Origin of the sequence: Enterobacter cloacae complex sp. ECNIH7, from assembly GCF_002208095.1 — a bacterium.
Lineage (GTDB): Bacteria > Pseudomonadota > Gammaproteobacteria > Enterobacterales > Enterobacteriaceae > Enterobacter > Enterobacter cloacae_M.
In genome coordinates this window covers 1,611,069-1,726,411 of sequence record NZ_CP017990.1, presented here as the reverse complement: position 1 = coordinate 1,726,411, position 115,343 = coordinate 1,611,069, and the positions used below count along the sequence as shown (strand labels likewise).

Here is a 115,343-nt window from a genome sequence, read left to right as displayed (position 1 = left end):
TGCCGCAGAGTAGCTTCTGCCTGTTGCCCCGCCGCCGTTTGGGACCCTCGCTTCAGATAACGTCCTGACGTTTATCCTGTTGTCTCCCCTTTACGAATGCGCTTCCTGTTCGGTTGTACCGTGACGCTTGGGCAATGCGCCGAAACTGTTTTGCTGCGTTTTAATCGCGCAATTCTTTACTTAATTGATGAATTTCGGCATTATCTTGCCGGTTCAAAACTTGGTAGTGATACCCCAGAGGATTAGATGGCCAAAGAAGACAATATTGAAATGCAGGGTACCGTACTTGATACGTTGCCTAATACCATGTTTCGCGTAGAGCTGGAAAACGGTCACGTGGTAACTGCGCACATCTCCGGTAAAATGCGCAAAAACTACATCCGCATTTTGACGGGCGACAAAGTGACTGTTGAACTGACCCCGTACGACCTGAGCAAAGGCCGCATTGTCTTCCGTAGTCGCTAATTGTTTTCGCCTGTAATGGCAGATGAATATTTAAAAGGTCGGGATAATCCCGGCCTTTTTTATTTATGGCTTTAGTGTTGCTGCGTCGGAAGATGTATTGTCATCCACGGTTGTACAGGAGCGATTAAATCCCCCGCCATAGAATGAGCCATGTCATGGAGTAATCCCGTGAGGTGCGGCAACATATCGCGGTCAAAATGCGATACCAGCAGTATGTGGTTTAACGCCCGACAGTAATCACACTGTGCTTCGGTGTCTTCAGGCAGCCACTTTTTTTGTCGCGGTTGTTCCGCTTCGTCCTCAAATTCCACCACCTGAAAATCACGCATTGACTCTGTGAGGCCGGATTTCATTTCTTCCAGATACGCCCCAAGGCAGCGACAGATGGGCTGCGTTTGTGGGAGTGATGTGCAATCGAGGAGGATTTCGGTGAGCAATTTGCAGCGCTCTGCAAGGGTTGGGAGATCGGGGTTGAGGGAGAGTTCGCTGTAGAGTTGGGAGATAGACTGGTTTTCCATATTCATAATTTCCATATTAAGAGCTGAAAACTACCACCAGAAACGCCAACTTTGGGTGGCAGACTGAACCGGTTTGGCGTACCGACCATATGGAAAATCGGCGCTTCAAAAGAAGCCCCGGTTCAGCCCACCATATTTGAAGATACGGATTATACCGCAGCTAAAAAAAGAGTGAACGAAACCAGTGACGTTGCGTTAGCAACATCTTTCCATATGTGTGTAATCAGGACGCCAATCCCGGCACCTGATTTTGCAGGTGCGACGCCATTTTATTACTGTGGTTTTATCCAGCAACTGACTTCGAAGGAAACTGGAAAGCGCCTCGCAAAATTCCTCTGCGGTCTGTTGCCCTCACCCCAACCCTCTCCCACAGGGAGAGGGAGAAAACACTAAAAACGACAACACTGTTGTCGTTTTGCTTTTACCTTGGCAGGCATAAAAAAACCGGGCAAATGCCCGGTTTTTAACATTAACGTTCAACTCACTCAGTGAGCCGCTTCCGGCTTGTGCTTCGCCGCGCTCTGGAAATCGTACGTCAGTTCGTTCTTCACCTGATCCAGCGCCACGGTCACCTGCCCGCCGTCCACCAGCGAGCCAAACAGCAGCTCGTTCGCCAGCGGTTTCTTCAGGTTGTCCTGAATCACGCGCGCCATCGGACGGGCACCCATCGCTCGGTCGTAGCCTTTCTCGGCCAGCCAGTTGCGGGCCTCCTGGCTCACTTCCAGCGACACGCCTTTCTGATCCAGCTGAACCTGCAGCTCGACGATGAACTTGTCCACAACCTGATGGATCACCTCGGTAGACAGGTGATCGAACCAGATAATGTTGTCCAGACGGTTACGGAACTCCGGTGTAAAGATCTTCTTGATCTCCTCCATCGCATCGGTGCTGTTATCCTGGTGGATCAGGCCGATAGATTTACGCTCGGTTTCACGCACGCCGGCGTTGGTGGTCATCACCAGCACCACGTTGCGGAAGTCCGCCTTGCGCCCGTTGTTGTCGGTCAGCGTCCCGTTGTCCATCACCTGCAGCAGGATGTTGAACACGTCCGGGTGCGCTTTCTCGATTTCATCGAGCAGCAGGACCGCGTGCGGATGCTTGATCACCGCGTCGGTGAGCAGGCCGCCCTGGTCAAAGCCCACGTAGCCCGGAGGCGCACCAATCAAACGGCTGACGGTGTGACGCTCCATATACTCGGACATATCAAAGCGAAGCAGCTCAATGCCCAGCGCTTTGGAGAGCTGAACCGTCACCTCGGTTTTCCCCACGCCGGTCGGGCCAGCGAACAGGAAGGAACCGACAGGCTTGTGGTCATGCCCCAGCCCGGCGCGGGCCATCTTGATCGCTTCGGTTAAGGCCTCAATGGCTTTATCCTGACCAAAGACCAGCATTTTCAGGCGATTGCCGAGGGTGCGCAGCGTGTCGCGGTCGCTCTGAGAAACGCTCTTCTCAGGGATACGCGCGATGCGGGCCACCACGGACTCGATATCCGCCACGTTAACGGTTTTCTTACGCTTGCTGGCCGGCATCAGGCGCGCACGCGCCCCCGCCTCATCAATCACGTCAATCGCCTTGTCCGGCAGATGACGGTCGTTGATGTATTTCACCGCCAGCTCCACCGCCGCACGGACCGCTTTCGCGGTGTAACGCACGTCGTGGTGCGCTTCGTACTTCGGCTTCAGGCCGTTGATGATCTGCACCGTTTCCTCGACAGACGGTTCGGTCACGTCGATTTTCTGGAAGCGGCGCGCCAGCGCACGGTCTTTCTCAAAGATGTTGCTGAACTCCTGGTAGGTCGTGGAGCCAATCACGCGGATCTTGCCGCTGGAGAGCAGCGGTTTGATCAGGTTCGCGGCATCCACCTGGCCACCGGAGGCCGCACCTGCGCCGATGATGGTGTGGATCTCATCGATAAACAGGATGCTATTGGTATCCTGCTCCAGCTGTTTTAACAGCGCCTTGAAGCGTTTTTCAAAATCACCGCGGTATTTAGTGCCCGCCAGCAGCGAGCCGATATCCAGCGAGTAGATGGTGCAGTCGGCAATCACTTCCGGCACGTCACCCTGGACAATGCGCCAGGCAAGCCCTTCGGCAATCGCGGTTTTACCCACGCCTGACTCACCCACCAGCAGCGGGTTGTTCTTGCGGCGACGGCACAGCACCTGGATCGCGCGCTCCAGCTCTTTATCGCGACCAATCAGCGGGTCGATACCGCCAACGCGAGCAAGCTGGTTAAGGTTGGTGGTGAAGTTTTCCATACGATCCTCCCCGCCTGCTTGCTCTTCATTGTTATTGACCTGATTGCTGGAATCCGATGCCTGGTTAGGCTCGTCTTTGCGCGTTCCGTGAGAAATAAAGTTAACCACGTCGAGGCGGCTGACTTCGTGTTTGCGCAGCAGGTAGGCAGCCTGTGACTCCTGCTCGCTGAAGATGGCGACTAAGACGTTTGCGCCAGTCACTTCGCTACGCCCGGAAGACTGGACGTGGAATACCGCGCGCTGCAGCACGCGCTGGAAGCTGAGCGTCGGCTGCGTGTCGCGCTCTTCTTCACTGGCTGGCAGCACCGGTGTGGTTTGTTCGATGAAGGCTTCGAGTTCCTGACGTAGCGCCACCAGATCCACGGAGCAGGCTTCCAGCGCTTCGCGGGCAGATGGGTTGCTAAGCAGTGCGAGCAGTAAATGCTCGACGGTCATAAACTCATGTCGGTGCTCACGCGCTCTGGCGAAAGCCATATTTAAACTGAGTTCCAGTTCTTGATTGAGCATAGGCACCTCCCCCAATTTTATGCCTTATCAGGCCTTTTCCAGCGTACACAGCAACGGATGCTCGTTCTCCCTCGCATAGTCGTTCACCATCGCCACTTTGGTTTCCGCCACTTCGGCTGTGAAGATGCCGCAGATAGCTTTGCCACGATAATGAACGGTAAGCATCAGTTGCGTTGCACGTTCTACATCATAAGAAAAGAACTTTTGTAGCACGTCAATAACAAATTCCATCGGCGTGTAATCATCGTTCATTAACATAACTTTATACATAGATGGCGGTTTTAGCGCGTCGCGCACTTTGTCTTCCGCCAGCTGGTCGAAATCCAGCCAATCGTTGGTCTTACCCATTATGCATAACCACTTTGAATCTACCTCAGATGTTAGATAACAATCATCTATTACTGTCATCCGCGATGTCTGTCACAAACTGTTGCAATAGCGTTAACTGCTTCAAACTTTGGTTGATTATTGTCCCATCTCCAGCGCCAAACGCTTGACGACTTCTTTCGTTTCTCTAAATTGTACAAGCGTGAGATGGCGAGGTTTTGAACAGCCCCCACTCCACCACCGGTTCATTCCATCTTAACTTATAAGATTTACGAAGGATGTCGAAGCATGGAAATGGGTACTGTTAAGTGGTTCAACAACGCCAAAGGGTTTGGCTTCATCTGCCCCGAAGGCGGCGGCGAGGATATCTTCGCTCACTATTCCACCATTCAGATGGATGGTTACAGAACGCTCAAAGCCGGGCAGTCCGTCCGGTTCGATGTACATCAGGGACCAAAAGGCAATCATGCAAGCCTAATCGTACCCGTTGAAGCAGAGACGGTTGCATAGCTCTCTGTTTTATTGTGTACATCCCGCAGTCAAAATGCCAGCCCGATCGGCTGGCATTTTTATTTTCGGGTTATTCCCGAGCCAGCGCGTCCACCGGATCCAGCCGCGCCGCGTTGCGGGCGGGCAACCAGCCAAACAAAATGCCGGTAAAGGTCGAACACAAAAACGCGGTGATAATGGCAACCGGCGAGAAGCCAATCTCCCAGCCGGGTAAAAAGAGCTGGAGCGCAAACGCGATCATCATCGAGAGCGCAATGCCCATCGCCCCGCCGACCAGACACACCAGAACCGCCTCAATCAAAAACTGCTGCAGCACATCGCTGGCCCGGGCGCCGACCGCCATGCGAATACCGATCTCTCGCGTGCGCTCGGTGACCGACACCAGCATGATATTCATCACCCCAATGCCGCCGACGACCAGCGAGATCACCGCCACCAGCGTGAGAAACAGCTGAAGAGTACGTGTGGTCTTTTCCGCCGTTTTCAAGAGGCCGTCCATATTCCAGGTGAAGAAATCTTTCTTCCCGTGGCGCAGGGTTAACAGCCGCTCAAGCTGCTGTTCGGCGAGCGCGCTATCGTAGCCCTCCTTCACGCGTACGGTGATGGAGTTGAGCCATGACTGCCCCATAATCCGTCCGGAGATGGTGGTATAGGGTAGCCAGACGCGCAGGATCTTGCTGCTGCCGAACATAGACTGCTTCTCTTCCGCCACGCCGATGACCGTGGCAGGCATGTTGCCGACCAGGATCACTTCGCCCACCACGCTGGCTTTATTGGGGAAGAGCTGCCTGCGCGAGTTCGCGTCCAGCACCACCACCTGCGCCCTGCCCGCCAGCTGCTCGGCGTTGAAGGTAGCGCCTTCGCTGAAGGTCATGCCGTAGACGTTGAAATAGTCCCCGCTCACGCCGTTCGCGCTGGCGGCCACGTCAACGTTGCCCACGCGCAGACGCAGGTTCTGCGACACCGCAGGCGTGGCGGAGTTCACCCACGGCTGCTTCTGAATTGCCGCCAGATCGTCATACTTCAGCGCCTGCTGATACTGCGGCTCGTCGTCACCAAAATCTTTGCCCGGATAGACGTCAATGGTATTAGTGCCGATGGCGCGGATATCGGCCAACACCAGCTGCTTGGCCGCGTCGCCCACCACCACGATCGATACCACCGAGGCGATACCGATAATGATGCCGAGCATCGTCAGCAGGGTGCGCATTTTGTTAGCCGCCATCGCCAGCCAGGCCATGGTCAGCGCTTCGCGAAAGCCGCTGGAGAACTGTCCCCAGCCGGTTGATGCCGGTAGCGCTTCTTTCGGCGCCGCAGCCCTGGACTCACGCGGCGGCGGGTTGCTGACCAGCTCGCCGTCGTGGATCTCAATAATGCGTTCTGCCTGCGCCGCCACCTGCGGATCGTGGGTAACGATAATCACCGTGTGCCCCCGATCGCGAAGCTGGTGCAGGATCGCCATCACCTCTTCGCCGGAATGGCTGTCAAGCGCGCCGGTCGGTTCATCCGCGAGGATCACCTGCCCGCCGTTCATCAGTGCCCGGGCAATACTCACGCGCTGCTGCTGGCCGCCGGACAGCTGCGACGGCTGGTACTCCACCCGCTCCGCCAGCCCCAGACGCGTCAGCAGCATCTGCGCGCGCTCAAGTCGCTTTTTCCGCTCAACGCCCGCATAGACCGCAGGCACTTCCACATTCTGGGCCGCGTTAAGGTGAGAAAGCAGATGGTAACGCTGGAAGATAAAGCCGAAGTGTTCCCGGCGCAGCTTCGCCAGCGCGTCGCCGTCCAGCGTGGAGACATCCGTCCCGGCCACGCGATAGGTCCCGCTGGTCGGTTTATCCAGGCAGCCGAGAATGTTCATCAGCGTCGATTTACCGGAACCCGACGCGCCGACAATCGCCACCATCTCGCCCGCCTCCACGCGCAGGGAGATGCCCTTCAGCACCTCCACCGGGCCGTCGCCTGACGGATAGCTGCGACGAATGTTATTTAGCTCAAGCAGCGCCGTCATTTAGCGGCTCCGGGCAGGCTTTCGCTGACAACAACCTCCTCGCCCTCTTCCAGTCCTTTCACCACCACCACGTCGGTGTCGTTGCGCGCGCCGATCACGACCTCGCGCTCGCGCGTTTCGCCGTTGCGCAGCACTTTCACTTTATAACGGCTCTCCCCGGCGGATTCACCCAGCGCAGAGAGCGGAATGGTCAGCACGTTCTTCACGCCGGTCAGCTGGATATGCACCTGTGCGGTCATGTCCAGACGCAGCACGCCCTGCGGGTTTGGCACCTCAAAGCGGGCATAGTAGAAGATAGCGTCGTTAACTTTTTCCGGCGTCGGCAGAATGTCCTTCAGCACGCCTTCGTAGCGCGTCTGCGGGTCGCCAAGCACCGTAAACCAGGCGTTCTGCCCCGGCTTAAGATGGATCACATCCGCCTCTGAGACCTGGGCTTTGACCAGCATGGTGCTCATGTCCGCCAGGGTCAGAATGTTCGGCGCCTGCTGCGCGGCAATCACCGTCTGGCCCTGCAGCGTGGTGATCTGGGTCACTTCACCCGCCATTGGCGCGACGATTTTGGTGTAGTCGAGGTTGGTTTTTGCCGTATCCAGCGAGGCCTGATTGCGTTTGATCTGCGCGTCAATCGTGCCAATTTGCGCCTGTTTCACCGCCAGTTCAGTGGCGGCAGTATCTAAATCCTGTTTCGAAATAGCCTGGGTTTTGGCCAGCGCCTGCTGACGGGTCAACGTTACCTGAGCCAGGTTACGTTCTGCCAGCGCCTGGGCACGCTGCGCGCGCAGCTCCATCAGCGTGGCTTCCACCTCGCGGATCTGGTTCTCAGCCTGCTCAGGATCGATAACGCCGAGCAGCTGGCCTTTTTTCACCTTGTCGCCAATCTCAACCGACAGCGTTTTCAGCTGGCCGCTGACCTGCGCTCCGACGTCAACCTTGCGCAGCGCGTCAAGCTTGCCCGTCGCGAGGACGTTTTGCTGCAGTTCGCCCGGGCGAACAATCAGCGTCTGATACTGCGGCACCGGCGCATTCAGCACCTGCCATAGCCAGTACCCACCGGCTAAAACCACGACCGCCAGCAGCAGAAACAGCGTTCTGCGTTTTCCCTTGAGGTTCATAAATATTCCAAATAAATGTTCTGGCAATGATAAGCGTTGATTCTAACTAAACGACTCTTCAACGAAAGCCCTGTTCTCCGAAATCGTCCTAATTTGTTTACGAGATGTTGACATTTCTCCTGCTGAAATAGCGATATTCCAAAAGGATCAGGATCTACCATGTCTTCTATCGTCGATACATCACTTTCAAACCTGCCGCAGCCAAAATCCGGCTGGCAGCTCTTCAAAAACCTGGCTTTCGGTGAGATCGCACCCGGGCTGGCATGGGAAAAACCCGCCTATCGACGCAAGTTCATGCTGCGCTCACTGGCGACACCGCTCAGCACCGCTCGACTGCTGTCTGATCTTGCGAAACATCCGCACCTGATGCAAATGCTCCAGGTTCAGCCTGGGCTGCCCTGCCGCCTTCATCGTCCGTGGTTAACGGTCAATATGGATCGACAGCATGTGCTGGAATCGCTGTCCTGGCACTATCAGATGATGTGCCGCCAGCTGCCGGCGACGCTGACAAAGGGTTACCTTTCAAAGCAGGGCGTGACTCTGCTGACCTTAACCGGAAAAGATGAACAGCAATTTACCGTCCGCCTGTGTGCCGACGCGTTTATGGATAAAGAGGGAGAAGCTACCCTCGTTTTCTGTGACAGTCAAAATACGGCGCTGGCGGAGATGACCTTTACGCTATGCCAGTTTGAGGGAAAATCGACGCTGTTCATTGGCGGCTTGCAGGGCGCAAAAGCGCATGTTCCCCATGAGCTGATCCAGGGAGCGACGAAAGCCTGCCACGGCCTGTTCCCGAAACGTCTGCTGGTCGAGGCCGCCATGACGCTCGGCGCCGCGTTCCCGGTAGAGCAGATTGTCGCCGTCAGTAACGATACCCATATTTATCGCAGCTGGCGCTACCGCAAGAAAAAAGAGGGCAAACTGTTGGCCGATTACGACAGTTTCTGGCTCTCCATCGGCGGTGAAAAGCAGGATAACGGTAATTTTATGCTGCCACTCGTCATGCCGCGTAAACCGATGGAAGAGATCGCCAGCAAAAAACGCTCCGAATATCGCCGCCGCTACGCGCTGCTGGATAGCCTGATTCAGCAGATGAAACAGGCGACCCAACGCTAATCCGCTTTCCCGCGTGCCAGCCACAGCACGCGGGAGAACATCTTCCGCAGCAGGGTCGGTACCGCCTCCACGCCCCGCCTGCCCGCTTCCGTCGCCACTTCAATGGCTAAATCCGGTTTTGACGAACGGTGAATGGCTTTGGCGATCACCCGCCGCATGTTCATCGGGACATCGACCGGCACCATGGCAATGCGGTGGAAGACGTCGTCGAACCCCTGACGATACATAAAGTGTTCCATGTCCATCGCGGGGAGCATGGTTAAATGGTCGCGCTCTTCCTCGCGCTCGTTATTCAGCAGGCTCCGCACGGTCGAGGCATATTTTTTACCCGCCTCATCACCGTCTACCAGAACGTGCCACTCGATCCCCATCCGGCGGGCGAATTTTATCAGCGGCTTTAATCCCGACTGGGCGAATTCGATTACCTTAATGCCTTCCGCATCAAAGTGGTGGCCGCACTGGCGCGCCAGCTCGTTGATGACCCAGGTTTCCGTTTCCCCCTCCACCAGCAGCCAGCAGCGGGCAAAGAGCGACGACGCCCGGTTAAAGCGAATATGAAACGCGATGCGCCGCCCGTCTTCCGCATTCAAACCGCCCGGCCCAAGCCGGAAAGCGGAGACGCGGGAGGATTCACGCACCAGGCGACAGACGTGTTCAACCGGCGTCAGCGATAATAACTCTCCGGAATTGGTGGTCGTAATGCGCTGGAGCGGCAGCAGGTTCAGCAGATGCCATGCCACGGAGAGCATGATGGGATGCAGGCGCGTTTCCGGGTCTTCCACCAGCAGCAGAGGCCGGGCGTCCCGGTCAAGGCGAACGGTGCCTTTGGCCTGCAGAAGCGTTGAAAACAGACCCAGCAAAATCACCCGATGGGTACGGCCGCCGGGCCGGTCGATCATCCGGTTAATGATGTCGAGATAACGCCAGCTTCGCTGCTCATCATGAGAGCGGCGGCGCATCAGACGGTGGCGCGACTCCGAGGTTCCCTGCTCGGAAAAATAGTGCTCCAGGAGTTGCACCATCGCGGACAGCCCCTGACGGATTTGTCCGTCGGTCAGATTCTGCGGACGCGACACCAGCTCTCTGGCCAGAAAATCCAGCTCGCGGGCGGTGACTTCCACTTCCGGCGTATTGGGTACGGTTCCGTTACGAATACGCCGCATAAAGCGCGCATCGCGCAGGCGTAACACCGGCGTCAGGCGGGTCAAGTGGCGGGCAAGATCGTCGATATTGTCGAGCGGGATCGGGTTGGCTTTCTCATCGAGAAAATCACGCAGGGTGAGTACCCCCTCGTTCTCCGCCATCTCGCCTTCAAGCCGATAGAAAATCCGGTGGAAACCGTCGTCGCACGGCACCCAGCAGGGTGACAGCGGGCGGAAGCGACGCACGCGGTGACGTCCGGGCTCGGATTCGCGGAACGTCAGGATGATATGCAGGTGCTTCTCGCGTCCCGTTACGTCGCCGGGCGGAAACCAGAAATCGTCGCGAACGAAGTGATACAGATCGTCTTCGGGCGAAAGCAATAGCGTCAATGCATCCAGCAGGCTGGACTTACCCCACGCGTTCTCGCCGATCAGGACGTTGTTCTGCTCCAGCTGCAGCGACAGGCGGTTAATACCGCGAAACCCGACAATTTCCACACGTTCGAGAAGCATAAATCCCCCGCGATATGATCACTTTTTCCTTCAAGTAATCAGCAGTATAGCGGGATGCAGACGGGCTTGACACTGCAATCCGCCTCCATATCCTGGCGGAAGCACGAAAAATTCAGAATTTATCCATCAGGTTTCATTTGAAATAACCCACATCTCACAAGATACTACCGCCCGCAAATTGGTCTATGCTCTATTTACCGCTGATTTGATCAAGGATTGACATCACATTGCCTTAAATCAAATTAATCGAATTTATTTAAGTGGCGAAGGGGTGTTGTTGGTTTTTAAAATACGGGCTCTTTGAGTCGTCATCCCTTTATGGCGATATATCCCGTGCGCGGGAAAGCGTGCGGAAAATTATTTGAGGTGGTTATGTTTAGAAAATTGGCAGCAGAATGCTTTGGTACATTCTGGCTGGTATTTGGTGGCTGCGGTAGCGCCGTTCTGGCAGCAGCATTCCCGGAATTAGGTATCGGTTTTGTCGGCGTCGCGCTGGCGTTTGGTTTAACCGTATTAACCATGGCATTTGCCGTGGGACATATTTCCGGCGGTCATTTTAACCCGGCAGTGACGTTAGGTTTATGGGCGGGCGGCCGTTTCCCGGCGAAAGACGTAATTGGCTACATTGTGGCGCAGGTAGTTGGCGGTATTATTGCGGCGGGCGTTCTGTACGTGATTGCCAGCGGTAAAGCCGGCTTCGACGCGGCGGCCAGCGGCTTTGCCTCTAACGGCTTCGGCGAACACTCTCCGGGCGGTTACTCCATGCTGTCTGCCATCGTGATTGAAATCGTGCTGACCGCCGGCTTCCTGCTGGTGATCCACGGCGCAACGGACAAACACGCGCCAGCCGGTTTTGCCCCGATTGCCATTGGTCTGGCGCTGACGCTTATCCACCTGATTTCTATTCCGGTCACCAACACCTCCGTTAACCCGGCACGCAGCACCGCCGTCGCCATCTTCCAGGGCGGCTGGGCGCTTGAGCAGCTGTGGCTGTTCTGGGTGATGCCAATTATCGGCGGTATCCTCGGTGGCGTGCTGTATCGCACCCTGCTGGAAAAACGCGATTAATCTTTCCTTCCGTCTCCACGTGGGAGAGGGCCGCGGTGAGGGCCACAGGCCGCACACCCCACATAGACACAAGCCGGGTAAGGCGTAGCCGCCACCCGGCTTTCTTTTGCCGCTTTACTGAACAGCCTTTATTGGGTAGTGTCACTGGCGCTTAACCGATACTCAAAAGGACCGGCTGTTCATGTTTTCAGGACTCCTCATCATTTTGCTGCCCTTGATCGTGGGCTATCTTATTCCGCTGCATCGTGAATCCGCATTAAGGCTCATTAATCGATTCCTGAGCTGGATTGTCTACGTTATTCTTTTCTTTATGGGGATTAGCCTGGCATTTCTGGACAACCTGTCGGCGAATTTACTCTCCATTCTCCATTATTCTGTCGTCACCGTGGTGGTTATTTTGCTGTGCAATATTGCCGCGCTGCTGTGGCTGGAACGCACTATTCCATGGAAAAATCACCATCATCAGGAAAAGCTCCCTTCTCGAATTGCAATGGCGCTTGAATCATTAAAATTATGCGGCGTCGTGGTGATCGGTTTTCTTCTTGGGCTGACAGGTTGGGCATTTTTACAGCACGCGACAGAGGCCAGTGAATATACGCTGATCTTCCTGCTGTTCCTGATTGGTATTCAGCTACGAAATAATGGCATGACGCTGAAACAAATTGTCCTGAACCGTCGGGGGATGATGGTTGCCGTTATGGTTGTCGCCAGTTCAATGGTGGCGGGCGTCATCAACGCCTTTATTCTCGATCTGCCGCTGAAAACCGGCCTGGCGATGGCATCCGGTTTTGGCTGGTATTCGCTCTCCGGTATTCTGCTGACCGAATCATTCGGCCCGGTGATCGGCAGCGCCGCCTTCTTTAACGATCTGGCGCGCGAGCTGATTGCCATCATGCTGATCCCGAGCCTGGTTCGCCGCAGTCGTTCTACCGCGCTGGGCCTGTGCGGCGCAACGTCGATGGACTTTACCCTGCCGGTACTACAACGCTCCGGAGGGCTGGAGATGGTGCCCGCGGCTATCGTGCACGGCTTTATTTTAAGCCTGCTGGTTCCGGTCCTGATGGCCTTCTTCTCTGCCTGATACTTCTTTGGCGGTAGGTTTCCTGCCGCAAAAATTGCGCTAAATCAATCTCCCTCTATTTTGTAGCAGAAAGCCCTTTTCTCCGTTCTGGCACAGGCATAACCTTAAACATGTATATTAAATATAACTTTAACAGGTGTGATTATGTTTTGTGTGCAATGTGAACAAACTATCCGTACCCCGGCAGGCAATGGCTGCTCTTACGCACAGGGTATGTGCGGCAAAACCGCAGAAACATCTGACCTGCAGGACCTGCTGATTGCCGCCCTGCAAGGCCTTTCCGCATGGGCGTTCAAAGCCCGCGAATACGGCATTGTCGACCACTACGTCGACAGCTTCGCCCCGCGCGCCTTCTTCTCCACGCTGACCAACGTTAACTTCGACTCTCCGCGCATTGTCGGCTACGCCCGCGAAGCGATTGCCCTGCGTGAAGCGCTGAAGGCACAGTGCCTGAAGGCCGACGCCAGCGCTCGCGTGGAAAACCCGATGTCTGAACTGCAGCTGGTCAGCGACGATCTCGGCGACCTCCAGCGTCAGGCGGCAGAGTTCACCCCGAATAAAGACAAAGCGGCGATTGGCGAGAACATTCTCGGCCTGCGCCTGCTGTGCCTGTACGGCCTGAAAGGCGCTGCGGCCTATATGGAACACGCGCACGTTCTGGGTCAGTACGACAATGAGATTTACGCCCAGTACCACAAAATCATGGCGTGGCTGGGTACCTGGCCTGCCGATATGAATGCCCTGCTGGAATGCTCAATGGAAATCGGCCAGATGAACTTCCGCGTGATGAGCATTCTTGACGCCGGTGAAACCAGCACCTACGGCCACCCGACGCCGACGCAGGTCAACGTCAAGGCAACCGAAGGCAAGTGCATTCTGATTTCCGGTCACGACCTGAAAGATCTCTACAACCTGCTGAAGCAAACCGAAGGCACCGGCGTTAACGTTTATACCCACGGCGAAATGCTGCCGGCACACGGCTACCCGGAACTGCGTAAATTTAAGCATCTGATCGGTAACTACGGCAGCGGCTGGCAGAACCAGCAGGTGGAGTTCGCCCGCTTCCCTGGCCCTATCGTGATGACCTCTAACTGCATCATCGACCCGACCGTCGGCGCGTACGATGACCGCATCTGGACCCGCAGCATCGTCGGCTGGCCGGGCGTGAGCCATCTTGAAGGTGACGATTTCGGTCCGGTTATCGCCCAGGCGCAGCAGATGGCGGGCTTCCCGTACCGCGAGATCCCACATCTCATCACCGTCGGATTTGGTCGTGAAACCCTGCTGGGTGCCGCTGATTCGCTGATCGATCTCGTCAGCCGTGAAAAGCTGCGCCACATCTTCCTCGTCGGCGGCTGCGACGGCGCGCGCGGCGAACGTAACTACTTCACCGATTTCGCCACCCGCGTGCCGGAAGACTGCCTGATCCTGACCCTGGCGTGCGGCAAATACCGTTTCAACAAGCTGGATTTCGGCGACATCGAAGGTCTGCCGCGCCTGATCGATGCGGGCCAGTGTAACGATGCTTACTCGGCCATCATTCTGGCGGTCACCCTGGCGGAGAAACTGGGCTGCGGCGTGAACGACCTTCCGCTGTCGCTGGTGCTGTCATGGTTTGAGCAGAAGGCGATTGTCATCCTGCTGACCCTGCTCTCTCTCGGCGTCACCAACATCGTGACCGGACCGACCGCGCCGGGCTTCCTGACGCCGGACCTGCTGGCCGTGCTGAACGAGAAATTCGGCCTGCGTTCCGTGACCAACGTTGAAGATGATATGAAACAGCTGCTGAGCGCGTAAGGAGTTATTCATGACCATGCCAACCTCACAATGTCCGTGGCGGATGCAGGTTCATCACATCCATCAGGAGACGCCGGATGTGTGGACGCTGTCGCTGCTGTGCCACGACTACTATCCGTACCGTGCAGGCCAGTATGCGCTGGTCAGTGTTCGCAATTCGGCGGATACGCTGCGCGCCTACACGATCTCCTCAACGCCGGGCGTGAGCGAGTACATTACGCTCACTATCCGTCGTATTGACGACGGCGCGGGCTCGCAGTGGCTGACGCGGGACGTCAAGCGCGGGGATTATATCTGGCTGTCTGACGCGCAGGGCGATTTCACCTGTGACGACAAAGCAGACGATAAATTCCTGCTGCTGGCGGCGGGCTGTGGCGTAACGCCGATTATGTCGATGCGCCGCTGGCTGGCGAAGAACCGCCCGCAGGCCGACGTGCAGGCGATCTTCAGCGTCCGTTCCCCGGAAGATGTGATTTTTGCCGGGGAGTGGCGTAATTATCCGGTGACGCTGGTGGCGGAGCACAACGCGACCCACGGCTTTGTGCCCGGTCGCCTGAGCCGCGAGCTCCTGCAAAGCGTGCCGGATATCGCGAACCGCACCGTGATGACCTGCGGCCCGGCGCCGTACATGGATATCGTGGAAAAAGAGGTGAAAGCGCTTGGCGTGACCCGCTTCTTCAAAGAGCAGTTCTTCACGCCGTTGGCGGAAGCCGCAACCAGCGGCGTTAAGTTCACCAAGCTGCAGCCTGCGCGGACCTTCTTTGGTCGCGTGGGAACCACGCTGCTGGAGGCGCTGGAAAGCAACAAGGTGCCGGTAGCGGCGGCCTGCCGCGCGGGCGTGTGCGGCTGCTGTAAGACGAAGGTGGTTTCCGGAGAGTATACCGTCACCAGCACCATGACGCTGTCCGATGCGGAAATTGCCGAGGGTTACGTGCTGGCGTGCTCGTGCCATCCGCAGGGCGATCTCGTCCTCGCATAAACGGTCAACTTTCGATCGTAGGCCCGGTAAGCGTCAACGCCACCGGGCTTTTTGTCGGGTGGCACTGCGTTTACCCGACCGACAACAACCCTACCGCCACGCGGGTGCTTTACCCAGCGCAAACCGCCCCGCCCCTAAAAACGCGATCGCCAGAGAGCCGATAAAGAAGTACACCAGGCTTTCAATCGCCCATGCGCCCACCTTATCAAGGGCGAGCGTTTCACCCATTCCCACCATCAGCCATGCCACAATCATCGTAAAGGCCAGCACCAGCGCGGCCGGACGCGTAAAGAGCCCGACAATAATCAGAACCGGTGCCACCACTTCTCCAACCAACACGCCGTAGGCGATAAATCCCGGTAGCCCTTTTTCCACAAGCATGCCGCTGATAAAGCCCACGCCGCCAAAAAGCTTGTGCAAACCATGAAAAAGCATCAGCCCGCCGACGGCAAGTCGTAACAAGAGTTTGCCAAGATCGTCGCACGATAGCTTTTCATTAACAGCAATTAACAATGATTTAACCATTTGAAATGATTCCTGTTTTCACCGAGGTATAACCAGATTATGCCGAATAATTGCGCGTGAAAAGCACCTTTTAATTAGGGGGAGATGACGGGCAATACGGAGACTTTCTTCTAAGCTTGTAAGCGATATCACAAAAAGGAGACGGACAACCATGAAACAAACCGTGGCTGCATATATTGCGAAAACGCTCGAACAGGCTGGCGTGAAACGTATCTGGGGCGTAACCGGCGATTCCCTGAACGGACTCAGCGACAGCCTCAATAAAATGAAGACTATCGAATGGATGCCTACCCGCCATGAAGAGGTTGCCGCCTTCGCCGCAGGCGCTGAAGCACAGCTCACGGGCGAACTGGCCGTGTGTGCGGGCTCATGTGGTCCCGGCAACCTGCATCTGATTAACGGGCTGTTCGACTGTCACCGTAACCACGTGCCGGTGCTGGCGATTGCCGCCCATATCCCCTCTTCCGAAATCGGCAGCGGCTATTTTCAGGAGACGCATCCGCAGGAGCTGTTCCGTGAATGCAGCCACTATTGCGAGCTGGTTTCATCCCCGGAGCAGATCCCGCAGGTGCTGGCGATCGCCATGCGCAAGGCCGTGCTGAACCGCGGCGTTTCTGTGGTCGTTATCCCGGGCGATGTGGCCCTCAAGGCCGCGCCGGAAGGGGCCAGCACCCACTGGTATCACGCCCCGCAGCCGGTGGTGACGCCTGCGGAAGAGGAGCTGAAAAAGCTGGCACAGCTGCTGCGTTACTCCAGCAATATCGCCCTGATGTGCGGCAGCGGCTGCGCGGGCGCGCACAAGGAGCTGCTTGAATTCGCCGGTAAGCTTAAGGCCCCTATTGTCCACGCCCTGCGCGGCAAAGAGCACGTCGAGTACGACAACCCCTTTGATGTGGGGATGACCGGTCTGATCGGTTTCTCCAGCGGCTTCCACACCATGATGAACGCCGACACGCTGATCCTGCTGGGTACCCAGTTCCCGTATCGCGCGTTCTACCCGACGGAAGCGAAAATCATTCAGATTGATATCAACCCGGCCAGCATCGGCGCGCACAGCAAGGTCGATATGGCGCTGGTGGGCGACACCAAATCCACCCTTGCCGCCCTGCTGCCGCTGCTGGAAGAAAAAACGGACCGCAAGTTCCTTGATAAAGCCCTGAGCGACTATCGCGACGCCCGCAAGGGGCTGGACGACCTCGCCAAACCGAGCGACAAAGCCATTCACCCGCAGTATCTGGCGCAGCAGATCAGCCATTTCGCTGACGACGATGCCATATTTACCTGCGACGTGGGCACGCCAACCGTCTGGGCGGCACGCTATCTGAAGATGAACGGAAAACGCCGCCTGCTCGGCTCGTTCAACCACGGTTCGATGGCCAACGCCATGCCGCAGGCGCTGGGCGCAAAAGCGACGGCGCCGGAGCGTCAGGTAGTTGCGATGTGCGGCGACGGCGGGTTCAGCATGCTGATGGGGGATTTCCTGTCGGTGGTGCAGATGAAGCTGCCGCTGAAAATTGTGGTTTTCAACAACAGCGTGCTGGGCTTCGTGGCGATGGAGATGAAGGCCGGAGGCTATCTCACGGACGGCACCGAGCTGCACGACACCAACTTCGCGCGCATCGCCGAAGCCTGCGGCATCACCGGTATCCGCGTGGAGAAAGCCTCCGAGGTGGATGAGGCCCTGCAGCGTGCGTTTTCCATCGACGGTCCGGTGCTGGTGGATGTCGTCGTCGCCAAAGAAGAGCTGGCGATCCCGCCGCAAATTAAGCTGGAACAGGCCAAAGGCTTTAGCCTGTATATGCTGCGCGCCATCATCAGCGGGCGCGGCGACGAGGTGATCGAACTGGCAAAAACCAACTGGCTCAGGTAAAACATTTCGCACGACCTCTTAAAATAAAGGGATGTGAAATGATTGATTTACGCAGTGATACCGTAACCCGCCCGAGCCGCGCCATGCTCGAAGAGATGATGGCCGCCCCGGTCGGGGACGACGTCTACGGCGATGACCCGACGGTTAACGAACTGCAGCGCTACGCGGCTGAACTGAGCGGCAAGGAGGCCGCGCTGTTCCTGCCGACCGGAACGCAGGCTAACCTGGTCGCGCTGCTCAGCCACTGCGAGCGCGGTGAAGAGTATATCGTCGGCCAGGGCGCGCATAACTATCTGTATGAAGCAGGCGGTGCCGCCGTGCTCGGCAGCATTCAGCCGCAGCCGATTGACGCCGCGCCGGACGGCTCCCTGCCGCTCGATAAAGTCGCGGCGAAAATCAAAGCCGACGATATTCACTTCGCCCGCAGCCGGCTGCTCAGCCTCGAAAACACCCACAACGGCAAAGTGCTGCCGCGCGAATACCTGAAAGCAGCGTGGGAATTCACCCGCGAGCGCCGGCTCGGCCTGCACGTTGACGGCGCGCGCATCTTTAATGCCGTCGTGGAGTACGGCTGCGAGCTGAAAGAGATTGCGCAATACTGCGACTCGTTCACCATCTGCCTTTCTAAAGGGCTGGGCACGCCGGTGGGCTCTCTGCTGGTGGGCAACGCGGACTACATCAAGCGCGCCAACCGCTGGCGTAAAATGACCGGCGGCGGCATGCGCCAGGCGGGTATTCTGGCGGCTGCCGGGCTGTATGCCCTGAAAAACAACGTGGCGCGCCTGAAGGACGATCACGACAACGCCGCGTGGATGGCGGCGCAGCTGCGCGAAATTGGCGCCGACGTGATGCGCCACGACACCAATATGCTGTTCGTCCGCGTGGGCGAGGATCGCGCCGCCGCGCTGGGCGAATTTATGAAAGCACGTGGCGTGCTGATCAACGCCTCACCCGTCGTGCGTCTGGTCATGCATCTCGACGTGAGCCGCGAGCAGCTGGTCGACGTGGTAAAACACTGGCAGGCGTTTTTACAGCGATAAGGAGCATCACGTGCCGCAACGCATTCTGGTGCTCGGCGCCAGCGGGTACATCGGTCAGCATCTCACCGCGGCGTTAAGCCAGCAGGGGCACCAGGTGCTGGCAGCGGCACGCAACACCGAACGCCTGCAAAAGCTTAGTTTGCCTGGCGTTACCTGCCACAGCGTTGACCTCAACTGGCCGAAGGAACTTCCCGCCCTGCTGGAAGGGGTCGACACGCTTTACTACCTGGTGCACAGCATGGGCGAAGGCGGGGATTTTATCGCCCACGAGCGGCAGGTGGCGATGAATGTCCGCGATGCCCTGCTGCAAACCCCGGTGAAGCAGGTCATTTTTTTAAGCTCGCTCCAGGCGCCCGAACGCGAGCAGTCCGATCACCTGCGCGCCCGCCAGCTGACGGCTGAAACCCTGCGCGGGGCGAATATACCCGTCACCGAACTGCGCGCCGGAATCATCGTCGGCGCAGGCTCCGCCGCCTTCGAAGTGATGCGCGATATGGTTTACAACCTGCCGGTGCTCACGCCGCCGCGCTGGGTGCGCTCGCGCACCACGCCGATTGCGCTGGAAAATTTACTGCATTATCTGGTGGCCCTGCTGGATCACCCGGCGGAGCAACACCGCGTGCTCGAGGCGGCAGGTCCTGAAGTGCTGAGCTATCAGGAGCAGTTCGAACATTTCATGCGCGTCAGCGGCCGCCGCCGCTGGCTGATCCCCATCCCCTTTCCGACCCGCTGGATTTCGGTGTGGTTTTTGAATGTGATCACCTCGGTGCCGCCGACGACCGCCAAAGCGCTGATCCAGGGGCTCAAACACGATTTACTGGCGGACGATCGCGAACTGCGGGCACTCATTCCCCAGGACCTGATCCGCTTTGATGATGCCGTGCGCAATACGCTGAAAGAAGAAGAGCAGCTGGTGAACTCCAGCGACTGGGGTTACGACGCCCAGGCGTTTGCCCGCTGGCGCCCGGAGTACGGCTATTACCCGAAACAGGCGGGCTGCACGGTGAAAACCCACGCCAGCCTGGCCGCGCTGTGGGAGGTGGTGAACCAGATTGGCGGCAAAGACGGTTATTTCTTCGGCAATATCCTCTGGCAAACGCGCGGGGCAATGGATCTGCTGGTGGGGCACAGGCTGGCAAAAGGCCGCCCGGCACGCCCGTATCTTGAGGTGGGCGATGCGGTCGACAGCTGGAAGGTCATCATCGTCGAGCCGGAAAAACAGCTGGCGATGCTGTTCGGCATGAAAGCCCCGGGGCTGGGTCGACTCTGCTTTACCCTCAAAGACAAAGGCGACCATCGCGAACTGGACGTCCGCGCCTGGTGGCATCCCCACGGAATGCCGGGTCTGTTCTACTGGCTGTTGATGATCCCTGCCCACCTGTTTATCTTCCGGGGAATGGCGAAACGCATTGCGCAACGGGCAGAACAAAAGACGGAAAAGATCTAAATAAAACTCTCTTTCTTTCACCTTTCCCATTGCATAGCGCCGTAATTCACGAAAGAATGCGCACGAAATTCTTTTCAACACAGTGGATAGCTATGAAGGTACTGGTTACCGGGGCGACCAGCGGCTTAGGCCGAAATGCGGTCGAATTTCTGCGCAACAAGGGCATCAGCGTCAGGGCTACCGGTCGCAACGAAGCGATGGGAAAACTGCTGCAAAAAATGGGCGCGGAGTTCGTCCATGCTGACCTGACGGAGCTGGTCTCCTCGCAGGCGAAAGTGATGCTCGCCGGTATCGACACGCTGTGGCACTGTTCCAGTTTTACCTCCCCATGGGGGACCCAGGAAGCCTTCGATCTCGCCAACGTGCGGGCCACCCGTCGTCTGGGTGAATGGGCCGTCGCCTGGGGCGTGCGCAACTTTATTCATATCTCGTCACCGTCGCTCTATTTCGACTATCACCACCATCGTGACGTGCAGGAAGATTTCCGTCCGGCTCGCTTCGCCTGCGAGTTTGCCCGCAGCAAGGCGGCCAGCGAAGAGGTGATTGACCTGCTGGCACAGTCGAACCCGCACACCCGTTTTACGGTCCTGCGTCCGCAGAGCCTGTTCGGGCCGCACGACAAAGTGTTTATTCCGCGCCTGGCGCAGATGATGCACCACTACGGCAGCGTGCTGCTGCCGCGCGGCGGCGATGCGCTGGTGGATATGACCTATTACGAAAACGCCGTCCACGCCATGTGGCTGGCAAGCCAGCCGGACTGCGATAAGCTCATCTCCGGTCGCGCCTACAACATCACGAACGGCGAACCCTGCACGCTGCGCAGCATTGTGCAGCGCTTAATTGACGAGCTGCAGATCGACTGCCGCATCCGTTCAGTCCCTTACCCAATGCTGGATATGATTGCCCGCAGCATGGAGCGTTTTGGCAGTAAATCGGCCAAAGAGCCTGCGCTGACGCATTACGGCGTATCGAAGCTTAACTTTGATTTCACGCTGGATATTTCGCGAGCGGAGAACGAGCTTGGGTACAAACCGATCGTGACGCTGGATGAAGGGATTACGCGTACGGCGGCGTGGCTGCGGGATCACGGGAAGCTTCATCGGTAGATCGGGTCCTGCATTTTTACGATGAGAAAAAAAACGGCAACCCGAAGGTTGCCGTTTGTCATTTTACTGTTTTGCTGATTACAGCGCAGTCCACGCGTCCTGCCATGCAATCCCTTTACCTGGCTCGTAGTAGGATGGCGCGTTATTGCACCAGCCGCTGTACGGATAAGGTTTGCACTGGAACAGCTGGCCGCGGTTGTTAACGATATCGCCCGCTTTCCATTTGGTTTTGGAGGTCCAGGTCGGGTAAGTCCCGGTCTGGCCGCCGTCGGTCTGCTTAGCCTGAACGTTCAGCGTATAGCTGGTGGTGCTGCTCAGCTCGCCGTCACTGACGGTCAGGTTGATCGGGTACTGCGTTGCCGCCGCCACTTCCGGTGCATTGAACGTAATAATCGCTTTATCTTCGCCGCTTACGGTCTGACCGTTCGGAGCCGTCCAGGTATAAGTCAGGTGGTTACCGTCTTCGTCAGTCGAGCCAGACGCGTTCAGAGAAACTGATTTACCCGCTTCAACCGCCCCCACCGGACCGGCGATTTTTGCTACCGGCGCATGGTTTACCGGCGCTGGCGTATTATCGTCCGGAGCCGGGGTGTTATCGTCCGGCACCGGCGTGGTATTGCCTTCGTCCGTTGGGTCGACAGGGGTCGGCGTTGGCGTTGGCGTGACGCTACCGCCGTCGGAAGTCCCGTCTTCACCCACCACATTGACGTTGAAGTAATGCTTCACGCATTTGGTGTAGTCACCCTCTTTAAAGGCGCTGAATGGCGTCTGGTAACCCACCAGCTGGCAAGAGTAGGTCTGGCCTGACGGGGTATCCGCGCTCCATCCCCAGTCCTGTTCCCAGTAGATCTTCAGCGCGCCGGCACCTCCTTCGTCGAACTGCTTCATGTTGGCGCAGCCCAGCACTTCATTAGACGGAACAGGCACCTTCAGGTAGTTGGCGAACTCTTTGTAGTATTTGATACGGTTTTGAGACTGGGCGATCTCAGTCGGGCCACCGCACTCCACGCCGCCGTTGATGATCTGCGTGGTCACGCCGAAGCCCGGTACCAGACCATTCGCCTTATCGTGATCGTTCGGCTGCCAGGTGCCGTCGATAACCTGCAGCATGCTCGGTTTTGGCGGCTGCGGGTAGGCGAAGAAGAAGATCGCGGAAGCAAGGTTCAGCCAGGTGTCCGCCACCAGCTCAGGTTTGTCCAGCAGTACGCGGACGTCGCCGTACATCGCTTCAGAGAATGGGCCGTAGTTGTAGTTATAGGAGAGCTGTTTCGCACCGCGACCAAAGTAGCTAACGAAATCGCCATCTTTGTCTTTACCGCACGGCCAGGTCTGACCCTGCCAGACATCCGGGTTACATTCGCCGTTATAGCCGCCCTTCTGACCTTCGCTCCAGCCCATCTCACGCACGTAAACCAGCGCCTGACGCCACTCGGCTTCCGGACGCCAGGACTCGTGGCCGCCGGTTTCCTGCGCGAAGTGCGCGAACATGGTTGCCAGAGACTTACGGCAGATGGCATCGCTGTTACGACCATCGGTATAGGTCTGGCACAGCGCCGGGAATTTACCCACCGCTTTCAGGAAGTTGCTGTACGTATATTCCGGCGCACGCAGCGGGAAGAGGTAATCCCAGTCGCTGGCCTTGATAATCCCTTCCACGCGCTTGACGTTTTCCGGATTTGTCGATTTACCCGGCTCAATTTGTTCCACCAGGCTGTTGTCCAGCGTGCGGATGGTTGACTTCACCGAAGCCATCAGCGGGAAGTTGGTCAACTCCTGCTCTTTCTTCTGCAGATCGCTGGCCTTAACCGTATAAGGTTCGCTGCTGGCCTGCAGCAGGGTTGCCTGAGCCATAAACGGTGCAACACATGCGCCCGCAATAAGAACACTGAGTAATGTCCTTTTGTTCATATTCAATGGTCCTCTTAATGATATTAAGGGTCTATAAAAGTTAATTTGTTTCGCGGTTTATTTATTAATCATTTAATAAATAAACCCGGGAGCAGTTTTCGTTTTATGAAGAACACCAGTCGGTACTCTTCAAAAAATAAAAATCAATAATAATAACGGTTACGGGTGCTACGTTTTAACTTCTGATATTTATTCCAGACCTTACGGGCATAGACCATGCGCTGCGCGAAATTCTCTTTTTTCAGTCCCGCGTTATAGGCACCGACCGCCTCCCAGTTATAGCCATAAATATTGATCATTCCGGATAATATCGATGCGCCAACCATAATCGAGGTACAGGGCTCGGTAATTAACCGGTACTCATTGATGCCCTTTCGCTCCAGCTCGGAAAAATGTGAGCTGTTAATCTGCATCAGGCCGACATCACGCGTGCCATCATGATTCAGTCCAATCGCATTGGGATTCATTCCCGATTCAACATTAGCAATGGCATATAACAGATAAGGATCCACATGATAATAACGCGCGGCTTTATCCCAGCAGTTGGCAAAGACGCTATGGCTTATTACCAGCAACAATAAAAATAACGTTTTCATTTTCAGTCCGGCTCTTTTTCATTGTCTCCTTACGCGGTTATTACTCTTTTCCTGATTTACGGTCCACGTCCGTCGCAGGACGTGGACCGTAATAGCGGGCAAGTTCCTTACCCGCATCGTGATGGCTGTGACTTACTGGCAGTCAGTCGCAGGGCCTTTTTTCACCCATACATCGCTGCTATCTGGTTTATCACCCTTCGTCCACCATTTGGCGGTGTAGGTGTAACCGTTGTAGGTCGTGGTGTCGCCGCCGTTATAGACCACGTCGGAGCGCCAGTTGAATTTCACCTGACTGACCAGCTCCCATGCATCCACGCCGAAGCCCGGCTGGTTGCCCTGAGTCCAGTATTTTGCTTTCCAGACCAGGTTGTCGAAGCTGACGGTATTCCCGGCGTTGTAAACCTTGCTTGCGCTCCAGGCAGCATACTTACTGGCATTGGCGTCAACAGGGTTATCGCAGCTATTGGTGGCAGAACCTTCGTCAGACGGCGTGTTACCTTCATCGGATGGGGTGTTACCTTCGTCAGACGGCGTGTTGCCTTCATCGGCAGGGGTGTTACCTTCGTCAGACGGCGTGTTGCCTTCATCGGAAGGGGTATTGCCTTCGTCAGACGGCGTTTCAGCCGCTTTAGGCGTTACCGTCACCTGGACGTTAGTCTGTACGCTGGACTTGCCATCGCTTACCACCACGGTCAGCGTGTAAGTTGATTCCGTGTCCACGTCCGGCGCGGTGATGTTCAGGTTCGCGGTATCCGCGCCTGTCGCCTGCATATTCGCAGGAACGCTCCAGGAGTAGGTCAGCGCGTCGCCATCTGGATCGCTCGCCTGCGCGTGCAGAGAGTAGCTCTGGCCCGCTTCCAGCGTCACGGCTTCCATCTGGTTCACGACCGGCGCCTGGTTTGCTTTCGGCGCTTTGTTCACGACCTGGACGTCAGCGGTGCTGCTCAACCCTTTCGCGTCAGTAACCGTCAGGCGGAACGCCAGAGTCTGGTTACTGGTGACAGCGGCAACGTTAAAGGTCGCTTTCGCTTTGGTGCTGTTGGTGATGGTCACGGATGGACCAGAGATCTGCGTCCACTTGTAGGTGATGGCATCGCCATCCGGATCGGTGGAAGCCGAGCCATCCAGCGTCACCGTCGCCGGACCGGTTACGCTCTGGTCAGCGGCAGTCGCCACAGGCGCATGGTTGGTTACTACCGGATCAACCGGCGCAGCGCCGCCGCCCGTCAGGCTTTCATTCATCGCGTTCAGAATGTCTCCGGTATCGGAGTCGATGGACCAGGCAAACAGACCGCCCAGATTTTTCGCCAGCACATACTGACCTTTCGCCGTTGCGGAACGCGCGTCTTCATAGGTGATCAGATCGCCGGTGGTTTTGTTAAACAGATACGGCGCTTCAGCGGTGGCATCATAGTTGTATTCCCAGCCCGCTTTGCCTTTGTACTCGTTAACGATCTGACGATAGTCAACCACGCCCGGCTCCCAGGTCCCTTTCACCATGCCCGTTGCCGTGCCGGTGAACGGGTTGTTATTGCTGTAACCGTGAACGCCGGTCCAGCCGCGACCGTACATGGCCGTCCCCACGACAATTTTGCCGGGCTGTACGCCCTGTGCCAGCAGCGCATTCACGCCGTTTTCGGTGGTGTAATTAGTATCCGGTTTGTTCGCCGGCGCACGCAGTGCCGCCTGATGACCCAGATCGGTGTTGCTCCAGCCGCCGTAGAAGTCGTAGCTCATCAGGAAGATATGATCCATGTACTGCTGGGCAGCGGTGTAATCAACGTCTTCAATTTTGTCGCTGCCTGAACCGATTGCTGAGGTCAGTTCAAAGGTACGGCCGGTTTCGGCTGACAGTTCATTCATCATGGTGCGCAGTTCGCGCATCAGTGCGGTATACGTCTCTTTATCCTGCTGCGGGTTGCCCAGCGTTTCGTTCTGACCGCCGCCGCCAGGGAATTCCCAGTCGATGTCTACGCCGTCGAAGAATTTCCAGGTTTTCAGGAAATCTTTTACGGACGCGACGAAGCGCGCGCGGATCGCCGGGTCGTGCATTTTGAAGAACGGGTCAGACAGCGTCCAGCCACCGATAGACGGCAGCACTTTCAGCCCTGGATTGGCTTTCTTCATCGCCATCAGCTGGCCGAAGTTGCCTTTGTAGGGGTCGTCCCAGTTGCTGACGCCAGCCTGAGGTTTCTGCAGGGCGGCCCAGGGGTCGTGAATCGCCACCTGGAAGTCCTGACGGCCCGCACAGGCGCGTTTCAGCGCTTCGAAGCTGTTACCGCCTTCGATGGTTTTCAGGCTGTCGTTGATGCCATCGCCGCCGCAGATCGGAATGAAGCCGTACAGAATGTGGTTGAGGTTGGCGGCCGGGATTTTATCCACCGGGAAGTTACGGTCGTAAACACCCCACTCAGGGAAATAGGCACCGACCACTTTATCGGTGTGCTTAGAGAGGGTTTTATTATTTTCCTGCATGGTGGTGTTGAGTGGCAGCAGATGGCTACCGTCGGTATCCGCGACGATAATCAGTTTGCTGGCGCTGGTGCTGCAGCCGCTGGCATTACAGAGTTCAACCGTTTCCTGATAGCGACCGCCTTTCGTCACTTTAAATGTTGCCGTACCGGACATGCTGCCTGCGCCGGTCCAGACGGTTTTGCCGTCGAGCAGCACTTTCGCTGACGTCGGCGCCGCGCCGTTCCAGACGTCCCACTGCACTTTAACATCGGCGCCATCATGGACTTTGACGAGGCTGTTGTAGGCAGAAGCAGACTGATCAACTTCGACAATGGCAAATTTATCATTCCCACTGGCGATAGTTGCTTTACCTGGCACAGCTGCGAACACCGGGCTTGCAGCCGCTGCAACGAAGAGTGCCAGATATTTAGGCTTCAGAAATTTCATTATTTGATCCTGATAATACGATTTGTGAAATTAAATACCCATGCTTATCCATTAAACATGGACGAACGTTATTTACTGATAAATTAATCGTGAACGTTTCTGGTTCGCGAAAGAGCTGTTTTTTATTGCGCGGAACATTCCTCCACTCATAAAACCTTCGGCAAATGTTTTATTGCGGAGAGAAGAATACAGTGGGGAATTTATTTTATCCTTTCATTCCCCCGATGAAAAAACTTCAAAAAAAACTTGACTGCATTATTTAAAAGATGGAATGCGAAGTTTGCGCGATAAATACAACCAGCCCGGAAAAAGCAATATAGGGACCAAAGGAAATAAGATTATTTTTATTCTCAAAGGGCTTTAACAGGCAATGCATGATAATGCCCCCCAGCGCTGCGATCAGCACAATAGAGGGTAACGCCTGCCAGCCGCACCAGGCGCCCAGCGCCGCCAGCAGCTTAAAATCACCATAGCCTAATCCTTCCCGCCCGGTCAGCAGGCGGAATGCCCAGTAAACCAGCCAGAGCGACAGATATCCCGCCACTGCGCCGTAGATAGCATCGGTCAGCGGTAGCGTAAGGAACAGGGCATGAAACATCAGCCCCGTCCACAGCAGCGGCTGGGTCAGGCAGTCCGGCAGCAGCATATGGCGCGCGTCGATCACCACCAGCGGCAGCAGCAGACTCCACATCAACCACAGCGCGATCAGCGCCGTAAACGAGGGTGCCAGCATGGCGCTGGCGGCAAAGAAGAGAGCGCTACAGACTTCCACCAGCAGCAGCCGCAGCGGAATCGCGCTATGGCAGTGGCGGCAGCGACCGCGCAGCGCGCACCAGCTAATGATGGGAATATTTTCCCACGCGCTCAGGGCGTGGCGGCATTCCGGGCAGTGAGAGGCGGGAAAGAGCAGATTGCCTGCTCCCTCTTCTTCCATTACCAGCGGCGGAATACGCTCCGCCACTACGCCCAGGAAACTGCCGAGGATCGCGCCCAGCGCTCCGCTCATCACGCACAGACCCGGCAGATTCGCCTGCTGCAACAGCATTAGCGGGTTCATGCGCTTTTCGCCCAGCTCAGCGTAATGTGCGCTTTCACGTCACTCTGACGATCCACCGGCGTTAACGCGAGTTTCTCCAGATGGATACCGGAAGAGACGTTCATCTCACGCAGCCAGTTTTGCAGGGCAAAAACGTTTACGCGCTCGACATCAAAGGTCAGCGACTGCTCTTGCTGACGCACGTCTGTCAACGCGACGTGCACGACTTTGGCACTTTCTTCCACCACGCTGCGCGGGTTCGGGGTATTGACGATTCTGGACTGGAGATGGTTCTTATCAATTTCCTGGCGCATCCAGTTCAGCGTCTGCTTTTGCTTAAATAACACGGCCTCGTTATTTTTGATCAGCGTATCGAGCGGCATCATCGCGCCGTAATACACCATCGCACAGCAGAGCGCCCCGCCGCAGAGTTTAAATAAATTACGCTCGCGTGGACTGTAATTTTGCCAGCGGTTTTTTAACTGGGCTATTTGCGTTTTCATTTATAGCTCCCGGTAATAATGGCGGTATAAGGCGCCTCGCCGGAAATCGGCTGCATCGTAAATTCAAAAGTTTCGGCGCTGCGGGCGACAAAATCCTGCAGGGTTTGTTTATCCATGGATTTCACATTCAACGTCAGCTGATTTTGCGTTTCGTCATATTCCACGCTGTTGATCTCCAGAGACGGCAATGACTGCCTGATTTGATTCAGCGCTTCGAGCTGCAGGAAGACTCCTTTCTTCGCCTTGCTGATATTTTGCCCGACGTAGTACTTCAGGTTGCTGGTCTGGCGCAGGGTCGGGAAATAGTGCTGCGCTACGGTGGTCATCTCCCGGCGGATCTCGTTTTGCTGATGAGCGAGCGTCCACGCCATACCAACGCGGGGGCCGATCAGCAGGCCGACGCAAAGCAGCGCCGCCGCCGCGAGGGCCGTTTTCGCGTGGCGAAAACGCGGACCGCTGGCGCTGCGCCCGGAAAACTCCCCGTGCAGCATGTTGATACGACAGCCCTGCCACTGGGGCTGGATCAGCACCAGCGGATGCTGCCACGCCAGCCGTTCATCCACCTGTACCTCCTGCGGCACATCGCCGTAGCAGCACACCTCACCCGCCGGGCATTTACTCAACAGCAGCGGCAGCAGAACCGCATCGGCTTCGCCTGCGCTGCCGGGGGAAAAACGCAGCCAGTAGCTCTCCTCCAGGCTCACCAGCGTCGTGCCTCCTGCGCTCACCGGCAGCAGCCAGGCATCCGGCAGCGCCTGGACCACCGCGAGCCCCGCCTGAGCAAACAGCGCAAGCCAGTGGCGCAGACGTGCAGCGTCGATGGCCACGGCATCCACCTCCGACCCCTTTTTGTTCAGCACCGTCCAGTGCAGCGTCTCCACCTCGCCGAGCAGCGTCTCTTCCGCCATCCACGAGAACTGCGCCGTCTGGGCGGAAAGCCCTTTTTTCGGCAGGGTAAAATGACGAAAGATCGTCTCGCTCGCCGGCAGCAGCAGGCACACCTGCTGAGAAAGCGGATGACAGGAAAGTTCGCTCAGCGTGCTCCAGCCCGTCAAAGATTCCACCCGATCGCTGCCGGATTCACACCACCAGATTTTGCCGTCCTCACGGGTGTCGGGACGAATAAAAAGCACCTTTTTCATTATCTTCTACTTATCTTATTCAACCATTCGGTAGCGGCGTTGCCAGGTCACGACCCTGCCCGCCTCACTGTCAACGTGAAGCTGGCTCACAACGCGCAGCGTTAAATCATCGGTATTGCCGGTGGTATCCACCCGAAAATAGCGACTGTTGACTGCAACCCTGTCCTGAATCTGCGCCAGGATATCTTTGGTCTGCGGATAGTTGCTCTCCAGCACTTTGCTGAATGCCTCCAGCGACGCCCACCCCTCATCCGGGCGTGAATCGATCAGGCGGGCAGCGTCGTCCGTGTTTAACACGCCGGTAAAAACCGCCGCCAGCAGCGGCGCCTGTTCGCGCGTTAAGGTATTCACATTTATGGTGCCATCCGTATCCGGCAAGGCGCACAGCAGCCTGCTGACCTTCGGCCACGCAGCCTGCGGAAAGGCGGGCAGCAGTCTGATTTCATTGATGGTGCGCATCATTTGATTCGCCGGACCGCGGGCGGGCGTCACGCTCGCCCAGTCATCAGCCTCCTGGCCCTGTTTCGCCGTCACGTCGTCGGCGTCGAGATAATCCACCAGCTGCTGGTAAATCTCTTCTGCCGCCAGCGTACCGACGCCACTTTCAGCCAGCAGTTGTTCAATAATCTGCTCTTTGACCGGTTTTTCCGACAGCGCAGTTGGGTCGGCCGGGGCCGCTGGCGCCGCGTCACCGGCCAGCAGACTATTGACGTTAAAGCAGGTCCGGGCATCCTCCACCTGACTCACCACGGTGTAATTATCCCCGTGGGTTTCCAGCGGCTGCGCCCAGTCACCTTGCGGCGACAGCCCCGCCCCTTCTGAACTGGCCGCTTTCTGCAATACGTTTTCCAGTACCTTCTGTTGGCGGGCAATGGCCCAGCGCAGCGTCTGCTGGCTGACCTGGTAATGCGTTTTTTGCAGGTGGCGACAGAACTGCTGACTGATCTTCGCCGCCAGGGTGGACATCATCACCAGCAGGATCAGCACCACCAGCAGCGCCACGCCACGCTCTTTTCGCGCTGTTTTGCCGCTCATGAACTCACTCCTGGCTCTACTGTCGTATCGGGCAGCGGGGTTGTTACGGGCTGGGCCGCATTCTCCGCTGCCGGCTGCGCCGGGTCCGCATTCGTCTCTTTTGGCGCGGTCTGGATCTCAGGCATATCGCCGGGAGTGATAAAAACCCAGCGCCAGGTTTCGCCGTTTTCCATGGTCAGATTCAGCTCAACGCCATCAGGCTGATGGGCGATGTCGGTCCATTTTTCCTGCCAGCCTTCGTGCCAGAAGCGCCATTTCATCTCTTTCACATCGCTCAAAATCGGCACTTCTTCCGGCTGCGCGCTGGCGGGACCGTCGATAGCAGCCCAGACGTTGCGCCACAGGCGCTTGTCCTTTAACGTCCAGCGCACCCGCTCCAGCTGCACCTGGCCGCTGATGCCGTTCAGGGTTGTCAGTTCCAGACCATTCTGCTGCTGAACGAACACCTCGCCGCTGTTGCGCGGCGCGCGCGCCTGCTGCTGGTAAAAGTCACGCGAGAGGAGGTTGTACGTGCGCTGAAGCGCCGTCACTTTTGTCGACGCCTCGTCGCTGGCCGTCGAGGTGCGCATCGCGCCGTCGAGAGTTTGCCAGGCGAGAATGCCGATCACCGCGAAGATGGCCAGCGCAATCATAATTTCCAGCAGGGTAAAGCCCTGCTGACGCTGCACCTTACTCACGATCCACCTCCGGTTCGGCGAGCTGAAGCGCCACCACCGGTTGCGCATCGCTTGCTTCGCTGTAAACCCGTACCTCATCGGCAAAGGTATTTTCGGCGGTTTTCACCCGCTGGATATGCCAGGTCCAGGTTTGTCCGCCCATGGTTTCGGTACCCACCTGCTCGGCGTCCGGGAAATCGGTCTGAGCCAGCTGCGCCTGCGCCAGCTGATTTTCCGCCACCCAGCCGGCCTGCAGCGTTTCCGACAGGCTGTGGGTAAAGCGCACGTTCAGGGTGACGGAGTTCATCAGCGCCAGCGCCGCGGTGGAGAAAATCACCAGCGCCACCATCACTTCCAGCAGGGTCATCCCCTGCTCTTTGGTTTTGCGTTTAGTCATCGTTTTCCACCACCACGGGAACAGAGCCCTGTGACGTCACGTGAAAGCGCTGCTTTTTATCTAGGCTTTCGAGGCTGAGCGTGAAGCGGCTAAGCTCGCCGTCCGGCAAAAAAATGATTTGCGGTTCATCGTCCAGCGTGGCCGCCAGCGTTCGCGATGAGAGGGAGACATGCATCTCCTCAGGAAACTCGCCGCGGGTGGCGATCCGCCCCGACTTTAACGGAGCCCAGTGGCGCTCGCCGTTATTTACAACCTGCGTCACCAGTTCAAATTCTGACGAGGTCATCACCAGCCCGACAATATTTCCGTCCATTACCGCACGGTCAGAACCATATTCAACGAGGGATTTTAGCTGCTGACCAAATGTATCTGCGCCGCTGCGTGATGAAATGGTGGTGACCACCATCATGGCGCTCAGGGCGAATATCACCAGCGCCACGATAATTTCCAGCAGGGTAAATCCACGTTGCTTATTCATTACTTATCTTTTTTATCAAAAGACCAGTTGCTGATATCGTCGGCAGTATTCGCTTCTGCATCCGGACCGGCTGAGAAAATATCGACAGCGCCATGCTCACCCGGGCTAACCAGAATATAGTCATTGCCCCACGGGTCCTGCGGCAGGCGGCGAATATAGCCATCGTCACGGTAGCCTTTCGGAATAGGCGCAATCTCAGGTTTGGTCACCAGCGCCTGCAGCCCCTGCTCGGTGGTCGGATAGCGATGGTTGTCGAGTTTGTACATATCCAGCGAACCTTCCAGCGCCACAATATCGCTGGTCGCTTTCTGAATATCGGCTTTTTCTTTATTGCCCATTAAATTAGGCACGACCATACTGGCCAGCACGCCGAGAATAACGATAACTACCATTAATTCGAGCAGCGTGAACCCCGCCTGACGTTTCAGGCTATTTTTTTTCAAAGACATGATTAACCCACCATATTATTAAGTTGAAGAAGCGGTTGTAATATTGAAAGAACGATAAATAAAACAACGGTCGCCATAGTTACTACCAGTGCCGGTTCAAATACCGACAGCGTTAACGTAATTCGATGCTGTAATGCAGATTCCTGGTTTTCCGCCGCACGATCCATCAACGAGCCCAGCTCGCCGCTCTCCTCCCCGGAGGCCACCATGTAGAGCATGGTGGGTGGGAAAATTCTCGCCTGTTCCAGCGCGTTGTAGAGGGATGCCCCCTGGCGCACGGTGTCCGCCGCCTGCTCAAGCACCTGCCGGGCATAGAGGTTTTCAATCCCGTCCATCGCAATGTACATCCCCTCCAGCAGCGGAACGCTGCTGGCCTGCAAAATACTCAGCGTACGGATGTAGCGCGCGCTGTTGATGGCGCAGACCAGTTTTTTCAGCGGCGACTTTAGCAACAGCCACCGATGATAAACAAACCGGTTCTTTTCTTTTTTTATCCAAAATTTAAAGCTCGCCGACGCCCCGAACAGGCCGCCGGCGATAACGATGCCCCAGGCCTGTAGAAAGTCGCTCACCGCAATCAGCGTGCGGGTGGTCACCGGCAGCTCTTGTTTCATGTGGGTGAACTGGTCGATGACCTGCGGCACCACGGCGACCAGCAGAATGGAGATCACCGCGATCGCCACCACCGTCAGGGTGATGGGGTAGACCATCGCCTGGGTGAGCTTGCTTTTCATCTTCTGGCGCTGCTCGTTGTACTCGGCGAGCTTTTCCAGCACGCCGCCGAGATGACCGGTCTTTTCACCGGCCATCACCAGAGTGCAGTAGAGCTTGTCGAAGCTGCGCGGAAACTGGCTGAAGGCGTCGAACAACGTATGTCCTTCCACAATTTTGTCGCGGATCTCGGTCACCATCGCCGCCAGGGTTTTATCTTCCGTCTGCTTCGCAATCGCCTTCAGCGCACTCTCCAGCGGCAGCGCGGCATTGACCAGCGTCGCGAGCTGTCGGGTAAACATCGACAGCACCGGAATCGACAGTTTTGCCCCTTTACGGGCGTTTTTTCCCGCCGCCGGATCGCTGGTCGGCGCAATGTTCACCGGCATCAGCTTCTGTTCGCGCAGCATCTGGCGCACCTGCTTTGGCCCTTCGGCCTGAAGGGTGCCGCGCTGGGTTTTCCCCGCAGCGTCCGTCGCGGACCACGCATACCAGGCCATTACGCATCCCCCCCGCGCTCGGCGGTGACGCGCATCACTTCTTCCAGCGAGGTCACGCCGGAGATCACCTTCAGCAGACCGTTTTCACGCAGGCTGTAGGCCTCTTTGAAAAGCTGCGTTTCGATGGACATCTCATCTTTGTCTTCATGGATCGCACGGCGCATGGCGCTGTCGACCACCAGAAATTCATGGATGCCTGCGCGTCCCTGGTAGCCGCTCTGGCGACACTGTTCACAGCCCACGGCGCGATAAATCGCTTTCGGCGGCGTTTCCATAAAGGTGAATAGCGCTTTCTCATTGTCATCCAGCGGACTGGTCGTGCGGCAGTGCGGACACAGCCGACGCACCAGACGCTGGGCAATGACGCCAAGCAGCGACGAACCAATTAAAAATGACTCTAGCCCCATATCACGCAGACGGGTAATGGCGCCCGCGGCACTGTTGGTGTGCAGCGTGGACATCACCAGGTGACCGGTGAGCGAGGCCTGTACCGCGATTTGCGCGGTTTCACCGTCACGAATTTCCCCGATCATCACCACGTCCGGGTCCTGGCGCAGAATGGCGCGCAGTCCGCGCGCAAAGGTCATGTCCACGCGCGGGTTGACCTGGGTCTGCCCTACCCCTTCAAGTTCATACTCGATCGGATCTTCCACGGTCAGAATGTTGCGTTCATGGCCGTTAAGCGCCGACAGCAGCGCGTACAGGGTGGTACTTTTCCCCGAACCGGTCGGGCCGGTCACCAGGATGATGCCGTGCGGACGTTCAATCAGTCCCTTTAACTTCACCAGCTCTTCGTCAATCAGACCGAGCTTGTTGATGTCCGGCTTAAGGTTGCTTTTGTCCAGCAGACGCATCACCACGCGTTCGCCGTACTGAGACGGAATAGTGGAGACACGCACGTCAATAGCCTTACGACCAATGCGCAGGGAGATACGGCCGTCCTGTGGGAGACGTTTTTCGGCGATGTCCAGTTTGGACATCACTTTGATACGCGACACCAGCAGCGGCGCGAGCTTGCGCGCCGGCTGCAGCACCGGACGCAGCACGCCGTCAACGCGAAAACGAATGCTCAGGGTGCGCTCGAAGGTCTCGATATGAATATCGGAGGCCCCCTCTTTCACCGCTTCACCCATAATGGCGTTGATCAGGCGGATCACCGGCGAGTTCTCGTCGTTATCCAGCAGATCTTCGTTGTCAGGGATCTCCTCGGTTAACGCCATCAGGTCAATATCGGCGTCCATGTCGTCCACCAGCTGCTGCGAGACGCCGCTGTTCTGCTGCCAGATGTTGGTCAGCAGTTCGTCAAACGCTTCCGCCGTCAGGATCGTCGGGGCATAGGAGCGCCCCAGCACGCGGCGCATCTCCAGCAGGGCATACGCCTGCGCATCCTCGCGGATATAAACCTCGTCGTTATAGAACAGGACCCCGTTCTCTTTCGCCCAGGTGCTGGTACAGAGCGCATTACTCATCTCGGTCATGTCGCTTGCGCCTTACTCTTTAAACGGGTTGCGGGTCGACACCGGCGCACTGGCGCTCACTGGCGCGGCGTGGCTCTGGGACGGATAGGCTGGCAGCATCGGTGAATCAGCATTCTCTACGATGCCCAGCTTGTGCTCTTCCATACGCTGCTGTTGACGCGCCTGGATCTGATCGTATTTCTCTTTCGACGCCGCGCCGTAGTTGTCATCGTCGCGCAGTACGGTGGTGTGAATAAACACCATCAGGTTACGTTTGGCGCTGTCCTGGGAGGTATAGCGGAACAGCTGACCCACCACCGGAATATCACCCAGCAGCGGCACTTTCGAGACCGACTGTTTGGTGACGTTTTCCATCAGGCCGCCCAGCACCACCGTCTGCCCGCTGTGGACCATCACTTCGTTGTTGATGGTGCGGGTGTTGAACGTTGGGCCCAGGCTGGCATCGGCCGTCGAGGTGTTATCCACGCTGGAAACTTCCTGCTCGATCTTCAGATGGATCATGTCGCCATCGTTGATCTGCGGTACGATTTTCAGCTTCGTACCAACGGTTTTACGTTCCACCGAGTTAAACACGTTATCGCCGCTGGTGGTCTGCGAACCGGAGAGTACCGGCACGTCCTGACCGACGTTGAACGACGCCTCTTTGTTATCCAGCGTCACCACGCTCGGCGTCGACAGAATGTCGTTTTTACCGTTAGTGGACAGCGCCGTCATCAGCGCGCCAAAATCGCCGTTAAAGAAACCGGTCGCCAGGCCCGTATAGCTGCCAATGACTTTTGACTTCTTGATCTGGCTGATCGGCAGGCCGGTCGAGCCAAACTGAACCCCACCGTGTTTACCGGTCCACTGCACGCCCAGATCCAGACCGTTACCGTCCTGAACTTCGGCGATGATCGCCTCCACCAGCACCTGCGGACGGCGGATATCCAGCTTGTCGATCACTTTTTCCAGTGAATTCATGACGTTTGGCTGGGCGGTGATCACCAGCGAATTGGTAGACTCGTCGGCGGTAATATTCAGGTCGCCTGCCATCGGCGCGGCTTTGCTCTTGCCGCCGCCCGCTTTATCTTTCAGTTGCTCGCCGATCCCCGTCAGCACCGGCACCACTTTGCTGGCGTTGGCGTATTTCAGGTAGAAGACGCGGGTGTTGCCCTCGTTGTTCTGCTCGCGATCGAGCTGGGAGATCAGCATCCGGGTGCGCTGACGCGCGTCCGGGCTGCCGCTGATCACCAGGCTGTTGGTTTCGTCGTCGGCGACCACTTTGGTCGCCAGCTGCGGGGCGTTTTGCCCTTTCTGCTCTTCGTTGTTGAGGTTGTTCAACATGTCAGAAAGATCTTTGGCAGAGGCAAAACGCAGCGGCACGATTTCACGGCGCTGGACGCCGCTTTGATCCACACGCTGCACCAGATCCACCAGGCGGTTAACCACCGAGGCTTTGCCGGTTAACAGCAGCACGTTTGACGGTTCAAAATGGACCACGTTGCCGATGCCGGAGGCGTCGTTCAGCTGACGCAGCAGGGGAGCCAGCTCACGTACCGGGACGTTCTCCATCCGCACCACGCGGGTGATAATTTCGTCACCTTTGCCGGGGTTTTTGCTGTCGGCAATCGGTGCGCCCGACATGCGGGCCACCGAAGAGCGCACGACTTTCACCATCCCGTTATCCATCGGGATCACCGACAGACCATAGAGATCCAGCACGCTCAGGAAGAACTGGTAATATTCATCTTCCGTCAGTACGTTGTAGGTGCGAACCGACACCGTTCCCTGAACGGAAGGATCGACCAGAATGGTTTTATTAAGGTTACGCCCGACGGTATCGATAAATTCGCGGACATCGGTATTTTTGAAACTGGCGCTAAAGTTCGCCGCGAACAGCGAACCTGAATATAACGACAATGCGGTCAGCGCTACGCACGCCCATGGAAATTTCTTCATGTCTGTACACTTATTAATTGTTTAGAACATTGACCCGAATATTTTCAAGGTGAGCGTGACGCCGAATAATGACATCCGCTTCTTTCATTTTTGACCAGCGGGCAACGATCTCTTTTGCCTGCGCCTCTTTAGTCATATCCACATCGTCAACTTTTACCACCACATCACCTTTTTCCAGGCCAGCATGGCTGTAGAAAGACGACGCATTGCGTGGATTAATGTTGTAGCCTTCCAGCTGGCCTTTTTCGATTAACGGTTTTAACACCAGATAATCATCCAGATGCAGATTATCCAACCCTGCATCTTTCTTCGATTTGGTTGCCGGGGCGCTATCCACGCCGCCTTTGAAATAGTCTGGCTTGTTAAGTGAAATAACCTGCGGCGCGCCTTCATAATTCACCACCACATTATCGGCATGAATTTCGGCAATATAGGCATTGTCAAAACCGGCGAGCATTTCGCCCTCGCGATAGCTCTTTTGTCCGGCGGGGGTTTTTATCACCGCAAAGGACAGCCAGGCTTCATCGCTGCTGAGAATACCTTCGATTTCCGCACTGAGCGGCGTTTTCACCGCCGCTGGCTGTTGCGCCGGCATTACCGCCGGCGTAAAAAGTACAAACTGGGTTTCATCGTGACTTTTTTTTTGCGTATTCTGTTTTGAATCAGACAACCTGTTCGTCACTTTCTTATAATCTTTATAAACCATATACCCTTGCTGGCCGCAGAAAATAAGCAGCACAAACATGACGCAGGGCATAATCAATTGAGTAACAAATGACATCCGCATTTTTAACGAGCCTTTCTGCCAGTCAGTAATTCACAGCACAGGGCTGTATGAGTGAGTGGCGTAAATACTAATGTGTTTCCTCGCCTCCGCCCATTCACACTTCCGCTAACAATAATTTAGAAAAAGGTTGATCGTTAAATAAACTAATGATAGAGGCGCAGAAAGAATATTTTTATCCTGCATTCAAATTGCCCCTTCCGCCTGTATCCTTTACTTTTCCGGCTCCTTGCTATGAATCAAAGAGACGGTAATACGCTATGTATATGCGCCATTTTAATTTCACTACCCAGCCTTTCCGGACTATCACCCGGATGCCAGGTGATTTTTTTGTTCCGTATCATCAGGATGTGTTCGGTTTGCTGAAAGAGAAGTGCCAGACAACAGGCGTCACTGCGCTCTTAAGCGACGACAGCTATCTCGCCTCGCAGTTTTGCGATGCGCTGAAAAAGCATGACGACACGCTGCTTGCCATTAACGCCTTCCCGAAACTCAGCGCCAGCGGCCTGCTCTATAAACTCAACACCACCACCAATGAGAGCAAAACCCGGATCCAGGCTATTGATGCTGTGCTGCGCCAGTGGCAGGACGAGATGTTGTCCCGCAAAACCACGCGTAAAGTGCTGGTCATTTCGCATATTCAGTCAATGAAAGCGAATTGCCACGACGCTCTGTCCATGCTGTTAACCCGCGCGCAGGAGCTGGATGTGCCTCTGTCGGTTGTGCTGATGGGATCGGCCGACCAGGAAGCCGCCCTCCAGCAGTCCGGGTTGAGTAAATCTCTTCATACGCATCACACGCTCCGGCCCCTCACCTGCCGCGAGTCCCTGAGCTATGTTCAGGCCCAGTGCGAAGCGCATGGCAGCGACGCGACGCCGTTCACCCGGGCCCGCGTACGCAAGATGCACGTTCTGACCAAAGGACAGGCAGGCAAACTCAACGAGCTGGCGCACCTTGCGATGCTAGCCGCCTGGACCGAGCGTTCAGCGCAGGTATCGCCGCGCCATCTGCGCCTCGCCGCAGGAGAAGTTCTGCCGGCGAAACCGAAGGGCAAACGCCTTGCCGTTATGGGCCTTTTTGCCTCCGTACTGTTTGCCGCCTGCGGCTGGACATTGATGCCCACCATTACCGCCAGACTGCCGGTACAGCTGCCCGTGATGGCCAGCTGGAAACCGCAGGCACCAAAAACCGACGCCCCAGCGGTGCCGGTTATTGATAATGAAGTGGTGAACAAGCCCGATGCGATGCATCAGCTCTATACCATGTGGGGTTATGACGCCACGATGGAAGAGGCGCTCTGCCAGAACGCCGGGCAGGTCAACCTGATGTGTAAGGAGGGCAGCGCTCCGGTCGAAGAGCTGGCAAAAGAGGGTTACCCGTGGATCGGCGAGATCAAAACAGGCGATCACCTGAACTATGCCGTGGTGGCCAGAGTAGATGATAAATCGCTGGATCTGCTGATGAATAATCGCACCTGGCAGGTAAGCCGCAGCTGGTTTAACCAGCATGCTACGGGCAATTACACCCAATTGCACCGCCTTACACCGCAGGGGAAAGATGCCGTGAGCGCCGAAAGCAGCGCCAAAGATCTGGGCTGGATGGATCGGCAGCTTAGCCTGGCGCTGAATCTACCCGAAACCCACACAAAGGTGTGGACGGCCGAACTGATGCAACGTACCCGCGAGTTTCAGCAGAAAATGCATCTGCATGTGGACGGGATTGCGGGTGAAGATACATTGATGCAGTTAATGCGTGAAACCCGGACTACGCCAAGCGTACTTATTCAGCCCGCAAATATATCTGCGACCCCCAACGCGCAGGAGAAGCATTCATAATGTCGACAATTACTCTGGCTGCACAGCGCAGCGCTACCCTGAACGCACCGGTCTGGTTTTCTTACCGGCGCCCCTCGCTGAAAAAAGTGGTCTGTGCCACCCTGATCTGGTTGGTGGGAATAGTGATGACGATCGCTGCGGGACTCTACGCTCATCTCTACTGGGATCTGCGCCATCCGTTACCTGAGCCAGTAAAAGCGAGCGCCGTTAAGCCAGAAACGACGCTATCGGATATGCATTATGTCTATGTCAGTAAACCGTTCCCGCAGCCTGAACCAAAGCAAGAACCGGTGACAAAAGAGATGCCGCCGCTGCAGGAGATGCCCATTGATAGCGGCGATGCCGACTGGCAGCAGGCGCCCGACGGTGAAATGCCGCATGATATTTCCCGGGATACATTGCCAGGAACAGAAGTGAAGAATTCTGCTATCCCCGAACAGGATAATACCGGTCAGACAGTTGATGACGGGGCTATCAAGGCATTATTGATGAAGGCGTTAAAAGAACAGGAAAAAGATTATTCGCAGGGGAAAATGCCCACGCCTCCAGAGGATGAAACCACGGCAGAAACGCAGGCAAATAACTCACTGAAACATAGCAACCCTTTTACTTAAAAAGGAGATGAACAGCGATTAATATTTTTCCGGCAGTGCTGACAAATGCATCAGACGGCCTTTATCAACCTGAATATAATTACCTTTTTTCAGGTCGGCGAGAATTTTTATAATGGTACTTCGGGCCAGGCTGGTATATTCCTGAATATAGTCGTAAATATTGATATCGCGCTGATGGTGCACCATCAGTTCGTTAATTTCCAGCAAGAATTCGCGAACAATAGAGTATGCGCTGCGGGCCACCAGCACTTCGTCACGTTTGCTGAGCAGGCAAACATACCAGGAGAGGACTTTACTCAAGGCTTCCCACAGGTTTTTTTCGCTCATCAGACGGAAAAAATCCTCTTTTTTAAGGGTTCTTACGACGGTACTGGCACGAACCAGGCCGTACATATGCGTTGAGTTATAATAAATAGAGGAGAGACCGAAAATACATTTATTCTGCAGGGTGAACATACACAGTTCATCCGACTCGCGGCGGAATTCAACTTCACCGCTAACGATAAAATGAATATTTTCGTTGTTCTCGGTACTGATACGCTGCCATTTGCGTAAGGTTCTTTCTTCAAAACCTTCAGTTGCCGCGATAATAGCCTCGAGTTCAGCTTGTGGACGGCTATTTTTACCATAGATACTTAACATAGTTATACCTGTTAAAATTAAATTGAAAAGGTGAACGTGCGCAATCACAGCGCATAAATGCGTAGTCCATTTAACAAATGCAAAGTAAAGCTAAGACGTTAGCACATCAGTGTTTCTTATTTGTCGTGTCGATATATTGTCAAACACGTTTGCGAGTAATTTCGACTGAGGAAACTATAAAACATCAACGCGGTGAATGTGATTAAAAAATCAGTCCAAAAGAAGACCGTGAAAAAGTGGAGTCGGGTAACCCGAAGGATTACCCCTGCCCGTAGCGCTCTAACAGCGCCTCCGCGATAGCCAGCGTTTCGCGATCGGCCACGCCGTCCCAGCGCGCCGGGCGAAAATGCATCTGAAACGCGACGATCACGCGCTTCTGCTGCGCGTTCGTCATGTTATCGGTCACCTCATAGCCGTAGCGCGCCAGCAGATCGAGCAGTATCTTTTGCTCCACAAGTTCATCTCGCGGCTTACCGTTCAGGTAAAATACCACCCGAGCCGGGTCGGGCCATGCGCCAATGCCCTGTCTGGCGAGCGCCTGCCACGGAAACAGCGGGCCGGGATCGTCTTTGCGCTGTGGGGCGATGTCCGAATGGGCCACCACATTTTCAGGTCTGATGTTGTAGCGGGTAATAATGTCTTTGGCGAGCGGCACCAGCGCCGCAATTTGCGCAGGCTCAAACGGCGTAAATTGCTTAACGCCCGACGTTTTTTGCCAGCCGCGGTTCTCCAGCTCAATGCCGACCGACGTATCATTAATGCGGTTGGTGCCGCGCCAGAAGCTAATGCCCGCATGCCAGGCCAGTTCGCTTTCAGGCACCAGCTGCCAGATGCGCGGTTTACCGTCTGGTGCAGGGGGGTTAGCCGGAATCAAATAGTGAGAGCTGACGTTATTATCCGTCAGGGTGGCCAGCGAGCTGTCAAAATCGTCCGCGGTATAGTGGATCACCAGCACCTTGATGCGCGGGTAAGCCGCCAGCGCCTGATGGCGCGTGTCCAGCTCGTAGGCGCCTTTATCAACGATCCCCTTTTCCGTAACGCATCCTGCCAGCAGCAGCGCCAGCAGGAGCGTGGCAAGCGAACGCCTCATCGGAGGGTTTTCACCGCCGTACCGCTTACGCTCACCATCAGCATGCTGGCATCTTTTCCGACCGTTTCGTAGTCGATATCAATCCCCACGACCGCGTCCGCACCGAGGGCTTCCGCCTGCTCGCCGAGCTCTTTAAAGGCGATTTCACGCGCTTTGCGCAGCTCTTTTTCATATGCGCCCGAGCGGCCGCCAACAATGTCGCGGATACCGGCAAAAAAGTCGCGGAAGATATTGGCACCGAGGATCGCTTCGCCGGTGACCACGCCGCAATACTCGGTTATTGTCTGCCCTTCCAGGGTTGGCGTTGTTGAAAACTGCATGGTTTCTCTCCTTACTTTAGCGTTCAATGCCTTAGGCACAGCATTATCGGTTCGTTACGCTATGATTGAAAGGATAGTTAATAAATAAGGAAATCAACATGCGCTATTCTGCTTTAACACTTTTAGTGCCCTGCGCGCTGGTGCTCAGCGCCTGTACCACCACGGTCACGCCAGCCTTTAAGGATATCGGTACCCGCAGCGGCCCCTGCATTGAGGGCGGCCCGGACGCCGTGGCGCAGCAGTTCTATGATTATCGCATCCAGCACCGCAGCAACGATCTCACCGGCCTGCGCCCGTATCTGAGCGACGGTCTGGCAAAATTGCTTAACGATGCCACCCGCGATCCGCAGCACAACGCGCTGCTGAAATCCGATCCGTTCTCCAGCCGTACCACGCTGCCGGACAGCGCCGAAGTAGCCAGCGCGTCAACCATACCGAACACGGATGCCCGCAATATTCCGCTGCGCGTGAAGCTGACGCAGGGAACCCAAACCTGGCAGGATGAAGTGCTGATGATCCGTGAAGGACAGTGCTGGGCGGTAGACGACGTGCGCTACGTTGGCGGCAGCGTTCATGCCCCGGCAGGCACGCTTCGCCAGTCGATTGAGAATCGCTAAACCCGCCGATATAACCTGGTAACCCCCGTAAAATGTGCGGCATTTCATGCGGAATGCCGACATTTATACTCGCCGACCTTACCGTTCGCTATTTTGTGCTATGTTTAAGAGGAAACGCGGGTTATATTTAACTTTTAACGCATAAATATTGCATAACTATTCTGTCAACGGTACTATCTGCGGCCTCAATTGCTATAGATTGCCTGGATGAGTAAAGACTGCCCCGATGAGTATTAAACTAAACGGCATTAACTGCTTCTACGGCGCACACCAGGCGCTGTTTGACATCACGCTGAACTGCCCGGAAGGCGAAACGCTGGTTTTGCTTGGCCCAAGCGGTGCAGGCAAAAGCTCCCTTCTGCGCGTCCTTAATCTGCTTGAAATGCCCCGTTCAGGTACGCTGGCGATTGCCGGTAACCATTTTGATTTCGCGAAAACGCCGTCTGATAAAGCGATTCGCGAACTGCGTCAAAACGTCGGCATGGTCTTCCAGCAATACAATCTCTGGCCGCATCTGACCGTTCTGCAAAACCTGATTGAAGCGCCGTGCCGCGTGCTGGGGTTAAGTAAGGATCAGGCGATCGCGCGCGCTGAAAAGCTGCTGGATCGTCTGCGCCTTAAGCCCTACAGCGACCGCTATCCGCTGCACCTTTCCGGTGGTCAGCAGCAGCGCGTAGCCATTGCCCGCGCGCTGATGATGGAGCCTGCGGTACTGCTATTTGATGAGCCAACCGCGGCGCTGGACCCGGAAATTACCGCCCAGATCGTCAGCATCATTCGCGAGCTGGCGGAAACCAATATTACGCAGGTTATCGTCACCCACGAAGTGGAAGTGGCGCGTAAAACCGCCAGCCGTGTGGTCTACATGGAAAACGGGTATATCGTTGAGCAAGGTGATGCGAGCTGCTTCGCGAACCCGCAAACCGATGCCTTCAAAAACTATTTATCTCATTGATTGTGTCAGGGGAAATATAATGAAAAAAGTATTACTTGCCGTGCTGCTTGCTGGCGTTACCCTTTCCGCTACCGCAGCCCAGACCATTCGTTTCGCCACGGAAGCCTCTTACCCTCCGTTTGAGTCGATTGATGCGAACAACAAAATTGTTGGCTTCGACGTGGACCTGGCTAACGCCCTGTGTAAAGAGATCGATGCGACCTGTACTTTCAGCAACCAGGCGTTCGACAGCCTGATCCCAAGCCTGAAGTTCCGCCGTATCGACGCCGTGATGGCTGGTATGGACATCACTCCTGAGCGTGAAAAGCAGGTGCTGTTTACCACCCCTTACTACGACAACTCTGCCCTGTTCATCGGTCAGAAAGGCAAATTCGCCTCTGTCGATCAGCTGAAAGGCAAAAAAGTTGGCGTGCAGAACGGCACCACGCACCAGAAATTCATCATGGATAAACATCCGGAAATCACTACCGTTCCGTACGACAGCTACCAGAACGCGAAGCTGGATCTGCAAAATGGCCGTATCGACGGCGTATTTGGTGATACCGCGGTTGTTACCGAGTGGCTGAAAGCCAACGACAAGCTGGCGCCAGTGGGCGACAAAGTGACCGATAAGGATTACTTCGGTACCGGTCTGGGGATTGCCGTTCGTCAGGGCAACACTGAGCTGCAGCAGAAATTCAACGCTGCGCTGGAAAAAGTGAAGAAAGACGGCACCTACGAAACCATCTACAAAAAATGGTTCCAGAAGTAATTCCTGATGAATGAAATTTTTCCTTTAGCAAGCGCCGCCGGGATGACCGTCGGCCTTGCCGTTTGCGCACTGATTATCGGCCTCGTGCTGGCGATGTTCTTTGCGGTGTGGGAATCCGCGAAATGGTTCCCCGTCGCCTGGACAGGCTCCGCGCTGGTCACCGTGCTGCGTGGGCTACCGGAAATTCTGGTGGTCCTGTTTATCTATTTCGGCTCCTCACAGCTGCTGCTGACGCTGTCGGACGGCTTCACGATCAATCTTGGCTTTGCGCAGATCCCGGTGCAGATGCAGATTGAAAACTTCGACGTTAGTCCGTTCCTGTGCGGCGTGATTGCTCTCTCCCTGCTCTACTCCGCGTACGCGTCGCAAACCCTGCGCGGTGCGCTGAAAGCCGTGCCGCAGGGGCAGTGGGAGTCCGGCCAGGCGTTAGGCTTGTCGAAATCAGCGATCTTCTTCCGCCTGGTCATGCCGCAGATGTGGCGTCATGCCCTGCCGGGCCTCGGCAACCAGTGGCTGGTGCTGCTGAAAGATACCGCGCTGGTGAGCCTGATCAGCGTTAACGATTTGATGCTGCAAACCAAAAGCATCGCCACCCGCACCCAGGAGCCTTTTACCTGGTACATTGTGGCGGCGGCTATCTACCTGGTGATCACGTTGCTCAGTCAGTACATCCTCAAGCGTATTGACCTGCGTGCGACGCGCTTTGAACGGAGACCAGGCTGATGCTTGAATATTTCCCCGAGCTGATGAAAGGGCTGCACACCAGCCTGACGCTGACCGTGGCGTCCATTATCGTGGCGCTGATCCTGGCCCTTATCTTCACCATCATCCTGACGCTGAAAACGCCGGTGCTGGTGTGGATTGTGCGCGGCTACATCACCCTGTTTACCGGTACGCCGCTGCTGGTGCAGATCTTCCTGATTTACTACGGCCCGGGCCAGTTCCCGTCGCTGCAGGAATATCCGGTTATCTGGCATCTGCTCTCTGAACCGTGGCTGTGTGCCCTGATTGCCCTTTCGCTTAACAGTGCGGCCTATACCACCCAGCTGTTCTACGGGGCGATCCGCGCCATTCCGGAAGGACAATGGCAGTCCTGCGGAGCGCTGGGCATGAGCAAGAAAGACACGCTGGCGATCCTGCTGCCGTACGCCTTTAAGCGCGCGCTCTCCTCCTACTCCAACGAAGTGGTGCTGGTGTTCAAGAGTACCTCCCTGGCCTACACCATCACCCTGATGGAGGTGATGGGTCACGGACAGCTGCTGTACGGGCGCACCTATGACGTGATGGTGTTCGGTGCGGCAGGCGTGGTCTATCTGGTGGTTAACGGCCTGTTGACGCTGATGATGCGCCTGATCGAGCGTAAAGCACTGGCGTTTGAGCGCAGAAATTAACTACGCGAGTGCATAAAACTGTATGCATGAAGCGGGTAACCTGATGGGTTATCCGCTTTTTTTTTACCACACAAACAATACTTAATCATTTTTATTGCATATAAATTCATTAAATGGCATTGTACATCCATGCCGCAGACTCGGCGCATAAATAAGACAGACGGGAGCATTACAATGAAAAAGTTAGTTCTGGCCGCATTACTCGCCACCTTCGCCGCTGGCGCATCCGCAGCTGATAAAATCAATTTTGGCGTGTCCGCCACCTATCCGCCGTTTGAATCGCTGGATGCCAGCAACCAGATCGTGGGTTTCGATATCGATCTGGCGAAAGCGCTGTGCAAACAAATGCAGGCCGACTGCACCTTTACCAACCATGCCTTCGACAGCCTGATCCCGTCGCTGAAATTTAAAAAATACGACGCGGTGATCTCCGGGATGGACATCACGCCTGAGCGCAGCAAGCAGGTTGCGTTCACCGACCCGTACTACGCCAACTCGGCGGTCGTGATTGCGAAGAAAGGCGCCTATACCTCTTTCGATCAGCTGAAAGGCAAACGCATCGGGATGGAAAACGGCACCACGCACCAGAAATACCTCCAGGACAAACATCCTGAAGTGAAAACCGTAGCCTATGACAGCTATCAGAACGCGATTATCGACCTGAAAAATGGCCGCATCGACGGCGTGTTCGGCGATACCGCCGTGGTGAACGAATGGCTGAAAACCAATCCGCAGCTGGGCACCGCAACCGAGAAAGTGACCGATCCGCAGTACTTCGGTACGGGTCTGGGCATCGCGGTACGTCCGGATAACAAGGCCCTGCTGGAAAAACTGAACGGCGCGCTGAAAGCGATTAAAGCGGACGGTACGTATCAGAAAATCAGCGAGCAGTGGTTCCCGCAGTAATCTCAGAATGCTGAGTTAACAATCACCTATAAAAGGCTATGCCAGAGGCGTAGCCTTTTTAATTCGCTAACGGGCTGTTTTCAACACAGCGAAAACCTATTGAGCGCGAGGGAGGCCCCTGAACGGTTTCAGGTCTCATACTTCCTCTGGTAATGGTGTAACCCTCTCCGGCATCTCTGGGTAGTCCCCGGATAACCCGTTTATCACCTTTCTCTGGCCCCTGAGGATCTTGCTCAGGAGAATGACTGTAATAATCCGCCGCATACCAATCTTTGACCCAGTCAGCCCCATTTCCCTGAATATCATATAAACCGAGCGGATTCGGGGCATAATTTCCTACCGGACGGTTTTCCGTAGAGGGGGCGATGTTACGTTTGATGTCATTTTCGTAGTGATACCAGTTATCACTGTTGCCAAAAATCAGGAACTGACCTCGGCTGCGTGCTGCGTACTCCCACTGCGCTTCCGTTGGCAGGTCGGTGTGACGCTTGCTGACTTGACCCAGCCACCGGCAGTAGGCCTGCGCATCCTGCCAGTTAGCCGATGCTGGATAATTATAGCCAAGCGCAATTTTCAGTGAGGCATAATCTGAATCGCTATCATTGGCCGTCTTCCGAAAATAATCGTTCGGCTCCCGCCCCTGGATCTCCAGCCAGCGGTTAAATTCTCCCCACGTCACCCGGTACTTACTGATACGGAAATCAGACAGCGACACCCAGTGCAGGGGTTTATTATCAGCATCTGCACTGAACGGCAGTTTCTCACCGATGAGAGCACCAAAATCACCCATCTGAAAACGGCCACCTTTCACTGTGACCATATTTTCCAGCGCCCTGTTAACCAGATCTGTCTGCTCAGTCTTCATTTTTTGATCATCCCGGCAGCCAGTCAGCACCAGAGTAATCAGTAATCCTGTCACACCATAGCCTGTATACGTCATGCTGTATCTCCATGCATGGAGTAAATCAGCCGCGTACAGCTATGGAGATACGTCGGCAGCACTTCTCTTAATGGTAAGGTAGACATATTGATGTGCCCTGGAGGAATAGCGGGGGCTTCTGGCAGGTGGAGGTAAAGGTTTCTCAGATTATCGGCATAATGGCTGGGTTCAATCGTGATGTTCCGCGCTGCGGGGACCAACGAACCAGCAAAACCATAGGTTTTGGGTGTCTCACCTTGTGCCAGAAAAGCAATGACCCTTTGTTCATTAATACGCCAGTTACTTTTTTCCTCTCCAGGCATTTTTGAAAGATGCTGCATTACATTTTCATATTCTCGCTGCGACTGTACCCAGCGAAGAGCATAAATAATGGCTCGTTTACGAGCGCTAAAAACAGCTCCGCCCTCACAGGTCGTCTCTTCATGACTCACTGGACTGGCGACATTATCCCAAAGGTTTGTATCAATCAGTGCAGCAATGGCTGCGCCTTTGCTCTCCGGCGGAGTAAACTTTAAACAATCTCCTTTTGTATTCAGGATGTTAGTCATCAGCGCCACGCGGGATTCTTTTTTATCCCAACTTTTTTTAAGTTCAGCGGCTATATTTCCCCCAGCATCAATCACACGATTGATCCCATACATCCCCACTAGTAACGGAATGGCGCAGAAAGCATAATAATCGTCCGCCATCATAATCTGCATCAGCCGGATATAATCCGCATTTCGCAGCATATAGGTCAGGCAGGGCATAAACTCAGACATGATTGCGGGACCGTCAACCTCAAAGCTCATCGAGCCTTTACCCCCCGTCCCCCAGCACAACCCGCCGCCAACCTCTATACGCACCTTACCATCTTGCCATCTGAACTTAAGCTGCCCGCTAAGACCGCCACCAGCCTGAGCAGCCACCCCCACCCCAACCTTCGCCAACGTACTGTATTTTTCGTCGTGATCAGGATTGAGCCAGACCAGTGCACCAGACACATTCGCCCCGGCTTCTGCCCCGACAAATACGCCTAGCTCCGCCCCACCGCCTAAGGGCATATGCCCTTCTTTAGTAACGTCTATCTGCCGCCAAAATCCGTAACCCTCATCCGGCATAGCTTTTACAGGCAACCCTTTTGCCCGATCGCCAGTAATATTGAACCCCGCCTCTATACCCAGACTTGCCCCAACGCTCCCCGACAATGTCAGCTCAATATCAAAACGGAATGTACCGAGTATCCCCATTCCTCCACCGGGAATTTTCGCCGGATCTAACGGATAGCAAATTTTTACGCCGACATTACCCGGAAGGTGAAGCCTGCCGCTGCTTTTTGCCTCTGCAAGCGCAAGGTTGGCGTAAAAGCTGGTCTTACCGTGCAGCTCTGCTTTTGGCTTGTATTGTCCGGTGCGGATATCAATTTCGAACGGATTCAATAACCCCTTCATGCTCGCGCCATACGCCCAACGTAATAGCTGAGCCTGTGCATCAAATGCCATGCAAGAACCTTCATAAGGTGAATGTTTCAGGCTTCGGTTAAATTCTTGTGCCCATACGCTCCAGACGCCAGAGTTATCATCGAGCAGTTTCACTTCCCACGCTTTCATTGACGGCTTCAGTTTTGCTAGTTGTCCTTTTAGCTTTTCCGGGTCGATTTCATGGCGGGTATGGTTCTGGCCATCTTTGTCGGTATATTCAACCGCCCTTAAAAAGCTCTTACCGCCGCTTTTCTTTTCCGCACTGTTCAATCTGTATCGGCGCCAGTGGCTACGAATTTTATTTGAGCGGACGTAGACATATTTGGTTCCGTTTTTCCCACCCATTACGTCTATAAGTTCCATCAGCCCAAGTGCGTTCTTTTTGCTATTTTCATCCAGTAATGTTGCGGCAGGGAGGTTTTCTGTAGGGGTCAATGCTGCAAGTTCGGCCCGTAAGGTCTGACAGGCTTCATCAAGATGTCGATACTCATCCTTCAACAGATTCTGAAAGCGATTACGCTCTGGTACATCGACCCAGCCCAGAGTAGTGACGTCTTTCTGGAGTTGCTCAATACGCTGTAACGCATCCGCTCTCTGCGCCAGGCAGTGAGTGAGTCGGTTACTTTCCTGCTCAAGTTCGTTCCAGTCGCATTGGTCAACTGCCAAAAGGGTTTCACTGTCGGGATGAAAATAAAGACGGGGATAAGAGGGGACAACGACTTCTTTGCAGACCCCGCCTGGGCGTGTCATCACGCTGTAGCATCCATCCCAGGGTATGACTTTTACAGTCATCACTAAATCCTTTTAGTTTGAGCGGTTATTCTCCTCTATCATACTTCCAACGAACACCATCTCAAAGCGGTACATAAAAACGAAAAATCGCTCCCTTTTGTGCCTCCATCAGCTTTATTCCGCCGCCGTGCAGCTCCAGCATACGTTTAACGATTAACAGCCCCAACCCGCCGCGATTCTCCCGCGATGCCTGGGTATTCAATGCCGACGGCCGCTGGAACAGATCGTCGCGCAGCGAGGCGTCCACGCCCGTTCCGCTGTCAGCCACTTCGACCTGAAGCCGTTCATTCTCCTGCCAGACCGCCAGACGAATTTCCCCACCAGATGGCGTATGGCGCATCGCGTTATCGAGCAGGTTGGTCACCACGCGTTCGATCATCGACACGTCGGCGTTAATCAGCGGCAGCGGTCCCGGCAAGTCAATATGCAGATTCACTTCTCGCGTGCGGGCGGTGAGCTCAAACTTCTGCGCCACGTCGGAAATCAGCTCCCCCATCGCGAAACGCTCGCGCTGCGGCTTAATGCCGCCGTGCTCAAGGCGCGCCAGCTCGAACAGCTGCTGCGAAAGATGACGGACTTTTTGTCCCTGACGCAGCGCGGTGGCGAGATACTGCTGGTGCTCCTGCGGCGTCAGCGTGGCGGCTTTTAGCGACAGGGTTTCCAGATAGCCCAGCAGCGAGGTCAGCGGCGTACGGAGATCGTGCGAAATGTTGGCGATAAACTCCCGGCGCTGGCGATCGCTGTCGGCCAGCTGGTCCCACTGGCGGGTGATTTTGCGCGCCAGCTCGATAAAGCTGTTGCGCAGGATCGCCACTTCATCCTTTGCCGCCGCGTCCGATGGCTGCGCCGCCAGCAGTCTGATAGCGCTGATGCTGTCCTGCTCCAGCCCGGCGAGCTCCACCGTCAGCTGTTTTACCGGGCGCGTGACCCAGTACCAGATCAGTAAACCTGCCAGCAGGCCAAACAGCGCGACCCACAGCAATGACCACAGCACCGTGCTCCACAGCGCCTTATGCCAGGCCATTTCCGCCAGGGCGTTTGACTCCTCGCCCTGCAAAATAATGTACAGGTAGCCCTTAAGCTCGCCGTCCTGTCGCAGCGGCGTGGCGCTAAAGACCTTTTTATTTTGACTGCGAGGATCGTCGCCCAGGATCGGTATGGCGGTACCGCTCAGGAAGGTCTGAACCGGGGCCAGATCGATTTTTTGTCGCTGAATGTGGCCCGGCGGTGCGGCATCGGCCAGGATATCGCCGTCCGGGGAGACAACATACAGCTCAACGCTCGGATTAAAGGTCATTAGCCGATCGAACAGCGGCTTGAGAGCCCTTCGGTCGACCCTGCCCTGCGCGTCCAGAATCGGTTCACGCTGGACTATCTGCTGCGCCAGCCCGCCCGACAGCCGCTGCACCATCGCGTTACCGTACTGCGTACTGGTGTAGAGCTGTACAGCGCAGGCGACGGTAGCGCAGAGCATCATCAGCAGGATGAACAGCAGCGTCAGACGCTGACTCAGGCTAAAGCGGCGCATCATGATTTGGCTCCGCAAATTTATAGCCCTTGCCCCAGACGGTGCGAATAATCTCCGGCTCGGCGGCGTCCTTCTCAATCTTGATGCGCAGGCGGTTGATATGGGTGTTAACGGTATGCTCATAGCCTTCGTGCTGATAGCCCCAGACCTGCTCCAGCAGCGCCAGACGAGAAAAGACCTCGCCGGGATGACGGGCAAAGAAGTAGAGCAGCTCGAATTCACGCGGAGTGAGATCCACCACCTGGCCGTGAAGCAGCACGCTGCGCGCCAGCGGATCGATGGTCAGACCGTGGGCCTGAATTTGACCGTCGGTTTGCACCTGCCCCATCGCCTGCTGGCGGCGGAACAGCGCTTTGATGCGCGCAATGAGTTCCTGCACCGAGAACGGCTTAGCCAGATAATCATCGGCGCCGGTTTCCAGCCCGGTAATGCGGTCGGTCTCGCTGCTGCGGGCGCTGATGATGATCACCGGCAGGTAGCGCGTCATCTGACGGATACGGCGGCAAATCTCCAGACCGTCAACGCTGGGCAGCATCAGGTCGAGGATCACCGCATCCCAAGGCAGTTTTTCAAGACGCAGTAAGGCCTTGCCCCCGTCGGGCTCGTGGGTGATGGCATAGCCTTCGTCTTCTAAATTGAGTCGCAGAAGCGCCGCGATATCATGGTCGTCTTCCACCAGCAGGATCTGCTTCATGGGTAAGCCTTCAATCATTTCTTATGACGTAAGCTTACCTGATTTCGAGCGGGGGAAGAGTTCACATTTTGTTTAAGATTTCACGAGCAGCGTCAACACTTCATAATGCGCGGTATGCGGGAACATATCGAAAAGCTGAACGCGTTCAATGCGGTAGCCCGGCAGGCTGGCAATGTCTTTCGCCATGGTCTGGGCGTTACAGCTGGAATAGACGATGTACTCGGGCGCCATCTGGCTCAGGTAGTCGCACAGCGCCTTGCCGATGCCGCGGCGCGGCGGGTTGACCAGCACCAGCTCCGGCACGTTGCCCTGGCCGGTCGCAAACTGCGTGGAGTCCAGCGCCTGGAAGTGCAGATTCGTTAACCCCAGCCCGGCGGCAGACTGTTTCGCGCAGGCAATCGCTTCAGCAGAAATCTCTATTCCGGTGAGCTGCATCTCGGGCGTGGCGCAGTGCAGGCCAAAGCCTCCCACGCCGCAGAAGAGATCCCACATATGCTGGATGTTTAACGCACGTACCCAGTCGCGGGCGGTAGCGTACAGGCTGCTAGCCACGGTTGGGTTGGTCTGGAAGAAGCTTTGCGGGCGGATCCACAGCGGCACGCCGTTGAAGCTTTCGGCCAGCGCGTGCTGGTCGGTGAAGAAAATCTCTTTCTCCCCTTCCATGATCGCCATATGCACCGGCTGAATATTCGCCGTAATGACCTTCAGCTGCGGCAGCTGTTCCTGCAGCCACGGCAGCGCCGCGCGCAGCTGCTCGAGCTTAGCTTCCGAACGCAGCACGAAGCGCAGCATCATGCCGCCGTCGAGTTGGCTTTCCGTCAGCAGAAGGTATTTCAGCTCGCCGCGCCTGCGGGCAACGCTGTAGGGCGTTAACCCCGCGCGCGCGATAAATGGTTTCAGCGCGGCAAAGACGGGCTCAAACGAGGCGGGATACAGCAGGCAGCTGGTCAGGTCTTCCGGCGTGCCGTCGCGGTGCAGCATCCCCAACAGCGGTTTTTCAACGCTGCCGCTGACCACCATTTTGGCTTTATTACGAAAGCCCAGCTCCGGGCCGCTGACGGGTGCGCACCACTCGCCCACCGCGTGTGCTGCCAGCAGCTGTTGCAGGTCGGCCATTTTGGCGGTGAGTTGTTGAGAAACCGGCTGTTCTATCCACTGACAGGAGCGGCAGCGTCCGGCGTCATAGAGTGCGCACTGCATATGAAAACCTTAAGAATCACGAGGGCTGCGATTATACACATTATTGCAGGCGGAAGAACCGCCGACTGGAGGCGGGAACAAACAGCAGGAACAGAACCAGCATGTCCGGCAGTTTTTGCATAAACAGCGCGCGCAGGATCTCGCGTTTGGATTCCCCGGCAATGCTGAACAGCTCCGGGTAGCCGTATCCCAGCGAGGCGGCCCACAGATAGCTGGCGGCGGTAATTTGCGTCAGCAGATAGACCCAGCGCGCCCAGTTGCGCCCTTTGACCAGCGAAAACGCGCAGTAGATCTCGATAAACACCAGCACCAGGCTGCTCAAAAAGACCAGCGTCAGATTCCACGTCTGCACGCTGCGGTGAATGAATTCACCGATGCCGCGCACGCCCAGGGTGTTCAGAATCATCAGCACGTCCAGGCAGCGGATCATAATAATGGCGAGCGCCGCCACCTGAACCAGTGCAGGTACGTTAGGACGCGCGTGCGTAGTACGTGATTTTTTTAATAATCCCAATGTTTTACTTCCCTGAAAAACAGTGCCGCGTCATGCGCGGCACATCACTGGAAATTTTAAATCCTTCAGCCGCGTCTTGCACGCTGGATATCGCGCACGCGCTGTTTTTCCGCGCGCGCCATCAAATACCAGGCGATAAATCCGACAATTCCGACCACGCCGAGGATGATGGAAGCCAGGGCGTTAATCTCCGGGTTGACCCCCATGCGCACGCTGGAGAAGACCAGCATCGGCAGCGTCGTCGCGCCCGGTCCGGAGACAAAGCTGGCGATAACCAGATCGTCCAGCGACAGCGTAAACGCCAGCAGCCAGCCGGAGATCACCGCCGGCATAATCATCGGCAGGGTGATGATGAAAAAGACCTTCAGAGGCGTCGCGCCAAGATCCATCGCCGCCTCTTCAATGGAGCGATCCAGCTCGCGCAGGCGCGAGGAGATCACTACCGCCACGTAGGCCGTACAGAAGGTGACGTGCGCCAGCCAGATGGTGAGCATGCCGCGATCCGCCGGCCAGCCGATGGCGTGCGCCAGGGCCACGAACAGCAGCAGCAGCGCGAGTCCGGTGATCACGTCCGGCATAACCAGCGGCGCGGTGATCATAAAGGCGAACCCGTTTGAGCCGCGAAAACGCCCGAAGCGCACCATCACCAGCGCGGCGATCGTGCCCAGCACCGACGCCATTGTCGCCGCCAGGGCGGCAATCGTCAGGCTCAGTCCCACCGCGCTCATCATCGCATCGTCGTGGAACAGCTCGCTGTACCAGCGAGTCGACCAGCCCGCCCAGACCGTTACCAGCTTAGAGCTGTTGAAGGAGTAGATCACCAGCATCAGCATCGGCGCATACAGGAAGGTAAAGCCAATCACCAGGATCGCAATTCGCCACGGGGAGCGCACTACCGGTAAGTTGTTCATCCGTGATCTCCCATCTGTTTCTGCTGATGCTTGTGGAACCACATGATCGGCACGATCAGCAGCAGTAGCATCACGATCGCCACCGCCGATGCCACCGGCCAGTCGCGGTTATTGAAGAACTCCTGCCACAGCACGCGGCCAATCATGATGCTGTCCGGGCCGCCGAGCAGTTCCGGGATCACAAACTCCCCGACCGCCGGGATAAAGACCAGCATTGACCCGGCGATAATGCCGCCTTTGGTCAGCGGGACAATGACGCTGAAGAAGGTTTTTAACGGGCGGGCGCCGAGATCGAGCGACGCTTCCACCAGCGAATAATCAATGCGCGTCAGGGCCGTATAGATCGGCAGCACCATAAACGGCAGGTAGGCGTACACAATGCCGATATAGACCGCGAGGTTGGTGTGCAGGATCGTCAGCGGCTGATCGATAACCCCAAGCCACATGAGAAAGTTATTCAGCACGCCGTTGTTTTTCAGGATCCCCATCCAGGCATAAACGCGGATCAGGAACGAGGTCCACGACGGCAGGATCACCAGCAGCAGCAGGATGTTTCGCGTCGACGGCTTGCTGTGCGCCACCGCCCACGCCAGCGGGTAGCCCATCACCAGACAGCAGAGCGTCGAGATCGCCGCCACCTGCAGCGACTGCAGATAGGCTTCGAAATAGAGCGGGTCGTCGGTGAGCTGCAGGAAGTTGCCGAGGTTAAGCGTCAGCGTAAGCTGCCCGTCGGCCCAGTCCAGCAGGTTGGTGTAAGGCGGTATCGCCCGCGCCATTTCCGCCAGGCTTATCTTGAAAACAATCAGAAACGGCAGCAGGAACAGCAGGATCAGCCACACGTACGGCATGGCGATCACCAGCTTGCGGCCGTGTTTCATCTGCATGCGCGTCAGCCACTGGGCAAGGCCGCCCGGCTTTTCTGCGCGGGCTGGAGGTTCAAGTGCACTCATTTGCCGCTCCTTATACCGTCAGCACGACGCAACTGTCAGCGTCCCAGCACAGGCGCACTTCGTCACCCCAGGTCGGCTGCCCCTTGCGGTAGCGATGTTCGTTCTGTAGCTGCGCGCTGAGCATCTGCCCGCTTTTCAGCCGCACGTGGTAGATAGACAGGTCGCCCAGATAGGCAATGTGCACCACTTCGCCCACGGCAAAGTTATAGCCATCGGCAGGCGGATCCTCGCAGAGCATGATTTTCTCCGGACGCAGCGCGACGTAGACCGGGACGTTATCCACCACCGAGTTGTCAGGATCGACCTTAAGCGGATGCTGCAGCCCCGGCGATTCGATGACCAGGCCATCCTCCTGACGATCTTTCAGCAGCCCTTCGAAAACGTTGACCGAGCCGATAAACTCCGCGCTGTAGCGGGTGGTCGGGTGCTCATAAATCTCTTCCGGCTCGCCGATCTGCACGAACTTCCCGCGGTTCATGATCGCGATACGCCCGGCCATGGTCATCGCCTCTTCCTGGTCGTGGGTCACCATCACGCAGGTCACCCCCACGCGCTCCAGGATATCCACCACTTCGAGCTGCATACGGTCGCGCAGCTTTTTATCCAGCGCGCCCATCGGCTCATCGAGCAGCAGCAGTTTCGGGCGTTTTGCCAGACTGCGGGCCAGGGCCACGCGCTGGCGCTGGCCACCGGAGAGCTGGTGCGGTTTGCGCTTCGCGAACTCCTGCATGTGCACCAGACTCAGCATTTCGGCCACGCGCGCGTTAATTTCGGCCTTCGGCAGCTTGTCCTGCTTCAGGCCAAAGGCGATGTTCTGCTCCACCGTCATGTGCGGGAACAGCGCGTAGGACTGGAACATCATGTTAATCGGGCGCTGATACGGCGGCACGCTGGAGAGATCCACGCCATCAAGCATGATTTGCCCGGCGGTGGGCTGTTCAAAACCGGCCAGCATACGCAGCAGGGTCGATTTACCGCAGCCAGAAGCCCCCAGAAGGGCAAAAATTTCGCCTTTATAGATAGTCAGGCTGACGTCGTCCACGGCATGCTGGCCATCGAAAGATTTGGTGAGGTTACGAATTTCAAGAAGCGGGGTCAGCGCTTTACGGACTTTCGCCTGCGGGCGGGGGATCGCGTCATTCACGGGGTGTTCTCCGGCATAGATCAGTACTGGTGCAAACGCACCGTCAGGGTGCGCATCGCCGGGCGGCGCTAACGCTTGCCCGGCCTACGGGTTGTAAAGGCCCGGTAAGCGATAGCGCCACCGGGCAACAATACCCAACGCCGTTATTTACCGCTTTTCACCTTGGTCCACGCGCGGGTACGCACGCGGTCAATTTTTGGATCCTGAACTTTCAGGGTGAAGAGCTTGGCGAACACATCCGCTGGCGGATAGATAGCCGGGTTATTACGGATTTCTTCGCTTACCAGCGGCAGGGAGGCCTTGTTACCGTTCGCGTAGTAAACGTGGTCACTGATGTGGGCGATCACCTCAGGACGCATCATGTAGTTGAGGAACTGATACGCTTCGTCTTTGTTTTTGGCGTCAGCCGGCATCGCGAAGACGTCGAAGAACGCCAGCGCCCCCTCTTTCGGAATGAAGTAAGAGACGTTCACGCCGTTTTTCGCCTCTTTCGCGCGGTTAGCCGCCTGCCACACGTCTCCAGCCCAGCCGATCGCGACGCAGATGTCGCCGTTCGCCAGGTCGTTAATGTACTGAGACGAGTGGAAGTAACGAATGTTTGGACGCAGCTTCAGCAGCAGATCGGTCGCCGGGCCGGTGTAATCATCGGCTTTACTGCTGTTCGGGTCTTTGCCCAGGTAGTTCAGCACGGTCGCGAAAATCTCTTCCGGCGCATCGAGGAAGGAGACGCCGCAGCTTTTCAGCTTCTCAAGGTTTTCTGGCTTCAGCACCACGTCCCAGCTGTCCAGCTTGACGTCCGGGCCCAGCACCGCTTTGACTTTATCCACGTTGTAGCCGATACCGGTGGTCGCCCACAGGTAAGGCATCGCGTATTTGTTGTCCGGGTCATGCTTCGCCACCAGCTTCAGCACTTCCGGATCGAGGTTTTTCCAGTTCGGTAACTTGCTCTTGTCCAGAGGCTGGAAGACGCCTGCCGTCAGCTGGCGCTCGAGGAAGCTTGCAGAAGGCACCACGAGATCAAACCCGGTGCTGCCCGCCATCAGTTTTCCTTCCAGCACTTCGTTGGAATCGAATACGTCGTAGACCACTTTAATGCCGGTCTCTTTTTCAAAATTCGCCACCGTATCCGGCGCAATATAGTCAGACCAGTTGTAAACGTGCAGCGTTTTTTGTTCCGCAGCGAGCGAGCCGGCAGAGACGGCCATCAGAGCACCCGCAACCAGACCCGATAACCATTTTTTATTCAAGGCGATCATATCTTTATTCCTTCTGAAAGCTCGTTAACAAACGAACTAAAACTGTGCAATCTGAAGATATGCAATAATCATGCATAGTTTGTCGCTCTGCCCAAAATAAAAAGAAACCTCTTTACCCGGCAGCTTCCGCTCGCTTTTTTAAGCATTGCAAGAATAACTGTAGCCCGTGTCTCCGGCTATAGCCCAGACGAAAAAACGCCTTTTATCAATTTTTTATGCAGGTTATGTCTACGTGATAAGCCGAAACGGCCTTCAGGGAGGTGAAAAATTCTTTAAAGAAAGGTTAAAAGCAGCAGAAAAAATGGCCTTCTGCAGCCGCTATGGCAGCGACTGCGCAAAAGTCAGACAGGCTTAGTGAAGAAAATTGGGAGATGCATCATTATTCTCTGCATCATCTTCCGCGCTATACAGCAGATGATGTGCATTGGCTTCCATCATGACCATGGAAATTTGCTCTTCGCTCAAGCGCATAAACCAGGCGAACTGCTTGAACGACAGCCCGGCACCGGAGAATAAAGACTGGCAAACGACCAGTTTTGGCAGATTATCATCCTGTATGTCGAGAAATGCTTTCACCGTCAAAGAACTGGCGTTGATCGCTGACAGGTCGGAGGCCAGCGCCAGCAGCGCGGACGGCTTCACTTCGGCCAGCGCGGAGAAAAGGATCACGTCGTTAATGAGATCGATTTTGGCATCGAAAATGCCGTCGAAATTCTGCATATGAGGCAGATGCAGCGCCTGGCAGGAATCGCATTCGAAGAACGTAATTCCGGCATCATCAAGCCATTGACGTAACGTATCCAGTGTTGGTACGACCTGTAAATCCATCGCTGTGCAGCCTCTTCAATATAATCTGTGCATAGGGTACGCAAAAAGTGCGTTCAATACCATTTAACCGCCCGTTTTCAGACAGTAGCCCGGCGTGGCATGACGCTCGATCCATGCGATCATTTTACCCGCAATATCGACTCCCGTGGTTTTTTCCACGCCTTCCAGCCCCGGCGAGGCGTTCACCTCCATGACCAGCGGCCCGCGCGTCGCCCGCAGAAGGTCTACGCCCGCCACGTCCAGCCCCAGGGTTTGCGCCGCTTTGACGGCAATTTCCCGTTCGCGATCGCTAATATCGGCTACCCGCGCCACGCCGCCGCGGTGAAGATTAGAGCGGAAATCGCCCTCTTTCGCCTGGCGCTCAATGGCCGCCACCACCTCATTGCCGACCACGAAGCAGCGAATATCGCGCCCTTTCGCCTCTTCGATGTACTCCTGCACGAGAATGTGGGCATTGAGGCCGCGAAAGGCGTCAATCACGCTCTCCGCCGCCTGACGCGTTTCCGCCAGCACCACGCCAATGCCCTGCGTGCCTTCCACCAGCTTAATCACCAAAGGCGCGCCGCCCACCATATCGATAAGATCGCTGGTGTCGTCCGGTGAATGGGCAATCCCCGTGACGGGGAGATCGATCCCCTGACGGGCGAGGAGCTGCAGCGAGCGCAGCTTGTCGCGGGCGCGGGATATGGCGACGGATTCGTTGAGCGGATAGCTGCCCAGCATCTCGAACTGGCGCAGCGCGGCGGTGCCGTAATAGGTTATCTGGGAGCCGATGCGGGGGATCACGGCATCAAAGTGCGGCAGCTTGCGGCCTTTGTAGTGAATCGACGAGGCGGCCGGGTCAATGTTCATATAGCAGGACATCGGGTCGAGGATCTCAACCTGATGCCCGCGTTTCGCCGCCGCGTCTCGCAGGCGCTTACATGAATAGAGCGTTCCATCCCGGGACAATATGGCAATTTTCACCCTGCACCTCTCTGAAGACATGGAAAAAGCCTGCATATCATATACGCAGGCAGGCGCAGGCGGAATGGACTATCGCGTCGCCCAGCCCTGTTTGTGCAGGTAATCAAGAATAAACGGGCGGTTTTCTTTAATGATGGTGCGACGAATATGGTCAGTCCAGGTATCGCGACGGTTATTGCTGCCGCGCGTCAGGTAGTAGTTCGCCAGTTCTTCATCATATTGATTCAGGACGTCCTGATCGACCGGCTGGTAGTGGTTTTCGTGCACCAGCATGGCGGCAGGAATGCGCGGCTTCAGATCCGGGTTATCCGCAGGCCAGCCGAGGCACAGGCCGAACAGCGGCAGAACGTGTTTTGGCAGCTTCAGCAGCTCGGTCACGCTTTCAATGTTGTTACGCAGGCCACCGATGTAGACGCCGCCCAAACCCAGCGACTCCGCCGCCGTAAAGGCGTTTTGCGCCATCAGTGCGGTATCCACCACGCCCAGCAGCAGCTGTTCGGCCAGCCCCAGCTCGGCCTCAGGGCAGATCTGCAGGTGGCGGTTAAAGTCGGCGCAGAACACCCAGAACTCCGCGGCCTGGGCCACATGCTTCTGCCCGCCGGTCAGCGCGACCAGCTGTTCACGCATGGCCGGATCGGTGATGCGGATAATCGAGCTGCACTGCAGGAAGCTGGAGCTGGAGGTCGCCCTGGCGCTGTTAATAATCGCTTCGCGCTGCGCCTCGGTAATCGGCTCATTGGTGAAGTGGCGAATGGAACGGTGGGATGTGAGCAGGTCTATGGTTGGTGTCATCTTGTCTCTCTTTGTCTTTCCTGATGCCTATGGCAGCCAGTATAGGCAATGATTTGCGCGGTGTAATTGGCGAAACATAGCCTTACTGTATCAAAGCGACAGGCGAAACCTTCTTTAATGGCGGCAGGTTATCGGGCACTATATGTCCTATTCGCCGTCAGGCTTGTTTTTTGAGGAGAGAGAAATGTTTGCAGTAATTTTTGGTCGTCCAGGGTGCCCTTACTGTGTGCGCGCAAAAGAGCTGGCTGAGAAACTGACCGAAGAGCGCGATGACTTCAACTTCCGCTACGTGGACATCCACGCGGAAGGCATCACCAAAGCGGATCTTGAAAAAACCGTCGGCAAGCCGGTTGAAACCGTACCGCAGATCTTCCTCGATCAGAAACACATCGGCGGTTGCACTGACTTTGAAGCTTACGCCAAAGAGCATCTGGGCCTGTTTGCCGCTCAGTAATGCGAAGACGCCCTCACCCTGAGGGCGTTTTTAATTGTGGTGCCGTCGATGCTTAATCAGACTGCACACAAACAAATAGCACAGCGCGCCGAGGGCGCACCAGAAGACGCCGCTCAGAAACCACGCCAGCTCCTGCCAGAAACTTCGCGTTGATACATACAGCATGCGCATCAGCAGCAGACACAGCGGTGCCGCCAGCATTGCGCCAATAAGCGGCTTGACCACCTCCCCTTTACGGGAAAGAAAACTGGCAGCGGCTCCCGGCAGGGTAAAAAAGAGCAGCCCCAGCTCCGGGTGTCCGGCTGCCCTGAATGCCCCTTTCACATTAAAAGCGAGCGACATGCACACGACGGTAAACAGCAAAAAACAGCTGATCACCCCCGCCCAGTTTCGTTTAATGTTCAAACTATCCTCCTGACTTATCTCTATCAAATACACCTTCGTCGGGTAGACGCCCAGTCAGATAAAGCAGTGCGGCAATCCTTGCCAAAGTACGCACAGGGTGATGCGATAATAGGTAGCTGTCAGTAGCTAATACGATTAAACTATCGGCCAGCTAATGTTTTAGGGAATAAATTAGGTAACAGGGAGGGTTGAACACGTTCCCTGACCCAGAAAACAGTAGCCCAAATAGTCCTTTCATTCAACAACTTACTGGTAAACAAGAAGTTAGCCTCCGTGAATATAAACGTCGCAGACTTGTTAAATGGGAATTACATCCTGTTATTATTTGTGGTACTGGCGCTGGGCCTTTGCCTGGGTAAATTGCGCCTGGGTTCAGTTCAACTTGGTAATTCCATTGGCGTTTTAGTGGTTTCCTTATTATTAGGCCAGCAGCACTTCAGCATTAACACGGACGCGCTCAACTTAGGCTTTATGCTGTTTATTTTTTGTGTTGGCGTGGAAGCAGGACCGAACTTTTTTTCAATTTTCTTCCGCGACGGCAAAAATTATCTGATGCTGGCGCTGGTGATGGTCGGCAGCGCGCTGCTGATCGCGTTAGGGCTGGGTAAACTGTTTGGCTGGGATATCGGGTTAACGGCCGGTATGCTGGCAGGCTCTATGACCTCCACCCCCGTGCTGGTGGGTGCCGGTGATACCCTTCGCCATTCCGGCATGGCCGGCGCGCAGCTCTCTACCGCGCTCGACCACCTGAGTCTGGGCTATGCCCTGACCTATCTGATTGGTCTGGCGAGCCTGATTGTCGGCGCACGCTACCTGCCAAAACTGCAGCACCAGGATCTGCAGACCAGTGCCCAGCAAATCGCGCGCGAGCGCGGTCTCGATACCGATTCCAAACGTAAAGTCTATCTCCCGGTGATCCGCGCCTATCGCGTCGGGCCAGAGCTGGTGGCATGGGCTGACGGCAAAAACCTGCGCGAGCTGGGGATTTACCGCCAGACGGGCTGCTATATCGAACGTATTCGCCGTAACGGCATTCTGGCGAACCCGGACGGCGACGCGGTGCTGCAGATGGGCGACGATATCGCGCTGGTGGGTTACCCGGACGCCCACGCCCGTCTCGACCCGAGCTTCCGTAACGGCAAAGAGGTGTTCGACCGAGACCTGCTCGACATGCGTATCGTCACCGAAGAGATAGTGGTGAAAAACCATAACGCCGTGGGCCGCCGACTGGCCCAGCTGAAGCTGACCGACCACGGCTGCTTCCTCAACCGCGTGATCCGCAGCCAGATAGAGATGCCGATCGACGACAACGTCGTGCTCAACAAAGGCGACGTACTGCAGGTTAGCGGCGACGCGCGACGCGTGAAAACCGTTGCCGACCGCATCGGCTTTATCTCCATTCACAGCCAGGTCACCGACCTGCTGGCCTTCTGCGCCTTCTTTATCGTTGGCCTGATGATCGGGATGATCACCTTCCAGTTCAGCAACTTTAGCTTCGGCATCGGTAACGCCGCCGGGCTGCTCTTCGCCGGCATCATGCTGGGCTTCCTGCGAGCCAACCACCCGACCTTCGGCTACATCCCGCAGGGCGCGCTGAACATGGTGAAAGAGTTCGGTCTGATGGTCTTTATGGCGGGCGTGGGCTTAAGCGCGGGAAGCGGTATCGGCCACAGCCTGGGCGCCGTCGGCTGGCAGATGCTGGTGTCCGGACTGATCGTCAGCCTGGTGCCGGTGGTGATCTGCTTCCTGTTCGGCGCCTACGTGCTGCGCATGAACCGCGCCCTGCTCTTTGGGGCAATGATGGGCGCGCGTACCTGTGCGCCAGCCATGGAAATCATCAGCGATACCGCACGCAGCAACATCCCGGCGCTGGGCTATGCGGGCACATATGCTATCGCTAACGTGCTGCTGACGCTGGCGGGTACGCTGATCGTTATCATCTGGCCTGGACTCGGATAACTCCTAAGTTTGCGCGCGGGGAAAATATTTTCGTTACGCGCAGAACTTTTTTATCAGGGGGCAGTCATAACTAGTGCCACTGCTTTTCTTTGATGTCCCCAATTTGTGGAGCCCATCAACCCCGCCGTTTTGGTTCAAGGTTGATGGGTTTTTTGTTGCCTTAAATTCACCTTCCTCTATTCTTTTCTTCTCTCTTGCCACGAAAACACATATGATTAAACATATATAAAATCACACCTGCAGGAAATCCCATGCTCCACCCGCTCCAGCTCTTCAAAACCCTCTCCGACGAAACGCGGCTCGCCATCGTCATGCTGCTCCGTGAAGCGGGCGAACTGTGCGTCTGCGATCTCTGCGCCGCGACCGCCGAGTCGCAGCCTAAGGTCTCCCGCCACATGGCGCTGCTGCGCGAGTCCGGGCTGGTTATCGATCGCCGTGAAGGGAAATGGGTCCATTACCGTCTCTCTCCCAACATGCCTGCGTGGGCGGCAGTCGTTATCGACAACAGCTGGAACTGCCTGCGGGAAGAGACGCGCATGAAGCTGAAAAACCGACTTTCAGGCTCGTGTTGATAACAATACATTCACAAAAACAGATATAACGGAGTAAGCGATGTTTCTGGCAGGAGCGATTTTTTTATTCACATTGGTACTGGTCATCTGGCAGCCCAGGGGACTCAGTATCGGCTGGAGCGCGACCATCGGTGCCGTGCTGGCGCTGGCCAGCGGCGTGATTCACATTAACGATATACCTGTGGTGTGGAATATCGTCTGGAACGCTACGGCGACGTTCATTGCCGTCATTATCATCAGCCTGCTGCTGGACGAGTCCGGCTTTTTCGAGTGGGCGGCGCTGCACGTCGCCCGCTGGGGGAACGGTCGCGGGCGATTGCTGTTTACTTATATCGTGCTGCTGGGTGCAGCCGTGGCGGCGCTGTTTGCCAATGACGGCGCGGCGCTGATCCTGACGCCTATCGTCATCGCCATGCTGCTCGCGCTGGGGTTCAGCAAGCAGGCCACGCTGGCGTTTGTGATGGCGGCGGGCTTCATCGCCGATACCGCCAGCCTGCCGCTGATTGTGTCCAACCTGGTCAACATCGTGTCGGCAGACTTCTTTAAGCTGGGGTTCAGCGAATACGCCTCGGTGATGATCCCGGTAGATATCGCCGCGATTGCCGCAACGCTGGTCATGCTGCATCTGTTCTTTCGCAAGGAAATCCCCCCGAAATATGACCTGGCAAAACTCCGCGAGCCCACTCGGGCCATTCACGATCTCCCGACGTTCAGAACGGGCTGGCTCGTCCTGCTGCTTCTGCTCGTCGGCTTCTTCGTGCTTGAACCGCTCGGCATTCCTGTCAGCGCCATCGCGACCGTCGGCGCGCTGATTTTATTTGCCGTCGCAAAACGCGGACATGCGATAAACACCGGAAAAGTGCTGCGCGGCGCACCGTGGCAAATCGTCATCTTCTCGCTGGGTATGTATCTGGTGGTGTATGGCCTGCGCAATGCCGGGCTGACGGAATATCTCTCAGGCGTACTGAATAGCCTGGCCGGACACGGTCTGTGGGCCACCACGCTGGGAACCGGGTTCATCACCGCGTTTCTCTCATCCATAATGAACAATATGCCCACGGTGCTGATTGGCGCGCTCTCCATCGAGGGCAGTACGGCGACAGGATTGATTAAGGAAGCGATGATTTACGCCAACGTGATTGGCTGCGATCTGGGGCCGAAAATCACGCCTATCGGCAGCCTCGCCACCCTGCTCTGGCTCCACGTGCTGGCGCAGAAGAACATGACGATCACCTGGGGCTACTATTTCCGGACGGGCATCGTTATGACGCTGCCGGTCCTGTTTGTGACGCTCGCCGCGCTGGCGCTACGTCTCTCCTTCACACTGTAATGAGCCACTGATATGAGCCACATCACCATTTATCACAACCCGGCCTGCGGAACCTCGCGCAACACGCTGGAGATGATCCGCAACAGCGGCACCGAGCCAGAGATTATCCTCTATCTGGAAACCCCGCCGTCGCGCGATACGCTGACCGCTCTGATTGCCGAGATGGGCATTTCAGTGCGGGATCTGCTGCGTAAAAACGTGGAGCCCTATGAACAGCTCGGCCTTGCTGAAGATAACTTCACCGACGAGCAGCTTATCAATTTTATGCTGCAACACCCGATCCTGATTAACCGTCCGATCGTGGTCACGCCGCTGGGCACCCGCCTGTGCCGCCCGTCTGAAGTCGTCCTCGACATCCTGCCGGATGCGCAGAAAGGGGCGTTTACGAAAGAGGATGGCGAAGCGGTGGTGGACGCCAGCGGGAAAAAAATCGAACACAGGTAAAACTGGCAGGGCGAGTGTTACCTAAGGATTCCCCTCGCCCGCAATTCTCCCCACCATCGCCCGGATCTCTTCGCGGGTTAACGGCGCCCGGTCGGTCACGTAGTGCAGCGTCATCCCTTCAATAAACGCGTCCAGCGCGCGGGTGGTCACCGGGTCGAACCACTGCTCCAGCGTGGTCTGGCTCATCTTCATCCAGTCCTGCATCACCGTTTTGAGCGCCGCGCTGCGGTGCATAAAGGCATAGAGCTGATACATCAGCGCCATGTTGTGCGGCGTGGTCACCTGCGAGCTGTGGATCAGCGTGGTGATGGCTTCGCACGCCATTTCCGGCCCGGTGACGCCCGCAAAGAAATCCCGGTACTGCTGCGACATCTGCCGGGTAAACCACGTGAAGGCCTCCTCCAGCAGCGGCTCCATACCGTCGAAATAGTAGGTCATCGACCCCAGCGGCACGCCCGCGCAGGTGGCGATTTTACGGTGCGTGACGGCGTGAATGCCGTGTTCGGCGATGGTATCGAGCGTTGCCTGCAGGATCTTCTCCCGGCGATGCGGATCGTTCGGTGGTCTGCTCATAAATTCCTCACGTGGTTTGTGTACAAATGTACACAAACTTGCTAGTGTTGTCGCTATTGTTGTACTTCTGGTGCTATCCCGATGACGCTGACCTCTCCCCGTAAAGCCCTGCAGCGACGCCTGTGGGCGCTGTTTATGTTCTTCTTCATTCCCGGCCTGCTGATGGCCTCCTGGGCCACGCGCACCCCCGCCATTCGCGATACTTTGTCCGTTTCTACCGCCGAGATGGGCATCGTACTGTTCGGGCTGTCAATAGGCTCCATGAGCGGCATTCTCTGCTCCGCGTGGCTGGTAAAGCGCTTTGGTACGCGAGCGGTGATCCGCACCACCATGTGCTTTGCCGTGTTCGGGATGGGAATATTAAGCGTGGCGCTGTGGTTTGCCTCGCCGGTGCTGTTCGCCCTGGGCCTGACGGTATTTGGCGGCAGCTTCGGTTCGGCGGAAGTTGCTATCAACGTGGAAGGGGCGGCGGTCGAACGTGAGATGAACAAAACCGTGCTGCCAATGATGCACGGCTTCTATAGCCTCGGCACGCTGGCCGGTGCGGGCGTGGGGATGGCATTGACGGCCACCGGCGTGAGCGCGAATCTGCATATCCTGCTGGCGGCGCTGGTGTGCATCATTCCGATCCTGACCGGCATCCGGGCCATCCCGGACGGCACCGGTAAGAACTCCGCTGACGAACAGCACTCAGCCGAAAAAGGGCTGCCCTTCTACCGCGATTTCCAGCTGATGCTGATCGGCGTGGTGGTGCTGGCGATGGCGTTCGCCGAAGGTTCCGCCAACGACTGGCTGCCGCTGCTGATGGTGGACGGTCACGGCTTTAGCCCTACCTCCGGCTCGCTGATTTACGCCGGGTTTACGCTGGGGATGACCGTCGGGCGCTTCACCGGCGGCTGGTTTATCGACCGCTACAGCCGCGTGGCGGTGGTGCGCGCCAGCGCCCTGCTGGGCGGCCTGGGTATCGCGATGATTATCTTTGTGGATGTGGACTGGATTGCCGGCGTCTCGGTGATCCTCTGGGGGCTGGGCGCGTCCCTCGGCTTCCCGCTGACCATTTCAGCCGCCAGCGATACCGGCCCGGATGCCCCGACGCGCGTCAGCGTGGTGGCAACCATGGGCTATCTCGCCTTCCTGGTCGGGCCGCCGCTGCTCGGCTTCCTCGGCGAGCACTACGGGCTGCGCAGCGCCATGCTGGTGGTGTTAGGGTTGGTCATTATCGCCGCGCTGGTGGCGCGCGCGGTGGCAAAGCCGGAAACAAATCAAACGACACTGGAGAAGGGATATGAGCGTTAAACTGATCGCCGTCGACATGGATGGCACTTTTCTGAGCGATGCCAAGACCTATAATCGCCCGCGTTTTCTGGCGCAGTATGCCCGCATGAAGGCGCAAGGCATTCGCTTCGTGGTCGCCAGCGGCAACCAGTATTACCAGCTGATCTCCTTTTTCCCGGAGATTGCGCATGAGATTGCGTTCGTCGCCGAAAACGGCGGCTGGGTCGTAAGCGAAGGTGAAGATGTTTTTAACGGCGAACTGTCGAAAGCCCATTTCGAGACCGTCGCGAACGTGTTAAACGAGGTTCCGGGCATTGAGATTATCGCCTGCGGGAAAAGCAGCGCGTACACGCTGAAATGCTATGACGAGGGCTTTAAGGAGATCGCGGCGAAGTACTATCACCGTTTGGAAATGGTGAGTAATTTCGACAACCTGAACGATATTTTCTTCAAGTTCGGGCTCAACGTGTCTGACGATGAAATTCCGCGTATTCAGGCGCTGCTGCATGAAAAGCTGAGTGACATCATGGTCCCCGTCACCACCGGCCACGGCAGTATCGACCTGATCATCCCCGGCGTGCATAAAGCCAACGGCCTGCGGATCCTGCAAAAGCGCTGGGGCATTGACGATAGCGAAGTGGTGGCCTTCGGCGACAGCGGCAACGACGTGGAGATGCTGCGCCAGTCCGGTTTCAGCTTTGCGATGGCGAATGCCAGACCGCATATCAAAGCGGCAGCGCGTTTTGAAGCGCCGCATAATAATGATGAAGGCGTTTTAAACGTGATTGAGAAGGTGTTGAACGGGGAGGCGCCGTTTAATTGACCGGTGCGGTCTGGTGCCTTCACCCTAGCCCTCTCCCACAGGGAGAGGGGACTGTTCCGTGCTCGCCAACAGGAAGAGGGAATAAACAGGTTAAGGTTGCAGGGCGTTCCCGACGCGTTTGTCTTTCAGGAACACCACCATCAGGCCAACCCACAGCACGCCGTTGGCGAGGTTAAACAGGCTGAACAGCCCGTTGCCGCCCATCGCGTAGGCATGCTTGCTCACTTCGATACCGACGGTAAAAATCAGCATCTGCAGCATCCCCATCGCAGCTGACACCGTGCCTTTACTCATCTCGCTGGCAAACAGCGTCAGGCGCACCAGCCCGGCGTTGGCCACGCCAATCCCGAAGGCATAAAGACTGAGCCCCGCCGTCATCCACAGGTAGGCGTGGGATGACGCGACGGTCGCCACCGCAGCCAGAATCAGCCCTGCCGCAATCGGCCAGCCGCCCATGATAATCAGGGAACGCACGGTGCGTCGTGACGTCAAACGTGCCAGCACCAGGTTCCCGATAATCAGCGCGCCAAAGATCGGCACCTGCAGCAGGCCATACTCGTAGCTGCTGAGCTTTTCACCGCTGATGATAATGACCGGCGACTGCGCGATCCACGCCAGCAGCGGCAGGCTAACGAACCCGGTCGCCAGCGCGCCCGCCACAAAGCGGCCGTTCTTCAGCACCTCTTTGTAATCCCGACCCAGCTCTTTCAGCGAGAGTTTCTCGCCGATGCGGGTGGCCGTTTCCGGCATCGCCCGGTGCAGGCCAAAGAACGCGAAGGCGGCGAGAGCCGCAAAGAGCACAAACATGCCTTCCCAGGGCGCAACGTGCACCCACGCGGCCCCCACCAGCGGCCCGAGTAAGGGGGCGATCAGCGCCACGTTCGCCATCAGCGCGGTAATTTTGATACACACCGCCTCCTCAAACGACTCCTGAATGGCGGCATACCCCACGGCGCCGATAAAGCACAGGCTCACCCCCTGCAGGAAACGCAGCAGGGTAAATTGTTCAATGTTTTGCGCCAGCAGCGTGGCGAGACAGGTGACGATAAACCACACCACGCCCGTCAGCATCACCGGACGGCGGCCAATACGATCCGACAGCGGCCCTAACAGCCACTGTAAAAACATGCCGCCGGCCAGATAGGCGGTCATGGAGGTCGGCACCCACTCAATACCCGCGTTGTACTGCGCCACAACGGCCAGCATACCGGGCTGGATCATATCGTTGCCGATATAGGTAGAGAATTCGTAGAGCACCAGACACAGAGGGAAAAGCAACGCCTGACGACCCAGACGTGAACCAGAAGAAGAACGGTTTAACATGCAATCTCTTTATAATGACAAAATCGCGACGAGTTTAATGAAATGCCGCAGCCCGAGATAGTGATTTATCGAGGATAAACAGAAATAAAGCACATATCGTCTTCGTTTAAGGTTTCCTTAAGTTGACACTTTTATGATAGCCCGATTACTCGTCAACGATCCCAAATTATGGCACTCACCTCCAGCCGTTCAGAATTGTCTAACTTACAGACAAATAAGACAAAACGACTTTACCGCTTACCGGGCCGCTTTTATGGTTATCAGCTTTTCATACTGATTGCCCTTGCCGTGGTGTTTACGTGGCTATCGCGCAGTGAAGCGCTCGACAGATGGATCACCTCCTTTTGGTATGACGCGGCAACGCAGAGCTTTCCGCTGCAGAAGGACCACCTGCTGGATCTGCTGAACCACCGCCTGGCGAAGTACATCGCCATCGGCTTAGGCGCCGTGGCGCTGTTTTACGGCGCCTGGAAGCGCAACGCAAGGCTGGTCACGGCGGCGCTGCTGATGGGCGTTGGCGCGCTGGTGGTAGGCGTGCTGAAAAGCGTGAGCCATCACAGCTGCCCGTGGGATCTGGTGGAATATGGCGGTAAGGCTATGTCTTATCCCCTGTTCAGCACCGTCCCTGCTGACAGCGGTCCGGGGCGCTGTTTTCCCGGCGGTCATGCCTCCAGCGGCTTTATGGTGATGGGGCTGTTTTTTGCCTTCTGGCGCGAGCGTCCGCGTCTCGCCTGGTGCTTCGTCGCGCTGGGCGTGGTGTTAGGTCTGGCGATGGGCTACGGCCAGGTCATGCGCGGGGCGCATTTTTTCTCTCACAACCTGTGGGCCGGGTGGTGGGTCTGGTTTTCCCAGGTGGTTGTCTACGGACTTATTTCCACCCGGTTTGCTAAAGAGTGATAACGCTATGTTAGAGAATCTGAATTATCAGCTGTTTTATCTGATCAACGCCACGCCAGCCTCGCCTGAGTGGACGATCGATTTTGCCACCTTTCTGGCAAAAGATCTGATCAGCATCGTGCCTGCACTGGCTGCGATTCTCTGGCTGTGGGGGCCCCGCAGCCAGGTGAAGGCGCAGCGCCAGCTGGTGATTAAAGTGGCGATGGCGCTCGGGGTAAGCGTCCTGGTCAGCTACATTCTCGGCCATGTCTTCCCGCACGATCGTCCTTTTGTTGATCACGTCGGCTATACCTTCCTGCACCACGCGCCGGATGACTCGTTCCCGAGCGATCACGGTACGGTGATCTTCACCTTCGCGCTGGCTTTCCTGTTCTGGCATCGCCTGTGGTCCGGCGCGGTCCTGATGGTGGCGGCCCTGGCAATCGCCTGGTCTCGCGTTTACCTGGGCGTTCACTGGCCGCTGGATATGGTGGGCGGTTTCCTGGTCGGGATGATTGGCTGCGTGAGCGCGGCTATCCTGTGGAGCCTCTTCGGTGAAGCGCTCTACCGCACGCTGTCTTCGCTCTATCGCGCCATTTTCGCTATCCCGATCCGCAAAGGCTGGATACGTGACTAACCCCAACCTGACAGGTTACACTTGAACCCCCGCCCTGCGGGGGTTCACTTTTTTATCCCGAGGAACTATGGAAACACGTCGCGATGACCGCATTGCTCAGCTGCTACAGGCGCTGAAGCGCAGCGATAAGCTGCATCTTAAGGAAGCCGCCAATCTCCTCGGCGTCTCAGAGATGACCATTCGTCGGGATCTGAACAGCGAAAGCGCGCCCGTCGTGCTGCTGGGCGGGTATATTGTGCTTGAGCCGCGTAGCGCCAGCCATTATCTGATCAGCGACCAGAAGACGCGCCTGGTGGAAGAGAAGCGTAAGGCCGCCCGGCTTGCGGCCTCACTGGTACAGCCGCACCAGACGCTGTTTTTTGACTGCGGAACCACCACGCCGTGGATTATCGAAGCTATCGACAGCAGCATCCCTTTTACCGCCGTGTGCTACTCCCTGAACACCTTTCTGGCGCTGCAGGAGAAACCCGAGTGCCGGGTGATCCTCTGCGGCGGCGAGTTTCACGCCAGCAACGCCATCTTTAAGCCGCTTAACCTGCAGGATACGCTCAGCAATCTCTGCCCGGACATTGCGTTTTATTCCGCCGCAGGCGTCAACGTGCGTCAGGGCGCGACCTGCTTTAACCTGGAAGAGCTGCCGGTGAAGCACTGGGCGTTAAGCGCGGCGCAGTATCATGTGCTGGTGGTCGATCACAGCAAGTTTGGCAAGGTGCGTTCGGCAAGAATGGGGGAGCTGGCGCAGTTTGACGCCATCGTCAGCGACTGCCGCCCGGACGACGAGATTGTGGCCCACGCGAAGGCGCAGCAGGTGAAGTTGATGTATTAAGAGGGGTGCGGTCTGATGCCCTCACCCCGGCCCTCTCCCACAGGGAGAGGGAGAAAAAACACAGGCCGGGTAAGCGCAGCGCTACCCGGCAAAAAACTTAGCTGAACCAGCTGCCAAACCACCCGTGGAATTTCATCATCACGAAATCCCACATCCGGCTGAAGAAGCCGCCCTCTTCCACCGCTTCCATCACAATCAGCGGACGCTGTTCAATCGACTTCCCGTTTAGCTGGAAATCAATCGTCCCGACCACCTGGCCTTTTTTCAGCGGAGCCGTGAGCTGCGGGTCGGTCAGGGTATAGCTGGCCTTCAGGTTTTTTAGCTGACCGCGCGGAATGGTCACCGAGCCGCCTTCACCCGCCCCGAGATTGACCTCACTCTTGTCGCCAAACCAGACGCGCTGGCTGACGAACGTGGCATCCGGTTTAATCGGCGTCACGGTCTCATAGAAGCGGAAGCCCCAGGTCAGCAGTTTTTCTGACTCATTAAAGCGAATACGGTCGGTTTTGGTGCCCAGCACCACCGAAATCAGGCGCATGTCGCCCTGGGTCGCGGAGGCCACCAGGTTATAGCCTGCGCCCGCCGTGGTGCCGGTTTTCATTCCGTCCACGTTAACGTTGCTGCTCCACAGCAGGCGGTTGCGGTTCGGCTGGCGGATTTTATTGAAGGTAAACTCTTTCTCTTTGTGGATGGCGTATTCATCCGGCACGTCGTGGATCAGCGCTTTCCCCAGCAGCGCCATGTCGCGCGCGGTACTGAACTGTCCCGGTGCATCCAGACCGTGAACCGTTTTGAACGTGGTGTTGGTTAAGCCTAATTTCTGCGCGTAGCCATTCATCAAACCAATGAAAGAATCCTGACTGCCGGCAACGTAATCGGCCAGCGCGATACAAGCATCATTTCCCGACTGAATAATTACCCCTTTGTTCAGATCGGAAACTGAGACCTGATCCCCCGGCTTCAAGAACATCACCGAAGAGCCCCGCAGCGCCGGGTTGCCGGTCGCCCAGGCATCTTTCCCGATAGTGACCATATCGTCCAGCTTGATCTTGCCCGCTTTCAACGCCTGGCCAACCACATAGCTGGTCATGATTTTGGTCAGGCTTGCCGGATCGAGTTTCTCATCCGCATTGCCTTCCGCCAGCACTTTACCGCTGGAGTAGTCCATCAGGATCCAGGCGCGCGCATCCACAGGCGGCGCTTCGGGCGCAGCCTGTTCAGCTGCGTAGAGCGTTGGTGCAAACAGGAAAAGGAGCGCAGAGCCTGTCGCAAGGCTGCGCAGAGAAGTCATTTTACGCGTCATAAATGCCACCCGAGTGTCCATTCAAAAATTACGTCACATCACCGTGTCGCAAGAAGCGATGAGTAATAGCGCACTAAAACGGTTAAAGAAACCCAACGAGGGTAAAGTTATTAAAGTTTATGCAATAACATTCAGATACGCTTTGATTCAGACGATTTTTTTGTCTTCTGTTGCGTAATTGTTAGGTTTATCTCACCATGGCGAAAGCTGACCCGGATTCACATCTCATCAGGAGTAAATATGATTACGCTTTGGGGCAGGAACAACTCGACCAACGTTAAGAAAGTGCTCTGGACGCTCGAGGAGCTGGATTTACCGTTCAATCAAATCATGGCCGGCATGTCGTTCGGCGTGAATAAAGAGGCCGACTATCTGGCCATGAACCCGAACGGCCTGGTGCCGCTGCTGCGCGATGATGAAACCGACGCGACGCTTTGGGAATCTAACACCATTGTGCGTTACCTCGCCGCCCAGTACGGTCAAGGGCGTCTGTGGGTAGAAAACCCGGCGCAGCGCGCCCAGGGCGAAAAGTGGATGGACTGGGCGAACCAGACGCTTTCGCCAACCCACCGCGTGATCCTGATGGGACTTATCCGCACGCCGGAAGCCGAACGCGATTATCCCGCGATTCACGCCGCGCAGGATGCCTGCGAAAATCTTTTCGCGATGATGGATGACGAGCTGGCGAAGCACGCCTGGTTCTCCGGCGAGGCGTTCGGCACAGGCGATATCGCCGTTGCGCCGTTCGTCTGGAACCTGACCAACATGGGCCTGAAGTGGACGCCGCGCCCGCACCTTGAGCGCTGGCTGAAACAGCTGAGCGATCGCCCGGCGTACCGCAACGTGGTAATGATCCCGGTCACCTGATTACGCACCGGACGGGCTGACTTTTAACAGCTGCCCGTCCGTCTCGTCGGTCAGCACATATAAATAGCCGTCCGGCCCCACCCGCACATCGCGAATACGTTTATCCCGGTCGCCCAGAATTCGCCCGTCCTCCGTTACCTTATTGCCCTCCACGCTCAGCACGATAACGTCCTTTTCCTTCAGCGCGCCGATAAACAGCTTGTTTTTCCACTGCGGGAAGACGTCGCTGTTGTAAAACGCCATACCGCTCACGGCGGGCGACACTTTCCAGACGAACAGCGGTTTTTCGGTTCCCTCAACGTGTTCGCCTTTGGCTTCAGGAATTTTCAGACCGCTGTAGTTAATGCCGTGCGTCGCCAGCGGCCAGCCGTAGTTCTTTCCTTTCTCCGGAATGTTGATCTCATCCCCGCCGCGCGGGCCGTGCTCGTTCAGCCACAGCGCGTCGCTCCAGGGATTCATCGCCATCCCCTGCGGGTTGCGAATGCCGTAAGACCAGATTTCGGGTCGCGCGCCGGGGGTATTCACAAACGGGTTATCCGGCGGCACTTTTCCGTCTTCGGTGAGGCGCACCACTTTACCCTGCAATTTATCCAGATCCTGCGCCGTCGGGCGCTGGTTGTTCTCGCCGAGTCCGATAAAGAGCGAGCCTTTGCCGTCGAATACCAGCCGCCCACCAAAATGGTTACCTGTGGAGAGTTTCGGCATCTGGCGGAACACCACCTGGAAGGTTTCAATGCGCGTAAAATCATCGCTTAACCGGCCATAGCCCACCGCCGTTCCGGCTTTGCCGTCACTTCCGGCTTCGGCGAAGCTCAGCCAGACGCGGCGCGATTTTTCAAAATCCGGGGCGAGGACCACGTCCAGCAATCCTCCCTGACCGTTTGCCCAGACCTTCGGCACGCCGACAATCGGATCGGACAGCCCTTTTCCGGCCTGCCAGCGTTTGAGCTGACCGCCCTTCAGGGTCACCAGCAGGCCTTTATTGTCCGGCAGAAACGCCAGAGACCAGGGATGATCGAGTTTGTTTTGCAGCACCTCGACCTTGACCGCCTCCGGGGCAGCAAGAAGCGAAAACGGAATTAACAGCGCAGGCAGGGAAATTAGCGAGGATCGAGGCATAACGCGCTCCTTTATCGGCATATGGCATAAAGGTTAGCCACTGCATCCGGACGCGTTACCACTTTTACAAAAGCTTAATCAGAAGGGGGAGTTGCCTCCCCCTGGGTCAGTGCTGTTCAAGCTTCTCGTGCTCGTTCAGGCACATGATGCATAGAGAGAGCGTGGTCAGGCAGTTTTCAAGCTTCTCCGCGTTAACAGCGATAAAATTCGGGCAGTCGTGGCGTCCGTTCATCAAACATACCCCAGCGATGGAAAGCACCTCAGCGGCGCGGCGCAGGGCGATCAGCTCACTTTCGCCGTATTTCGCCTTCAGGGTCGGTGCTTTTTCACGCATGAAATTGCAAAGTTCAAACAGGTTATCACGCAGATGTTCGCTTTCGCTGACTGACATATACCCTTTTGCCTTCCTCAACTGCAGGTACGCGGCCAGGTCGATTCGGGCGTTGATCAGCTTGGTAAGCAGATCGCGTTTAAGTCTGTCAACGGTCATGCTCTTTCCTCCTCTGTCAGCCATTGTGCATAGTCAGGATAAGTACATTTTTTGTACAGTTTAATGCCTGGGATCAATTTTTATTAACTGATTAACATTATTTACAATGTTACAACGTCCGCCCGGCGCATCCGCCTTGCAAAGAGTGTATAAATCCCCCGCGATACGCTGTAAAATCCCGCCCTGATAACTCCATAATTGATGAATTTTTAACCTATGAGCAATGTTACGCACCAGCCGAAAATCGGCTTCGTCTCCCTGGGCTGCCCGAAAAACCTCGTGGATTCCGAACGCATCCTGACCGAACTGCGCACCGAGGGCTATGACGTGGTGCCAAGCTACGACAACGCCGATATGGTGATCGTGAACACCTGCGGGTTTATCGACAGCGCGGTTCAGGAATCACTGGAAGCCATCGGTGAGGCCCTGACGGAAAACGGCAAAGTGATTGTTACCGGCTGTCTGGGTGCGAAAGAAGACCAGATCCGCGAAGTGCACCCGAAGGTGCTGGAGATCACCGGCCCGCACAGCTACGAGCAGGTGCTGGAACATGTTCATCACTACGTGCCAAAACCAAAGCACAACCCGTTTCTGAGCCTGGTGCCGGAGCAGGGCGTAAAGCTGACGCCGCGCCACTACGCGTACCTGAAAATTTCCGAAGGCTGCAACCATCGCTGCACTTTCTGCATCATCCCGTCCATGCGTGGCGATCTGGTGAGCCGTCCGATTGGCGAAGTGCTGGCGGAAGCTAAACGTCTGGCCGACGCGGGCGTGAAGGAGCTGCTGGTCATCTCCCAGGACACTTCGGCTTACGGGGTGGACGTTAAACACCGCTCCGGTTTCCACAACGGCGAGCCGGTGAAAACCAGCATGGTCGGCCTGTGCGAGCAGCTGTCTAAACTCGGTATCTGGACGCGTCTGCACTACGTCTATCCGTACCCGCACGTTGACGACGTGATCCCGCTGATGGCGGAAGGCAAAATTCTGCCGTACCTGGATATCCCGCTGCAGCACGCCAGCCCGCGTATCCTGAAGCTGATGAAGCGTCCTGGCTCCGTTGATCGCCAGCTGGCGCGCATCAAGCAGTGGCGTGAAATCTGCCCGGATCTGACCCTGCGCTCCACCTTCATCGTCGGCTTCCCGGGTGAAACCGAAGAAGACTTCCAGATGCTGCTCGACTTCCTGAAAGAAGCGCGTCTGGACCGCGTAGGCTGCTTCAAGTACAGCCCGGTAGAAGGCGCAACCGCCAACGAGCTGGCGGACCAGGTGCCGGAAGAGGTGAAAGAAGAGCGCTGGAACCGCTTCATGCAGCTGCAGCAGCAGATCTCTGCCGAGCGTCTGCAGGAAAAAGTGGGCCGCGAGATCATGGTCATCGTTGACGAAGTGGACGAAGAAGGCGCGATTGGCCGCAGCATGGCGGACGCCCCTGAGATCGACGGCGCGGTGTACCTGAACGGCGAAACCAACGTCAAGCCGGGTGATATTATTCGCGTGAAGGTTGAAAACGCGGACGAGTATGACCTGTGGGGTAGCCGGGTTTAATCTCCTTTCCCCCCTCACCCTACCCCTCTCCCCACTGGTGAGAGGGGACTGCTCGGTGCGGTTTTTCACCCTCGCCCCTTTGGGGAGAGGGCCGGGGTGAGGGGCAAGCAAAAGCCTACCCCTTAATCCTCGGATCCAGCGCGTCGCGCAGTCCGTCCCCCAGCAGGTTAAACGCCAGCACGGTCAGGAAAATCGCCAGACTCGGGAAGATCGCCACGTGCGGCGCAATCACCATATCCGCCCTCGCCTCGTTCAGCATCGCGCCCCACTCCGGCGTCGGAGGCTGCGCGCCTAGCCCCAGAAACGACAGGCTGGCCGCCGAGATAATCGACACGCCGATGCGCATGGTGAAATAGACCACGATGGACGACACCGTACCCGGCAGAATATGGCTGAAGAGGATGGTGGCGTCGCTGGCCCCCATGCTGCGGGCGGACTCGATAAACGTCTGCTGTTTCAACACCAGCGTGTTGCCGCGCACCAGGCGGGCAAAGGCCGGAATCGAAAAGACCGCAACCGCAATGATGACGTTCGCCATGCCGCTGCCCATGATCGCCACCACGGCAATCGCCAGCAAAATGCCGGGAAACGCAAACAGCACGTCGCAGATGCGCATGATGATGCGGTCCCACCAGCCTTCGTAATACCCGGCGACGAGACCCAGCACGGTACCGATGGCCGCGCCGATCAGCACCGCGAACACCCCGGCGGCAAGCGAGATTTGCGCCCCGACCAGCACGCGGCTAAAGATATCGCGCCCGAGGGAGTCCACGCCGAACCAGTGCAGCATCGACGGTCCGTCGTTCAGACGGTCGTAGTCAAAATAGTTTTCCGCATCAAACGGTGCCACCCACGGCGCAATCGCCGCCACCGCAATCAGCAGCAGCACAAACAGCCCCGCGGTCATCGCGACCGGCTGACGGCGAAAACGCCGCCAGAATTCAGACCACGGGGTGCGGACGTGGTCCGGTTTTAGCCCCGGCATCGCGTTTAAAACGGCCTGACGTCGCCAGTTCAACAATCGCATCTTACTTATACCTGATGGCCGGGTTAATGGCGGCGTAGAGCACGTCCACCACTAAGTTGATAAGAATAAACTCCAGCGAGAAAAGCAGGACTTCCGCCTGGATCACCGGGTAGTCGCGCATCTCGACGGAATCGACCAGCAGGCGTCCCAGCCCCGGCCAGTTGAAGACCTTTTCCACGACGATCGAGCCGCCGAGCAGAAAGCCAAACTGCAGCCCCATCATCGTCACCACCGGGATCATCGCATTGCGAAACCCGTGCTTGAGAATGACCCACTTCTCGCTGACCCCTTTCGCCCGCGCGGTGCGAATATAATCTTCGCTCAGCACGTCAACGAACGAGGCGCGGGTAAAGCGCGCCATTACCGCCGAAACGGCAGCCCCCAGCGTCATGGAAGGCAGGATGTAATGCTTCCAGGTATCGGCCCCGACGGTCGGCAGCCAGCCCAGTTCGACGGAGAAGATCTGCATCAGCAGCATCCCCAGCGCGAACGCCGGGAAGGAGATGCCGGTCACCGCCAGCGCCATGCCGAGCTTGTCCGGCCAGCGGTTGCGCCAGACGGCCGCGATAATCCCGGCGCCAAGCCCAAACACGACCGCCCAGCTCATGCTGGCTATCGTTAACCAGAATGTCGGCATAAAGCGACTGGCAATCTCCTCCGACACAGGACGGCGCGACACCATCGAAATACCAAAATCGCCCTGCAGAACGTTACAGATATAGTGGATAAACTGCATATACAGCGGCTGGTCGAGACCAAGCTGCTTACGCACCAGGTCAATAACGGTGGCATCCGCCTCAGGCCCGGCGACCAGACGCGCCGGATCGCCCGGCAGCATATGGACAAACAAAAACACCAGGACCGCCACAATCAGCAGCGTCGGAATAAGCCCCAGCAGGCGTTTACAAACATAATTCAACATGAGGTTTATTTTAAATCCGCATCGTCAAAGCTAAAGCCCGTGTCCGGCATGATGTAGAACCCGGTCAACGCTTTGTTATGGGCTGACACCAGTTTCTCCACCACCAGCGGCACCCACGGTGACTCTTTCCAGATAATATCCTGCGCGTCTTTGTAGAGGCGCGCCTTCTCTTCCGGTTTGGTGGTTTTCAGGGCATCGGCCAGGTCTTTGTCCACCTGCGGGTTGCTGTAAAACGCAGTGTTGAACAGGGTTGGCGGCCAGTTTTGCGAGGCAAACAGCGGCGACAGCGCCCAGTCGGCTTCACCGGTCGAGGCCGTCCAGCCGGTATAGAACATCCGCACGCCGCTCTCTTTCTGCCCTTTCCCCTCCACTTCTGCCGCACGCTGTCCGGCATCCATCGCGGTCACCTGTACCTTGATACCAACCTGCGCCAGCTGCTGCTGGGTAAACTGCAGCACCTTCTGGGCGGTACTGTGATTATGCGAGGACCACAGCGTGGTGCTGAAACCGTTCGGGAAGCCCGCCTCTTTCAGCAGCTCGCGCGCTTTAGCCGGATCGTACGGCCACGGCTGATAGCTTTGCGCATAGGCGATCGCCGGTGGCAGCACGCCGGTGGCCGGAGTGGCATATCCGGCGAAGGCGACCTTCACCAGCGCCTGACGGTTAATGGCGTAGTTGATGGCTTCACGCACCTTCGGGTTATCGAACGGCTTTTGCGTGACGTTCATGCTGATGTAGCGCTGCATGATCGACGGGCTGGCGACCAGCTCCAGCTTGCTGTTTTTCTGCAAAATGGCGGCCTGCTCATACGGGATCGGGAAGGCAAACTGCGCCTCGCCGGTTTGCAGCATCGCCGCGCGGGTGTTGTTGTCCACCACCGGGCGCCAGGTGATGGTGTCCAGCTTCGGCAGCCCTTTCTGCCAATAGCCCGCGAATTTCTTCACCTTCACAAAATCGGTCTGATTCCAGGTGACCAGCTCGTACGGACCGGTACCTACCGGGTGGAAGCCGATCTCCTTGCCGTATTTCTTCAGCGCGGCAGGGGAAATCATCGCCGTTGCCGGATGCGCCAGGATATTGATAAACGCGGAGAACGGCTCTTTCAGGGTGATTTTAACCGTCGCCGGGTCGACCACCTCGGTTTTGGCGATGTTTTTATAGAGGTTGTAACGCTTGAGGCTGTTCTCAGGATTGCTGGCGCGGTCGAGGTTTACTTTCACCGCGTCCGCATTAAAGTCGGTGCCGTCCTGGAACTTCACGCCGGTCCTGAGCTTGATGGTATACACCAGCCCGTTCTCGGATACGGTGTACCCCTCCGCCAGCACGTTTTTGAGCTTCATCTCTTTATCGAGGCCAAACAAGCCCTGATAGAACGATTTCGCCACCGCCTGAGAGAGCGTGTCGTTAGCGTCATACGGATCGAGCGTGGTGAAATTCGAGCCGACGGCAACCACCACGTCTTTGGCAGCGAACGCGGGGGCAGCGGCCAGGGCTGCCGTCACGCTCGCGGCTAACAACCATCTACGCGCTACAAATGTAACCATTGTGTTCTCCTGCCTGTTGTAAGTTATAACCGCGAAAAAGCGTTGTCCTGACGCGGGGGAGCGACGAAATGACCCGGCTCGACCTCGCGCAGCGTCACGCGCTCCACGGCCTCGCCGCGTTTATGAATATTGCCCGGCATTTCATCCTGCAGCAGCACGCGCTGGCCGTGACGATGCGCGGGATCGGCTACCGGGACCGCCGCGATAAGCTTGCGGGTGTACGGATGCTGCGGGTTTTCAAACACCGCCCTTCGCGGACCAATCTCCACGATCTGTCCCATAAACATCACCGCCACGCGATGGCTGATGCGCTCGACCACCGCCATATCGTGCGAGATAAACAGGAAGGCAATGCCCATATCCCGCTGTAAATCCAGCAGTAAGTTGATGATTTGCGCCCGGATAGAGACATCCAGCGCCGAGACGGACTCATCGGCAATCACCACTTTCGGGTTCAGCGCCAGCGCGCGGGCGATGCAGATACGCTGTCGCTGTCCGCCGGAAAACTCGTGCGGATAACGCCAGGCGTGCTCCGGCTTCAGGCCGACGCGCTCCAGCAGCCAGGCCACGCGGCGCTGGGCCGCTTCGCCGTCGAGCAGGTTATGCACCCGCAGCGGCTCCATGATCGAATACCCCACCGTATGGCGCGGATCGAGGGAGGCGTACGGATCCTGGAAAATAAACTGAATATCCCGCCGCACCGCCTGCAGCCTGCTGTCCGGAAGGGTATCAATGCGCTCGCCGTTAAAGGTAATGCTGCCTTCCTGAGATTCCACCAGACGGAGCAACGCGCGCCCGGTGGTGGATTTACCGCAGCCGGACTCCCCCACCAGCGCCAGCGTTTCGCCCGGCCAGAGATCGAAGCTGACGTTTTCCACCGCATGCACTTCGCGCTTCACGCGGTTCAGTACGCCGCTGCGCAGCGGAAACCGGGTAACCAGATTGCGCACTTCCAGAATGGGCTTGCCCGGCACCACGGTGTCCTGCTCGCGCTCATCCTCCTGCTGCTCAGATGCCTCAAGAGAAATCAGGGGGAAGCGGCGCGGCAAATCGCTGCCGTTCATCGCCCCCAGGCGCGGAACCGCCGCCAGCAGCGCTTTGGTGTAAGGATGAACCGGCGCGTGAAAAATCTGCTCGACCGGGCCGGTTTCCACCGCGCTGCCTTTGTGCATCACCAGCACCCGATCGGCGATATCGGCTACTACGCCCATATCGTGGGTGATGAAAATCACCCCCATCTCCATCTCCTGCTGCAGCACTTTGATGAGCTGCAGGATCTGCGCCTGAATCGTCACGTCCAGCGCCGTTGTCGGCTCGTCGGCAATCAGCACCGCCGGACGGCACGAGAGCGCCATGGCAATCATCACCCGCTGACGCATGCCGCCGGAAAGCTGATGCGGGTAGCGACCCAGAATGGCCTGCGCCTCCGGAATGCGCACCAGCTCCAGCATCCGCCGGGCCTCTTTGAGCGCTTCATCGCCGCTCAGCCCCTGATGCAGGCGGATGGACTCGGCGATTTGTTCCCCGACCGGGAAAACCGGGTTCAGGGAGGTCATCGGCTCCTGGAAGATCATCGCAATATCCGCCCCGCGCACGCCCTGCATCTGCGCGCCGCTCAGCTCGTTTAAATCAATGACCTGACGGTTGCGGCGGCGCAGGAGCATTTTCTCGCTGCTGATTTGCCCGCCCGTCTGTTCCAGCAGGCGCATCAGCGCCAGCGCGGTGACCGATTTACCGGAGCCGGACTCGCCAACAATCGCCAGCGTCTCGCCGCGCCTGAGCGTGAACGATAAATTCTGTACTGCGGGGATGAACTGCCGCTCTTCCTGAAACGCAATATTGAGCTGATGGACAGCCAGCACTTCGCGGTTGTCCAGTTCTTCACTGTGCGGCACGCGCTGCCCCCTTATTCACGATAGATGCCCGTGCTCGGTTCATCACCGGCATAACCCCAGGCGCGATACATGCCTTCGCTGTTGAACGGCAGAGCCACGTTGCCCTCACGATCCACCGCAATGAGCCCGCCGACGCCGCCCAGGGCAGGTAGTTTTTCCATAACCACGCGCTCGCAGGCCTCGCTCAGGCTTAAGCCGCCGTAATCCATCAGCGCGGTAATGTCATAGGCCGCAAGGGCGCGGATAAACACTTCCCCGGTTCCGGTACACGACACCGCCGCCGTCGCGTTATTGGCGTAGCAGCCGGCGCCCGGCAGCGGGCTATCGCCGACGCGCCCGGGCAGCTTGTTGGTCATCCCGCCCGTTGAGGTCGCCGCCGCGAGGTTTCCGGCCTTATCGAGCGCCACCGCGCCGACCGTGCCCATCTTGGTGGTTTCATCGAGCGGCGCTGCATGGTCAAGCTGCGTCATGCCCGCCGAACGGGCCTCCAGCAGCTGCTGGTAGCGCTCCTCCGTGGAAAACAGATCCGGCGATACCGGTTCCATCCCGTGCTCGAAGGCAAACGCCTCCGCCCCGGCCCCCGTCAGCAGCACGTGCGGACTCGCCTCCATCACCAGACGCGCCGCCAGCACCGGATTGCGCAGGTGGCTGACGCCTGCCACGGCCCCCGCTTTCAGGGAGATACCATCCATCACGCAGGCATCCAGCTCGTGCGTTTCATCCCGGGTAAAGACCGAACCGATCCCCGCATTAAACAACGGGCACTCTTCCAGCAGGCGCACCGCCTCGGTGACCACGTCCAGCGCGCTTTCGCCCGCTTCCAGCATTCTCTGGCCCGTTTCCACAATGGCGTACAGCGCGTCGATATAGCGCTTTTCCTGCTCGGGACTGAGCTGTGCTCGGGTGATTGCCCCGGCGCCACCATGAATTGCGATTACCGCATTAACCATTCGCATCACCCGTTAGCCTGATTTGCGGCTTTTTCTATAAATATCATTATCGTCGATGAAACTTCAGATGATTTTTGAATATAGAAAGACGTAACTGTGATGTAAAGCGTACACCCATCAGGTCATACAGTTAGCCGCACTTTTCTGCCATAATGAGCGCTTTCGTTGTTACTCCGCAGGAGCCCACCATGGATTTTACCGCCGGACTGATGCCGCTTGAGACGGCACTCACGCAGATGCTTGACCGAGTTTCCCCGCTGCATGACGTTGAGACGCTGCCCCTCGTGCGCTGTTTTGGCCGTATCTCCGCGCGCGATATCGTCTCTCCGCTTAACGTGCCGGGGTTTGATAATTCCGCGATGGACGGTTACGCGGTACGCCTGGCGGATCTCCAGACGGGTAACGCCCTGCCGGTGGCGGGTAAGGCCTTTGCGGGCCAGCCGTTTAGCGGTGAATGGCCTGCGGGCACCTGCGTGCGCATCATGACCGGCGCGCCGGTTCCGGCCGGCTGTGACGCCGTGGTGATGCAGGAAGAGACCGAACAGACCGACGAAGGCGTGCGTTTTACCGCCAGCGTCAAAGCGGGCCAGAACATCCGCCGCACGGGCGAAGATATCACCCTTGGTGCGACGGTCTTTTCTGCCGGGCAGAAGCTGACGGCAGGTGAGCTGCCGGTGCTGGCGTCGCTCGGCGTGGCTGAAATCGACGTGATCCGTAAAGTGCGCGTTTCCGTTTTCTCCACCGGTGACGAGCTGCAGCTTCCGGGCCAGCCGCTGCAGGACGGTCAGATTTACGACACCAACCGCCTGGCGGTACACCTGATGCTGGAGCAGCTGGGCTGCGAGGTGATTAACCTCGGCATTATTCCTGACGATCCGGAAAAACTGCGCGCCGCGTTTATCGAGGCGGATAACGCCGCCGACGTGGTTATCAGCTCTGGCGGCGTCTCCGTGGGCGAAGCGGATTACACCAAAACCATCCTTGAAGAGCTGGGGGAAATCGCCTTCTGGAAGCTGGCCATCAAGCCGGGCAAACCGTTCGCGTTTGGCAAGCTCACGCACGGCTGGTTCTGCGGCCTGCCGGGTAATCCGGTCTCGGCGGCACTCACCTTCTACCAGCTGGTGATCCCGCTGCTGGCGAAGCTTTCAGGCAACAGCGCCAGCCCGCTGCCGGAACGCCAGCGCGTGCGCGCCGCCACGCGCCTGAAAAAATCGCCGGGTCGTCTCGATTTCCAGCGCGGCATTCTGGCGCGCAACGCGGACGGCGAGCTGGAAGTGAGCACCACCGGGCACCAGGGCTCACACATTTTCAGCTCCTTCAGCCAGGGCAACTGCTTTATCGTCCTGGAGCGCGAGCGCGGCAATGTGGAAGCCGGCGAGTGGGTTGAGATCGAGCGTTTTAACCACCTGTTCGGAGGCTGACATGACGGTGGAGCTGAGCGACCCGGAGATGATGCGCTACAACCGCCAGATTGTGCTGCGCGGGTTTGACTTCGAGGGCCAGGAAGCGCTTAAGGCAGCAAGCGTGCTGGTTGTTGGGCTCGGCGGTCTTGGCTGCGCCGCCGCGCAGTATCTTGCGGCGGCGGGCGTGGGCAGGATGACGCTGCTGGATTTCGATACCGTGTCGGTGTCAAACCTCCAGCGCCAGACGCTGCACAGCGACGCGACGGTTGGCCAGCCGAAAGTGGACTCTGCCCGCTCGGCGCTGGCGCGCATCAACCCCAACGTTCAGTTCACCCTGATTGACGCTATGCTGGATGACGGCGCGCTGTCGGCGCAGATTGCGCAGCATGACCTGGTGCTGGACTGCACCGATAACGTCACCGTCCGTAACCAGCTGAACGCGGGCTGTTTTGCCCACAAAACCCCGCTGGTCTCCGGCGCGGCAATCCGCATGGAGGGGCAAATCAGCGTCTTTACGTACGCGGATGGTGAACCCTGCTACCGCTGCCTGAGCCGTCTGTTTGGCGAGAACGCGCTGACCTGCGTCGAGGCGGGCGTGATGGCGCCGCTCGTCGGCGTGATTGGCTCCCTGCAGGCAATGGAAGCAATCAAAGTGCTGGCACACTACGGCACGCCTGCGGCGGGGAAAATCGTGATGTATGACGCGATGACCTGCCAGTTCCGCGAGATGAAGCTGATGCGTAACCCGGGGTGTGAGGTTTGCGGAGGTTAAAGCAAACGGCAACCTTCAGGTTGCCGTTTTAGTGTTTTCTCCCTCTCCCTGTGGGAGAGGGTTGGGGTGAGGGCATCAGGCCGCACCCGTCAGATCGACGTCCGTCCAAACGCCCCCTGCCAGTCCTGCTCAAACTTCACAATCGCCGCATCCACGGCCGGAGAGGTAATAAACTGCTGCGCCACGTCCAGCGGCAGCGTGATTGACGCGCAGCCTGCCAGCAGGCAGTCCAGCGCCTGACGTGGCGTTTTGAAGCTCGCGGCCAGCACCTTTGACTGCGGGGCGTGCAGCGTCAGCAGCTGTTGCAGTTCAACCACGGTCTGGATCCCGTCCCCGCCCTGCGCGTCCACGCGGTTAACGTAAGGCGCCACATACTCCGCCCCCGCCAGCGCCGAGAGCATCCCCTGTGCGGCACCGTAAACCGCCGTACCCAGCGTCGGGATCCCTTCCGCTTTCAGCATCTTGATCGCCGCCAGCCCTTCGGCGGTCACCGGCACTTTTACTACCAGATCGTTAATGATGGCACGCAGCTTACGCGCGTCCTCCACCATCCCTTCGGCGGTGGTAGCCATCACCTGGGCGAACAGACGGCCTTTACCGCCCAGCGCGTCATGCAGCGCCGGCAGCAGCTCGTCCAGCGGCGTTTTACCTGCCGCCACAATGCTTGGGTTGGTGGTCACGCCCGCCAGCGGGAAGAAACGCGCCAGCTTTTTGACTGCCGCAACGTCAGATGTGTCGAGATAAAGTTCCATGATGTCACCCTCAAAATTAGCCTGCACTTACCCTATCACGACAAAACCTGCTCAAGAGTTGACCTGCATCAAGATAGCTTTCATTCGAAAGTAATTTAATCTTCATATGCAATACGAGAGGCGAAATCATGATCTTCAATATTCAGCGTTACTCTACCCACGACGGCCCCGGTATTCGAACCGTGGTGTTCCTGAAAGGCTGCTCGCTGGGCTGTCGCTGGTGTCAGAACCCGGAAAGCCGCTCCCGCAGCCGGGACGTGCTGTTTGATGCGCGCCTGTGCCTGGACGGCTGCGATCTTTGCCAGCAGGCGGCGCCGGGCTGCATCGAACGCGCGCTGAATGGCCTGGTTATCCATCGCGAGAAGCTTGATGAAGCCGCGCTCAACGCCCTTACTAACTGCTGCCCGACGCAGGCGCTGACCGTCTGCGGTGAAGAACAGCAGGTCGCGGAGATCATGGCGACCGTACTGCGCGACAAGCCCTTTTACGACCGCAGCGGCGGCGGGATCACCCTCTCCGGCGGCGAGCCGTTTATGAACCCCGAGCTGGCGCACGCCCTGTTTAAAGCCAGCCACGAACAGGGGATCCACACTGCCGTGGAAACCTGCCTCCACGTGCCGTGGCATTACATCGAGCCGTCATTACCCTACGTCGATCTGTTCCTCGCCGACCTGAAGCACGTCGACGGTGAGGTGTTCAAACAGTGGACGGACGGTTCGGCTAAGCGAATCCTGGACAACCTGAAGCGCCTTGCCGCCGCCGGGAAAAAAATCACCATTCGCGTGCCGCTGATCCAGGGCTTTAACGCTGACGAAGCGTCTGTTACCGCCATTACCAACTTCGCTGCCGACGAGCTCGGCGTCGACGATATTCATTTTCTGCCGTATCACACGCTGGGCATGAACAAATACACCCTGCTCGGCCAACCCTACTCTGCCCCTGACAAACCGCTGGATAACCCTGCCCTGCTGGACTTCGCGCAGCAGTACGCCTGCCAGAAAGGGTTAACCGCGACCTTACGAGGATAAACCTATGACGACCCTGAATCTCAACACCCTCAGCGAGCGCATTAAGGCGCACAAAACGGCGCTGGTGCATATCGTCAAGCCGCCGGTCTGTACCGAGCGCGCGCAGCATTACACCGAAATGTACCAGCAGCACATGGACAAGCCGATCCCGGTGCGCCGCGCCCTCGCGCTGGCGCATCACCTGGCCGAGCGCACCATCTGGATCAAACACGATGAGCTAATTATCGGTAACCAGGCAAGCGAAGTGCGCGCCGCGCCGATTTTCCCGGAATACACCGTATCCTGGATTGAGAAAGAGATCGACGATCTGGCGGACCGCCCGGGCGCGGGCTTTGCGGTGAGCGAAGAGAACAAGCGCGTGCTGCACGACATCTGCCCGTGGTGGCGCGGCCAGACGGTGCAGGACCGCTGCTACGGCATGTTCACCGACGAGCAGAAAGGCCTGCTGGAAACCGGCATTATCAAAGCCGAAGGCAACATGACCTCCGGCGACGCGCACCTGGCGGTCAACTTCCCGCTGGTGCTGGAGAAAGGCCTCGACGGCCTGCGCGCCAAAGTGGCCGAGCGCCGCTCGCGCATCAACCTGACGGTGCTGGAAGACCTGCACGGCGATCAGTTCCTGAAGGCAATTGATATCGTGCTGGAAGCGGTAAGCCTGCACATCAAACGCTTCGCCGATCTGGCGCGCGAGATGGCCTCCACCGAAACCCGCGCAAGCCGCCGCGACGAGCTGCTGGCGATGGCGGAGAACTGCGACGTGATTGCCCACGAGCCGCCAAAAACCTTCTGGCAGGCGCTGCAGCTGTGCTACTTCATCCAGCTGATCCTGCAGATTGAGTCCAACGGCCACTCCGTCTCCTTCGCGCGTATGGACCAGTATCTCTATCCGTACTACCGCCGCGACGTGGAGCTGAACCAGAGCCTGGATCGCGAACACGCTATCGAGCTGCTGCACAGCTGCTGGCTGAAGCTGCTGGAAGTGAACAAGATCCGCTCCGGCTCTCACTCGAAAGCTTCTGCCGGTAGCCCGCTGTACCAGAACGTCACCATCGGCGGCCAGAAGCTGGTCAACGGCGAGCCGATGGACGCGGTGAACCCGCTCTCCTACGCGATTCTGGAATCCTGCGGTCGCCTGCGCTCCACCCAGCCGAACCTGAGCGTGCGCTACCACGCGGGCATGAGCAACGACTTCCTCGACGCCTGCGTGCAGGTGATCCGCTGCGGCTTCGGGATGCCCGCGTTCAACAACGATGAAATCGTCATTCCGGAATTCATCAAGCTAGGCGTTGAACGAGACGACGCCTACGACTATGCGGCCATCGGCTGCATCGAAACCGCTGTGGGCGGCAAGTGGGGCTACCGCTGTACCGGCATGAGCTTTATCAACTTCGCCCGCGTGATGCTGGCGGCGCTGGAAGGCGGCCGCGACGCCACCAGCGGCAAGGTGTTCCTGCCGCAGGAGAAAGCGCTCTCCGCCGGTAACTTCGACAACTTCGACGAAGTGATGGCGGCGTGGGATAGCCAGATCCGCTACTACACCCGCAAGTCCATCGAGATTGAGTACGTGGTGGACACCATGCTGGAAGAGAACGTCCACGACATTCTCTGCTCGGCGCTGGTGGACGACTGCATCGAACGCGCGAAAAGCATCAAGCAGGGCGGCGCGAAGTACGACTGGGTCTCCGGCCTGCAGGTGGGCATCGCCAACCTCGGCAACAGCCTGGCGGCGGTGAAGAAGCTGGTGTTCGAGCAGGGCACTATCGGTCAGCAGCAGCTGGCGGCGGCGCTGGCGGATGGCTTCGACGGACTGACCCACGAGCAGCTGCGTCAGCGCCTGATCAACGGTGCGCCGAAGTACGGCAACGACGACGACAGCGTGGACATGCTGCTGACGCGCGCCTATCAGACCTACATCGAAGAGCTTAAGCAGTACCACAACCCGCGCCACGGCCGCGGCCCGATTGGCGGTAACTACTACGCGGGCACCTCTTCCATCTCCGCAAACGTGCCGTTTGGCGCGGCAACGATGGCCACGCCGGACGGACGTAAGGCGCACACCCCGCTGGCGGAAGGAGCAAGCCCGGCTTCCGGTACGGACCACCTCGGCCCGACGGCGGTAATTGGCTCGGTGGGTAAACTGCCGACGGAAGCGATTCTCGGCGGCGTGCTGCTTAACCAGAAGCTGAACCCGTCGACGCTGGAAAACGACAGCGATCGCCAGAAGCTGATGGTGCTGCTGCGCACCTTCTTCGGGGTGCATAAGGGCTGGCATATTCAGTACAACATCGTCTCGCGCGAAACGCTGCTGGAAGCGAAGAAACATCCTGACCAGTATCGCGATCTCGTGGTGCGCGTCGCGGGCTACTCGGCGTTCTTCACCGCCTTGTCGCCGGATGCGCAGGACGATATTATCGCCCGTACTGAACATACGCTGTAACGGCATATCCCCTCACTCTTGATGGTGAGGGGATATGCGCACGCTGATGCCCTCACCCCGGCCCTCTCCCACGGGGAGAGGGAGAAAACACTAAAAAAGGCAACCTCGGTTGCCGTTTTGCTTTTACTTTCGAATGAAATTAAATTTGTGCTCCACGTCACCTTGTTATTAGAATGTTTCAAAACGCAGTGACCCAGGAGCACAGTATGACCGTTAAAGTTATCGTCACCGATATGGACGGAACTTTCCTTGATGATGCCAAGCAGTACGATCGTGACCGCTTCCAGGCACAGTTTGAACAGCTTAAAGCCCGCGACATTGAATTCGTTGTCGCCAGCGGCAATCAGTATTACCAGCTCATCTCCTTCTTTCCGGAGCTCACAGATCGGATCTCCTTCGTCGCGGAAAACGGCGCGCTGGTGTTCGATCGCGGCGAACAGATTTTCCACGGCGAGCTGACGCGGCATGAATCGCAAATCGTGATTGGCGAGCTGCTGAAAGACAAAGGGCTGAACTTTGTGGCCTGCGGGCTCGAGAGCGCGTATGTGAGCGATAAAGCCCCGGACGCGTTCGTGGCGCTGATGTCAAAGCACTATCACCGCTTAAAGCGCATCAGCGATTACCGCGAAATTGACGACGTACTGTTTAAATTCTCCCTGAACCTGCCGGACAGCGATATCCCTAATCTGGTGGATAAACTGCACGTCTCCCTGGACGGCATTATGAAGCCGGTCACCAGCGGCTTTGGTTTTGTCGATTTGATTATCCCCGGCCTCCACAAGGCCAACGGCATCAGTCGTCTGCTGAAACGCTGGAAAATCTCCCCGCAGGAGTGCGTGGCCATTGGGGACAGCGGCAACGATGCCGAGATGCTGAAGCTGGTGAAATATTCCTTTGCGATGGGCAACGCGGCAGAGAGCATCAAAGAAATCAGCCGCTACGGCACAGACGATAACAACCATCAGGGCGCGCTGAACGTCATTCAGGCCGTGCTCGACAACCATTCCCCGTTCGACCTCTGATCCTTTCCTCGCCGGAGCGTCGCTCCGGCCTCTCACTCTTTTTCCGACCTGTGGCTTGCGTCAAGTTTTTAAACTTGCATTAACTTAATTTTAACTTAAAGTATCACTTGTAGACATTTTCACTTTCGAATGAAAGATGCGAGGCAGTTATGACCTTTACCAGTGAAACCTTACCAGCGGACCACAAAGCGGCAATCCGTCAGTTAAAACGTGAGCTGCGCGCGCAGATCGGCGACGTGCAGGCGGTGTTTAATAAGCTCAGCGACAAAATTGCCACCCGCGTGGCGGAAATCAACGCGCTTAAGAACAAAGGCGAATCCGTCTGGCCGGTAATTCCGTTTGCGGATGTGAAAAACGGCACGATTACCGACGCACAGCGCGAGGCCGTTAAACGCCGCGGCTGCGCGGTGATTAAAGGTCATTTCCCGCGCGAGCAGGCGCTGGCGTGGGATCAGTCGATGCTCGACTACCTCGATCTGAATAAGTTTGATGAGGTCTACAAAGGCCCGGGCGATAACTTCTTCGGCACCCTGACGGCCTCTCGTCCGGAGATTTACCCGATTTACTGGTCTCAGGCGCAAATGCAGGCGCGCCAGAGCGAAGAGATGCCGCAGGTGCAGTCGTTCCTGAACCGTTTATGGACATTCGAGAGCAACGGCAAGCAGTGGTTCAACCCGGACGTGAGCGTGATTTACCCGGACCGTATCCGCCGCCGCCCGCCGGGAACGACCTCGAAAGGGCTTGGGGCGCATACCGACTCCGGCGCGCTGGAGCGCTGGCTGCTGCCAGCCTATCAGCAGGTCTTTGCCCGCGTGTTTGACGGCAATGTCGACAAGTACGATCCGTGGAACGCCGCGCACCGTACCGAAGTGGAAGAGTACACCGTCGATAACACCACCAAATGCTCGGTGTTCCGCACCTTCCAGGGCTGGACGGCGTTATCGGACATGATCCCCGGCCAGGGGCTGCTGCACGTGGTGCCGATCCCGGAAGCAATGGCGTATATTCTGCTGCGTCCGCTGCTGGACGACGTGCCGGAGGACGAGCTGTGCGGCGTGGCGCCTGGGCGCGTGCTGCCGGTTTCCGAGAAGTGGCACCCGCTGCTGATCGAGGCATTAAGCAGCATACCGGCACTCGAGGCGGGTGATTCCGTGTGGTGGCACTGCGATGTGATCCACTCCGTGGCGCCGGTGGAAAATCAGCAGGGCTGGGGCAACGTGATGTACATCCCTGCCGCGCCGATGTGCGAGAAAAACCTCGCCTACGCTAAAAAGGTCAAGGAAGCGCTGGAAACCGGCGCGTCGCCGGGAGACTTCCCGCGCGAGGATTATGAAAAAAGCTGGCAGGACCGCTTTACCGTGAACGATCTCAACATCCACGGCAAGCGCGCGCTGGGCATGGTTTAACTGTCGTACAGCCCTTCCCGCTCCACGGCGGTGCGTCGTTTCCCCTGACGTATCCGCCGTACCGATTCCCGCACGGCCAGCGTGCCGTTAAGCAGTAACGTCCCGACCGGCGCGTCCGGGCGCATCAGCCGCTGCTGGAGCATATATACCGCTTCGGTTCCCAGCTCATCGCGGGGGACATGCACGGCCGTCAGAGGCACATCCTGGATTGCGGCCAGGTTAAAGCCGTCAATGCTCATCACCGACACGTCCTGCGGCACGCGCAGGCCGTGGTTTTGTAAGGCGCTAATGGTGCCCGCCGCCATAAAGTCGCCGCCGACCAGGAACGCGGTAGGTAAATCCTTCCCCTGCGCTTCACTGAGCCAGCTGCTGACCATCTGTTCCGTTTCGCGCGCGCTGAAGCTGGGCACCACCAGCAGATCGCGTTTATCGTTGAATTTCAGGTTGTGAGACTGCCACGCGTCGCGGATCCCCGACAGGCGCAGCTCCATGGTGTAGCGACGCAGGCACAGCACGTTCATCACCTCGCGGTGCCCCATCTCGAACAGGTACTCCGCCGCCCGCTCGCCGATGGCGCGGTGATCCGGCGCGACGGCAGGCAGACGCATGTGCCGGTCGCGGCAGTTAATCAGCATGCAGGGTTTACCCACGTCCACCGCCAGATCGTGGATATGGGGATCGTCGATGCCAAGAAGGATTGCCGCCTGGGTGTCCGCTTCGTTCATGCGCGCCAGAAACAGCTGGGCGTCGCTGTCGTTCTCCTCCAGCGCGCAGTAGCGAAGGCGCACATCGTGGGACGCCAGGCCTTTACTCACGCTCTGGATCACGCGGTAGTAAAAGATGTCGGACCGCTCGTCAAACGCCCGCTGCGGGGCAAAAACCACCAGGCTATTAAGCAGCAGACGCCCTGCCGCCATGCCGTCCATCACCCCCAGCTCCCGCGCGCACGCCAGCACCTTCGCGCGCGCTTTTTCACTGGTATTCGCTTTTCCCGCCAGCACCCGCGATACGGTGCTGATCGAGAGCTGCGTCCGGGCCGCGATTTCGGTGATTTTTAGCCTTTTGTCCATTTTGTGATCTGGCTCCATTTGCGAAATGAAAAAATTTTCATAGCGTATTGGTCAGGTATTAGCTGACATAAAAGCCATCATGCCAGAGGGTTTACGTCAGTTATGAGAAATTTTGCACAAAATCCACTTTTGCCCACTCATTTTCTTCCTTAAGGTGAACTTGTCACACAACTTCCATACTAGTTGTATACCAACTTAAGTAGTTTAAACGGATAGAAATCAAAGGCATAAAAATCCGTGTGACACCTGAACCTCCGTTCCCTTACCGTCCGTCTTGTGGAGAGTAAAATGAGTCAGGACATCAATAACACCGTAGCGACAAGCAAAACCCGTCGCGTCATCAAGAACCTGCGCTGGTACGTGCTGGTGCTGTTCTTACTTGGCGTCACCGTTAACTACATCACCCGAAACTCACTCGGGATCCTCGCCCCGGAACTGAAAGAGAGCCTCGGGATCACCACCGAGCAATACTCCTGGATCGTCGGCGCGTTCCAGATCGCCTATACCATTTTCCAGCCCCTGTGCGGCTGGCTGATTGACGTCATCGGCCTGAAGATTGGCTTTATGGTCTGCGCCGGGATCTGGGCGCTGATGTGTATCTTCCATGCGGGCGCCGGAAGCTGGCTGCACCTCGCTATTCTGCGCTTCTTTATGGGTGCCTCTGAGGCCGCCGCTACCCCGGCGAACGCCAAAACCATCGGCGAATGGTTCCCGAAATCAGAGCGACCCGTTGCCGCCGGCTGGGCTGGCGTGGGCTTCTCCATCGGCGCAATGCTGGCTCCGCCTATCATCTACTTTGCTCACGCGTCGTTCGGCTGGCAGGGCGCGTTTATGTTTACCGGCGTGCTGGCGCTGCTGTGGGTGATCCTGTGGTGGGCGTTCTACCACAACCCGGAACAGCACCCGAACCTGAGCAAAGACGAACTGGCGTTCATCAAGCAGGATAACGAACCGCCTGCGGTGAAACTGCCCTTCCTGACCGCGCTGAAAACCGTCTCGAAAAACAAACGCTTCTACGGGATCGCCATCCCGGCCTTTATGGCGGAACCGGCCTGGGCGGTGCTGAGCTTCTGGGTGCCGCTGTACCTCGCCAAAGAGCACGGCATGGACCTGAAGCAGATTGCGATGTTTGCCTGGCTGCCGTTCCTCGCCGCCGACCTCGGCAGCGTGGCGAGTGGCTACCTGACGCGTCTGTACACCCGTCTGTTCGGCTGCTCGCGCGTTAACTCGGTCGTTGCCAGCTCCGTGACGGGCGCGTTCCTGATGATCTCGCTGGGCATCGTGGCCATTACCCGCGACCCGTATATCACCATCGTGCTGATCTCCATCGGCGGCTTCGGGCACCAGATCATCTCCTGCATGCTGAGCGCCCTGGTCGTTGAGTCGTTCGACAAAGGCCAGATGGCGACCGTAAACGGCATGCGCGGCTCTGCGGCGTGGATCGCCAGCTTCCTGTTCTCGCTGTTAATCGGCGTGACCGCCGACAAAATCGGCTTTAACCCGCTCTTTATTGCCATGGGCTTCTTTGACCTGATTGGCGCTCTCTTCCTGGTAGCATTTATTGCTGAACGTCGCGCCAAGCGCGCCTGATAGTGGATGTATTGCATATGAAAACCCTGAAAAACTGGACCCTTGATACGCAGTCGGCAAACCATCTGGAACTGCTGGTCGATAACCAGCACCGCCTGTGCCTGTATGTGCTGGAAGAGAACCTGTTCCGCGTGCTGATCAAACGCAAAGGCGAGCTGGCGCTTGACCGCACCTGGAGCATCGCGCCGGAAAAAGACGTGCCGTGGGAAGGCCGCCGTCGTGACGATATAAGCGGCTTCTCCTGCCCGGCCTGGACCCTGACGCAGCAGGATGAGACGCTCACCGTGGCAACCGAACAGCTGCGCGTGACGGTCCACCAGCCGCTGTGGCTGGAGTGGCACTACCGCAATGAGGCTGGCGAGTGGCAGCCGCTGGTCAACGACCGTCCAACCAGCGCCTACCTGCTGAACGCCCACGGCGACGGCGTGGCGCACTACCTCAGCCGCCGCAAGGACGAACGTTTCTATGGCCTGGGCGAAAAAGCGGGCAATCTGCAGCGCAACGGCAAGCGCTATGAGATGCGCAACCTCGACGCAATGGGGTATAACGCGGCCAGCACCGACCCGCTCTACAAGCATATTCCGTTCACTATCGCCCGCCGCGACGACGTCAGCTACGGCCTGTTCTACGACAACCTGAGCAGCTGCTGGCTGGATCTGGGTAACGAAATCGACAACTACCACACCGCCTATCGTCGCTGGCAGGCGGAAGCGGGCGATATCGATTACTACATTTTTACCGGCAAGCGCGTGCTGGACGTCACCAAAGCCTTCGTGCGCCTGACCGGGAAAACGCTGTTCGGACCGAAATGGAGCCTGGGCTACAGCGGCTCGACCATGCACTACACCGACGCGCCGGACGCCCAGAACCAGCTGATGAACTTCATCCGTCTGTGCGAAGAGCACGCCATCCCGTGCGACTCGTTCCAGCTCTCCTCCGGCTATACCTCAATCAACGGCAAGCGCTACGTCTTTAACTGGAACTATGACAAGGTGCCGCAGCCGAAGGTGATGAGTCAGGCGTTCCACGACGCGGGGCTGAAGCTGGCGGCAAACATCAAGCCGTGCCTGCTGCAGGACCATCCGCGCTATAACGAAGTGGCGGAGAGCGGCCTGTTCATTCGCGATTCAGAAACCGATGCACCGGAACGTTCCAGCTTCTGGGATGACGAAGGCTCGCACCTCGACTTTACCAACCCGCAGACGGTGCAGTGGTGGCAGAACGGCGTGACCACGCAGCTGCTGGAGATGGGCATCGACTCTACCTGGAACGACAACAACGAATATGAAGTGTGGGACGGGGAAGCGCGCTGCTTTGGCTTCGGCAAGGAGATCGCCATCAAGCACATTCGCCCGGTGATGCCGCTGCTGATGATGCGCGCCTCGCTGGAAGCGCAGCAGCGTTTCGCGCCGGAAAAACGTCCGTATCTCATCTCCCGCTCCGGCTGCGCCGGGATGCAGCGCTACGTCCAGACCTGGAGCGGCGACAACCGCACCAGCTGGGACACCCTGCGCTATAACATCCGCATGGGGCTGGGCATGAGCCTGTCCGGCCTGTTCAACGTCGGCCACGACGTCGGCGGTTTCTCCGGCGACAAACCGGACGCCGAGCTGTTCGTACGCTGGGTGCAGAACGGCGTGATGCACCCGCGCTTTACCATTCACTCGTGGAACGATGACCACACCGTGAACGAGCCGTGGATGTACCCGGGCGTCACGCCAGCCGTTCGCGGCGCGGTTGAGCTGCGCTACCGCCTGCTGCCGTACCTCTATACCCTGCTCTGGCAGGCGCATGCCGACGACGAGCCGATGCTACGCCCGACCTTCCTCGACCACGAGCATGATGCGCAGACGTTTGAGGAGTGCGATGACTTCCTGCTGGGCCGCGACCTGCTGGTGGCCAGCGTCGTCGAAGCCGGGCAGCGCGAGCGACGCGTCTGGCTGCCGGATAACGACACCGGCTGGTATGATTTTTACACCCACGCGTGGTATGCGGGCGGCCAGTCAATCGTCCTCGACGCGCCGCTGGAAAAACTGCCGCTGCTGGTTCGTGCGGGAGCCGGTCTGCCGCTGAGCGAGCGCATCACGCATGTGAATGCCGAAAAAGATACGGCACGCGAGCTGAAGCTGTTCCCGGTAAAAGGCGTCGGGACAACCTCCGGAATGCTGTTTGAAGACGACGGCGAAAGCTGGGGCTACCAGAACGGCAACGCGCTGTGGGTGGAGTGGGAAATGGTGTGCGACGGCGCAACCATCAACCTGAAGGTCAACGCGCGCGGGGATTATCGTCCGGCTTGGAAATCGCTTAAGGTGTCGCTGCCTGGAGGGGAAAAACGTACGCTGCTGGTGAACGGGGTTGAAGGGGGCGAGTGGGTGATCTAGTACGGCCTGATGCCCTCACCCTAACCCTCTCCCACAGGGAGAGGGAATAAAGGCACGCCCCCTTTCTCTAAGTATTTCGCGCTGCAGGAAGGCGGCAAACCTGTGAATCCCCGGGAGCTTATATAAGTAAGTGACCGGGGTGAACAGGTGAAGCCAACGCATCTGCAGCGTGAAAGACGACGGGAAATTAGCCGTCGATACCTTTACTGCGCAGGTAATCTTCATAGTTACCGGTGAAGTCCACCACGCGCTCTGGCGTAATTTCGATCACGCGGGTCGCCAGCGAGCTGACGAACTCACGGTCGTGAGAGACGAAGATCAGGGTCCCCTGATACATCTCCAGCGCCATGTTCAGGGATTCGATGGATTCCATGTCCAGGTGGTTAGTCGGTTCGTCCATCACCAGGATGTTTGGTTTTTCCATCATCAGCTTGCCGAACAGCATGCGGCCCTTCTCACCACCGGAGAGCACCTTAGCCGGCTTTTTGATGTCGTCCTGGCTGAACAGCAGACGACCCAGAATGCTGCGCACCGCCTGCTCGTCGTCGCCTTCCTGCTTCCACTGGCTCATCCAGTCAAAGACGGTCAGGTCATTTTCGAACTCGTATTCATGGTCCTGCGCGTAGTAGCCAATCTGCGCGTTTTCAGACCACTTCACGGTGCCGTTGTCCGGCTGCAGTTCGCCGACCAGGGTTTTCAGCATGGTGGATTTACCCACGCCGTTGGCACCGAGGATGGCAATCTTCTCGCCCACTTCCAGCAGCAGGTTGAAGTTTTTAAACAGCGGGCCTTCATCGAAGCCTTTGGTAAGGGCTTCCACTTCCAGCGCGTTACGGAACAGCTTCTTGTCCTGCTCGAAGCGGATGAACGGGTTCTGACGGCTGGAGGCTTTAACCTCTTCCAGCTTGATTTTATCAATCTGACGCGCGCGCGAGGTTGCCTGACGCGATTTAGAGGCGTTGGCGCTGAAGCGGCTGACGAAGGACTGCAGGTCAGCAATCTGCGCTTTCTTCTTGGCGTTATCCGCCAGCAGACGTTCACGCGCCTGGGTGGCCGCCGTCATGTACTCGTCATAGTTGCCCGGGTAAACGCGCAGCTCGCCGTAGTCCAGATCCGCCATGTGCGTACAGACCATGTTCAGGAAGTGACGGTCGTGCGAAATGATGATCATGGTGCTGTCGCGATCGTTCAGCGTCTGCTCCAGCCAGCGGATGGTGTCGATGTCCAGGTTGTTCGTCGGTTCGTCGAGCAGCAGGATGTCCGGGTTAGAGAACAGCGCCTGTGCCAGCAGCACGCGCAGCTTCCAGCCTGGCGCCACTTCGCTCATCGGGCCGTAATGTTGTTCGACAGGAATACCCACGCCAAGCAGCAGCTCACCCGCGCGCGCTTCTGCAGAGTAACCGTCCATCTCACCGTACTGCGTTTCCAGATCGGCCACTTTATAGCCATCTTCTTCGCTCATTTCGGCCAGCGCGTAGATGCGATCGCGCTCCTGCTTCACTTCCCACAGTTCCCCATGCCCCATGATCACGGTGTCGAGCACGGTGAACTCTTCGAAGGCGAACTGATCCTGACGCAGCTTACCGATACGCTCGTTAGGGTCGAGCGATACGTTGCCGAGCGTCGGCTCCAGGTCACCGCCGAGGATCTTCATAAAGGTGGATTTTCCGCTACCGTTGGCACCAATCAGGCCGTAACGGTTGCCGCCGCCAAATTTGACGGAAATGTTTTCGAACAGCGGCTTACTGCCAAACTGCATAGTGACGTTGCTGGTAACTAACACGGGGAGATTCCTGCGAAAAGTGTGATAAACACGGCATTATGCCACAATTCCGAATTGAGATCCCGTGTTGCGGCAATCCACTAAACTTTAACAAAATCGAAAAAAATGTGATTTCGTACACATCTGAATTCCCTGTTAGCGGGAATGCACATATAATGCGCTCCCATCACAGATTCAGACTTATCAACTCATCGCCAGAATGGCTTAGATACCTCGCACAACATGAACATGAAATTAACAACGCTTTTAGCGGCGGCGTTAGCCGTAGTAGGTTTTTGTAAGACCGCGTCTGCGGTGACGTATCCCCTGCCAACAGACGGTAGCCGTCTGGTAGGCCAGAACCAGGTTGTGACGGTACCAGAAGGTAACTCTCAGCCGCTGGAGTATTTCGCTGCGCAGTACCAGCTGGGCCTGTCTAACATGCTGGAAGCGAACCCGGGCGTTGACCCGTATCTGCCGAAAGCGGGTACCGTGCTGAATATTCCTCAGCAGCTGATCCTGCCGGATACCGTTCATGAAGGTATCGTGATTAACAGCGCCGAAATGCGTCTGTATTACTACCCGAAAGGCACCAACACCGTTATCGTGCTGCCAATCGGTATCGGCCAGCTGGGTAAAGACACCCCAATGAACTGGACCACCAAAGTTGAGCGTAAGAAAGCGGGCCCAACCTGGACGCCGACTGCCAAAATGCACGCGGAATACATCGCTGCGGGCGAACCGCTGCCAGCCGTTGTACCGGCAGGCCCGGATAACCCAATGGGTCTGTACGCGCTGTACATTGGCCGCCTGTACGCTATCCACGGTACCAACGCCAACTTCGGTATCGGCCTGCGCGTAAGCCACGGCTGCGTGCGTCTGCGTAACGACGACATCAAGTTCCTGTTCGAAAACGTGCCGGTCGGTACGCGCGTGCAGTTCATCAACGAACCGGTGAAAGCGACCTCTGAGCCAGACGGCAGCCGCTACATCGAAGTGCACAACCCGCTGTCCACCAGCGAAGACCAGATCAACAACAACGAAATCGTCCCTGTTACGCTGAACAGCGCGGTGCAGGCGGTGACTTCTCAGCCAGACGTAGAAACGGCGATTGTTGACCAGGCCGTGCAGAACCGCTCCGGTATGCCGGTGCGTTTGAACTGATAGCGAAGCATTAAAAAAGCGGGCCTCGTTGCCCGCTTTTTTTTATCCATTATTCACGATCACTATCCCGCCGTGGTCGTACCGATAGTGGCAGTGGGCATACTCCAGCGGCGTGCCGTCCTCCAGATAAATCACCTGCTCCACCTCCAGCACCGGATCGGTTTCTTCGCAGACCAGATGCTCCCTGTCCAGCGCGTTGGGCTTAAGCGCCCGCACCACCCGATACGACCCCATAATTTTCAGCCCCAGCGTCTCCTGCACGTACTGAAACACCGACCCTTCAAGATGGTTTTTCGTCAGGCCCGGCACCAGATTCATCGGCATCACCGTGGAATCCAGCGACATCGGTTCGCCGTTCAGCAGGCGGAGTCGAATGAAGTCATAGATCGGCGCATCGGCGTTAATCATCAGCGACGCCTGCTCTTTTTCGTTCGGGAAGCGCAGCTCGAAATGCACCACCCGGCTGGTCACCGTGCCCAGATGTTCCCAGGTTTTGGTCGCACCAAAGTAGTCGCTGCCGGAGAGATCCCACTGCGAGAGCTGAAGGAAGTTTTTACGGATGAACGTGCCCTGCCCCTGGCGGGTATAGACCAGACCTTCGACGATCAGCTGGCGCATCGCCTGCTGAATGGTCATCCGGCTGGTGCTGAACTCCGCCGCCAGCGCAAACTGGTCCGGCAGCGGTTCATTGGCGGCGTACTGCTGGCTGATAATGCGTTTCTTAATTTCCCGCGCTATGGTGATGTACTTCGCCGCCATCGTCCTTCCTTTCAGTTAGTTTTCTATCCCGCTGTTTTTCAACGCCACTCTCTCGGCAATCTTGAGGAAAGGCAGGTAGAAGAATACACCAAATACGATGATTGCCAACTGCACCACCACCGCCCGCCAGTCCCCCGCCGTGGCAAGCCAGGCGCTGAGAATGGGCGGCGTGGTCCACGGGATCATCACCACGCAGCGCGATATTAACCCCAGCGTGGTACAGAGCCAGGCGAAGTAAATGCCGATGGCGGGCAGCAGCACGAACGGGATCATCAGCGGCAGGTTAAACACGATCGGCAGGCCAAAAATCACCGGCTCGTTGATGTTAAACAGGCCCGGCGCCAGCGACAGACGCGCCACCTGCTTCGCCGATTTTTGTCTGGAGAAGATAAAGATGGCAATCAGCAGCGAGATCGTGCTGCCCGTGCCGCCCACCATGCCAAACGTCGGCACGAAGATGTTGTTGATGATATGCGGGATGGGCTGACCGTTGGCGAAGGCCAGCATGTTCTCGTTGGTGTTGATCAGCAGGAACGGCTCCAGCACCACGCTGTTGACGACAGACTGATGAATACCCAGCGTGAACAGGAAGTTACCGAAGCTGTAGATGAAAATCGTCCCCGGCAGGCTGGTGTTGATCAGCCGCAGCGGCTGCTGGATAAAGGTCGTAATAAGATGGATCAGATCCGTTTGCAGTACGTTTGCCAGCACGGCCGCCAGCACCGCGAACAGGGAGAGCGTGAGGATGGTCGGGATCAGCGCGGTAAAGGATTTGCTCACCGCCGGAGGCACGTTTTCCCCGAGGGAAATGTGCAGCGCCTTCAGCCGCGAAATGGCGATAAACACTTCCGTTGAGAGCAGCCCGATCAGCACCCCGGCGAAAATCCCGGTTGAGCCAATATTGGCGAACGTCAGCACCTGGGTGACGTTCACCGCGGCGTCGCTGCCGACGGGCGTAATCTGCAGGCGCATCGGCATCATGATGATGAAGCTGCTGACGGCGATAACCACTGCCGAGACCGGATTGTCGAAATCTTTGTTGCGCGCCAGCGACCAGGCAATCATCGGGGCCAGCAGCAGCGCGGCGATGTTCAGCGTGCCGTTGATAATCGCCTCGCCCCACACCTTAAACTGCGCGAGCATGTCGCCGTGAAAAATCCACGGAAATACCACGTTGTTCACCAGTACCGCCAGACCGGCAAGGATGAAAATGGGCATCACCGTGGCGAAAGCGTCGCGCAGGGAGCGAAGGTGCACCTGGTTTGCCAGGCGCGCCGAGAACTCAACAAACTTATCGACAAAAGACTGCATGTGCGGTGTTATTTTTGTTTCAGACATAGCGGATAGTTCCCATCAATCAGTCACAAAAACGGCCCGGCAGCGTACGGCTTACATCTCGCGTCCGTTGGTATGGATAACCTGTTTTAACCACGCGTAGCTCTTCTTCGGCACGCGCTTCAGGTCTTTCAGGTCGTGGTTTTCCCGGTTGACATAGACCACGCCGTAGCGCTTACGCATGTCGCCCTGGGAGCTGAGAATGTCGATTAACCCCCAGCCGAGGTAGCCGATCACCTCCGCCCCGTCCTCGAACATCGCCTCCTTCATGGCATTGATATGCGCCCGGTGGTAGTCGATGCGGTAGGTGTCCTCAATCGGATTGACGCCGTCCCAGGACTCAATCACCCCGATGCCGTTTTCGATCGGGAAGACCGGCATCCGCCAGTCGTTGGCGTAGCGGGTGATGATGGTGCGAAAGCCCAGCGGATCGATCTGCCAGTTCCACTCGGTGGCCTTCAGGTACGGGTTGTTTTTCTCGCCGTGCAGCAGGTAATAGTTCACCGGCGTGCCTTCCGGGATCGCATCGCTGTCCAGCGTTTTGCTGGCGTAGTAGCTGAAGGCCATATAGTCGTTTCTGGTGCGCGCCAGCAGCGCTAAATCCTCGGCGCGGTAGATATCGCCAAAGCCCTCCTGCTCCACCACCGCCATCACCGCCGGGCTGTAGCCCTGCCCTGCGAAGACGCGCAGCAGGTTCTGGTTGAGGAACTCGTCGTACTGCTGGGCGCAGAAGATATCGCGCGGTTTGCAGGTGGCCGGGTAGATCAGCTGGTGCGCCAGCATGCCGCCCATCAGCTGGCCCGGTCTGGTCTGATGCAGATACTCGGTCAGCGCCATGTGCGCCACCATCGTATGGTGCTGCAGCTCGTACAGCTCGCGCAGGGTTTTCTCGCCGTGCATATAGCCGGAAATACGGAACGCTTCCGGCATATGGAAGATGTTCTGCTCGTTGAAGGTCAGCCAGTACTTCACGCGGTCGCCAAAGCAGTCGATCATCTTTTTGCCGTAGCGGATAAAGGCATCCATCACGCGGCGGTCGTTGAAGCCGTTGTACTCCTGCGCCAGCGCGAGCGGCATATCGAAATGGTACAGGCAGATCATCGGCTCGATGCCGCGGGCGATCAGATCGTCGATAAAACGGTCATAAAACGCGATGCCTTCGTCGTTGAACGCGCCGTCGCCCTGCGGGCAGACGCGGCTCCAGGAGATCTGGAAGCGGTAGCAGTTCATGCCCAGATCCTGCATCAGGTCGAAATCTTCCCGGTAGCGGTGATAGGAGTCGGTCGCGACTTTCCAGTCGGAGACGTTCTCCCCGGCTTCGCGAATGTCATACACCGACATCCCCTTCCCGCCCTCATTCCAGGCCCCTTCCGTCTGCATGCTTGACACCGAGTTGCCCCATAAAAAATTGGCCGGCAGCTGATTGTTCATGTTTCCTCCCTATATGACTAGTCATTTAAAATTTCATGACTAGTCATATAGGCGAAGATGAAATGGGGATCAAAGAGGAGGATCGTTTTTTGTGAGCAATGCGGGAAAAAAAGCCCCGGTTAGCGATGCACTACCGGGGCAAGGAAGGTTATTGTTGCGCGAGCTGATTGCGGCGATATTCCCCCTGCCGCTCCAGCATCCAGCCCGGGTATTCGCGCGGCAGCGCGCTCACCGCATCAAGCTGCTTAAGCTCGTCTTCGCTCAGGCGGATCCCGGTGGCGGCAATGTTGTCGTCCAGCTGTTCAACGCGTTTCGCGCCAATGATGACGCTGGTCACCGCTTTCTGGTGCAGCAGCCAGGCCAGCGCGATTTGCGCGACGGAGACACCCTTGCTTTCGGCGATAGTGCGCATTACGTCCACGCAGTCGAAGGCGCGGTCTTTATTCACCGGCGGGAAGTCGAACTCCAGACGGCGACCACCGGCTTCGCTCTGCCCGTCGCGGCCATATTTTCCGCTCAGCAGGCCGCCCGCCAGCGGGCTCCAGACCATCAGCCCGACGCCTTCGCTCTGCATCATCGGCACCAGCTCGCGCTCAAGATCGCGTCCGGCAATGGTGTAATACGCCTGCAGCGACGCGAAACGCGCCAGCCCGAGACGCTCGGAAATGCCCAGCGCTTTGGCAATCTGCCACGCCGCCCAGTTCGAGACGCCGATATAGCGCACGTGGCCGTGCTGCACCAGGTTATCCAGCGCGTAGAGCATTTCTTCAATCGGCGTTGCGGGGTCGAAGCCGTGAAGCTGGTAGAGATCGATATGATCGAGCTGCATGCGGCGCAGGCTCTCCTTCACGCTGCTGATGATGTGATAGCGCGAGCTGCCGCGCGAGTTCACCCCGGCCGTTCCCGTTTCGCCGAACACTTTCGTGGCGACCACCACGTTCTCGCGAGGGATCTTCAGGTTTTTCAGCGCCTGACCGGTGATCTCCTCCGAGCGTCCTTCCGAGTAAACGTCCGCGGTGTCGATAAAGTTGATCCCGGCATCCAGCGCGCGGCCCACCAGCTGCTCGGCTTCACTTTGCTGGAGCTGGCCAATCTTGCCCCACATGCCGCCCTCGCCGCCGAAGGTCATGGTGCCGAGGCACAGTTCAGAAACAAACAGACCGGTGTTGCCCAGTTTTTGATAACGCATAAGTTATTCCTCGCATGTCGATTGGGTACCCGATAGTTATACCCGCCCCTCAGCCATCGCGAATGTGGTGTTCCTGTCCGTTTCTTGCCCAATCCTCTGAATTTATCCGCGCGGGGCGTCGCCAAAGACGCTGTAGTCCGGTAACTGCACCTGCTGATACGGCTCCCAGCCGCCGCCGAGGGCCTTGTAGAGCGCCACCAGATCGAGCGCGCTCTGCACCTGCGCCTGCGCGCGCTGCTGCTCGGCCTGCGCGAGCTGCCGCTGCGCGTCCAGCACGTCGATAAAGCTGGCAATCCCCTGGCGGTAGCTGTCGCTTGCCAGGTCAAAAGCGTTTTGCAGGGCGTCGATCGTTTTTGCGAGACCCGCTTCACGCTGCTGGTCGGTGCGATAGCTCACCAGCGCGTTTTCCACATCCCCGAGCGCGGTCAGCACAGTCTGGCGATAGTCCAGCACCGCCGCTCCCTGCTGCGCGCGCGCCACCTTGACGCTGGAGACCAGCCGACCGCCCTGGAAGATCGGAATAGAGACCTGCGGGCCAAAGCTGTAGAAGTGGCTGCTCCAGTCGGTCAGCCAGTTGGTTTCGCTGTTGCGCAGGCCAAACTGCCCGGAGAGCGTAAAGCTCGGGAACAACTCCGCCACCGAGACGCCGATTTGCGCCGTGGCGGCGTGAAGGTTCGCCTCCGCTTCGCGCACGTCCGGACGGCGTCGCGCCAGCGTGGACGGAATGCCCGTTTGCACGATATCCGGAAGGGCCGGCATCGGCTGCACGCTTTGCAATTCCGCATCCAGCGCCCCAGGCGGCTTGCCGAGGAGGATCGCCAGGCCGTTCATCGCCTGCCGCTCCTGCGCCTGATACTGCGGCAGTTGCGCTTCGAGGTTGCCCAGCTGCGCCCGGGCGTTTTCCACGTCCATCTGCGGCGACAGCCCGCCGCGCTGGCGGCTTTCCGTCAGATCCAGCGTCTGCTGCGCGCTTTTAATCTGGGTGTTCAGCGTGGCGATAATGCTCTGCGCCCCGCGCAGCTGGAGCCACGCGCGCGCCACTTCAGCCTCCAGCGACACCAGCGCGTCGTTACGCTGCTCGATGGCGGCTTTCTGCTGCGCTTCGGCGGCTTCCACCTGCCGGCGCACCTTGCCCCACAGGTCAATTTCCCACTGGGCGTCGAAGCTGCCCTGATAGAGGTTGATCGGTTGCGTCAGCGGTCCCAGCGCGCCCTTGAGAGCGGGATCGATGCTATCCACCTGGTCATACACGCCGTGGGATTTCAGCTCCCCTTCCAGCCCGAGCTGCTGGCGCGTCGCCTGCAGATTGCCGTTCACCGACGGATAAAATGCCCCGCCCGCCTGGTTAATCTGTTCGCGCGCGCCGGCGATGCGCAGCACCGTCTGCTGCAGCGTCAGGTTCCCGGCAATGGCGCGCTCAACCAGGCTGTCTAACTGCGGCGAACCGAAGGTTTTCCACCAGCGCGGGTTGGTCGCGGCGGAAGCGGTCTGCGATTTTACCGCGCTGTCGCCCTTATCGTTCCAGTGCGTGACGGCAGGCGGCGCGGGCGGTTGATAGTCCGGCCCGACGGCGCAGCCCGCAAGCAGCATCATTATCATCAGGGGGTGTAAACGTCTGTGTATCATCAATGTGCTCCTGCACTCCCCTCGCTCTTAACCGGCGAGAGCAACAAACAAAACGGAATCAGTAACAAGGCCACCGCGCTCAGAATGGTGAACACGTCGATATAGGCCAGGAAGCGCGACTGCTCAATCATGGTCTGGTACATGCGGCCGGTGGCGATGCCGGTCGGGTCACCGACCTGAGTGGTAAAGTTCTGGATCGCCTGCGCGCTTTCGCGGATGGCCTGCTGGAACTGCTCGTTAAACGGCGAGGCGTGGTACGCAAGGTGCGCGCTGTGGGCCTGCGCGCGTTCGGTGATGGCCGCCGTCGAAAGGGATATGCCAATCGAGCCCGCAACGTTACGGAACATGGTGAACAGCGCCGCGGCATCCGCGTTCAGCCGCCTCGGGATAGAAATAAACGCAATGGTGGTCAGCGGGACAAACAGGAACCCCAGCCCCAGCGACTGGGCGCTGCGGAACAGCACCAGCGTTTCGAAGTCGATATCCGGCGTCAGCGTTCGCGACCAGAAGAACGACACCGCCAGACAGGTAAAGCCAAAGGCGATAATCCAGCGCGTCTGCACCACCGGCATCAGCTTCAGCACCAGCGGAATGGTCAGCACAATCAGCACCGCCCCGGGTGACAGCACCAGCCCGGACCAGGTGGCGGTATAGCCCAGGTCCTGCTGCGCCAGCTGGGGGATCACCACCGAGCTGCCGTACAAAATCATCGCCATCCCCGCCATCAGCAGGCTGGAGATGGCAAAGTTGCGATCCTTCATGCAGTGCAGATCCACCACCGGCTTTCTGGCATATACCAGCCAGTAGATGGCGCCGATAATGCCGACAAGCGTCAACACGCCGAAGGTGCGGATAAAGTTCGAGTAGAACCAGTCCTCATCTTCTCCCCGGTCGAGCATCACCTGCAGGCAGCCAAGCCCTAAAGCGATCAGGCCGATCCCCGTCCAGTCGATAGTCAGCTTCTCTTTAGACTTGCTCTCCCAGGGCGGATCTTCCAGCAGCTGATAGATCGCCAGCACCGTGACTATCCCCACCGGGATATTGATAAAGAACACCCAGCGCCAGGAGTAGTTATCGGTGATCCAGCCGCCCAGCGTCGGGCCGAGCACCGGCGCAACGATAATCGCAATGGAGGACAGACCAAACGCTTTGCCCCTGTCTTCGGGTTTGAAGTAGTCGAGCAGCACCGACTGCTGCGTGGGCTGCAGCCCGCCGCCAAAAAAGCCCTGCATCACGCGGAACAGGATGATCTGCCACAGCTCGGTGGCAATCCCGCACAGGAACGAGCAGACGGTAAACATGACGATGCAAATCAGGAAGAACTGCTTGCGGCCAAACACCCGGCTCAGAAACGCCGAGATGGGCAGCACAATGCCGTTCGCGACCAGGTAGCTGGTTAACACCCATGTGGATTCGTCATAGCTGGACGAGAGCGAGCCCGCCACGTGGGGCAGCGCCACGTTGACGATGGTGGTATCCAGAATTTCCATGAATACCGCCAGGGTAACGACAATCGCCACCGCCCACGGATTGCTGGCGGGCTTCCAGCTGTCGTGGCTGTGATCCGTCATTCCACCGTCACCTTCGGTGCAACCGACAGCCCCAGCGGCAGCGGTTTGTTTGGATCCAGGCCCTTATCAATCACAATTTTGACCGGCACGCGCTGCACAATTTTGACGAAGTTACCGGTGGCATTTTCTGCCGGGAAGGCGGAGAAGCGCGAGCCGCTGCCCTGCTGGATACTGTCTACGTGGCCCTCAAGCTCCATATCCGGCCACGCGTCGACGGACACGGTGACCTTATCGCCCGGCTTCATGCGTTCAAGCTGCGACTCTTTAAAGTTTGCGACCACCCACACGTTCGGGGAAACCAGCGAGAACAGCGCCGTTCCCGCCTGCACCAGCGTGCCGGGCTGCACGTTGCGTTTGGTGACAAACCCGTCGAAAGGGGCGCGGACTTCGGTATAGGAGAGATTAAGGTTGGCGGTTTCCAGCTGCGCTTTAGCCTGATCGACCTGACGCTCGCGCGCTTCAACGTTGGTTTCCTGCTGGCGGATTTGCAGCTGTACCTGCTCTGCCACTTCCAGCTGCGCCTGAGCGCTGGCCAGCCCTGCCTGTGCGCTGCGCAGTTGAGCGTTCGCGGAATCAATGCTTTGCTGAGTGGTCGCACGCGGGTCGACGCCGCGCTGACGACGGTACTCCGCCTGCGCGTTCGCCAGATCGGCCTGCGCTTTCAGCACCTGCGCTTTGGCTTCGTCACGCTGGGCGGGATACTGGACTTTTGAAAGCGCCAGCTGCGCCTGGGCCTGATGCAGCTGCGCGATAGCCAGCCCAAGCTGGGCCTGAGCCTGATCGCGCTGCGCGGTGGTGTCCCGCGGATCGATAACCACCAGCAGATCGCCCTTTTTCACGCGCTGGTTATCGCGCACGCGCAGCTCGGTAACGTAGCCCGCCGTTTTGGGGGCAATCGTCACCACGTCGCCGTCGGTAAAGGCGTCGTCGGTCGTCTCTTCGTTACGGGTTAAAAACCACCAGACCAGCGCCACGACCACCATCACCACCACGACAATGCCGAGGATAATTAACGGTTTCTTTCCCGGGCGCTTACGCTCATTATTGTTTTTGTCCTGCTCGTCAGCAGGCGGGTTTTGATCTTCAGCCATAGTTCAGCAACGGTCCTGTCAGTGAGCGGCATCACACTATGCCGTTCACTAAAGCTAGGACGTTGCTATACGTTTGCCAGGAAAAACTGACAAATTGCGCACTATATGAGAAGGAATATTCCGAAACCAATCGCCGCGGCCCAAACCAGCATCGGAATCGACCAGACGTGGAAACGCCACCAGATACGACGGTCGTTGGCCATACGCAGCGCAATCAGGTTTGCCAGCGAGCCGGGCAGCAGCCCAAACCCGCCGATGTTGACCGCCCAGGCCAGAAGCGTATCGGGCGGAACATAGTTGAGCAGCAGAATGGTGGACGGCACGTTGCTGATAAACTGCGACAGGCCAATCGCCGTCAGCCACAGTCCCGGCTGAGACAGCGTGCTGACGCTGTGCAGAACGTTCTGCAGTACCGGAAGCTGGATAAGGAGATGCACATCAATAAACATCGCCATAAAGACCAGCAGCAGCGTCCAGTCCACGCTCACCAGCACGCGACGCGCCAGGACGACAAACCCCGCGGCAACGAGCAGGACGCCCGCCAGCTCATACTTCAGCTCCAGCGCGAACAGAAAGATGATGTATAACCCAAGACAGCTCCACACCAGGCGCGGCTGCCACTGCGGGCCGGTTGTGCCGCTGTGGTACTGCAGCTTTTTATCCGGAAACGCGAACCAGCATACCGCCATCAGCGAGAGCATCATCACCAGCGCCAGAGGGGCCATCTGCCAGGTAAAGGCGGCGAACGACAGACCGGACCGTCCCCACAGAAGGATATTTTGCGGGTTGCCGATTGGCGTCAGAAGCGAGCCCGCATTGACGGCCAGCGCTTCAAAGATGATCAGCCGGCTGACCGGGATCTCGCAAAGCTTACGCAGCGTGAGCGTGAGGGGCACGATGATAAACAGCGCCACATCGTTGGTCAGAAACGTCGACAGCACCGCGGCGGAGAACACCATAAACAGGGACAGCCTGCGCTCGGTGGCAAAGCGGCGCACCATTTTACGGCCCAGAACGTCAAAATAGCCGCTCAGCTCGACCCCTTTGGTGAGCATCATCAAACCGCTCAGGGTAATGATGGTGCGCCAGTCAATTGCGGCGGGCCAGGCGCGTGGCGCAAACGGCACAAAGAGGCTTAACCCTGCGCCAATGAGTAATAAGAGATGGAAGAAACGATCGCGTGCCAGGGCCTGCAGTCCGGGGATTTTCATTCAGCGGAGGGACCATATTTAAGGGTAAATTCGCGAAACTTCACCAGCGTCTCTTCGCTGACGTGGTGTTCCATGCCTTCCGCATCCCGGCGGGCGATCTCCGGGCTGACGCCCAGCACCAGTAAAAAATTCTCGACAAGCTGATGGCGCTCGCGGCTCTCCTGCGCGAGTTTCTCCCCTTCCGGCGTCAGAAAAACACCGCGCCAGGGGATCATTTCAATTAAGCCCACGGAGGCCAGGCGTTTTAACATTTTAGCGACAGTTGGCTGTGAAACCCCCAGCCTGGCGGCCATATCGACCTGGCGCGCTTCACCAACCTCACGAATCAGATCGGAAATGAGTTCAACATAGTCATCAATCAGTTCACGCCGGTGCGCTTCACGGACCTGGCGAAAACCTTCGACATGTTCTTCAACATTCACCAGTTGCGTCGTTTTCCTCATTGTCGGATGACCTGCGCGACGGTTCATTGTACTTCCTCAGTGGGGTGACGCTTCCAGCGCCCGGTTTCGAGAGCGCACATTGTAAACCATAGCTCCGCAAGCACAAAAAATTAACGAAATAGCCATAGCTATACAATATAGCCTGTGCTATATCTGTATGTAATGCAGTCACCCTTCACGGATCGAAGGGATCAAAACTCAGGAGGTCTTATGAACGAATTCAAGAGGTGCATGACCGTGTTTACCCACTCTCCCTTTAAAGTGCGCTTAATGCTGTTGAACATGCTGTGCGATATGTTTAACAACAAACCGCATCAGGACGACAAACCTTCCCACTAAGCGGCGTTGCGGTACGCCGCTTCATTTTCCCGTCACAATCACGCTGTAAACTGGCTTCCAGCCGACTTATTCCCGATCTTTTTTACGGATTTGCAATCCCCTTCGCAAAACATCTGCTTAGCAACTGTTGATATTATTTAGCGCTCGCACTATCTTCTTGCAGCCCTGCACAATTTGCGGCTCGCTGAAGCGGACCCTCATTCCCTCTCCACGCACTGTCAGGCAGGTTATGACCCTTGACGCCAGGGTGAGCACATGGCGTTTTCATCCATGATAGTGACCTATGAATGTAACCCTGATAGATACCGTTGTGACCCGCAGCCGGGCCTTAAGCCCGTGGACGGGTTTTTACTTTTTGCAGTCATTGCTGATTAACTTTGCGCTGGGTTATCCCTTTAGTCTGCTCTACGCGGTGGCTTTCACCTGCGTTCTGCATGTGCTGTGGCGAACCGCACCGCGCGTGCAAAAAACAGTAATCGGGATCTGTTCGCTGGTTGCTGCACTCTATTTCCCGTTCGGTCAGGCTTACGGCTCGCCAAACTTTAATACCCTGCTGGCGCTGCACTCGACCAATATGGAAGAGTCAACGGAGATCCTGACGATCTTCCCGTGGTACAGCTACGTGGTCGGGATCTTTATCTTCGCGTTGGGCGTTATCGCCATCCGCCGTCAGCCGGCCGAGAAAAAATCCTGGGGTAAGATCGAAATACTCTGTCTGGTGTTCAGCGTTGCCGTGGCGTTTGTCGCCCCCATCCAGAATATTCCCTGGGACGGTAAGTTAAGGCTCATCAATATCGGCTATCCGGTTTTCCGCTTCGTTAAAGACGTCGTTGTAAATAATAAAGAGGTTCTCGACGAACAGGCGCGCATGGCTGAGCTTTCCAATATGAAAGACACCTGGAACGTGCTGGCCGTTAAGCCGAAGTATCACACCTATGTGGTGGTGATTGGGGAAAGTGCCCGTCGCGATGCAATGGGAGCCTTCGGCGGACACTGGGATAACACACCGTTTGCCAGCTCGGTCAAAGGCACGCTGTTTACCGATTATGTTGCGGCCAGCGGCTCGACGCAGAAATCGCTCGGCCTGACGCTTAACCGGGTCGTCGACGGCAAACCTCAGTATCAGGATAATTTTGTCACCCTGGCAAACCGCGCGGGTTATCAGACCTGGTGGTTCTCCAATCAGGGGCAAATTGGCGAATACGATACGGCCATCGCCAGTATCGCCAAACGTGCCGACGAAGTGCAGTTCCTTAAGAACGGCGACTTTGAAGCCGACAAAAATACCAAAGACGAAGCGCTGCTGAAAATGACGGCACAGGTCTTCGCCACTCCGCGCACCCAGCCTCAGCTGATCGTCCTGCACCTGATGGGGTCGCACCCGCAGGCCTGCGATCGGACCGGCGGGAAGTACGCGGAGTTCGTGCAGTCCAAAGAGACCTCTTGCTATCTCTACACCATGACGCAAACCGACGACCTGCTGAGCAAGCTGTACGATCAGCTACGCAATACGGGCGACAGCTTCTCCATGGTCTATTTCTCGGATCATGGGCTGGCGTTTAAAGAGCGTGGTAAAGAGGTGCAGTACCTGGCGCATGATGACAAGTTCCAGCAGAACTTCCAGGTGCCGTTTATGGTGCTGTCGAGTGATGATAAAACGCATCGCGTGATTAAAGCGCGCCGTTCGGCAAATGATTTCCTGCAGTTCTTCTCGCAGTGGACGGGAATTACAGCCGAGCAGATAAAAACGGCTTACCCGTTTGTCTCTAACAAGAAAGCTCCCCCAGTGTACGTTACCAACTTCAAGTTACAGAAAGTTGACTACAACCATCTGGGTACGGATATTTTCGATATTAAGAGTAAGTAGCGGTCCGATACCCTCCCCCTGACCCTCTCCCACGAGGAGAGGGAACAACACTAAAAACGGCAACCTGGGGTTGCCGTTTTGCTTTTACTTTCCACAAAAAAAATCCGCCACATTGGGCGGATTTTTTATTAGCTCACCGGAGTGATTAGAAGCGGTAACCTACGCCCGCGATCCAGGTGCCAACGTCAACGTTGCGGATACGGCTCTGCTCATAGGAGAAGTCCAGAGCAACGTCCTGGATTGGGTTGAACTGCAGGCCTGCGCCATAGGAGAAGCCATAGTCGCTGTTGCTTGCAGTGCGGCTTTCGCTCTGGTTTTCAGTCTGCTGGAATTTACCGTAGCCAACACCTACAACACCGTAGATGCTCGCCCAGTCATTCAGACGGTAAGCTGGACCAGCGGTGATACCGTAGTACTGGCCTTTGTTGTATGCGCCGTTTTCAGAACGATCTTTCTCGGTGTAGGTGAAAGAACCGATCACGCCCAGTGGATTGTTATCCTGCTCGTAGCGATACTTCAGGTTGAAACCGTTAGCTTTGTTCATCACGCCCTGATAGTCGCTCTGAGCGTAACCACCAGTAACAGTAGAAGTAGCAGCTACAGCGGTACCTGCGGAAACAGCCAGTACAGCGGCCAGTGCTGAAAGACATGCAATTTTTTTCATAACCACCTCAAATGTGCTTCAAGTAAGTCCGTAAGTTTTAAATATATCAAAAAAATTTGCGAAACTCTTTGTGATTCGTGATGTCTAATGAAACCTTTCCTGTAACAGAACGTTTCCAGCCTAAGCTATCTCTTTCAAATCACATGCAATTTTCACTACTAAATGCGCATAGTGCGCGTCTGCGCCGTTACATTCATCCAGATTATTCCTAATCTGACAGGCGATAAATCCACCAGCGCTTAACCATTTTACGGATTTCACGTGGTTTTTTTTCAACAGCGCCTCAACCGTTGCCGCATATTTCCTTTACACTGCAACCTTTACCTCATTTGACATAAGCTGACAGGAGAAAGGATGCCTGGGTTATCCCGCACATCGTCGGTCTGGTTGCCGGTCGCAGTGATACTCATTGCCATGTTGTCCATTCAAAGCGGTGCTTCGCTTGCAAAATCACTTTTTCCGCTGGTCGGTGCGCCCGGGGTAACAGCCCTGCGTATCGTGCTGGGCACGGCGATACTGGTGGTCATTTTCAAACCCTGGCGTCTGCGCTTCAAAAAGGAGCAGCGTTTACCCCTGCTGTTTTATGGACTCTCCCTGGGGGCGATGAACTATCTGTTCTACCTCTCTATACAGACGATACCGCTGGGGATCGCCGTCGCGCTGGAGTTTACCGGTCCGCTGGCGGTGGCGCTTTTCTCCTCGCGACGTCCGGTCGATTTTATCTGGGTCGTGCTAGCCGTTCTGGGCTTATGGTTCCTGCTTCCCCTGGGCCAGAGCGTCGCTGAGATCGATCTGACGGGCGCCGCGCTGGCGCTGGGTGCAGGCGCCTGCTGGGCTGTCTATATTCTCACGGGACAGCGTGCAGGCGAAGAGC

105 protein-coding genes (1 of these 105 only partly in view) are annotated in these 115,343 nt (G+C 57.2%); 43 read left to right on the top strand and 62 right to left on the bottom strand.

All coding sequences use genetic code 11. The annotated features are described in order from the left end of the window. Positions 1-246: 246 nt before the first annotated feature. Positions 247-465 (top strand): translation initiation factor IF-1, encoded by a 219-nt coding sequence (gene infA, locus WM95_RS08465; protein WP_002211347.1) that lies wholly within the window; start codon positions 247-249, stop codon positions 463-465. 71 nt (positions 466-536) lie between these two features. Here infA and WM95_RS08460 read toward each other — a convergent pair whose 3' ends face one another. The 3 genes from WM95_RS08460 to clpS form a co-directional block, all read right to left on the bottom strand. Beyond that, on the bottom strand, positions 537-989 hold the full coding sequence (locus tag WM95_RS08460) for a hypothetical protein (RefSeq protein ID WP_063408052.1): 453 nt from the start codon (positions 987-989) through the stop codon (positions 537-539). A gap of 479 nt (positions 990-1,468) precedes the next feature. After that, positions 1,469-3,748, bottom strand: coding sequence for an ATP-dependent Clp protease ATP-binding subunit ClpA (clpA, locus tag WM95_RS08455; RefSeq protein WP_063408053.1), 2,280 nt, complete (start codon positions 3,746-3,748; stop codon positions 1,469-1,471). Positions 3,749-3,775: 27 nt separating this feature from the next. Next, positions 3,776-4,096 carry an ATP-dependent Clp protease adapter ClpS gene (gene clpS / locus WM95_RS08450; protein WP_006174393.1) on the bottom strand — a complete coding sequence of 107 codons (321 nt, stop codon included), beginning with the start codon at positions 4,094-4,096 and terminating at the stop codon, positions 3,776-3,778. A gap of 267 nt (positions 4,097-4,363) precedes the next feature. Between clpS and cspD the strand changes: the two genes are divergently transcribed. Further along, positions 4,364-4,585, top strand: a complete 222-nt coding sequence (gene cspD, locus WM95_RS08445; RefSeq protein ID WP_006809408.1) for a cold shock-like protein CspD — start codon at positions 4,364-4,366, stop codon at positions 4,583-4,585. Between the two features lie 70 nt (positions 4,586-4,655). Here cspD and macB read toward each other — a convergent pair whose 3' ends face one another. Then, positions 4,656-6,596 (bottom strand): macrolide ABC transporter ATP-binding protein/permease MacB, encoded by a 1,941-nt coding sequence (gene macB / locus WM95_RS08440; RefSeq protein WP_045403603.1) that lies wholly within the window; start codon positions 6,594-6,596, stop codon positions 4,656-4,658. Continuing rightward, entirely contained in the window at positions 6,593-7,708 is a 1,116-nt protein-coding gene (macA, locus tag WM95_RS08435; protein WP_063408054.1) for a macrolide transporter subunit MacA, read from the bottom strand. The genes macB and macA overlap by 4 nt, the downstream gene beginning before the upstream one ends. A 159-nt stretch (positions 7,709-7,867) precedes the next feature. Here macA and WM95_RS08430 point away from each other — a divergent pair, with 159 nt between their 5' ends. Further along, on the top strand, positions 7,868-8,824 hold the full coding sequence (locus tag WM95_RS08430) for a VirK/YbjX family protein (protein WP_088544725.1): 957 nt from the start codon (positions 7,868-7,870) through the stop codon (positions 8,822-8,824). Here WM95_RS08430 and WM95_RS08425 read toward each other — a convergent pair. Beyond that, positions 8,821-10,479 carry an ATP-dependent endonuclease gene (locus tag WM95_RS08425; protein WP_045354439.1) on the bottom strand — a complete coding sequence of 553 codons (1,659 nt, stop codon included), beginning with the start codon at positions 10,477-10,479 and terminating at the stop codon, positions 8,821-8,823. The two genes, WM95_RS08430 and WM95_RS08425, sit on opposite strands and share 4 nt — an antisense overlap. Positions 10,480-10,851: 372 nt before the next feature. On the opposite strand from WM95_RS08425, the gene aqpZ reads away from it, so the two are divergent. From aqpZ to hcr, 4 genes are all read left to right on the top strand, one after another. Further along, on the top strand, positions 10,852-11,547 hold the full coding sequence (aqpZ, locus tag WM95_RS08420) for an aquaporin Z (RefSeq protein WP_014883193.1): 696 nt from the start codon (positions 10,852-10,854) through the stop codon (positions 11,545-11,547). Between the two features lie 181 nt (positions 11,548-11,728). After that, positions 11,729-12,628 (top strand): lysine exporter LysO family protein, encoded by a 900-nt coding sequence (locus tag WM95_RS08415; protein ID WP_045403610.1) that lies wholly within the window; start codon positions 11,729-11,731, stop codon positions 12,626-12,628. A gap of 144 nt (positions 12,629-12,772) precedes the next feature. Next, complete coding sequence (gene hcp, locus WM95_RS08410) at positions 12,773-14,425, top strand: hydroxylamine reductase (RefSeq protein ID WP_063408055.1); 1,653 nt, start codon at positions 12,773-12,775, stop codon at positions 14,423-14,425. A gap of 10 nt (positions 14,426-14,435) precedes the next feature. Beyond that, positions 14,436-15,404, top strand: coding sequence for an NADH oxidoreductase (gene hcr, locus WM95_RS08405; RefSeq protein ID WP_063408056.1), 969 nt, complete (start codon positions 14,436-14,438; stop codon positions 15,402-15,404). Between the two features lie 90 nt (positions 15,405-15,494). Here the strand turns inward: hcr and WM95_RS08400 are convergent, their stop codons facing one another. After that, entirely contained in the window at positions 15,495-15,929 is a 435-nt protein-coding gene (locus WM95_RS08400; RefSeq protein WP_045403617.1) for a DoxX family protein, read from the bottom strand. Positions 15,930-16,080: 151 nt separating this feature from the next. On the opposite strand from WM95_RS08400, the gene poxB reads away from it, so the two are divergent. The 4 genes from poxB (at position 16,081) to WM95_RS08380 (ending at position 21,392) form a co-directional block, all read left to right on the top strand. Beyond that, the gene (gene poxB / locus WM95_RS08395; RefSeq protein WP_063408057.1) at positions 16,081-17,799 is read left to right on the top strand and encodes a ubiquinone-dependent pyruvate dehydrogenase; all 1,719 of its coding nucleotides are present in this window, start codon (positions 16,081-16,083) and stop codon (positions 17,797-17,799) included. A gap of 38 nt (positions 17,800-17,837) precedes the next feature. Beyond that, on the top strand, positions 17,838-18,839 hold the full coding sequence (ltaE, locus tag WM95_RS08390) for a low-specificity L-threonine aldolase (RefSeq protein ID WP_063408058.1): 1,002 nt from the start codon (positions 17,838-17,840) through the stop codon (positions 18,837-18,839). Positions 18,840-18,849: 10 nt separating this feature from the next. Beyond that, positions 18,850-20,286, top strand: coding sequence for an SDR family oxidoreductase (locus WM95_RS08385; RefSeq protein ID WP_059445583.1), 1,437 nt, complete (start codon positions 18,850-18,852; stop codon positions 20,284-20,286). Between the two features lie 92 nt (positions 20,287-20,378). Beyond that, positions 20,379-21,392, top strand: coding sequence for an NAD-dependent epimerase/dehydratase family protein (locus WM95_RS08380; RefSeq protein ID WP_045354430.1), 1,014 nt, complete (start codon positions 20,379-20,381; stop codon positions 21,390-21,392). Between the two features lie 78 nt (positions 21,393-21,470). On the opposite strand, the gene WM95_RS08375 is transcribed toward WM95_RS08380, so the two are convergent. The 15 genes from WM95_RS08375 to gspC form a co-directional block, all read right to left on the bottom strand. After that, the gene (locus tag WM95_RS08375) at positions 21,471-23,300 is read right to left on the bottom strand and encodes a chitinase (RefSeq protein ID WP_063408059.1); all 1,830 of its coding nucleotides are present in this window, start codon (positions 23,298-23,300) and stop codon (positions 21,471-21,473) included. A gap of 143 nt (positions 23,301-23,443) precedes the next feature. Then, positions 23,444-23,896 (bottom strand): type III secretion system invasion protein IagB, encoded by a 453-nt coding sequence (gene iagB / locus WM95_RS08370; protein WP_063408060.1) that lies wholly within the window; start codon positions 23,894-23,896, stop codon positions 23,444-23,446. 132 nt (positions 23,897-24,028) lie between these two features. After that, on the bottom strand, positions 24,029-26,797 hold the full coding sequence (locus WM95_RS08365; RefSeq protein WP_063408061.1) for a glycosyl hydrolase family 18 protein: 2,769 nt from the start codon (positions 26,795-26,797) through the stop codon (positions 24,029-24,031). 259 nt (positions 26,798-27,056) lie between these two features. Next, positions 27,057-27,854, bottom strand: coding sequence for a prepilin peptidase (locus tag WM95_RS08360; protein WP_063408062.1), 798 nt, complete (start codon positions 27,852-27,854; stop codon positions 27,057-27,059). Further along, positions 27,851-28,336, bottom strand: a complete 486-nt coding sequence (gene gspM / locus WM95_RS08355) for a type II secretion system protein GspM (RefSeq protein ID WP_063408063.1) — start codon at positions 28,334-28,336, stop codon at positions 27,851-27,853. The genes WM95_RS08360 and gspM overlap by 4 nt, the downstream gene beginning before the upstream one ends. After that, positions 28,333-29,478 (bottom strand): type II secretion system protein GspL, encoded by a 1,146-nt coding sequence (gspL, locus tag WM95_RS08350; RefSeq protein ID WP_063408064.1) that lies wholly within the window; start codon positions 29,476-29,478, stop codon positions 28,333-28,335. The genes gspM and gspL overlap by 4 nt, the downstream gene beginning before the upstream one ends. 15 nt (positions 29,479-29,493) lie before the next feature. Then, a complete protein-coding gene (gene gspK, locus WM95_RS08345) occupies positions 29,494-30,513 on the bottom strand; it encodes a type II secretion system minor pseudopilin GspK (RefSeq protein ID WP_063408065.1) in 1,020 nt (339 codons plus the stop codon). Beyond that, positions 30,510-31,190: a type II secretion system minor pseudopilin GspJ gene (gspJ, locus tag WM95_RS08340; RefSeq protein ID WP_063408066.1), complete on the bottom strand. Its 681-nt coding sequence runs from the start codon at positions 31,188-31,190 to the stop codon at positions 30,510-30,512. Before gspJ ends, gspK begins: the two co-directional genes overlap by 4 nt. After that, the gene (gspI, locus tag WM95_RS08335; RefSeq protein ID WP_023310955.1) at positions 31,183-31,566 is read right to left on the bottom strand and encodes a type II secretion system minor pseudopilin GspI; all 384 of its coding nucleotides are present in this window, start codon (positions 31,564-31,566) and stop codon (positions 31,183-31,185) included. Before gspI ends, gspJ begins: the two co-directional genes overlap by 8 nt. Beyond that, entirely contained in the window at positions 31,559-32,044 is a 486-nt protein-coding gene (locus WM95_RS08330) for a type II secretion system protein (protein ID WP_063408067.1), read from the bottom strand. Before WM95_RS08330 ends, gspI begins: the two co-directional genes overlap by 8 nt. After that, a complete protein-coding gene (gene gspG, locus WM95_RS08325; RefSeq protein WP_029739462.1) occupies positions 32,044-32,493 on the bottom strand; it encodes a type II secretion system major pseudopilin GspG in 450 nt (149 codons plus the stop codon). The genes WM95_RS08330 and gspG overlap by 1 nt, the downstream gene beginning before the upstream one ends. 2 nt (positions 32,494-32,495) lie before the next feature. Then, entirely contained in the window at positions 32,496-33,704 is a 1,209-nt protein-coding gene (gene gspF, locus WM95_RS08320; RefSeq protein ID WP_063408068.1) for a type II secretion system inner membrane protein GspF, read from the bottom strand. Continuing rightward, positions 33,704-35,182, bottom strand: a complete 1,479-nt coding sequence (gene gspE, locus WM95_RS08315; protein WP_023310951.1) for a type II secretion system ATPase GspE — start codon at positions 35,180-35,182, stop codon at positions 33,704-33,706. Before gspE ends, gspF begins: the two co-directional genes overlap by 1 nt. 12 nt (positions 35,183-35,194) lie before the next feature. Further along, on the bottom strand, positions 35,195-37,120 hold the full coding sequence (gene gspD, locus WM95_RS08310) for a type II secretion system secretin GspD (protein WP_063408069.1): 1,926 nt from the start codon (positions 37,118-37,120) through the stop codon (positions 35,195-35,197). A 13-nt stretch (positions 37,121-37,133) separates the two neighbouring features. Beyond that, positions 37,134-37,865, bottom strand: a complete 732-nt coding sequence (gene gspC, locus WM95_RS08305; RefSeq protein WP_032668130.1) for a type II secretion system protein GspC — start codon at positions 37,863-37,865, stop codon at positions 37,134-37,136. Between the two features lie 299 nt (positions 37,866-38,164). Here gspC and WM95_RS08300 point away from each other — a divergent pair, with 299 nt between their 5' ends. Both WM95_RS08300 and WM95_RS08295 read left to right on the top strand, forming a co-directional pair. Continuing rightward, positions 38,165-39,739, top strand: coding sequence for an ExeA family protein (locus tag WM95_RS08300; protein ID WP_063408070.1), 1,575 nt, complete (start codon positions 38,165-38,167; stop codon positions 39,737-39,739). Then, the gene (locus tag WM95_RS08295) at positions 39,739-40,353 is read left to right on the top strand and encodes a hypothetical protein (RefSeq protein ID WP_063408071.1); all 615 of its coding nucleotides are present in this window, start codon (positions 39,739-39,741) and stop codon (positions 40,351-40,353) included. The genes WM95_RS08300 and WM95_RS08295 overlap by 1 nt, the downstream gene beginning before the upstream one ends. A gap of 18 nt (positions 40,354-40,371) precedes the next feature. On the opposite strand, the gene WM95_RS08290 is transcribed toward WM95_RS08295, so the two are convergent. The 3 genes from WM95_RS08290 to WM95_RS08280 form a co-directional block, all read right to left on the bottom strand. Next, complete coding sequence (locus WM95_RS08290; protein WP_063408072.1) at positions 40,372-40,995, bottom strand: helix-turn-helix domain-containing protein; 624 nt, start codon at positions 40,993-40,995, stop codon at positions 40,372-40,374. A gap of 259 nt (positions 40,996-41,254) precedes the next feature. Continuing rightward, positions 41,255-42,085, bottom strand: a complete 831-nt coding sequence (locus WM95_RS08285) for an N-acetylmuramoyl-L-alanine amidase (protein WP_088544724.1) — start codon at positions 42,083-42,085, stop codon at positions 41,255-41,257. After that, positions 42,082-42,405: a heavy metal-binding domain-containing protein gene (locus WM95_RS08280; protein ID WP_023310944.1), complete on the bottom strand. Its 324-nt coding sequence runs from the start codon at positions 42,403-42,405 to the stop codon at positions 42,082-42,084. The genes WM95_RS08285 and WM95_RS08280 overlap by 4 nt, the downstream gene beginning before the upstream one ends. 98 nt (positions 42,406-42,503) lie before the next feature. On the opposite strand from WM95_RS08280, the gene WM95_RS08275 reads away from it, so the two are divergent. The 6 genes from WM95_RS08275 (at position 42,504) to artJ (ending at position 47,025) form a co-directional block, all read left to right on the top strand. Beyond that, entirely contained in the window at positions 42,504-43,022 is a 519-nt protein-coding gene (locus WM95_RS08275; RefSeq protein WP_023310943.1) for a lipoprotein, read from the top strand. A gap of 226 nt (positions 43,023-43,248) precedes the next feature. After that, entirely contained in the window at positions 43,249-43,977 is a 729-nt protein-coding gene (artP, locus tag WM95_RS08270; protein ID WP_023310942.1) for an arginine ABC transporter ATP-binding protein ArtP, read from the top strand. Between the two features lie 19 nt (positions 43,978-43,996). Further along, on the top strand, positions 43,997-44,728 hold the full coding sequence (artI, locus tag WM95_RS08265) for an arginine ABC transporter substrate-binding protein ArtI (protein ID WP_063408075.1): 732 nt from the start codon (positions 43,997-43,999) through the stop codon (positions 44,726-44,728). 6 nt (positions 44,729-44,734) lie between these two features. After that, positions 44,735-45,451 (top strand): arginine ABC transporter permease ArtQ, encoded by a 717-nt coding sequence (artQ, locus tag WM95_RS08260; RefSeq protein ID WP_023310941.1) that lies wholly within the window; start codon positions 44,735-44,737, stop codon positions 45,449-45,451. Then, positions 45,451-46,119, top strand: a complete 669-nt coding sequence (gene artM, locus WM95_RS08255) for an arginine ABC transporter permease ArtM (RefSeq protein WP_023310940.1) — start codon at positions 45,451-45,453, stop codon at positions 46,117-46,119. Before artQ ends, artM begins: the two co-directional genes overlap by 1 nt. 174 nt (positions 46,120-46,293) lie before the next feature. Continuing rightward, complete coding sequence (gene artJ / locus WM95_RS08250) at positions 46,294-47,025, top strand: arginine ABC transporter substrate-binding protein ArtJ (RefSeq protein WP_021240923.1); 732 nt, start codon at positions 46,294-46,296, stop codon at positions 47,023-47,025. Positions 47,026-47,083: 58 nt separating this feature from the next. Here the strand turns inward: artJ and WM95_RS08245 are convergent, their stop codons facing one another. The 13 genes from WM95_RS08245 to nfsA form a co-directional block, all read right to left on the bottom strand. Beyond that, positions 47,084-47,965 (bottom strand): formylglycine-generating enzyme family protein, encoded by an 882-nt coding sequence (locus WM95_RS08245; protein ID WP_063408076.1) that lies wholly within the window; start codon positions 47,963-47,965, stop codon positions 47,084-47,086. Continuing rightward, complete coding sequence (locus WM95_RS08240) at positions 47,962-50,217, bottom strand: hypothetical protein (RefSeq protein WP_063408077.1); 2,256 nt, start codon at positions 50,215-50,217, stop codon at positions 47,962-47,964. The genes WM95_RS08245 and WM95_RS08240 overlap by 4 nt, the downstream gene beginning before the upstream one ends. 61 nt (positions 50,218-50,278) lie before the next feature. Further along, the gene (locus tag WM95_RS08235; RefSeq protein ID WP_063408078.1) at positions 50,279-51,748 is read right to left on the bottom strand and encodes a sensor histidine kinase; all 1,470 of its coding nucleotides are present in this window, start codon (positions 51,746-51,748) and stop codon (positions 50,279-50,281) included. After that, complete coding sequence (locus WM95_RS08230; RefSeq protein ID WP_063408079.1) at positions 51,732-52,439, bottom strand: response regulator transcription factor; 708 nt, start codon at positions 52,437-52,439, stop codon at positions 51,732-51,734. Before WM95_RS08230 ends, WM95_RS08235 begins: the two co-directional genes overlap by 17 nt. Before the next feature lie 72 nt (positions 52,440-52,511). Continuing rightward, positions 52,512-53,639 carry a 23S rRNA (uracil(747)-C(5))-methyltransferase RlmC gene (gene rlmC / locus WM95_RS08225; RefSeq protein ID WP_088544723.1) on the bottom strand — a complete coding sequence of 376 codons (1,128 nt, stop codon included), beginning with the start codon at positions 53,637-53,639 and terminating at the stop codon, positions 52,512-52,514. A gap of 40 nt (positions 53,640-53,679) precedes the next feature. Beyond that, positions 53,680-54,153: a YbjO family protein gene (locus WM95_RS08220; RefSeq protein WP_063408080.1), complete on the bottom strand. Its 474-nt coding sequence runs from the start codon at positions 54,151-54,153 to the stop codon at positions 53,680-53,682. Between the two features lie 65 nt (positions 54,154-54,218). Next, positions 54,219-55,064: a putrescine ABC transporter permease PotI gene (gene potI / locus WM95_RS08215; protein WP_023310934.1), complete on the bottom strand. Its 846-nt coding sequence runs from the start codon at positions 55,062-55,064 to the stop codon at positions 54,219-54,221. Beyond that, positions 55,061-56,014 (bottom strand): putrescine ABC transporter permease PotH, encoded by a 954-nt coding sequence (gene potH, locus WM95_RS08210; RefSeq protein WP_045354414.1) that lies wholly within the window; start codon positions 56,012-56,014, stop codon positions 55,061-55,063. The genes potI and potH overlap by 4 nt, the downstream gene beginning before the upstream one ends. Positions 56,015-56,024: 10 nt before the next feature. Then, entirely contained in the window at positions 56,025-57,158 is a 1,134-nt protein-coding gene (gene potG, locus WM95_RS08205) for a putrescine ABC transporter ATP-binding subunit PotG (RefSeq protein ID WP_023310932.1), read from the bottom strand. Positions 57,159-57,301: 143 nt separating this feature from the next. Continuing rightward, the gene (gene potF / locus WM95_RS08200; protein ID WP_088544722.1) at positions 57,302-58,414 is read right to left on the bottom strand and encodes a spermidine/putrescine ABC transporter substrate-binding protein PotF; all 1,113 of its coding nucleotides are present in this window, start codon (positions 58,412-58,414) and stop codon (positions 57,302-57,304) included. Positions 58,415-58,765: 351 nt separating this feature from the next. Continuing rightward, positions 58,766-59,242 (bottom strand): YbjN domain-containing protein, encoded by a 477-nt coding sequence (locus WM95_RS08190; protein WP_003858385.1) that lies wholly within the window; start codon positions 59,240-59,242, stop codon positions 58,766-58,768. Positions 59,243-59,305: 63 nt separating this feature from the next. Further along, on the bottom strand, positions 59,306-60,208 hold the full coding sequence (gene rimK / locus WM95_RS08185) for a 30S ribosomal protein S6--L-glutamate ligase (RefSeq protein ID WP_033145042.1): 903 nt from the start codon (positions 60,206-60,208) through the stop codon (positions 59,306-59,308). A gap of 69 nt (positions 60,209-60,277) precedes the next feature. Further along, complete coding sequence (nfsA, locus tag WM95_RS08180) at positions 60,278-61,000, bottom strand: nitroreductase NfsA (protein ID WP_063408081.1); 723 nt, start codon at positions 60,998-61,000, stop codon at positions 60,278-60,280. Positions 61,001-61,184: 184 nt separating this feature from the next. Between nfsA and WM95_RS08175 the strand changes: the two genes are divergently transcribed. Beyond that, the gene (locus tag WM95_RS08175) at positions 61,185-61,454 is read left to right on the top strand and encodes a GrxA family glutaredoxin (RefSeq protein ID WP_006809455.1); all 270 of its coding nucleotides are present in this window, start codon (positions 61,185-61,187) and stop codon (positions 61,452-61,454) included. A gap of 30 nt (positions 61,455-61,484) precedes the next feature. Here the strand turns inward: WM95_RS08175 and WM95_RS08170 are convergent, their stop codons facing one another. Continuing rightward, positions 61,485-61,859 (bottom strand): inner membrane protein YbjM, encoded by a 375-nt coding sequence (locus WM95_RS08170; RefSeq protein ID WP_088544721.1) that lies wholly within the window; start codon positions 61,857-61,859, stop codon positions 61,485-61,487. A 273-nt stretch (positions 61,860-62,132) separates the two neighbouring features. On the opposite strand from WM95_RS08170, the gene WM95_RS08165 reads away from it, so the two are divergent. The 4 genes from WM95_RS08165 (at position 62,133) to arsC (ending at position 66,164) form a co-directional block, all read left to right on the top strand. Next, positions 62,133-63,818: an aspartate:alanine antiporter gene (locus WM95_RS08165; RefSeq protein ID WP_063408082.1), complete on the top strand. Its 1,686-nt coding sequence runs from the start codon at positions 62,133-62,135 to the stop codon at positions 63,816-63,818. A 251-nt stretch (positions 63,819-64,069) separates the two neighbouring features. After that, positions 64,070-64,390 carry a metalloregulator ArsR/SmtB family transcription factor gene (locus WM95_RS08160; protein WP_045403696.1) on the top strand — a complete coding sequence of 107 codons (321 nt, stop codon included), beginning with the start codon at positions 64,070-64,072 and terminating at the stop codon, positions 64,388-64,390. 40 nt (positions 64,391-64,430) lie between these two features. Beyond that, positions 64,431-65,720, top strand: a complete 1,290-nt coding sequence (locus WM95_RS08155) for an arsenic transporter (RefSeq protein ID WP_063408083.1) — start codon at positions 64,431-64,433, stop codon at positions 65,718-65,720. 12 nt (positions 65,721-65,732) lie between these two features. Then, the gene (arsC, locus tag WM95_RS08150) at positions 65,733-66,164 is read left to right on the top strand and encodes a glutaredoxin-dependent arsenate reductase (protein WP_063408084.1); all 432 of its coding nucleotides are present in this window, start codon (positions 65,733-65,735) and stop codon (positions 66,162-66,164) included. A gap of 21 nt (positions 66,165-66,185) precedes the next feature. Here the strand turns inward: arsC and WM95_RS08145 are convergent, their stop codons facing one another. After that, complete coding sequence (locus WM95_RS08145; RefSeq protein ID WP_059446363.1) at positions 66,186-66,737, bottom strand: TetR/AcrR family transcriptional regulator; 552 nt, start codon at positions 66,735-66,737, stop codon at positions 66,186-66,188. Positions 66,738-66,818: 81 nt separating this feature from the next. Between WM95_RS08145 and WM95_RS08140 the strand changes: the two genes are divergently transcribed. Then, entirely contained in the window at positions 66,819-68,033 is a 1,215-nt protein-coding gene (locus tag WM95_RS08140) for an MFS transporter (RefSeq protein ID WP_063408085.1), read from the top strand. Continuing rightward, complete coding sequence (locus tag WM95_RS08135; protein WP_045355702.1) at positions 68,023-68,835, top strand: Cof-type HAD-IIB family hydrolase; 813 nt, start codon at positions 68,023-68,025, stop codon at positions 68,833-68,835. Before WM95_RS08140 ends, WM95_RS08135 begins: the two co-directional genes overlap by 11 nt. A gap of 90 nt (positions 68,836-68,925) precedes the next feature. On the opposite strand, the gene WM95_RS08130 is transcribed toward WM95_RS08135, so the two are convergent. Next, a complete protein-coding gene (locus tag WM95_RS08130) occupies positions 68,926-70,158 on the bottom strand; it encodes an MFS transporter (protein ID WP_063408086.1) in 1,233 nt (410 codons plus the stop codon). Between the two features lie 168 nt (positions 70,159-70,326). On the opposite strand from WM95_RS08130, the gene WM95_RS08125 reads away from it, so the two are divergent. From WM95_RS08125 to deoR, 3 genes are all read left to right on the top strand, one after another. Beyond that, positions 70,327-71,055, top strand: coding sequence for a phosphatase PAP2 family protein (locus tag WM95_RS08125; protein WP_063408087.1), 729 nt, complete (start codon positions 70,327-70,329; stop codon positions 71,053-71,055). Positions 71,056-71,062: 7 nt separating this feature from the next. Further along, positions 71,063-71,671: an undecaprenyl-diphosphate phosphatase gene (ybjG, locus tag WM95_RS08120; RefSeq protein ID WP_023310918.1), complete on the top strand. Its 609-nt coding sequence runs from the start codon at positions 71,063-71,065 to the stop codon at positions 71,669-71,671. A 67-nt stretch (positions 71,672-71,738) separates the two neighbouring features. Further along, positions 71,739-72,497 carry a DNA-binding transcriptional repressor DeoR gene (gene deoR, locus WM95_RS08115; RefSeq protein WP_008503427.1) on the top strand — a complete coding sequence of 253 codons (759 nt, stop codon included), beginning with the start codon at positions 71,739-71,741 and terminating at the stop codon, positions 72,495-72,497. 97 nt (positions 72,498-72,594) lie between these two features. Here deoR and dacC read toward each other — a convergent pair whose 3' ends face one another. Beyond that, complete coding sequence (gene dacC / locus WM95_RS08110) at positions 72,595-73,800, bottom strand: serine-type D-Ala-D-Ala carboxypeptidase (protein ID WP_023310917.1); 1,206 nt, start codon at positions 73,798-73,800, stop codon at positions 72,595-72,597. Positions 73,801-74,040: 240 nt separating this feature from the next. Here dacC and WM95_RS08105 point away from each other — a divergent pair, with 240 nt between their 5' ends. Continuing rightward, positions 74,041-74,667: a glutathione S-transferase family protein gene (locus WM95_RS08105; RefSeq protein WP_045403705.1), complete on the top strand. Its 627-nt coding sequence runs from the start codon at positions 74,041-74,043 to the stop codon at positions 74,665-74,667. Here WM95_RS08105 and WM95_RS08100 read toward each other — a convergent pair whose 3' ends face one another. Together WM95_RS08100 and bssR are read right to left on the bottom strand one after the other, a co-directional pair. Then, positions 74,668-75,786, bottom strand: a complete 1,119-nt coding sequence (locus WM95_RS08100) for a PQQ-dependent sugar dehydrogenase (protein ID WP_059446367.1) — start codon at positions 75,784-75,786, stop codon at positions 74,668-74,670. A gap of 106 nt (positions 75,787-75,892) precedes the next feature. Then, entirely contained in the window at positions 75,893-76,276 is a 384-nt protein-coding gene (bssR, locus tag WM95_RS08095; RefSeq protein WP_045355708.1) for a biofilm formation regulator BssR, read from the bottom strand. Between the two features lie 216 nt (positions 76,277-76,492). On the opposite strand from bssR, the gene rimO reads away from it, so the two are divergent. Then, entirely contained in the window at positions 76,493-77,818 is a 1,326-nt protein-coding gene (gene rimO, locus WM95_RS08090) for a 30S ribosomal protein S12 methylthiotransferase RimO (RefSeq protein WP_023310913.1), read from the top strand. Between the two features lie 115 nt (positions 77,819-77,933). Here the strand turns inward: rimO and gsiD are convergent, their stop codons facing one another. Genes gsiD through iaaA form a run of 5 tightly spaced genes read right to left on the bottom strand, consistent with a single transcriptional unit; the run spans position 77,934 to position 84,156 of the window. After that, complete coding sequence (gene gsiD / locus WM95_RS08085; RefSeq protein WP_023310912.1) at positions 77,934-78,845, bottom strand: glutathione ABC transporter permease GsiD; 912 nt, start codon at positions 78,843-78,845, stop codon at positions 77,934-77,936. A gap of 1 nt (position 78,846) precedes the next feature. Next, the gene (gene gsiC / locus WM95_RS08080) at positions 78,847-79,767 is read right to left on the bottom strand and encodes a glutathione ABC transporter permease GsiC (RefSeq protein ID WP_023310911.1); all 921 of its coding nucleotides are present in this window, start codon (positions 79,765-79,767) and stop codon (positions 78,847-78,849) included. A 5-nt stretch (positions 79,768-79,772) separates the two neighbouring features. Then, positions 79,773-81,311, bottom strand: coding sequence for a glutathione ABC transporter substrate-binding protein GsiB (gene gsiB / locus WM95_RS08075; RefSeq protein ID WP_063408088.1), 1,539 nt, complete (start codon positions 81,309-81,311; stop codon positions 79,773-79,775). A 23-nt stretch (positions 81,312-81,334) separates the two neighbouring features. Beyond that, positions 81,335-83,206, bottom strand: coding sequence for a glutathione ABC transporter ATP-binding protein GsiA (gene gsiA / locus WM95_RS08070; protein ID WP_063408089.1), 1,872 nt, complete (start codon positions 83,204-83,206; stop codon positions 81,335-81,337). 11 nt (positions 83,207-83,217) lie between these two features. Further along, a complete protein-coding gene (iaaA, locus tag WM95_RS08065) occupies positions 83,218-84,156 on the bottom strand; it encodes a beta-aspartyl-peptidase (RefSeq protein WP_063408090.1) in 939 nt (312 codons plus the stop codon). 188 nt (positions 84,157-84,344) lie between these two features. Between iaaA and moeA the strand changes: the two genes are divergently transcribed. After that, entirely contained in the window at positions 84,345-85,577 is a 1,233-nt protein-coding gene (gene moeA / locus WM95_RS08060) for a molybdopterin molybdotransferase MoeA (protein ID WP_088544720.1), read from the top strand. 1 nt (position 85,578) lies between these two features. Continuing rightward, positions 85,579-86,331, top strand: coding sequence for a molybdopterin-synthase adenylyltransferase MoeB (gene moeB, locus WM95_RS08055; RefSeq protein ID WP_063408092.1), 753 nt, complete (start codon positions 85,579-85,581; stop codon positions 86,329-86,331). Positions 86,332-86,420: 89 nt separating this feature from the next. Here moeB and fsa read toward each other — a convergent pair whose 3' ends face one another. After that, positions 86,421-87,083 carry a fructose-6-phosphate aldolase gene (gene fsa, locus WM95_RS08050; RefSeq protein WP_063408093.1) on the bottom strand — a complete coding sequence of 221 codons (663 nt, stop codon included), beginning with the start codon at positions 87,081-87,083 and terminating at the stop codon, positions 86,421-86,423. 128 nt (positions 87,084-87,211) lie between these two features. On the opposite strand from fsa, the gene WM95_RS08045 reads away from it, so the two are divergent. From WM95_RS08045 to WM95_RS08030, 4 genes are all read left to right on the top strand, one after another. Continuing rightward, entirely contained in the window at positions 87,212-88,111 is a 900-nt protein-coding gene (locus WM95_RS08045) for a glycyl-radical enzyme activating protein (protein WP_063408094.1), read from the top strand. A gap of 4 nt (positions 88,112-88,115) precedes the next feature. Then, on the top strand, positions 88,116-90,548 hold the full coding sequence (locus WM95_RS08040; RefSeq protein ID WP_063408095.1) for a formate C-acetyltransferase/glycerol dehydratase family glycyl radical enzyme: 2,433 nt from the start codon (positions 88,116-88,118) through the stop codon (positions 90,546-90,548). Between the two features lie 206 nt (positions 90,549-90,754). Then, positions 90,755-91,570, top strand: coding sequence for a Cof-type HAD-IIB family hydrolase (locus WM95_RS08035; protein ID WP_023310902.1), 816 nt, complete (start codon positions 90,755-90,757; stop codon positions 91,568-91,570). A gap of 149 nt (positions 91,571-91,719) precedes the next feature. Then, complete coding sequence (locus WM95_RS08030) at positions 91,720-92,976, top strand: DUF1479 domain-containing protein (protein WP_063408096.1); 1,257 nt, start codon at positions 91,720-91,722, stop codon at positions 92,974-92,976. Here WM95_RS08030 and WM95_RS08025 read toward each other — a convergent pair. Beyond that, positions 92,973-94,046, bottom strand: coding sequence for a LacI family DNA-binding transcriptional regulator (locus WM95_RS08025; RefSeq protein WP_023310900.1), 1,074 nt, complete (start codon positions 94,044-94,046; stop codon positions 92,973-92,975). The genes WM95_RS08030 and WM95_RS08025 overlap by 4 nt on opposite strands. A gap of 288 nt (positions 94,047-94,334) precedes the next feature. Here WM95_RS08025 and WM95_RS08020 point away from each other — a divergent pair, with 288 nt between their 5' ends. Both WM95_RS08020 and WM95_RS08015 read left to right on the top strand, forming a co-directional pair. Then, on the top strand, positions 94,335-95,636 hold the full coding sequence (locus WM95_RS08020; RefSeq protein WP_045355718.1) for an MFS transporter: 1,302 nt from the start codon (positions 94,335-94,337) through the stop codon (positions 95,634-95,636). A 17-nt stretch (positions 95,637-95,653) separates the two neighbouring features. Continuing rightward, positions 95,654-98,017 carry a glycoside hydrolase family 31 protein gene (locus tag WM95_RS08015; protein ID WP_063408097.1) on the top strand — a complete coding sequence of 788 codons (2,364 nt, stop codon included), beginning with the start codon at positions 95,654-95,656 and terminating at the stop codon, positions 98,015-98,017. A 187-nt stretch (positions 98,018-98,204) separates the two neighbouring features. On the opposite strand, the gene WM95_RS08005 is transcribed toward WM95_RS08015, so the two are convergent. Then, positions 98,205-99,800 carry an ABC-F family ATPase gene (locus WM95_RS08005; protein WP_023310897.1) on the bottom strand — a complete coding sequence of 532 codons (1,596 nt, stop codon included), beginning with the start codon at positions 99,798-99,800 and terminating at the stop codon, positions 98,205-98,207. 222 nt (positions 99,801-100,022) lie between these two features. Here WM95_RS08005 and ldtB point away from each other — a divergent pair, with 222 nt between their 5' ends. After that, positions 100,023-100,943 carry a L,D-transpeptidase gene (gene ldtB / locus WM95_RS08000; protein WP_023310896.1) on the top strand — a complete coding sequence of 307 codons (921 nt, stop codon included), beginning with the start codon at positions 100,023-100,025 and terminating at the stop codon, positions 100,941-100,943. Between the two features lie 42 nt (positions 100,944-100,985). Here ldtB and WM95_RS07995 read toward each other — a convergent pair whose 3' ends face one another. The 9 genes from WM95_RS07995 to mntR form a co-directional block, all read right to left on the bottom strand. Next, positions 100,986-101,702 carry a GntR family transcriptional regulator gene (locus WM95_RS07995; RefSeq protein WP_063408098.1) on the bottom strand — a complete coding sequence of 239 codons (717 nt, stop codon included), beginning with the start codon at positions 101,700-101,702 and terminating at the stop codon, positions 100,986-100,988. Between the two features lie 15 nt (positions 101,703-101,717). Further along, the gene (locus WM95_RS07990; protein WP_063408099.1) at positions 101,718-103,040 is read right to left on the bottom strand and encodes a PTS sugar transporter subunit IIC; all 1,323 of its coding nucleotides are present in this window, start codon (positions 103,038-103,040) and stop codon (positions 101,718-101,720) included. 51 nt (positions 103,041-103,091) lie between these two features. Continuing rightward, positions 103,092-104,468, bottom strand: a complete 1,377-nt coding sequence (locus tag WM95_RS07985; protein WP_063408100.1) for a glycoside hydrolase family 1 protein — start codon at positions 104,466-104,468, stop codon at positions 103,092-103,094. A gap of 148 nt (positions 104,469-104,616) precedes the next feature. Further along, the gene (locus WM95_RS07980) at positions 104,617-105,657 is read right to left on the bottom strand and encodes an aldo/keto reductase (RefSeq protein WP_063408101.1); all 1,041 of its coding nucleotides are present in this window, start codon (positions 105,655-105,657) and stop codon (positions 104,617-104,619) included. A 102-nt stretch (positions 105,658-105,759) separates the two neighbouring features. Next, the gene (locus tag WM95_RS07975; RefSeq protein ID WP_063408102.1) at positions 105,760-107,283 is read right to left on the bottom strand and encodes an efflux transporter outer membrane subunit; all 1,524 of its coding nucleotides are present in this window, start codon (positions 107,281-107,283) and stop codon (positions 105,760-105,762) included. Beyond that, positions 107,283-108,854, bottom strand: coding sequence for a DHA2 family efflux MFS transporter permease subunit (locus WM95_RS07970; RefSeq protein ID WP_063408103.1), 1,572 nt, complete (start codon positions 108,852-108,854; stop codon positions 107,283-107,285). The genes WM95_RS07975 and WM95_RS07970 overlap by 1 nt, the downstream gene beginning before the upstream one ends. Continuing rightward, positions 108,851-109,945, bottom strand: a complete 1,095-nt coding sequence (locus tag WM95_RS07965) for an HlyD family secretion protein (protein WP_047742414.1) — start codon at positions 109,943-109,945, stop codon at positions 108,851-108,853. The genes WM95_RS07970 and WM95_RS07965 overlap by 4 nt, the downstream gene beginning before the upstream one ends. A 101-nt stretch (positions 109,946-110,046) precedes the next feature. Further along, positions 110,047-111,156: an anion transporter gene (locus tag WM95_RS07960; RefSeq protein ID WP_063408104.1), complete on the bottom strand. Its 1,110-nt coding sequence runs from the start codon at positions 111,154-111,156 to the stop codon at positions 110,047-110,049. Beyond that, on the bottom strand, positions 111,153-111,626 hold the full coding sequence (mntR, locus tag WM95_RS07955; protein ID WP_023310887.1) for a manganese-binding transcriptional regulator MntR: 474 nt from the start codon (positions 111,624-111,626) through the stop codon (positions 111,153-111,155). Before mntR ends, WM95_RS07960 begins: the two co-directional genes overlap by 4 nt. 183 nt (positions 111,627-111,809) lie before the next feature. Here mntR and mntS point away from each other — a divergent pair, with 183 nt between their 5' ends. Together mntS and WM95_RS07945 are read left to right on the top strand one after the other, a co-directional pair. Further along, positions 111,810-111,938 (top strand): manganase accumulation protein MntS, encoded by a 129-nt coding sequence (gene mntS, locus WM95_RS07950; RefSeq protein WP_014831181.1) that lies wholly within the window; start codon positions 111,810-111,812, stop codon positions 111,936-111,938. A gap of 283 nt (positions 111,939-112,221) precedes the next feature. Continuing rightward, a complete protein-coding gene (locus WM95_RS07945) occupies positions 112,222-113,805 on the top strand; it encodes a phosphoethanolamine transferase (RefSeq protein ID WP_063408105.1) in 1,584 nt (527 codons plus the stop codon). A gap of 145 nt (positions 113,806-113,950) precedes the next feature. On the opposite strand, the gene ompX is transcribed toward WM95_RS07945, so the two are convergent. Then, a complete protein-coding gene (gene ompX / locus WM95_RS07940; RefSeq protein ID WP_023310884.1) occupies positions 113,951-114,469 on the bottom strand; it encodes an outer membrane protein OmpX in 519 nt (172 codons plus the stop codon). Positions 114,470-114,823: 354 nt separating this feature from the next. On the opposite strand from ompX, the gene rhtA reads away from it, so the two are divergent. Next, positions 114,824-115,343, top strand: partial view of a threonine/homoserine exporter RhtA gene (gene rhtA, locus WM95_RS07935; RefSeq protein WP_023334998.1) — the 5' portion only. 368 nt of this gene lie beyond the right edge of the window; the window shows 520 of its 888 coding nt (coding positions 1-520); its start codon is at positions 114,824-114,826; its stop codon lies off the right edge, out of view.

Bases quoted from the DNA above. Each gene is read 5' to 3' on its own strand.
- artM (WP_023310940.1), top strand. From the start codon at position 45,451: ATGCTTGAATATTTCCCCGAGCTGATGAAAGGGCTGCACACCAGCCTG.
- gspE (WP_023310951.1), bottom strand. From the start codon at position 35,182: ATGACCGAGATGAGTAATGCGCTCTGTACCAGCACCTGGGCGAAAGAG.
- WM95_RS08380 (WP_045354430.1), top strand. From the start codon at position 20,379: ATGAAGGTACTGGTTACCGGGGCGACCAGCGGCTTAGGCCGAAATGCG.
- WM95_RS08295 (WP_063408071.1), top strand. From the start codon at position 39,739: ATGTCGACAATTACTCTGGCTGCACAGCGCAGCGCTACCCTGAACGCA.
- rimO (WP_023310913.1), top strand. From the start codon at position 76,493: ATGAGCAATGTTACGCACCAGCCGAAAATCGGCTTCGTCTCCCTGGGC.
- iaaA (WP_063408090.1), bottom strand. From the start codon at position 84,156: ATGGTTAATGCGGTAATCGCAATTCATGGTGGCGCCGGGGCAATCACC.
- WM95_RS07945 (WP_063408105.1), top strand. From the start codon at position 112,222: ATGAATGTAACCCTGATAGATACCGTTGTGACCCGCAGCCGGGCCTTA.
- WM95_RS08135 (WP_045355702.1), top strand. From the start codon at position 68,023: ATGAGCGTTAAACTGATCGCCGTCGACATGGATGGCACTTTTCTGAGC.
- WM95_RS08175 (WP_006809455.1), top strand. From the start codon at position 61,185: ATGTTTGCAGTAATTTTTGGTCGTCCAGGGTGCCCTTACTGTGTGCGC.
- bssR (WP_045355708.1), bottom strand. From the start codon at position 76,276: ATGACCGTTGACAGACTTAAACGCGATCTGCTTACCAAGCTGATCAAC.
- WM95_RS08290 (WP_063408072.1), bottom strand. From the start codon at position 40,995: ATGTTAAGTATCTATGGTAAAAATAGCCGTCCACAAGCTGAACTCGAG.
- gspK (WP_063408065.1), bottom strand. From the start codon at position 30,513: ATGAGCGGCAAAACAGCGCGAAAAGAGCGTGGCGTGGCGCTGCTGGTG.
- WM95_RS08145 (WP_059446363.1), bottom strand. From the start codon at position 66,737: ATGAGCAGACCACCGAACGATCCGCATCGCCGGGAGAAGATCCTGCAG.
- nfsA (WP_063408081.1), bottom strand. From the start codon at position 61,000: ATGACACCAACCATAGACCTGCTCACATCCCACCGTTCCATTCGCCAC.
- WM95_RS08300 (WP_063408070.1), top strand. From the start codon at position 38,165: ATGTATATGCGCCATTTTAATTTCACTACCCAGCCTTTCCGGACTATC.
- WM95_RS08425 (WP_045354439.1), bottom strand. From the start codon at position 10,479: ATGCTTCTCGAACGTGTGGAAATTGTCGGGTTTCGCGGTATTAACCGC.
- WM95_RS07995 (WP_063408098.1), bottom strand. From the start codon at position 101,702: ATGGCGGCGAAGTACATCACCATAGCGCGGGAAATTAAGAAACGCATT.
- WM95_RS08280 (WP_023310944.1), bottom strand. From the start codon at position 42,405: ATGCAGTTTTCAACAACGCCAACCCTGGAAGGGCAGACAATAACCGAG.
- arsC (WP_063408084.1), top strand. From the start codon at position 65,733: ATGAGCCACATCACCATTTATCACAACCCGGCCTGCGGAACCTCGCGC.
- ybjG (WP_023310918.1), top strand. From the start codon at position 71,063: ATGTTAGAGAATCTGAATTATCAGCTGTTTTATCTGATCAACGCCACG.
- dacC (WP_023310917.1), bottom strand. From the start codon at position 73,800: ATGACGCGTAAAATGACTTCTCTGCGCAGCCTTGCGACAGGCTCTGCG.
- WM95_RS08230 (WP_063408079.1), bottom strand. From the start codon at position 52,439: ATGAAGCAGATCCTGCTGGTGGAAGACGACCATGATATCGCGGCGCTT.
- ompX (WP_023310884.1), bottom strand. From the start codon at position 114,469: ATGAAAAAAATTGCATGTCTTTCAGCACTGGCCGCTGTACTGGCTGTT.
- WM95_RS08155 (WP_063408083.1), top strand. From the start codon at position 64,431: ATGTTTCTGGCAGGAGCGATTTTTTTATTCACATTGGTACTGGTCATC.
- hcp (WP_063408055.1), top strand. From the start codon at position 12,773: ATGTTTTGTGTGCAATGTGAACAAACTATCCGTACCCCGGCAGGCAAT.
- WM95_RS08140 (WP_063408085.1), top strand. From the start codon at position 66,819: ATGACGCTGACCTCTCCCCGTAAAGCCCTGCAGCGACGCCTGTGGGCG.
- artI (WP_063408075.1), top strand. From the start codon at position 43,997: ATGAAAAAAGTATTACTTGCCGTGCTGCTTGCTGGCGTTACCCTTTCC.
- gsiD (WP_023310912.1), bottom strand. From the start codon at position 78,845: ATGCGATTGTTGAACTGGCGACGTCAGGCCGTTTTAAACGCGATGCCG.
- iagB (WP_063408060.1), bottom strand. From the start codon at position 23,896: ATGAAAACGTTATTTTTATTGTTGCTGGTAATAAGCCATAGCGTCTTT.
- WM95_RS08130 (WP_063408086.1), bottom strand. From the start codon at position 70,158: ATGTTAAACCGTTCTTCTTCTGGTTCACGTCTGGGTCGTCAGGCGTTG.
- potF (WP_088544722.1), bottom strand. From the start codon at position 58,414: ATGATCGCCTTGAATAAAAAATGGTTATCGGGTCTGGTTGCGGGTGCT.
- rlmC (WP_088544723.1), bottom strand. From the start codon at position 53,639: ATGCAGTGCGCACTCTATGACGCCGGACGCTGCCGCTCCTGTCAGTGG.
- macB (WP_045403603.1), bottom strand. From the start codon at position 6,596: ATGACGGCGCTGCTTGAGCTAAATAACATTCGTCGCAGCTATCCGTCA.
- WM95_RS08245 (WP_063408076.1), bottom strand. From the start codon at position 47,965: ATGACGTATACAGGCTATGGTGTGACAGGATTACTGATTACTCTGGTG.
- aqpZ (WP_014883193.1), top strand. From the start codon at position 10,852: ATGTTTAGAAAATTGGCAGCAGAATGCTTTGGTACATTCTGGCTGGTA.
- potI (WP_023310934.1), bottom strand. From the start codon at position 55,064: ATGAACAACTTACCGGTAGTGCGCTCCCCGTGGCGAATTGCGATCCTG.
- WM95_RS08045 (WP_063408094.1), top strand. From the start codon at position 87,212: ATGATCTTCAATATTCAGCGTTACTCTACCCACGACGGCCCCGGTATT.
- WM95_RS07975 (WP_063408102.1), bottom strand. From the start codon at position 107,283: ATGATACACAGACGTTTACACCCCCTGATGATAATGATGCTGCTTGCG.
- WM95_RS08105 (WP_045403705.1), top strand. From the start codon at position 74,041: ATGATTACGCTTTGGGGCAGGAACAACTCGACCAACGTTAAGAAAGTG.
- WM95_RS08160 (WP_045403696.1), top strand. From the start codon at position 64,070: ATGCTCCACCCGCTCCAGCTCTTCAAAACCCTCTCCGACGAAACGCGG.
- WM95_RS08190 (WP_003858385.1), bottom strand. From the start codon at position 59,242: ATGGATTTACAGGTCGTACCAACACTGGATACGTTACGTCAATGGCTT.
- WM95_RS08415 (WP_045403610.1), top strand. From the start codon at position 11,729: ATGTTTTCAGGACTCCTCATCATTTTGCTGCCCTTGATCGTGGGCTAT.
- WM95_RS08285 (WP_088544724.1), bottom strand. From the start codon at position 42,085: ATGAGGCGTTCGCTTGCCACGCTCCTGCTGGCGCTGCTGCTGGCAGGA.
- WM95_RS07960 (WP_063408104.1), bottom strand. From the start codon at position 111,156: ATGAAAATCCCCGGACTGCAGGCCCTGGCACGCGATCGTTTCTTCCAT.
- gspD (WP_063408069.1), bottom strand. From the start codon at position 37,120: ATGAAGAAATTTCCATGGGCGTGCGTAGCGCTGACCGCATTGTCGTTA.
- deoR (WP_008503427.1), top strand. From the start codon at position 71,739: ATGGAAACACGTCGCGATGACCGCATTGCTCAGCTGCTACAGGCGCTG.
- WM95_RS07990 (WP_063408099.1), bottom strand. From the start codon at position 103,040: ATGTCTGAAACAAAAATAACACCGCACATGCAGTCTTTTGTCGATAAG.
- fsa (WP_063408093.1), bottom strand. From the start codon at position 87,083: ATGGAACTTTATCTCGACACATCTGACGTTGCGGCAGTCAAAAAGCTG.
- artJ (WP_021240923.1), top strand. From the start codon at position 46,294: ATGAAAAAGTTAGTTCTGGCCGCATTACTCGCCACCTTCGCCGCTGGC.
- artQ (WP_023310941.1), top strand. From the start codon at position 44,735: ATGAATGAAATTTTTCCTTTAGCAAGCGCCGCCGGGATGACCGTCGGC.
- WM95_RS08015 (WP_063408097.1), top strand. From the start codon at position 95,654: ATGAAAACCCTGAAAAACTGGACCCTTGATACGCAGTCGGCAAACCAT.
- potH (WP_045354414.1), bottom strand. From the start codon at position 56,014: ATGAGTGCACTTGAACCTCCAGCCCGCGCAGAAAAGCCGGGCGGCCTT.
- WM95_RS08035 (WP_023310902.1), top strand. From the start codon at position 90,755: ATGACCGTTAAAGTTATCGTCACCGATATGGACGGAACTTTCCTTGAT.
- WM95_RS08430 (WP_088544725.1), top strand. From the start codon at position 7,868: ATGTCTTCTATCGTCGATACATCACTTTCAAACCTGCCGCAGCCAAAA.
- WM95_RS08275 (WP_023310943.1), top strand. From the start codon at position 42,504: ATGCGCTATTCTGCTTTAACACTTTTAGTGCCCTGCGCGCTGGTGCTC.
- gspF (WP_063408068.1), bottom strand. From the start codon at position 33,704: ATGGCCTGGTATGCGTGGTCCGCGACGGACGCTGCGGGGAAAACCCAG.
- WM95_RS08330 (WP_063408067.1), bottom strand. From the start codon at position 32,044: ATGAATAAGCAACGTGGATTTACCCTGCTGGAAATTATCGTGGCGCTG.
- mntR (WP_023310887.1), bottom strand. From the start codon at position 111,626: ATGAACCGTCGCGCAGGTCATCCGACAATGAGGAAAACGACGCAACTG.
- ldtB (WP_023310896.1), top strand. From the start codon at position 100,023: ATGAACATGAAATTAACAACGCTTTTAGCGGCGGCGTTAGCCGTAGTA.
- WM95_RS08020 (WP_045355718.1), top strand. From the start codon at position 94,335: ATGAGTCAGGACATCAATAACACCGTAGCGACAAGCAAAACCCGTCGC.
- WM95_RS08125 (WP_063408087.1), top strand. From the start codon at position 70,327: ATGGCACTCACCTCCAGCCGTTCAGAATTGTCTAACTTACAGACAAAT.
- cspD (WP_006809408.1), top strand. From the start codon at position 4,364: ATGGAAATGGGTACTGTTAAGTGGTTCAACAACGCCAAAGGGTTTGGC.
- clpA (WP_063408053.1), bottom strand. From the start codon at position 3,748: ATGCTCAATCAAGAACTGGAACTCAGTTTAAATATGGCTTTCGCCAGA.
- WM95_RS07980 (WP_063408101.1), bottom strand. From the start codon at position 105,657: ATGCGTTATCAAAAACTGGGCAACACCGGTCTGTTTGTTTCTGAACTG.
- WM95_RS08400 (WP_045403617.1), bottom strand. From the start codon at position 15,929: ATGGTTAAATCATTGTTAATTGCTGTTAATGAAAAGCTATCGTGCGAC.
- WM95_RS07970 (WP_063408103.1), bottom strand. From the start codon at position 108,854: ATGACGGATCACAGCCACGACAGCTGGAAGCCCGCCAGCAATCCGTGG.
- gspC (WP_032668130.1), bottom strand. From the start codon at position 37,865: ATGTTTGTGCTGCTTATTTTCTGCGGCCAGCAAGGGTATATGGTTTAT.
- WM95_RS08040 (WP_063408095.1), top strand. From the start codon at position 88,116: ATGACGACCCTGAATCTCAACACCCTCAGCGAGCGCATTAAGGCGCAC.
- WM95_RS08240 (WP_063408077.1), bottom strand. From the start codon at position 50,217: ATGACTGTAAAAGTCATACCCTGGGATGGATGCTACAGCGTGATGACA.
- moeA (WP_088544720.1), top strand. From the start codon at position 84,345: ATGGATTTTACCGCCGGACTGATGCCGCTTGAGACGGCACTCACGCAG.
- hcr (WP_063408056.1), top strand. From the start codon at position 14,436: ATGACCATGCCAACCTCACAATGTCCGTGGCGGATGCAGGTTCATCAC.
- mntS (WP_014831181.1), top strand. From the start codon at position 111,810: ATGAACGAATTCAAGAGGTGCATGACCGTGTTTACCCACTCTCCCTTT.
- gspI (WP_023310955.1), bottom strand. From the start codon at position 31,566: ATGACTAAACGCAAAACCAAAGAGCAGGGGATGACCCTGCTGGAAGTG.
- gspL (WP_063408064.1), bottom strand. From the start codon at position 29,478: ATGAAAAAGGTGCTTTTTATTCGTCCCGACACCCGTGAGGACGGCAAA.
- ltaE (WP_063408058.1), top strand. From the start codon at position 17,838: ATGATTGATTTACGCAGTGATACCGTAACCCGCCCGAGCCGCGCCATG.
- poxB (WP_063408057.1), top strand. From the start codon at position 16,081: ATGAAACAAACCGTGGCTGCATATATTGCGAAAACGCTCGAACAGGCT.
- gspG (WP_029739462.1), bottom strand. From the start codon at position 32,493: ATGTCTTTGAAAAAAAATAGCCTGAAACGTCAGGCGGGGTTCACGCTG.
- gspM (WP_063408063.1), bottom strand. From the start codon at position 28,336: ATGAAAACGCAAATAGCCCAGTTAAAAAACCGCTGGCAAAATTACAGT.
- WM95_RS07985 (WP_063408100.1), bottom strand. From the start codon at position 104,468: ATGAACAATCAGCTGCCGGCCAATTTTTTATGGGGCAACTCGGTGTCA.
- gsiB (WP_063408088.1), bottom strand. From the start codon at position 81,311: ATGGTTACATTTGTAGCGCGTAGATGGTTGTTAGCCGCGAGCGTGACG.
- WM95_RS07965 (WP_047742414.1), bottom strand. From the start codon at position 109,945: ATGGCTGAAGATCAAAACCCGCCTGCTGACGAGCAGGACAAAAACAAT.
- WM95_RS08100 (WP_059446367.1), bottom strand. From the start codon at position 75,786: ATGCCTCGATCCTCGCTAATTTCCCTGCCTGCGCTGTTAATTCCGTTT.
- WM95_RS08025 (WP_023310900.1), bottom strand. From the start codon at position 94,046: ATGGACAAAAGGCTAAAAATCACCGAAATCGCGGCCCGGACGCAGCTC.
- WM95_RS08030 (WP_063408096.1), top strand. From the start codon at position 91,720: ATGACCTTTACCAGTGAAACCTTACCAGCGGACCACAAAGCGGCAATC.
- artP (WP_023310942.1), top strand. From the start codon at position 43,249: ATGAGTATTAAACTAAACGGCATTAACTGCTTCTACGGCGCACACCAG.
- WM95_RS08365 (WP_063408061.1), bottom strand. From the start codon at position 26,797: ATGAAATTTCTGAAGCCTAAATATCTGGCACTCTTCGTTGCAGCGGCT.
- WM95_RS08360 (WP_063408062.1), bottom strand. From the start codon at position 27,854: ATGAACCCGCTAATGCTGTTGCAGCAGGCGAATCTGCCGGGTCTGTGC.
- macA (WP_063408054.1), bottom strand. From the start codon at position 7,708: ATGAACCTCAAGGGAAAACGCAGAACGCTGTTTCTGCTGCTGGCGGTC.
- WM95_RS08460 (WP_063408052.1), bottom strand. From the start codon at position 989: ATGAATATGGAAAACCAGTCTATCTCCCAACTCTACAGCGAACTCTCC.
- infA (WP_002211347.1), top strand. From the start codon at position 247: ATGGCCAAAGAAGACAATATTGAAATGCAGGGTACCGTACTTGATACG.
- gsiC (WP_023310911.1), bottom strand. From the start codon at position 79,767: ATGTTGAATTATGTTTGTAAACGCCTGCTGGGGCTTATTCCGACGCTG.
- WM95_RS08375 (WP_063408059.1), bottom strand. From the start codon at position 23,300: ATGAACAAAAGGACATTACTCAGTGTTCTTATTGCGGGCGCATGTGTT.
- moeB (WP_063408092.1), top strand. From the start codon at position 85,579: ATGACGGTGGAGCTGAGCGACCCGGAGATGATGCGCTACAACCGCCAG.
- clpS (WP_006174393.1), bottom strand. From the start codon at position 4,096: ATGGGTAAGACCAACGATTGGCTGGATTTCGACCAGCTGGCGGAAGAC.
- WM95_RS08235 (WP_063408078.1), bottom strand. From the start codon at position 51,748: ATGATGCGCCGCTTTAGCCTGAGTCAGCGTCTGACGCTGCTGTTCATC.